This window comes from Campylobacter sp. CFSAN093246 (genome assembly GCF_012889415.1).
Taxonomy (GTDB): domain Bacteria; phylum Campylobacterota; class Campylobacteria; order Campylobacterales; family Campylobacteraceae; genus Campylobacter_D; species Campylobacter_D jejuni.
The window spans coordinates 515,500-630,842 of the sequence record NZ_CP040613.1; the positions used below are offsets into that span (position 1 = coordinate 515,500).

At 30.3% G+C, this 115,343-nt stretch carries 113 protein-coding genes, 2 tRNA genes and 4 pseudogenes (2 of these 119 only partly in view); 80 read left to right on the forward strand and 39 right to left on the reverse strand.

What is annotated here, in order from left to right:
• Window positions 1-769 carry the 3' portion of an SLC13 family permease gene (locus tag FBE87_RS02740; protein ID WP_010891864.1) on the forward strand. 524 nt of this gene lie to the left of the window's left edge, so 769 of the gene's 1,293 nt are visible here — the last part of the coding sequence; its start codon lies off the left edge, out of view; the stop codon is at window positions 767-769.
• A gap of 10 nt (window positions 770-779) precedes the next feature.
• The gene (locus tag FBE87_RS02745; protein ID WP_002868069.1) at window positions 780-1,577 is read left to right on the forward strand and encodes an amidohydrolase; all 798 of its coding nucleotides are present in this window, start codon (window positions 780-782) and stop codon (window positions 1,575-1,577) included.
• Here FBE87_RS02745 and FBE87_RS02750 read toward each other — a convergent pair.
• The gene (locus FBE87_RS02750; protein WP_002868070.1) at window positions 1,574-2,659 is read right to left on the reverse strand and encodes an FUSC family protein; all 1,086 of its coding nucleotides are present in this window, start codon (window positions 2,657-2,659) and stop codon (window positions 1,574-1,576) included. The genes FBE87_RS02745 and FBE87_RS02750 overlap by 4 nt on opposite strands.
• The gene (locus FBE87_RS02755; RefSeq protein ID WP_002858629.1) at window positions 2,656-3,888 is read right to left on the reverse strand and encodes a glutamate-5-semialdehyde dehydrogenase; all 1,233 of its coding nucleotides are present in this window, start codon (window positions 3,886-3,888) and stop codon (window positions 2,656-2,658) included. The genes FBE87_RS02750 and FBE87_RS02755 overlap by 4 nt, the downstream gene beginning before the upstream one ends.
• A gap of 70 nt (window positions 3,889-3,958) precedes the next feature.
• Between FBE87_RS02755 and FBE87_RS02760 the strand changes: the two genes are divergently transcribed.
• Window positions 3,959-4,894, forward strand: a complete 936-nt coding sequence (locus tag FBE87_RS02760) for an NAD(P)-binding domain-containing protein (protein ID WP_002868072.1) — start codon at window positions 3,959-3,961, stop codon at window positions 4,892-4,894.
• Between the two features lie 180 nt (window positions 4,895-5,074).
• Window positions 5,075-6,403, forward strand: coding sequence for an MATE family efflux transporter (locus tag FBE87_RS02765; protein ID WP_002869959.1), 1,329 nt, complete (start codon window positions 5,075-5,077; stop codon window positions 6,401-6,403).
• Between the two features lie 47 nt (window positions 6,404-6,450).
• Here the strand turns inward: FBE87_RS02765 and FBE87_RS02770 are convergent, their stop codons facing one another.
• Window positions 6,451-7,380, reverse strand: a complete 930-nt coding sequence (locus FBE87_RS02770) for a DUF2860 family protein (protein ID WP_052790160.1) — start codon at window positions 7,378-7,380, stop codon at window positions 6,451-6,453.
• A 153-nt stretch (window positions 7,381-7,533) separates the two neighbouring features.
• On the opposite strand from FBE87_RS02770, the gene FBE87_RS02775 reads away from it, so the two are divergent.
• From FBE87_RS02775 to FBE87_RS02820, 9 genes are all read left to right on the forward strand, one after another.
• Window positions 7,534-8,910, forward strand: coding sequence for a replicative DNA helicase (locus tag FBE87_RS02775; protein ID WP_165433069.1), 1,377 nt, complete (start codon window positions 7,534-7,536; stop codon window positions 8,908-8,910).
• Window positions 8,911-8,972: 62 nt separating this feature from the next.
• Window positions 8,973-9,575 (forward strand): hypothetical protein, encoded by a 603-nt coding sequence (locus tag FBE87_RS02780; RefSeq protein WP_002864511.1) that lies wholly within the window; start codon window positions 8,973-8,975, stop codon window positions 9,573-9,575.
• Entirely contained in the window at window positions 9,566-9,772 is a 207-nt protein-coding gene (locus tag FBE87_RS02785) for a hypothetical protein (RefSeq protein ID WP_002931517.1), read from the forward strand. Before FBE87_RS02780 ends, FBE87_RS02785 begins: the two co-directional genes overlap by 10 nt.
• Before the next feature lie 75 nt (window positions 9,773-9,847).
• Window positions 9,848-11,530, forward strand: coding sequence for a hypothetical protein (locus FBE87_RS09180; RefSeq protein ID WP_002884498.1), 1,683 nt, complete (start codon window positions 9,848-9,850; stop codon window positions 11,528-11,530).
• A complete protein-coding gene (locus tag FBE87_RS02800) occupies window positions 11,530-12,312 on the forward strand; it encodes a hypothetical protein (protein WP_002854816.1) in 783 nt (260 codons plus the stop codon). The genes FBE87_RS09180 and FBE87_RS02800 overlap by 1 nt, the downstream gene beginning before the upstream one ends.
• A gap of 3 nt (window positions 12,313-12,315) precedes the next feature.
• The gene (locus tag FBE87_RS02805; protein ID WP_002869110.1) at window positions 12,316-12,780 is read left to right on the forward strand and encodes a hypothetical protein; all 465 of its coding nucleotides are present in this window, start codon (window positions 12,316-12,318) and stop codon (window positions 12,778-12,780) included.
• Between the two features lie 6 nt (window positions 12,781-12,786).
• Window positions 12,787-13,092, forward strand: coding sequence for a hypothetical protein (locus FBE87_RS02810; protein ID WP_052798784.1), 306 nt, complete (start codon window positions 12,787-12,789; stop codon window positions 13,090-13,092).
• Window positions 13,093-13,100: 8 nt separating this feature from the next.
• A complete protein-coding gene (locus FBE87_RS02815) occupies window positions 13,101-14,168 on the forward strand; it encodes an HP0729 family protein (protein WP_063674938.1) in 1,068 nt (355 codons plus the stop codon).
• Window positions 14,165-15,037 (forward strand): YafY family protein, encoded by an 873-nt coding sequence (locus tag FBE87_RS02820; protein WP_168977217.1) that lies wholly within the window; start codon window positions 14,165-14,167, stop codon window positions 15,035-15,037. Before FBE87_RS02815 ends, FBE87_RS02820 begins: the two co-directional genes overlap by 4 nt.
• A 21-nt stretch (window positions 15,038-15,058) precedes the next feature.
• Here the strand turns inward: FBE87_RS02820 and FBE87_RS02825 are convergent.
• Window positions 15,059-15,134: transfer RNA gene (locus tag FBE87_RS02825), tRNA-Met, on the reverse strand.
• Between the two features lie 33 nt (window positions 15,135-15,167).
• Window positions 15,168-15,242, reverse strand: a tRNA-Gln gene (locus FBE87_RS02830).
• A gap of 92 nt (window positions 15,243-15,334) precedes the next feature.
• Between FBE87_RS02830 and FBE87_RS02835 the strand changes: the two genes are divergently transcribed.
• Genes FBE87_RS02835 through lpxD form a run of 5 tightly spaced genes read left to right on the forward strand, consistent with a single transcriptional unit; the run spans window position 15,335 to window position 19,950 of the window.
• Window positions 15,335-16,354 carry a bifunctional 3,4-dihydroxy-2-butanone 4-phosphate synthase/GTP cyclohydrolase II gene (locus tag FBE87_RS02835; RefSeq protein WP_002935089.1) on the forward strand — a complete coding sequence of 340 codons (1,020 nt, stop codon included), beginning with the start codon at window positions 15,335-15,337 and terminating at the stop codon, window positions 16,352-16,354.
• Window positions 16,355-16,365: 11 nt separating this feature from the next.
• Window positions 16,366-16,809: a GatB/YqeY domain-containing protein gene (locus FBE87_RS02840; RefSeq protein ID WP_002852081.1), complete on the forward strand. Its 444-nt coding sequence runs from the start codon at window positions 16,366-16,368 to the stop codon at window positions 16,807-16,809.
• A gap of 17 nt (window positions 16,810-16,826) precedes the next feature.
• Window positions 16,827-18,527, forward strand: coding sequence for an acetolactate synthase large subunit (locus FBE87_RS02845; RefSeq protein ID WP_002867695.1), 1,701 nt, complete (start codon window positions 16,827-16,829; stop codon window positions 18,525-18,527).
• The gene (gene ilvN, locus FBE87_RS02850; RefSeq protein WP_002852211.1) at window positions 18,524-18,988 is read left to right on the forward strand and encodes an acetolactate synthase small subunit; all 465 of its coding nucleotides are present in this window, start codon (window positions 18,524-18,526) and stop codon (window positions 18,986-18,988) included. The genes FBE87_RS02845 and ilvN overlap by 4 nt, the downstream gene beginning before the upstream one ends.
• Window positions 18,985-19,950 (forward strand): UDP-3-O-(3-hydroxymyristoyl)glucosamine N-acyltransferase, encoded by a 966-nt coding sequence (gene lpxD, locus FBE87_RS02855; protein WP_052799939.1) that lies wholly within the window; start codon window positions 18,985-18,987, stop codon window positions 19,948-19,950. The genes ilvN and lpxD overlap by 4 nt, the downstream gene beginning before the upstream one ends.
• On the opposite strand, the gene queA is transcribed toward lpxD, so the two are convergent.
• Genes queA through hemW form a run of 4 tightly spaced genes read right to left on the reverse strand, consistent with a single transcriptional unit; the run spans window position 19,939 to window position 23,231 of the window.
• Window positions 19,939-20,967: a tRNA preQ1(34) S-adenosylmethionine ribosyltransferase-isomerase QueA gene (queA, locus tag FBE87_RS02860; protein ID WP_002867696.1), complete on the reverse strand. Its 1,029-nt coding sequence runs from the start codon at window positions 20,965-20,967 to the stop codon at window positions 19,939-19,941. The genes lpxD and queA overlap by 12 nt on opposite strands.
• Window positions 20,960-21,697, reverse strand: a complete 738-nt coding sequence (gene tatC / locus FBE87_RS02865) for a twin-arginine translocase subunit TatC (protein ID WP_002859093.1) — start codon at window positions 21,695-21,697, stop codon at window positions 20,960-20,962. The genes queA and tatC overlap by 8 nt, the downstream gene beginning before the upstream one ends.
• Window positions 21,690-22,106, reverse strand: a complete 417-nt coding sequence (tatB, locus tag FBE87_RS02870) for a Sec-independent protein translocase protein TatB (protein ID WP_002852097.1) — start codon at window positions 22,104-22,106, stop codon at window positions 21,690-21,692. Before tatB ends, tatC begins: the two co-directional genes overlap by 8 nt.
• Before the next feature lie 57 nt (window positions 22,107-22,163).
• Window positions 22,164-23,231 carry a radical SAM family heme chaperone HemW gene (gene hemW, locus FBE87_RS02875; protein ID WP_002873383.1) on the reverse strand — a complete coding sequence of 356 codons (1,068 nt, stop codon included), beginning with the start codon at window positions 23,229-23,231 and terminating at the stop codon, window positions 22,164-22,166.
• 100 nt (window positions 23,232-23,331) lie between these two features.
• Between hemW and FBE87_RS02880 the strand changes: the two genes are divergently transcribed.
• The 10 genes from FBE87_RS02880 to cmoA are packed head-to-tail and all read left to right on the forward strand — an operon-like array spanning window position 23,332 to window position 32,496.
• The gene (locus FBE87_RS02880) at window positions 23,332-23,802 is read left to right on the forward strand and encodes an RNA pyrophosphohydrolase (protein WP_032581179.1); all 471 of its coding nucleotides are present in this window, start codon (window positions 23,332-23,334) and stop codon (window positions 23,800-23,802) included.
• A gap of 1 nt (window position 23,803) precedes the next feature.
• Entirely contained in the window at window positions 23,804-25,006 is a 1,203-nt protein-coding gene (locus FBE87_RS02885) for an aspartate kinase (protein WP_052799281.1), read from the forward strand.
• Window positions 25,007-25,543, forward strand: a complete 537-nt coding sequence (locus FBE87_RS02890) for a HobA family DNA replication regulator (protein WP_002852154.1) — start codon at window positions 25,007-25,009, stop codon at window positions 25,541-25,543. It abuts the gene before it with no gap.
• A 5-nt stretch (window positions 25,544-25,548) separates the two neighbouring features.
• Window positions 25,549-26,148 carry a DNA polymerase III subunit delta' gene (locus tag FBE87_RS02895; RefSeq protein ID WP_002852167.1) on the forward strand — a complete coding sequence of 200 codons (600 nt, stop codon included), beginning with the start codon at window positions 25,549-25,551 and terminating at the stop codon, window positions 26,146-26,148.
• 1 nt (window position 26,149) lies between these two features.
• The gene (gene folP, locus FBE87_RS02900) at window positions 26,150-27,292 is read left to right on the forward strand and encodes a dihydropteroate synthase (protein WP_002858587.1); all 1,143 of its coding nucleotides are present in this window, start codon (window positions 26,150-26,152) and stop codon (window positions 27,290-27,292) included.
• Window positions 27,293-29,236, forward strand: a complete 1,944-nt coding sequence (gene ligA, locus FBE87_RS02905; protein ID WP_002879838.1) for an NAD-dependent DNA ligase LigA — start codon at window positions 27,293-27,295, stop codon at window positions 29,234-29,236.
• Window positions 29,217-30,221 carry a hypothetical protein gene (locus FBE87_RS02910; protein WP_079254730.1) on the forward strand — a complete coding sequence of 335 codons (1,005 nt, stop codon included), beginning with the start codon at window positions 29,217-29,219 and terminating at the stop codon, window positions 30,219-30,221. Before ligA ends, FBE87_RS02910 begins: the two co-directional genes overlap by 20 nt.
• Window positions 30,218-30,979, forward strand: coding sequence for a TlyA family RNA methyltransferase (locus FBE87_RS02915; protein WP_002854799.1), 762 nt, complete (start codon window positions 30,218-30,220; stop codon window positions 30,977-30,979). The genes FBE87_RS02910 and FBE87_RS02915 overlap by 4 nt, the downstream gene beginning before the upstream one ends.
• A complete protein-coding gene (locus tag FBE87_RS02920) occupies window positions 30,945-31,799 on the forward strand; it encodes a bifunctional riboflavin kinase/FAD synthetase (protein WP_002854793.1) in 855 nt (284 codons plus the stop codon). Before FBE87_RS02915 ends, FBE87_RS02920 begins: the two co-directional genes overlap by 35 nt.
• Window positions 31,786-32,496, forward strand: a complete 711-nt coding sequence (cmoA, locus tag FBE87_RS02925; RefSeq protein WP_079744469.1) for a carboxy-S-adenosyl-L-methionine synthase CmoA — start codon at window positions 31,786-31,788, stop codon at window positions 32,494-32,496. The genes FBE87_RS02920 and cmoA overlap by 14 nt, the downstream gene beginning before the upstream one ends.
• Here the strand turns inward: cmoA and FBE87_RS02930 are convergent.
• Genes FBE87_RS02930 through nth form a run of 5 tightly spaced genes read right to left on the reverse strand, consistent with a single transcriptional unit; the run spans window position 32,486 to window position 35,112 of the window.
• The gene (locus FBE87_RS02930; protein WP_002859102.1) at window positions 32,486-32,707 is read right to left on the reverse strand and encodes an EexN family lipoprotein; all 222 of its coding nucleotides are present in this window, start codon (window positions 32,705-32,707) and stop codon (window positions 32,486-32,488) included. The two genes, cmoA and FBE87_RS02930, sit on opposite strands and share 11 nt — an antisense overlap.
• Window positions 32,704-33,138, reverse strand: coding sequence for an EexN family lipoprotein (locus tag FBE87_RS02935; RefSeq protein WP_002868091.1), 435 nt, complete (start codon window positions 33,136-33,138; stop codon window positions 32,704-32,706). The genes FBE87_RS02930 and FBE87_RS02935 overlap by 4 nt, the downstream gene beginning before the upstream one ends.
• Window positions 33,139-33,195: 57 nt before the next feature.
• Window positions 33,196-33,828: a trimeric intracellular cation channel family protein gene (locus tag FBE87_RS02940; protein ID WP_002874216.1), complete on the reverse strand. Its 633-nt coding sequence runs from the start codon at window positions 33,826-33,828 to the stop codon at window positions 33,196-33,198.
• 10 nt (window positions 33,829-33,838) lie between these two features.
• Entirely contained in the window at window positions 33,839-34,489 is a 651-nt protein-coding gene (locus tag FBE87_RS02945) for a DNA/RNA non-specific endonuclease (protein WP_002874218.1), read from the reverse strand.
• Window positions 34,486-35,112, reverse strand: a complete 627-nt coding sequence (gene nth, locus FBE87_RS02950; RefSeq protein WP_002852225.1) for an endonuclease III — start codon at window positions 35,110-35,112, stop codon at window positions 34,486-34,488. The genes FBE87_RS02945 and nth overlap by 4 nt, the downstream gene beginning before the upstream one ends.
• 80 nt (window positions 35,113-35,192) lie before the next feature.
• Between nth and peb4 the strand changes: the two genes are divergently transcribed.
• The 5 genes from peb4 to FBE87_RS02975 all read left to right on the forward strand — a co-directional run bounded on the left by peb4 (window position 35,193) and on the right by FBE87_RS02975 (window position 40,427).
• The gene (peb4, locus tag FBE87_RS02955) at window positions 35,193-36,014 is read left to right on the forward strand and encodes a peptidylprolyl isomerase PEB4 (protein ID WP_020246902.1); all 822 of its coding nucleotides are present in this window, start codon (window positions 35,193-35,195) and stop codon (window positions 36,012-36,014) included.
• The gene (gene fbaA / locus FBE87_RS02960; RefSeq protein ID WP_002852272.1) at window positions 36,014-37,078 is read left to right on the forward strand and encodes a class II fructose-bisphosphate aldolase; all 1,065 of its coding nucleotides are present in this window, start codon (window positions 36,014-36,016) and stop codon (window positions 37,076-37,078) included. Before peb4 ends, fbaA begins: the two co-directional genes overlap by 1 nt.
• A 94-nt stretch (window positions 37,079-37,172) precedes the next feature.
• Window positions 37,173-38,615, forward strand: a complete 1,443-nt coding sequence (locus FBE87_RS02965) for a MotA/TolQ/ExbB proton channel family protein (protein ID WP_100621670.1) — start codon at window positions 37,173-37,175, stop codon at window positions 38,613-38,615.
• Window positions 38,612-39,565, forward strand: a complete 954-nt coding sequence (locus FBE87_RS02970) for an OmpA family protein (RefSeq protein WP_002852313.1) — start codon at window positions 38,612-38,614, stop codon at window positions 39,563-39,565. Before FBE87_RS02965 ends, FBE87_RS02970 begins: the two co-directional genes overlap by 4 nt.
• Entirely contained in the window at window positions 39,552-40,427 is an 876-nt protein-coding gene (locus FBE87_RS02975; protein WP_002852217.1) for a 1-aminocyclopropane-1-carboxylate deaminase/D-cysteine desulfhydrase, read from the forward strand. The genes FBE87_RS02970 and FBE87_RS02975 overlap by 14 nt, the downstream gene beginning before the upstream one ends.
• Here the strand turns inward: FBE87_RS02975 and FBE87_RS02980 are convergent.
• The 3 genes from FBE87_RS02980 to FBE87_RS02990 are packed head-to-tail and all read right to left on the reverse strand — an operon-like array spanning window position 40,419 to window position 44,181.
• A complete protein-coding gene (locus FBE87_RS02980) occupies window positions 40,419-41,762 on the reverse strand; it encodes a sodium-dependent transporter (protein WP_100621669.1) in 1,344 nt (447 codons plus the stop codon). The genes FBE87_RS02975 and FBE87_RS02980 overlap by 9 nt on opposite strands.
• A gap of 50 nt (window positions 41,763-41,812) precedes the next feature.
• Window positions 41,813-42,481, reverse strand: a complete 669-nt coding sequence (locus FBE87_RS02985) for an MOSC domain-containing protein (RefSeq protein WP_002935244.1) — start codon at window positions 42,479-42,481, stop codon at window positions 41,813-41,815.
• Window positions 42,478-44,181 carry a protein-disulfide reductase DsbD gene (locus FBE87_RS02990; protein WP_002935246.1) on the reverse strand — a complete coding sequence of 568 codons (1,704 nt, stop codon included), beginning with the start codon at window positions 44,179-44,181 and terminating at the stop codon, window positions 42,478-42,480. The genes FBE87_RS02985 and FBE87_RS02990 overlap by 4 nt, the downstream gene beginning before the upstream one ends.
• A 94-nt stretch (window positions 44,182-44,275) precedes the next feature.
• On the opposite strand from FBE87_RS02990, the pseudogene ppk2 reads away from it, so the two are divergent.
• The 5 genes and pseudogenes from ppk2 to FBE87_RS03015 all read left to right on the forward strand — a co-directional run bounded on the left by ppk2 (window position 44,276) and on the right by FBE87_RS03015 (window position 50,903).
• Window positions 44,276-45,156 (forward strand): annotated as a pseudogene (gene ppk2, locus FBE87_RS02995) (polyphosphate kinase 2).
• Window positions 45,157-45,164: 8 nt separating this feature from the next.
• Window positions 45,165-46,355: a M20 family metallopeptidase gene (locus tag FBE87_RS03000; RefSeq protein ID WP_100621668.1), complete on the forward strand. Its 1,191-nt coding sequence runs from the start codon at window positions 45,165-45,167 to the stop codon at window positions 46,353-46,355.
• 78 nt (window positions 46,356-46,433) lie between these two features.
• Window positions 46,434-47,606 (forward strand): efflux RND transporter periplasmic adaptor subunit, encoded by a 1,173-nt coding sequence (locus FBE87_RS03005; RefSeq protein ID WP_002852311.1) that lies wholly within the window; start codon window positions 46,434-46,436, stop codon window positions 47,604-47,606.
• Window positions 47,606-49,531, forward strand: a complete 1,926-nt coding sequence (locus FBE87_RS03010) for an ABC transporter permease (protein ID WP_002852201.1) — start codon at window positions 47,606-47,608, stop codon at window positions 49,529-49,531. The genes FBE87_RS03005 and FBE87_RS03010 overlap by 1 nt, the downstream gene beginning before the upstream one ends.
• Before the next feature lies 1 nt (window position 49,532).
• Complete coding sequence (locus FBE87_RS03015) at window positions 49,533-50,903, forward strand: TolC family protein (protein WP_057044093.1); 1,371 nt, start codon at window positions 49,533-49,535, stop codon at window positions 50,901-50,903.
• 2 nt (window positions 50,904-50,905) lie between these two features.
• Here the strand turns inward: FBE87_RS03015 and FBE87_RS03020 are convergent, their stop codons facing one another.
• Genes FBE87_RS03020 through ctf form a run of 4 tightly spaced genes read right to left on the reverse strand, consistent with a single transcriptional unit; the run spans window position 50,906 to window position 55,004 of the window.
• Window positions 50,906-52,084, reverse strand: a complete 1,179-nt coding sequence (locus FBE87_RS03020) for an SGNH/GDSL hydrolase family protein (protein ID WP_002859110.1) — start codon at window positions 52,082-52,084, stop codon at window positions 50,906-50,908.
• Window positions 52,071-53,081: a GDSL-type esterase/lipase family protein gene (locus tag FBE87_RS03025; RefSeq protein ID WP_002859968.1), complete on the reverse strand. Its 1,011-nt coding sequence runs from the start codon at window positions 53,079-53,081 to the stop codon at window positions 52,071-52,073. The genes FBE87_RS03020 and FBE87_RS03025 overlap by 14 nt, the downstream gene beginning before the upstream one ends.
• Window positions 53,082-54,458, reverse strand: a complete 1,377-nt coding sequence (locus FBE87_RS03030; RefSeq protein WP_052790149.1) for an MBOAT family protein — start codon at window positions 54,456-54,458, stop codon at window positions 53,082-53,084.
• A gap of 42 nt (window positions 54,459-54,500) precedes the next feature.
• Window positions 54,501-55,004 (reverse strand): non-heme ferritin, encoded by a 504-nt coding sequence (gene ctf / locus FBE87_RS03035; protein WP_002852256.1) that lies wholly within the window; start codon window positions 55,002-55,004, stop codon window positions 54,501-54,503.
• 179 nt (window positions 55,005-55,183) lie between these two features.
• Between ctf and FBE87_RS03040 the strand changes: the two genes are divergently transcribed.
• From FBE87_RS03040 to FBE87_RS03110, 15 genes are all read left to right on the forward strand, one after another.
• Window positions 55,184-56,179 carry a substrate-binding domain-containing protein gene (locus tag FBE87_RS03040; RefSeq protein ID WP_070311332.1) on the forward strand — a complete coding sequence of 332 codons (996 nt, stop codon included), beginning with the start codon at window positions 55,184-55,186 and terminating at the stop codon, window positions 56,177-56,179.
• A 9-nt stretch (window positions 56,180-56,188) separates the two neighbouring features.
• Window positions 56,189-57,103 carry a phosphate ABC transporter permease subunit PstC gene (gene pstC / locus FBE87_RS03045; RefSeq protein ID WP_002798972.1) on the forward strand — a complete coding sequence of 305 codons (915 nt, stop codon included), beginning with the start codon at window positions 56,189-56,191 and terminating at the stop codon, window positions 57,101-57,103.
• Window positions 57,100-58,188: a phosphate ABC transporter permease PstA gene (pstA, locus tag FBE87_RS03050; protein ID WP_002784288.1), complete on the forward strand. Its 1,089-nt coding sequence runs from the start codon at window positions 57,100-57,102 to the stop codon at window positions 58,186-58,188. The genes pstC and pstA overlap by 4 nt, the downstream gene beginning before the upstream one ends.
• Complete coding sequence (gene pstB, locus FBE87_RS03055) at window positions 58,185-58,925, forward strand: phosphate ABC transporter ATP-binding protein PstB (protein ID WP_002776307.1); 741 nt, start codon at window positions 58,185-58,187, stop codon at window positions 58,923-58,925. Before pstA ends, pstB begins: the two co-directional genes overlap by 4 nt.
• 61 nt (window positions 58,926-58,986) lie before the next feature.
• Entirely contained in the window at window positions 58,987-60,216 is a 1,230-nt protein-coding gene (locus FBE87_RS03060) for a DUF2920 family protein (protein WP_100620362.1), read from the forward strand.
• Between the two features lie 89 nt (window positions 60,217-60,305).
• Window positions 60,306-61,622 (forward strand): MATE family efflux transporter, encoded by a 1,317-nt coding sequence (locus tag FBE87_RS03065; RefSeq protein WP_032584688.1) that lies wholly within the window; start codon window positions 60,306-60,308, stop codon window positions 61,620-61,622.
• A complete protein-coding gene (locus FBE87_RS03070; RefSeq protein WP_070311336.1) occupies window positions 61,598-62,245 on the forward strand; it encodes a M48 family metallopeptidase in 648 nt (215 codons plus the stop codon). Before FBE87_RS03065 ends, FBE87_RS03070 begins: the two co-directional genes overlap by 25 nt.
• A gap of 41 nt (window positions 62,246-62,286) precedes the next feature.
• The gene (locus FBE87_RS03075; protein WP_100608419.1) at window positions 62,287-63,807 is read left to right on the forward strand and encodes a hypothetical protein; all 1,521 of its coding nucleotides are present in this window, start codon (window positions 62,287-62,289) and stop codon (window positions 63,805-63,807) included.
• Window positions 63,788-65,977: a carbamoyltransferase HypF gene (hypF, locus tag FBE87_RS03080; RefSeq protein WP_100608418.1), complete on the forward strand. Its 2,190-nt coding sequence runs from the start codon at window positions 63,788-63,790 to the stop codon at window positions 65,975-65,977. The genes FBE87_RS03075 and hypF overlap by 20 nt, the downstream gene beginning before the upstream one ends.
• Window positions 65,978-66,054: 77 nt before the next feature.
• Window positions 66,055-66,798: a hydrogenase nickel incorporation protein HypB gene (gene hypB / locus FBE87_RS03085; protein WP_002844630.1), complete on the forward strand. Its 744-nt coding sequence runs from the start codon at window positions 66,055-66,057 to the stop codon at window positions 66,796-66,798.
• Window positions 66,798-67,079 (forward strand): HypC/HybG/HupF family hydrogenase formation chaperone, encoded by a 282-nt coding sequence (locus FBE87_RS03090; protein WP_002776342.1) that lies wholly within the window; start codon window positions 66,798-66,800, stop codon window positions 67,077-67,079. The genes hypB and FBE87_RS03090 overlap by 1 nt, the downstream gene beginning before the upstream one ends.
• Window positions 67,063-68,154 carry a hydrogenase formation protein HypD gene (gene hypD / locus FBE87_RS03095; RefSeq protein ID WP_052780205.1) on the forward strand — a complete coding sequence of 364 codons (1,092 nt, stop codon included), beginning with the start codon at window positions 67,063-67,065 and terminating at the stop codon, window positions 68,152-68,154. The genes FBE87_RS03090 and hypD overlap by 17 nt, the downstream gene beginning before the upstream one ends.
• The gene (gene hypE / locus FBE87_RS03100) at window positions 68,151-69,125 is read left to right on the forward strand and encodes a hydrogenase expression/formation protein HypE (RefSeq protein WP_002859118.1); all 975 of its coding nucleotides are present in this window, start codon (window positions 68,151-68,153) and stop codon (window positions 69,123-69,125) included. The genes hypD and hypE overlap by 4 nt, the downstream gene beginning before the upstream one ends.
• On the forward strand, window positions 69,125-69,469 hold the full coding sequence (gene hypA / locus FBE87_RS03105; RefSeq protein ID WP_002826529.1) for a hydrogenase maturation nickel metallochaperone HypA: 345 nt from the start codon (window positions 69,125-69,127) through the stop codon (window positions 69,467-69,469). Before hypE ends, hypA begins: the two co-directional genes overlap by 1 nt.
• 358 nt (window positions 69,470-69,827) lie before the next feature.
• Window positions 69,828-73,199, forward strand: coding sequence for an autotransporter outer membrane beta-barrel domain-containing protein (locus FBE87_RS03110; protein ID WP_168977218.1), 3,372 nt, complete (start codon window positions 69,828-69,830; stop codon window positions 73,197-73,199).
• A 233-nt stretch (window positions 73,200-73,432) separates the two neighbouring features.
• On the opposite strand, the gene holA is transcribed toward FBE87_RS03110, so the two are convergent.
• Window positions 73,433-74,398, reverse strand: a complete 966-nt coding sequence (gene holA / locus FBE87_RS03115; RefSeq protein ID WP_168977219.1) for a DNA polymerase III subunit delta — start codon at window positions 74,396-74,398, stop codon at window positions 73,433-73,435.
• Entirely contained in the window at window positions 74,391-76,325 is a 1,935-nt protein-coding gene (locus tag FBE87_RS03120) for a ribonuclease R family protein (RefSeq protein WP_168977220.1), read from the reverse strand. The genes holA and FBE87_RS03120 overlap by 8 nt, the downstream gene beginning before the upstream one ends.
• 118 nt (window positions 76,326-76,443) lie before the next feature.
• On the opposite strand from FBE87_RS03120, the gene ilvC reads away from it, so the two are divergent.
• The 5 genes from ilvC to FBE87_RS03145 are packed head-to-tail and all read left to right on the forward strand — an operon-like array spanning window position 76,444 to window position 80,563.
• Window positions 76,444-77,466 carry a ketol-acid reductoisomerase gene (gene ilvC, locus FBE87_RS03125; protein ID WP_100626005.1) on the forward strand — a complete coding sequence of 341 codons (1,023 nt, stop codon included), beginning with the start codon at window positions 76,444-76,446 and terminating at the stop codon, window positions 77,464-77,466.
• A gap of 3 nt (window positions 77,467-77,469) precedes the next feature.
• Window positions 77,470-78,552, forward strand: a complete 1,083-nt coding sequence (locus FBE87_RS03130; RefSeq protein WP_002859983.1) for a divergent polysaccharide deacetylase family protein — start codon at window positions 77,470-77,472, stop codon at window positions 78,550-78,552.
• The gene (locus FBE87_RS03135) at window positions 78,542-79,315 is read left to right on the forward strand and encodes a DNA-processing protein DprA (protein WP_002868431.1); all 774 of its coding nucleotides are present in this window, start codon (window positions 78,542-78,544) and stop codon (window positions 79,313-79,315) included. The genes FBE87_RS03130 and FBE87_RS03135 overlap by 11 nt, the downstream gene beginning before the upstream one ends.
• Complete coding sequence (ruvX, locus tag FBE87_RS03140) at window positions 79,312-79,695, forward strand: Holliday junction resolvase RuvX (RefSeq protein ID WP_002852281.1); 384 nt, start codon at window positions 79,312-79,314, stop codon at window positions 79,693-79,695. The genes FBE87_RS03135 and ruvX overlap by 4 nt, the downstream gene beginning before the upstream one ends.
• 28 nt (window positions 79,696-79,723) lie before the next feature.
• Window positions 79,724-80,563: an RsmB/NOP family class I SAM-dependent RNA methyltransferase gene (locus tag FBE87_RS03145; RefSeq protein WP_079744478.1), complete on the forward strand. Its 840-nt coding sequence runs from the start codon at window positions 79,724-79,726 to the stop codon at window positions 80,561-80,563.
• Between the two features lie 175 nt (window positions 80,564-80,738).
• Here FBE87_RS03145 and msrA read toward each other — a convergent pair whose 3' ends face one another.
• The 4 genes from msrA to aspS are packed head-to-tail and all read right to left on the reverse strand — an operon-like array spanning window position 80,739 to window position 84,131.
• Window positions 80,739-81,236 (reverse strand): peptide-methionine (S)-S-oxide reductase MsrA, encoded by a 498-nt coding sequence (msrA, locus tag FBE87_RS03150; protein WP_002874288.1) that lies wholly within the window; start codon window positions 81,234-81,236, stop codon window positions 80,739-80,741.
• A 40-nt stretch (window positions 81,237-81,276) separates the two neighbouring features.
• On the reverse strand, window positions 81,277-81,795 hold the full coding sequence (gene ppa, locus FBE87_RS03155; protein WP_002852138.1) for an inorganic diphosphatase: 519 nt from the start codon (window positions 81,793-81,795) through the stop codon (window positions 81,277-81,279).
• 9 nt (window positions 81,796-81,804) lie between these two features.
• Window positions 81,805-82,383, reverse strand: a complete 579-nt coding sequence (locus tag FBE87_RS03160; protein ID WP_002868428.1) for an adenylate kinase — start codon at window positions 82,381-82,383, stop codon at window positions 81,805-81,807.
• A complete protein-coding gene (gene aspS, locus FBE87_RS03165) occupies window positions 82,380-84,131 on the reverse strand; it encodes an aspartate--tRNA ligase (RefSeq protein ID WP_168977221.1) in 1,752 nt (583 codons plus the stop codon). The genes FBE87_RS03160 and aspS overlap by 4 nt, the downstream gene beginning before the upstream one ends.
• 91 nt (window positions 84,132-84,222) lie before the next feature.
• Between aspS and FBE87_RS03170 the strand changes: the two genes are divergently transcribed.
• The 12 genes from FBE87_RS03170 (at window position 84,223) to mrdA (ending at window position 95,003) form a co-directional block, all read left to right on the forward strand.
• Window positions 84,223-85,083 (forward strand): NAD(+) kinase, encoded by an 861-nt coding sequence (locus FBE87_RS03170; RefSeq protein ID WP_002868426.1) that lies wholly within the window; start codon window positions 84,223-84,225, stop codon window positions 85,081-85,083.
• Window positions 85,083-86,606, forward strand: a complete 1,524-nt coding sequence (locus FBE87_RS03175; RefSeq protein WP_002859988.1) for an AAA family ATPase — start codon at window positions 85,083-85,085, stop codon at window positions 86,604-86,606. Before FBE87_RS03170 ends, FBE87_RS03175 begins: the two co-directional genes overlap by 1 nt.
• A gap of 105 nt (window positions 86,607-86,711) precedes the next feature.
• Window positions 86,712-87,956: a bile resistance response regulator CbrR gene (gene cbrR / locus FBE87_RS03180; protein ID WP_002852330.1), complete on the forward strand. Its 1,245-nt coding sequence runs from the start codon at window positions 86,712-86,714 to the stop codon at window positions 87,954-87,956.
• Complete coding sequence (locus FBE87_RS03185; protein ID WP_002872377.1) at window positions 87,947-88,762, forward strand: TatD family hydrolase; 816 nt, start codon at window positions 87,947-87,949, stop codon at window positions 88,760-88,762. The genes cbrR and FBE87_RS03185 overlap by 10 nt, the downstream gene beginning before the upstream one ends.
• Window positions 88,762-89,880 carry a lytic transglycosylase domain-containing protein gene (locus FBE87_RS03190; RefSeq protein WP_002852087.1) on the forward strand — a complete coding sequence of 373 codons (1,119 nt, stop codon included), beginning with the start codon at window positions 88,762-88,764 and terminating at the stop codon, window positions 89,878-89,880. Before FBE87_RS03185 ends, FBE87_RS03190 begins: the two co-directional genes overlap by 1 nt.
• Window positions 89,840-90,670 (forward strand): septal ring lytic transglycosylase RlpA family protein, encoded by an 831-nt coding sequence (locus tag FBE87_RS03195; RefSeq protein ID WP_032581036.1) that lies wholly within the window; start codon window positions 89,840-89,842, stop codon window positions 90,668-90,670. The genes FBE87_RS03190 and FBE87_RS03195 overlap by 41 nt, the downstream gene beginning before the upstream one ends.
• 5 nt (window positions 90,671-90,675) lie before the next feature.
• The gene (locus tag FBE87_RS03200; protein ID WP_044778964.1) at window positions 90,676-91,164 is read left to right on the forward strand and encodes an HAD-IIIA family hydrolase; all 489 of its coding nucleotides are present in this window, start codon (window positions 90,676-90,678) and stop codon (window positions 91,162-91,164) included.
• On the forward strand, window positions 91,155-91,670 hold the full coding sequence (locus FBE87_RS03205) for a hypothetical protein (protein ID WP_002921129.1): 516 nt from the start codon (window positions 91,155-91,157) through the stop codon (window positions 91,668-91,670). Before FBE87_RS03200 ends, FBE87_RS03205 begins: the two co-directional genes overlap by 10 nt.
• Window positions 91,652-92,113 carry an LptA/OstA family protein gene (locus FBE87_RS03210; RefSeq protein ID WP_002859586.1) on the forward strand — a complete coding sequence of 154 codons (462 nt, stop codon included), beginning with the start codon at window positions 91,652-91,654 and terminating at the stop codon, window positions 92,111-92,113. Before FBE87_RS03205 ends, FBE87_RS03210 begins: the two co-directional genes overlap by 19 nt.
• Window positions 92,110-92,706, forward strand: a complete 597-nt coding sequence (gene yihA, locus FBE87_RS03215) for a ribosome biogenesis GTP-binding protein YihA/YsxC (RefSeq protein ID WP_002867727.1) — start codon at window positions 92,110-92,112, stop codon at window positions 92,704-92,706. Before FBE87_RS03210 ends, yihA begins: the two co-directional genes overlap by 4 nt.
• Window positions 92,703-93,197 (forward strand): membrane protein, encoded by a 495-nt coding sequence (locus tag FBE87_RS03220; RefSeq protein ID WP_002852364.1) that lies wholly within the window; start codon window positions 92,703-92,705, stop codon window positions 93,195-93,197. The genes yihA and FBE87_RS03220 overlap by 4 nt, the downstream gene beginning before the upstream one ends.
• Window positions 93,198-95,003 (forward strand): penicillin-binding protein 2, encoded by a 1,806-nt coding sequence (mrdA, locus tag FBE87_RS03225; RefSeq protein WP_002859991.1) that lies wholly within the window; start codon window positions 93,198-93,200, stop codon window positions 95,001-95,003.
• A 120-nt stretch (window positions 95,004-95,123) separates the two neighbouring features.
• On the opposite strand, the gene FBE87_RS03230 is transcribed toward mrdA, so the two are convergent.
• The 12 genes from FBE87_RS03230 to FBE87_RS03285 all read right to left on the reverse strand — a co-directional run bounded on the left by FBE87_RS03230 (window position 95,124) and on the right by FBE87_RS03285 (window position 106,347).
• A complete protein-coding gene (locus FBE87_RS03230) occupies window positions 95,124-96,914 on the reverse strand; it encodes an aminopeptidase P family protein (protein ID WP_165433113.1) in 1,791 nt (596 codons plus the stop codon).
• A 15-nt stretch (window positions 96,915-96,929) separates the two neighbouring features.
• Window positions 96,930-98,483, reverse strand: a complete 1,554-nt coding sequence (locus tag FBE87_RS03235; RefSeq protein WP_002867729.1) for a peptide MFS transporter — start codon at window positions 98,481-98,483, stop codon at window positions 96,930-96,932.
• Window positions 98,484-98,652: 169 nt separating this feature from the next.
• Entirely contained in the window at window positions 98,653-99,372 is a 720-nt protein-coding gene (locus FBE87_RS03240; RefSeq protein ID WP_252726906.1) for an oligopeptide:H+ symporter, read from the reverse strand.
• A 17-nt stretch (window positions 99,373-99,389) separates the two neighbouring features.
• A complete protein-coding gene (locus tag FBE87_RS03245; protein ID WP_165433118.1) occupies window positions 99,390-99,887 on the reverse strand; it encodes a peptide MFS transporter in 498 nt (165 codons plus the stop codon).
• Window positions 99,888-99,959: 72 nt separating this feature from the next.
• The gene (locus FBE87_RS09185; protein ID WP_165433115.1) at window positions 99,960-100,181 is read right to left on the reverse strand and encodes a peptide MFS transporter; all 222 of its coding nucleotides are present in this window, start codon (window positions 100,179-100,181) and stop codon (window positions 99,960-99,962) included.
• A 125-nt stretch (window positions 100,182-100,306) separates the two neighbouring features.
• Window positions 100,307-100,855 carry a hypothetical protein gene (locus tag FBE87_RS03255; protein ID WP_100626009.1) on the reverse strand — a complete coding sequence of 183 codons (549 nt, stop codon included), beginning with the start codon at window positions 100,853-100,855 and terminating at the stop codon, window positions 100,307-100,309.
• On the reverse strand, window positions 100,848-101,954 hold the full coding sequence (locus tag FBE87_RS03260) for a hypothetical protein (protein ID WP_100616580.1): 1,107 nt from the start codon (window positions 101,952-101,954) through the stop codon (window positions 100,848-100,850). Before FBE87_RS03260 ends, FBE87_RS03255 begins: the two co-directional genes overlap by 8 nt.
• A complete protein-coding gene (gene era / locus FBE87_RS03265; protein ID WP_002852114.1) occupies window positions 101,941-102,816 on the reverse strand; it encodes a GTPase Era in 876 nt (291 codons plus the stop codon). The genes FBE87_RS03260 and era overlap by 14 nt, the downstream gene beginning before the upstream one ends.
• Window positions 102,813-104,132, reverse strand: coding sequence for an ATP-dependent protease ATPase subunit HslU (gene hslU, locus FBE87_RS03270; protein WP_002852226.1), 1,320 nt, complete (start codon window positions 104,130-104,132; stop codon window positions 102,813-102,815). The genes era and hslU overlap by 4 nt, the downstream gene beginning before the upstream one ends.
• The gene (hslV, locus tag FBE87_RS03275; RefSeq protein WP_002781630.1) at window positions 104,129-104,671 is read right to left on the reverse strand and encodes an ATP-dependent protease subunit HslV; all 543 of its coding nucleotides are present in this window, start codon (window positions 104,669-104,671) and stop codon (window positions 104,129-104,131) included. Before hslV ends, hslU begins: the two co-directional genes overlap by 4 nt.
• On the reverse strand, window positions 104,671-105,114 hold the full coding sequence (gene rplI / locus FBE87_RS03280; RefSeq protein WP_002781628.1) for a 50S ribosomal protein L9: 444 nt from the start codon (window positions 105,112-105,114) through the stop codon (window positions 104,671-104,673). Before rplI ends, hslV begins: the two co-directional genes overlap by 1 nt.
• 12 nt (window positions 105,115-105,126) lie before the next feature.
• Complete coding sequence (locus tag FBE87_RS03285; RefSeq protein WP_002872601.1) at window positions 105,127-106,347, reverse strand: argininosuccinate synthase; 1,221 nt, start codon at window positions 106,345-106,347, stop codon at window positions 105,127-105,129.
• Between the two features lie 154 nt (window positions 106,348-106,501).
• On the opposite strand from FBE87_RS03285, the gene FBE87_RS03290 reads away from it, so the two are divergent.
• The 10 genes and pseudogenes from FBE87_RS03290 to kdpC all read left to right on the forward strand — a co-directional run.
• A complete protein-coding gene (locus tag FBE87_RS03290; RefSeq protein WP_002860004.1) occupies window positions 106,502-106,747 on the forward strand; it encodes an RNA-binding S4 domain-containing protein in 246 nt (81 codons plus the stop codon).
• Window positions 106,744-107,151 carry a tRNA (adenosine(37)-N6)-threonylcarbamoyltransferase complex ATPase subunit type 1 TsaE gene (gene tsaE / locus FBE87_RS03295; protein ID WP_002872602.1) on the forward strand — a complete coding sequence of 136 codons (408 nt, stop codon included), beginning with the start codon at window positions 106,744-106,746 and terminating at the stop codon, window positions 107,149-107,151. Before FBE87_RS03290 ends, tsaE begins: the two co-directional genes overlap by 4 nt.
• Window positions 107,144-107,872 carry an LPS export ABC transporter ATP-binding protein gene (lptB, locus tag FBE87_RS03300; RefSeq protein ID WP_002868415.1) on the forward strand — a complete coding sequence of 243 codons (729 nt, stop codon included), beginning with the start codon at window positions 107,144-107,146 and terminating at the stop codon, window positions 107,870-107,872. The genes tsaE and lptB overlap by 8 nt, the downstream gene beginning before the upstream one ends.
• Entirely contained in the window at window positions 107,872-109,122 is a 1,251-nt protein-coding gene (locus FBE87_RS03305) for an RNA polymerase factor sigma-54 (protein WP_002874592.1), read from the forward strand. Before lptB ends, FBE87_RS03305 begins: the two co-directional genes overlap by 1 nt.
• Window positions 109,123-109,284: 162 nt before the next feature.
• Window positions 109,285-110,709 carry an anaerobic C4-dicarboxylate transporter gene (locus FBE87_RS03310; RefSeq protein ID WP_002856715.1) on the forward strand — a complete coding sequence of 475 codons (1,425 nt, stop codon included), beginning with the start codon at window positions 109,285-109,287 and terminating at the stop codon, window positions 110,707-110,709.
• Window positions 110,710-110,850: 141 nt separating this feature from the next.
• Window positions 110,851-111,039 (forward strand): K(+)-transporting ATPase subunit F, encoded by a 189-nt coding sequence (gene kdpF, locus FBE87_RS03315; protein ID WP_019260295.1) that lies wholly within the window; start codon window positions 110,851-110,853, stop codon window positions 111,037-111,039.
• 9 nt (window positions 111,040-111,048) lie between these two features.
• Window positions 111,049-111,972, forward strand: a pseudogene (locus FBE87_RS09190) (potassium-transporting ATPase subunit KdpA).
• On the forward strand, window positions 111,929-112,747 hold the full coding sequence (locus FBE87_RS09195) for a potassium-transporting ATPase subunit KdpA (RefSeq protein WP_251825565.1): 819 nt from the start codon (window positions 111,929-111,931) through the stop codon (window positions 112,745-112,747). The pseudogene FBE87_RS09190 and the gene FBE87_RS09195 overlap by 44 nt, the downstream one beginning before the upstream one ends.
• 9 nt (window positions 112,748-112,756) lie before the next feature.
• A pseudogene (gene kdpB, locus FBE87_RS03325) lies at window positions 112,757-114,801 on the forward strand (potassium-transporting ATPase subunit KdpB).
• Window position 114,802: 1 nt separating this feature from the next.
• Window positions 114,803-115,343: pseudogene (gene kdpC, locus FBE87_RS03330) on the forward strand (potassium-transporting ATPase subunit KdpC) (it continues 69 nt past the right edge of the window).

Here is a 115,343-nt window from a genome sequence, read left to right on the forward strand (position 1 = left end):
TGCAAATTCTAGTATTATTTTTGCTTTTACTATAATCTTGCCTATTGTGGTATTATCTTTTTTTGTGTTTAATGCTTTTAAAAATAATATAAAAATTAGTGTTATTTCAAAACCTGATCCATTTGATTATAAACAAAAAACTACTTTAATTCTCATGTTTATGATGATTGTTGTTGTTTTAATCTTTCCTGTGCTAAATATTATTTTTCCACATAATGAGACAATTAGTTATTTTAATAAAAAAATAGATATAGCCATGATAGCCATGATTTTTGTTGCCATTGCTTTATTTTTAAAATTGGCCGATGAGAAACAAGTTGTTGCTTTAATTCCTTGGGGAACCTTGATAATGATTTGTGGAGTAGGGATGTTAATTAGCATAGCAGTTGAAGCAGGGGCTATAAAATTATTTTCAGATCTTGTAGAAAATGAGATCAATGTGATTTTTATTCCGTTAATAATGTGTGCTATTGCAGCTTTTATGTCGCTTTTTTCAAGTACTTTGGGTGTGGTTACTCCAGCGCTTTTTCCTATAGTTCCAAGCATTGCTGCAAGCAGTGGATTAAGCGAGGCATTGCTTTTTTCTTGTATTGTTGTAGGGGCTCAAGCTTCTGCTATTTCTCCTTTTTCTTCTGGAGGAAGTCTAATTTTAGGATCTTGCCCTGATAAATATAAGGAAAAATTATTTAAAGATTTACTTATTAAAGCTGTGCCTATAGGATTTATAGCGGCGATTTTAGCTACTATTATAATGAGTTTTATTTTATAAGGATAATTTAATGAAGATTGATACTCACGCACATATATTTTTGAAAAAGTTAAATACGGTTGCAAATGCAAGATATAAGCCTGATTATGACGCTAGTTTTAAAGATTATAAAGTAAATTTAGATCATTATGATTTTAATAAAGGGGTTTTAGTTCAGCCAAGTTTTTTAGGTATTGATAATGAATTTTTGCTTCAGAGTATAGAAAAAGATGAAAATATAAAAGCTATAGTTGTGGTTGATGAAAATATTAAATTTGATGAGCTTAAAAAACTAAAAGAAAGAAAAGCTTGTGGAGTTAGATTAAATTTAATTGGCAAAGAATTACCAAATTTTAAAAGTATGGTTTGGACTCAATTTTTTGAAAATTTAAGTAAGCTTAAAATGCAAATAGAAATTCAAAGAGATTTAGATAATAATCTTGTTGATATTGTTGAAAATTTAATTCCTTATGGTTGTAATATTGTTATCGATCATTTAGCAAGAGCTAATGCAAACTTAACAAATTTAGAGGATTTAATTTGCTTAAAAAACTCTAGAATATTTTTTAAAATTAGCGGTTTTTATAGAGCAAAAATAGACTATGCTAATAATGAACAAGCTGTAAAATTTGCAAAGAAAATATATGAAATTTTAAAAGAACATTTTCCACTTAGCAATTTTGTTTTTGGAAGCGATTGGCCACATACAAATTTTGAAGCAAATATTAATTTTTCATCGGCTCTAGTGGCTTTTAATGAAGTTGTCGTATCTAAAAAAGAACAAGAGCAAATTTTAGGGGATAATGCTTGTGCTTTATTTGGCTTTTAAGCTTTTTGTTTTATCCTAAAGATGTATTTTGCAATGCGTTCAAAATGCACTCTTAGATAAGGTTTGTAAATCACAAAACCACCTAAAAGCCCTAAAATGCTTCCTATTACAACATCAATTAAACGAGCGAGTATTAATTTATCTGCATTTTCACTCATAAAATTAGCTGCTTCCGAAAGATAAGTAGCATAAGGAGTAAAGAAAATCATAGCTAAAGCATAGTTTCGATTGACTAAAAATTGTCCTATAAAAAACAAAGACATCATAAGTAAAATAAGCTCTATATCGTGAAATTGTTTAGATAAAAGCCACCATGCAAAACATACTCCTAAGGCCGTTCCTATGATGCGTTGAATTTGTTTAATCCATATAGAATTTAAAGTTACACCTTGCATAATAGCTGTGCAAGAAATGGCTATCCAATAACTTCTTTCAAGTTTTAAAAAAGTTCCTATAAATATAGAAAAAGCCACAAAAGAACCCATGATCAAAGAATCCACAAAAACTGCATCAAAACCTATGTATTCTCTAGGTGGAATTTCGCTAGGTAAAGCATTTTTAAATCCATAAATCACAACGATAGAATATAACAAAGCCATTAAATTAGCTACCATTGCTCCAAGAAAAACAAGACCTACTAAAAAGATAAAATCCTTAGCTTCAAAAGGAGAATAGGCTCCTAAAACACAAGAAAATACAAAGAAAAAATATCCAGGTGCACCAATGTTATAGTATCTAATTAAAATAGAACTTCCCATGGCCATAATTCCTATAGGGATGAAGGCAAAAATTGCAGGCAAAAAATGAGTTAAAATTCCTAAGAAAAAACTAGAAACTATGCCAAAAGAACAGCACATCACAACAGTCATTCTATGATATAAAGGAGTGTTTGGAACATATAAAAAAGACAAAGCTCCTATCATGGCAATGAGTCCATAGTTTAATTTTCCAAAAAATACACTAAGCCCTAAAACTATACCTACGCCTAAAGCCGCAAAAAAAGGCATTTGCCAAACTTGTTCGCTTGAATTTAATTTAGCAATTTCTTTAAAGTGTTGCTTTAGTATTTCTATTTTATTCACTCTCGAATTTGTCCTTCCCCATTGATTATATATTTATAAGTGCAAATATCTTCAATCCCCATAGGACCTCTTGCATGCAATTTGCTGGTTGAAATTCCAACTTCTCCACCAAAGCCAAATTCTCCTCCATCGCTAAAACGCGTTGAAGCATTAGCATAAATACAAGATGAGTTTATAAGGCGTTGAAATTTAGCGATATTTGAAGCATCATTTGAGATAATGGTTTCAGAATGCAAGGAGCTGTGTTTATTGATATGCTCTATAGCTTCATCGCAATCTTTTACTAATTTTACACTTAAAGCAAAATCAAGCCATTCTGTATCAAAGGTATTTTCATTTGCTTTAAAAATTTTTAAATTTGAGTTGTTAAAATAAGCCAAAGCATTTTCATGGGCGTGAATTTTTACCTTAAATTTTTCAAATTCAGGTATTAAAAGACTTATAAAATTTTTAGCAATTTTTTCATGGATTAAAAGCGTTTCTAAAGCGTTACAAACACTTACTCTTTGACACTTTGCATTAAGGATTATTTTTAAAGCCATATCTAAGTTAGCACTTTGATCTACAAAAGCATGACACAAGCCTTTATTTTGCTTAATGAGAGGAATTTTGGTATTGTTTGCAATTTCTTGTATCATATTTGAACTTCCGCGAGGTATGATCACATCGATTAAATCATCAAAGGCTAGAATTTGCAAGATTTCATCTCTTTGGGTAAACATAGCAAAACAATCTTGCAAATCAAATTCCTTAAGTACTTTATTAACAAGAGTAAATATAGCCTCATTTGTAAATTTTGCTTCACTTCCGCCTTTAAATACACAAGCATTGGAACTTTTTATCATTAAAGCTGCGATTTCAGCGCTAAGACTAGGCCTTGCTTCGTAAATAACACAAATGAGTCCTAAAGGAATACTCATCTTTTGTATGCTCAAACCCGCATAATTTTTCCAGCCTTTAGAAATTTTGCCTATAGGATCTTCGATGTAAGCGATTTTTTCTAGGCCTTCGCAAAGAGCTAAAATACGTTTTTCATCTAACAAAAGCCTATCTTTCATTGCTCCGCTTTTTGTGAAATTTGCCATATCTTTTTTATTTGCTTCTAGGATAATTTTGAAATTTTCTCTTAAAATTTGAGCTAATTTTAGAATAATTTTTTCTTTATCTTTGGGTGTTAAGTTAAGTAGTTTTTGAGAATTTTTCTTAATATTTTCAAGCAAATTTCGCATTTTTAATCCTTTATTTACAAAAAACTTGATAAATTATACAAAAAAATTTAGAATTGAAAGGTAAATATAAATGAAAAAAATAGATTTAATTGTAGTAGGTGCAGGTCCAACAGGGATAGGCTGTGCAGTTGAAGCCAAGCTTAAAAACAAAGAAGTTTTGATACTAGAAAAATCAAATAACATTTGTCAAACTTTAATGCAATTTTATAAGGATGGCAAAAGAGTAGATAAAGCTTATAAGGGATGCGAAGGAACCAATCACGGACATGTTACTTTTGAAGATGGCACCAAAGAAAGCACTATAGAAACTTTTCAAAACGCTTTAAAAGAGCACAATATAGAAGTTGAATTTGGTTCTGAAGTTGAGAGCGTTAAAAATGAAAATGGAGTTTTTTTAGTAAGTACAGCTAAAGGTGTTTATGAGTGTAAAAACATTATTGTTGCTATAGGTAGAATGGGTAAACCTAATAAACCTGATTACAAACTTCCTATGACTTTAACAAAAATCATTAATTTTAATGCCAATTCAGTTTTGGGAAATGAAAAAATTCTTGTTGTAGGTGGCGGAAATTCAGCAGCAGAATACGCTGTGGATTTGGCAAATTCAAATCAAGTTAGCCTTTGTTATCGTAAAAAAGAATTTACAAGATTAAATGATATAAATCTTAAAGATATTCACGAAGCTGGAAATTCGGGTAAGGTAGAGTTAAAACTAGGAATTGACATTAATGAAGTAGAAGATGATAATGGCAAAGCTAAAGTAAATTTTACCGATGGTACAAGCGATATTTATGATAGAATCATTTATGCTATTGGTGGTTCTACTCCACTTGATTTTTTACAAAAATGTGGGATTAATGTTGATGATAAAGGCGTGCCTTTAATGGATGAAAACAAACAAAGCAATGTTAAAGGCATCTTTGTAGCAGGAGATATTGCTACTAAAAATGGAGCAAGTATAGTTACAGGGTTAAATGACGCTGTGAAAATTCTTTCTGTGCTTTAAAATTTAGCCTTTGGGCTAAATTTTTATTTTAGTTTAATCTAGAAAATTCATATGCAAAATAAAATAAATATTAATAAACTTATTGCGAAATTACTTTATTTAAATTCTTACATACTAGGACTTTTGGCATTTTATTAGCGGTTTAAAATATTTTTAATTTTAAATATTTTAAGGATTATTATGTCAAGTATTTTTAGCACCTTAAGCCCTTTTAGGCTTTTTGTAAAATGTGCCGTGCCAAATGTTATAAGCATGGCTTTTATTTCTTTTTATTATATAGTTGATGGAATTTTTGTTGGAAAATATCTAGGAAGTGATGCTTTAGCGGCACTAGCCTTGATTATTCCCTTTATCATGATGTCTTTTGCTTTGGCTGATATGATAGCCATAGGATCAGCAGTGCAAATTTCTATGCATTTAGGTTTAGGCAAGAAGAATTTAGCTAGAAAGATATTTAGCTCAAGTATGTTGATTATCTTTATAATCTCTTGTTTTATCGGAATTTTGGAGTATTTTTTAGGACCTGTTTTGATTGATTGTTTAAATGTTAGCGATGAGATTAAAACGATGACTAAAGAATGTATGTTTGTTTTTGCTTTGTTTGCACCCTTTACTATGCTTTCTTTTGCTTTGGATAATTATTTAAGAATTTGCGGAAAAACTGCTTATAGTATGGTAATGAATGTGATTATAGCATTAAGCAATATAGTGCTTGATTATATTTTTATAGTCGAGTTGGGTTGGGGCTTATTTTCAGCTGCTCTTGCAACTTGTTTGGGACTTGTTTTAGGTGGTATTTTTGGAATTTTTCCTTTCTTGTTTCAAAATTTAGAGCTTAAAATTTCGAGCCTATATATGAATTTAAAAATTTTTAAAAATATTCTTTATAACGGAAGCAGTGAGTTTTTTGGCAATATTTCAGGATCTTTGTATAGTATTTTTGCAAATTTTGTTTTATTAAAAATTTCTGATACTCAAGCCGTGGCAGCCTTTTCTATAGTTTTATATATTGATAGTTTTATTATAATGCTTATTATTGCTATGGGTGATGCAATGCAGCCTGCGCTTAGTTACAACTATGCTAAAAAAGATTTTTCAAGAATCAAAGCTATTATAAAAGTGGTATTTTTTGCAGGGGGATTTTTATCTTTATTCTCTATAGTGCTTATATTGATATTTGGAGAAAATTTAATCACGCTTTTTACAAAAGAAAACAATCAAGAATTTAAAACTTTTGCTTATACAGCTTTGATGCTTTTTGCTTTTAATTATTTTTTTGCATGGTTTAATGTTCTAAGTGGTTCTTTTTTGACAGCTTTTAATAAGGCAAGCTTTTCTTTGGTTTTAAGTTTGGCGCAAAATTTATTTATACCTTTGTTTTTTCTTTTGTTTTTATCTTGTTTTATGGGTTTAAATGGAGTATGGCTAAGTCCATTTTTTGCTGAATTTTGTGTTTTGATTTTAGCTTGGATTTTTCTTAAAAGAATTTTTAAAGATCTATCTTTATAGGAGATAGATCTTTTTTAAATTTTATCAAAGGAGCTTTTTTATAATTTTTAGAATTTATATCCTATACCAGTTAGGACAATTTGATAGGTTTCATCATAAAATCCTATATCGCTATTTCTTTTTTCTATGCCATAATTTGCAAAACCATAAAGTCCGTTATAACCCAAAAATTGATTTTTAACAACTTTTAGATTAAGCTTAACTATATTACCATCTTGTTTTTTGTGGAAGATAGGATCAGTTCCTACTGCTTCATATTTGCTAAGATTTAAATTTGGAGTGAAGATGTAATCATTAGCAAAAGCCAAATTTGTTCCTATACTAAAACCATATCTTGAATAGCTTTGAGCTTTTCCGTCTGCATCATTGTAATCATAATTTAGTCCTAGGTTTAATAAGCTATAATTATAGTTTAATTCAATTTCGTGATAATATCCCTCCCTTTTTAAAGAGCTTTGTGCGATAGTGTCTTTATCATATTTGTTTTTGCTAAATAAATATGAAGTGGTAAATTTCCCAAAATCACTTTCATAAAGTTGAGAGATTTTAAAACCATATCTATCAACATCAGTTTCTTCTCTATTTCCTATTACATAAGGATTTGCATAAGCTTTTTCTCTTAAAGAGGAAATTACAGAAAAAGAAGTGCTAAAACGCTCTAAATAAGCTCTTTCGTAGCCTAAAGCTATACCGCTGATATCTCTTCCATTGTAGTTTTTAATAAAAATTCTATCATTATCTATAAGATTACCATAGTAAAGTTCTGCACCGATAAAAGGAATGAAAGAGGAGTGTGAATTATCAGCATTGTGACTGCTTAGATAATCGCTGTTTGCCAAGGTTGAAATATTACTTTTAATATCCCTTGCACCCACACCTATGCTTAAATTTCCACTAAAACCTTCTTGAAATTCTACAGCCGTAGCTGATTGGGTTAAAATGGAGGCTAAAACACAGGAAAATAAATATTTTTTCAAATGTTCTCCTTGAAATGTTTGTTGTTTGTAATTAAATTACATTTATAATTGTAACTAATATTACATTAAATATTTATAAAAAAATTAAGTTTTATAATTTAAGTTTTTTTAGATAGAATTTTTAGAATTAATTTATATTTATAAGGAAATTTAGTGCAGCAAGAGTATTATGACTTGGATTTAGAACGAGCTATTTTAAGCAGTTGTATCATGAGTGAAGAAGCTTATGCTAGTATAGCAGGTGATATTAGCCCAAAAGATTTTAGTCTTAAAGCTCACCAAGATATTTTTAAAGCGGTTATAGCTTGTAGTAATAACAAAGAGCCCATTTCTGTAAGTTTTTTAAGAAAACATAAAAAAATAGATGAGCAAATTTTAGCAGAAATTCTTGCCACTCCTTCTATGATAGATTTGCCTGCTTATGTAAATGAACTTCACGAAAAGTCCGTAAAAAGACAACTCTTGAGTTTTGCACATCTTTTGCCAACTCGTATCAATGAAGATCGTGCTGTAAGTGAAATCGCAGATGAAATTGGTAAAGAAATTTTTAGCATTACAAATCGTGTGAATTCTAGAGATATTAAAGATGTTGATATGGTAATATCAGAACTTTTTGAAGAATTTAAAAAGCAAAAAACTTTAGAAAATAAAGGTATTATAGGGCTTGATACAGGTTTTGAAGGTCTAAATAAAATGACAAAAGGCTTTAAAGGGGGTGAACTTATAATAATCGCCGCGCGTCCAGGTATGGGAAAGACAACTCTTTGTTTAAATTTCATTGATAAGGTTTTAAGACAAAAAAAAGGCGTGGCTTTATTTTCTCTTGAAATGCCTGCAACTCAAATCATGCAAAGAATGCTATCTTCTAAAACTTCTATTCCTTTGCAAAAAATTTTAACTGCAGATTTAAACGATGATGAATGGGAGCGTTTAGGAGATGCTTGCAATGATTATAGTCAAAAGAAATTATATATTTACGATAGTGGTTATGCAACTATTGCTGATGTAAGGGCTATTTTAAGGCGTTTAAAATCTCAAGATGAAAGTATAGGACTTTGTGTGATTGACTATATAGGGCTTATGATGAGTAATTCAAATTTTAATGATAGACATTTGCAAGTTAGTGAAATTTCAAGAGGACTTAAGCTTTTGGCTAGGGAGCTTGATATGCCTATTATCGCACTTTCACAACTTAATCGTGGCTTAGAGCAAAGGGCAAATAAGCGTCCTTTGATGAGTGATTTGCGAGAAAGTGGAGCTATAGAGCAAGATGCGGATGCTATTTTGTTTGTATATCGCGATGAGGTTTATAGAGAACAAGAAGAAAAAGAAAGAGAGAATAAAGCTAAAGCCGAAGGCAAAGCTTATCAAAGGCTTTTTATATCAAATCCTATGCAAGAAAATGCTGAAATTATTGTTGGAAAAAATAGAAATGGACCTGTTGGAACTATAGAAGTTGTATTTTTAAAAGAAAAATCTTGTTTTGTAGATAAACCTATAGGCTATGAAACTACTGAATTTACAGGCTAGCTTTAATAAAATAAGTTTTTAATATTTTAAAGTTATTTTTTACGACACAACCTGTCGCAAGGGTGTTTTATACTTTCTTTGTTATTTTAAAACAAGGAGAGAAAATGTTAAAACAAATCGCATTTGGTAGTATAGCTCTTACAGCTACAGGATATGGCATAAAAAAATTATACGAAAAATTATCCAAGCCAGAAAGAAAATTTGATACACATGCTATTGTTCCAAGCTGTAAGGATGTAATCAATACCGAAGAATACAAACTCAAAAGAGAGCTTGAAATCGAACAAAAGAAAAATCAAATTCAAGAATTTCTTTGCGAATGCATGGAGTGTTATAGCGGCTTTTCAAAATATTTTAATTCTAAGGAATTTTTAGAATTTGAGCAAAATTTTACCTCTAAAAATAATCACAAAACAGAATTTCTTTTGTCGTCTTATAAAGATCAAATGATAAAAGTGATCGACTATGCTAAAAAATTTAAATGCTTGAGTGCTTTTTTGGAAACACAAAGCGAAAAAAATGACTTAGCGGTTGTAAAAATGATAAGTGAAAGTATGGAGAGAAAAACACAGAGATTTTATCTGCAAACAAAATTTCAAACTTTTCCTCAGTATATTTTTCCTTCTGTGTGGAGTTCTCCTATGTGGGATAAACAATGGGAATAATACTTGGAATTTTAAGCCTTATAGCTGGCTTTGTTGCCATAGTGTTGATGTGTAGTTTGTATTTTATAGCGTTTATGGTTTTTGTTGGCATAGCGATACTTATTTTTCTTTCTATGCAACCTTATCCTTATAATATAATATTTTGTGCTATATATTTAATCACAATTTTAGCGCTAGTGCTATGGCGTAAAACTTAAAAATTTCACTTCTCCCTTGACTGGGGGGGGGGATTTGATAAAATACAAAAATTAAAAACAAGGAATTATTAAAATATGAATAATTATATACATTTAGAAGAATTGGATTTAAAAGCCAATTATGCGGATTTAGAAAAAGAGTTGGAAAATTTATCTAAAAAAGAATGTCTAAGAATAGAAATTGATAAAGGTTTGGAAAATTCACTTAAAGAACTTGAAGATTTAATGGAAAAATTACCCGAACAGCAAACCCAAACACTTTTTGAACAATGCACTAAAAATGCAATGGATGCTGTGACAGGGCATTTTGGACTAGCTTCAACAATCTTAAATGCAAAAGATGGTGGGAATGTAACAACACTACATAACTTTGAAAAAGGTATTGTAGCAACAGAAGAAGATTTACAAAAGCTTACAAAATATCAACAAGGCTATAAACGAGATTCAAACTATGATAAAATAAAAGATAATATAAGAGATAATTCTCCAAAAATTGTACGTAGTGAATACACAGGTGAAGAAATGGAAAGGGGTGCTGGAAAGAATAAAGCGCAACTAGATCATGTTATTTCTTTAAAGGAAATTGATAGAGATCCTAATATGCATTTATTTTTGGATGATGCAATTAGGGCAGAAATAGCAAATCACCCTGACAATCTTAAGTGGCTTGATGCAAGTGCTAATGCTTCTAAAGGTGATAGAGATCTTATGGAGTGGGGTAAAGAAATTGATCCAAAAACAGGAAAAACCAATTTTGAAAAATATGGAATCGATGAAAAAAAAGCTGAAAAAATTTACAATACAGCCAAATCAAACCTAAAAAAGAAAGTTATAAAAGAAAAAATTGTCAAATATTCTAATGAAGTTTTAAGTACAGGTGCTAAAGATTCAATGAAAATCTTTGTTTATTCTGCCTTTGGAGTTGTCTTAAAAGATTTTATTGAAGCTGTTGTTATTGAATTAAAAACCACCTTTAGAGAGTTTGGAAAAGAAAATATTAAAGAAATTTTTAAACGATTTGCACGCAGAATGGAAAAAGTTTGGGAAAAGATAAAGGCAAAATGGAAGGATATATTCAAAGGTTCTTTAGAAGCAGGAATTCAAGCATTTTTTTCTAATTTGTTGGTTTTTATTATTAACACTATTTTTACAACTTTAAAAAAAATAGTGCAAATCATACGTGCAGGCTTTACTTCTCTATATCAAGCTGTAAAAATCATTATTAATCCACCTAAAAATATACCAAAAGATGAAATTTACTTTGAAGCATCGAAAATTTTTGTTAGCGGGATGATTTCTGCAATTTCAATGTTAGGAAGTGAAATGATCCACAAGTTTCTGCTGTCAATACCTGGATTTAATGTATTTTTGTCACTACCTATCCCTTTTACCGATGAAACAATAGGGGATGCCCTTTCTTTATGTATTTCAGCGGCTGGTGGTGCTGTATTGAGCACTATAGCTATTTTTTATATGGATAAGTGGAGAAGCAATTCCAAAATTGGCAATTTACAAATACAAATTGTAACTCAAAAAAATTTGATAGTACAATACAAAATTGCCAAAACTTGGTTTGCATTGAATGATGCTTATCATATTGTAAAAAACGAAACTTTAGCAACTATACAACAAATCAAAAAAGATAACCAAATGAGAGAGCAAAGTTCTCAAGAAGTAGAAACAGCAATTGAAGAATTTGAAAATTGTAATATCACTAAAAAATTATACAAAAAACTTAATCAAACTAAGGAGAACTGATGCTAGAACTTATCACACAAAAAGATCAAGATTTTTTGCAAAATATTGAAAACCTTGATGAAGAATATATTCAAAAATTTATTAATAAAAAAATCAGTGAAATAGCTATAGCTATTGAAACAGCAGCAGAGAATGCTGATAAAGCAAAAGATAGAACACAAAAAGCCAAAAATCTTAATACAGATAGTGATTGGCAAACTTATATACCAATTTTTGGACGTTGGCTTGGAGAAACATCAGAAGAAAAAAAAGAAATTAAATCCAATATGATCCTTGAAGTAGCAGAGTTACAGAATGAATCAATGAATCAAATGACAACAATTCTAAAAGAAGTTGTAATATTTTTTACTTCCAGTTTTTGTATTGCTACGCGTATGAATCAAGCTTTATCTCTTATTATTGCGCAAGGTTTTGTAAAGAGCGATGGCAAGGTAATTCGTTTATCTAAAGCCGCTAAAGAACAATTTCAACAAATACAAAAGTTCACATTGAGTTTTATAGAAGATCATGAAAAACACAAAGATACGATAAATAATATTCAAGTAGAATTAGATAAAAAAAATCAAATTGATGATGAGCAATATAAACTCATAGAAAAACATTATCAAGAATTTATACAATATAAAAATTATAATGACAAAATTGTTCAAGAGCAAGAATGTAAAATCAATGAATTGAAAGATATTTTAAATAAAAGAAAAAATGTTTTTACAAATAGCATTTCAATTTTAGCTTTGATAGTTTCTGTTGCGTCGATTGTATTATATTTTATAGGGCGTTAATTTATGAATTTTTTAAGTTCTTTAAAAGATAAGGCGGTAAATGCTTCAGAAGCAATTAAAGACAAAACTATTAAGACTGCTGAAGTTGTTAAAGATATTGGAATGGAAGTAAAATGTGGGATTGGTTGGCACGCGGGTGAATATCAAAATGAAAAAGATAAACCAAAATGTTTTTTTTCCAAAATTTGCCCTGATTGCGGAAAATATCTTACAAAAAATCAACATGATTTTGAAGCTCCTGAAATATTAAATCCTGATAATTGTTATGGATATAGACGATGTACTCTTTGTTCTATTCAAGTGTTTGATAATTTTCATAATTATTATGAAATCAAAAAAGATGCAAAATGCAGAATGCACGAAAAATGTAATTTATGCGGACATGAAAGATTAGGACAAACAAGACACAATTGGAAATATGACGAAAACGGGCAAAAAATTTGTCTAGATTGCAAAGAAACAGTATAAAGACAGATGTTTTCTAAAATTTTCTCATCTCTTAGCCTTGCAAATGCGTTTAAAGGCTTTTTATTTAAACGCATTTCAAGCCCTATGCAAAGTGCTCGTATTATCAGTATGGTTTTAGATATAAAAAATGCTTTTAATGACAGCAAAGATCAAGCAAGTAGTATTTGTAAAACTTTGGATTTGATAGTAAATTTTAAAAAAGAACACCCGCAGGATTTTAACGAGTTGTTTGAAATTTTAAAAGATCTCATACAAGAATACGAGCAAAATCCTAATAAAATCAAGCAAAATCTCAAAGAAATCCTAAAATAAGGCAAAACATGAACCACCTTTTAATCCTTTATAACCCCTACTATCAAGAAGATGTCATCAAGCAACATTTAAGCATTTTGCAAGAAAAATCCCAAGTTGCCTTTGGCAAAATCAAATCAAAACTCAACGATCAAGAAAAGCAAAATTCCTTAGAAGAAATTTACCAAAGTACAAATGAAGAAAATTTCTTGCAACTTTTTTTAAGCGATTATGCTAATTTATTTGTCGCTAAGGTGGTAAAAATTTCTAAAAATGTCGATGAAAGTTTGATTCCTAGTTATTATAAAGAAAAAAATTTAGAAGTGGAAGACTTTTTTATCATCAGTGATTTAAGAGAATTAGTCAGGGAAGATTTTAGTCTTTTAAGAGATAAATTTTTAGCCAATTTCATCACCCCAAACGATCACACCTATGCCATTTATGGCAATAATTACACCTATCCTTTGCCTGTGAGATTAAAAGAAGAGTGTTCTTATTTTTTAGGAGATGAAAAGCATTATCTAAGCGTGTATAAAAGCAAAGAATACCTAGCCATGCAAGAAAATTTCATACGCTTTGTTTTTGGCAAAAGGATTTTTTATCTCTTGCACCCTGATAGCATAAGCAATATCATTCGTGCAGAATTGGAGCTTTTACAAAGCGAAAACGATCTTTTAAATGATTTTACAAGCATTGTAGTCAAATACTCCAAAACCTTAGAATATGAAATTTACGCTTTTGCCAAAAAAGTTCTTTTAAAAGCTTGTATGAAAGATCCTAGCCTTTATGATTTAGCTTATAATGTCCAAGGCAAATCTTTTATACTTAAAGATTTTTTTACCCAAAAGCCTAATCTTGGAAGTATTAAATTTCTACTCAGACATGAAAATATCCAATATCATTTAGGAAAAAGTTTAACTCAATTTATCAATTATCCTTTTTCAAAAAGTCTTACTCTCATTCAAGAAATCCGTAATGAAGCCGTTCATGCAAAAGCCCCAAGTTTAAATGAAGTCAAAAAACTTAGAAATGAAATTTTAGGCATAGAAGGTGTAAGCTTGTTAAAAAGAATTTTAACCCACAAGGAAATTTCATGAAAGAATACGACAAATTAAGCATACGCTTGGTGCAGATTTTATCAAAATTTAACAATGGGGAAAGTCTAAGCGCCCAAGAGCTTGCACAAGAGTTTAATGTCGATACAAGAGTCATACAAAGGGATCTTAACGAAAGACTTACTTTTATGCCTATTAAAAAAGAAAATGGAAGATATGTTTTAGAAAGCTTTGCTTTGGGAAAATTAAGCTTTAAAGATATACAAAATTTCGCCACCTTAAGTGGCATTGCTGAGCTTTATCCAAAACTCGATCAAGGCTTTATAGTTGATCTTTTAAGCCATAGGGTAAATAAAGTTTTGATGGTAAAAAATGAAGGTTTTCAAAAGGTGGATTATGAGCTTTTTAAAGATCTTGGTGTGGCTATACTCAAACACAATGTGTTAAATTTTTTCTATAAGGAAAAAGAACGCCAAATCAAACCTTACAAACTCGTAAATTACAAGGGAATTTGGTATCTTTTAGGGGATGAAAACGATAAATTAAAACATTTTAATTTAGATAAAATTTCAAAACTTCGCACTAAAAATGAAAATTTTATTCCCAATGAAAAACTTGAGGAACAAATCCAAAATGATCCTAATATCTGGCTTGGAGAAAGCAAAGAAGTGATTTTAAAACTTGATAAAAATGCTAAGGAATATTTTTTTAGAAAAGAAATACTAAGCAATTATCAAATCATTGATGAAGATGAAACAAGCTATACTTTAAGCACTCAAGTTTCCTATGAAGATGAAATTTTACATTTGGTTAAACAGTGGATTCCTTATATAAAAATTCTAGCTCCTATAGAACTGAAAATACGGCTAGAAGATATTTTAAAAAGTTATTTAAACAATCTATCTAAATAAAATTTATTTTAAATCCTTAACTGGTTGCGAAGGGGAGATTTGAACTCCCGACCTTCGGGTTATGAGCCCGACGAGCTAACCACTGCTCTACTTCGCGGCATATAATATCTTTGAAATATAAAATAAGAAGTGGATGGGGTAAAGGGATTCGAACCCCTGAATGACAGGACCAAAACCTGTTGCCTTACCGCTTGGCGATACCCCAATAAATATTTTTTAAAAGTGTGATTATAATGAATTTTAATTTATTTGTCAAGCAATTTAAGTTATAATTTTAAAAATTTTAAGGAAATAAAAATGAAATTTGTTAGCGTAGAACAAGCGATTAAGGATTTACAAGCAGGAAAAATGCTTGTTATGGTAGATGCAGAAGATAGAGAAAATGAAGGCGATTTAATCTTTCCTGCGCAATTTAGTACTCAAGAAAAAGTAAATTTCATGATAAAAGAAGCTCGTGGTGTGGTTTGTGTAGCCTTAGATGAAGCTTTAGCAAAAAAATTTGAACTTCCTTTAATGGTGCCTAAAAATACTTCAAACCACGAAACTGCTTTTACTATAACCGTAGATGCAAAAGACGCTACAACGGGAGTTAGCGCCTATGAAAGAAATATGACTATACAAATTTTTGCCGATGATAATGCTAAGGCGAGTGATTTTGTAAGACCAGGGCATATCAATCCTTTAATCGCAAAAAAAGGTGGGGTTTTAGAACGCACAGGTCATACAGAAGGCACGGTTGATCTTTGTAAATTAGCAGGATTAAAAGGTGCTTGTGTGATTTGTGAAATTGTAAAAGATAATGGAGATATGGCAAGAAGAGAAGATCTAGAAATTTTTTGCCAAAAACATGATTTAAATATGATAGCCGTAAGCGATCTTATAGAATATCGCCTAAAACATGAAAGCCTTATTAAGCTTGAAGAAAAAAGTCAAAGTGTTTTAGCAGGCTTTAAAGCAGAAAAATTTATCTTTAGTGATCATAATCAAACCCAACACATAGCTTTTTGCTTTAAAGATATCAAAAAATGTGAAAATGTTAAATTTCATATCAGTGGTAGTGATTTTGAGCTTTTAACTTCAGATAAATTTTCAAAACTTTTAGAGCAAATCAAATTTCTTAGTGAAAATGGTGGCGTTATAGTTTTCATGCAAGGAGAAAAATCCAGTACTACTCAATACAAAAACTATGGTATAGGAGCACAGATTTTAAGATATTTTGGTATAGAAGAAATTAAACTTTTATCTCAAAGTTGTGATAAAGACTATATAGGCTTAGAAGGTTTTGGTTTAAATCTTAAAGCTTGTAATTTTAACTAAAAAGGAAAAAAATGACTTTAAAAGAACAAATTTTAAACGATATCAAAGAGGCAATGAAACAAAAAGATGATTTTAAAAGAGATAGTTTAAGAACTCTAAATGCAGCTTTTAAGCAAATAGAAGTGGATGAAAGAATAGAGTTGGATAATGAAAGAATTTATAAAATCATTGCAAGTGAAATCAAAAAACGCAAAGACGCAATCGAACTTTATCTTAAGGCAAATCGTGAAGATTTAGCACAAAAAGAACAAAATGAAATAAGTCTTTTTGAAATTTATCTGCCTAAACAACTAAGTGATGAGGAGTTAACTTTAGCCTTAAAACAACTTATAGAAGAATTGGGCGTAAGTTCACTAAAAGAACAAGGTTTGGTAATGAAAGAAGCTAAAATAAAATTAGGTGCGAGTGTTGATGGCAAAAGACTTAATTTAGCACTTAAAGAGCTTTTACAATAATTTTTTGGAGTGTTATTATGAAAGAGTTAAGCGGTTCGGCAATGATTTGCGAGGCTTTAAAAGAAGAAAATGTTAAAATTGTTTTTGGTTATCCTGGAGGCGCTGCGCTTAATATTTATGATGAAATTTACAATCAAAAGTATTTTAAACATATTTTAGTGCGTCATGAACAAGCGGCTTTGCATGCTGCTGATGCTTACGCAAGAATGAGCGGAGAAGTGGGCGTAGCTATAGTTACAAGCGGACCAGGTTTTACAAATACTATTACAGGTCTAGCTACGGCTTATAGCGATTCTATCCCTTTGGTGTTGATTTCAGGGCAGGTGGCAAATTCTCTTATTGGTACAGATGCTTTTCAAGAAATTGATGCAGTAGGCATTTCAAGACCTTGTGTAAAGCATAATTATTTAGTTACTTGTATAGAAGAGTTTCCACGCATTTTAAAAGAGGCTTTTTATATAGCAAGAAGTGGTAGACCTGGGCCTGTGCATATAGATGTGCCAAAAGACGTAAGTGCAACTTTGGGGCTTTGGGAATACTCTAAAGAAATTTCCATGAAGACTTATAAGCCCGTTTATAAGGGTAACTCAAAGCAAATTAAAAAATTTGCAGAGCTTTTAAAAGAAGCAAAAAGACCTTTGTTTTACTTAGGTGGAGGTTGCATCAGTTCTAATGCAAGCGAGCAAATCAGAGAGCTTATAAAATTTACAAAAATTCCAGCAGTTGAAACTTTGATGGCGCTTGGAACTTTAAGAAGTGATGATGTTTTTAATCTTAAAATGGCAGGTATGCATGGAAGCTATGCTGCTAATATGGCTTTAAGTGAGTGTGATTTGCTTGTGAGTGTAGGAGCGAGATTTGATGATAGGATTACAGGAAAAACAAGTGAATTTGCTAAACATGCGACTATAGTTCATGTTGATATTGATCCTAGTTCTATTTCAAAGATTATCAATGCGCATTATCCTATAGTAGGAGATATTAAAGAAGTTCTTAAAGAGCTTTTAGAAGAGCTTAAAAAGGAAAATTTCAACACAACTTTTAAAGAATGGCACGAAACTTTAAAGCGTTATAATGAACTTTATCCGCTTTCTTATGAAGATAGCAATGAGATTTTAAAACCGCAATGGGTGATTGAAGAATGTGCGAAAATGGCTCCAGATGCAAGGATTATTACCGATGTGGGTCAGCATCAAATGTGGGTGGCACAGTTTTATCCTTTTAATTATCCAAGACAACTTGCAACAAGTGGAGGGCAAGGAACTATGGGATATTCTTTACCTGCTGCTTTGGGTGCAAAGCTTGCCGTGGGTGAAGAAGTGGTGATTAATTTCGTAGGTGATGGATCGGTTTTAATGAATATCCAAGAGCTTATGACTGCTTATGAGTATGGTATAAAAACTATAAATATTATTTTAAATAATGCCTTTTTAGGTATGGTAAGACAATGGCAAAGTATGTTTTATAAAGAGCATTTTTCACAAACTGATTTAAGCACTCAGCCTGATTTTATCAAAATTGCTCAAGGTTTTGGTTGTGAAGGTTATGAAATTTCAAGCAAAGAAGAATTCATTCAAGCTTTTAGCCAAGCTTTAAAAAGTGATAAAACCTCTCTTTTAAATGTAAAAATTGATCGCTTTGAAGATGTTTTACCTATGGTGCCTGCAGGAGGTGCGATTTATAATATGATTTTACCAAAGGCAAAGGATAGACAATGAGAAGGGTTTTATCGGTAATTGTTTTAAATGAGCATGGGGTTTTATCTCGTATAGTAGGACTTTTTTCAGGAAGAGGTTATAATATTGACTCGCTTACAGTAGCACCTTTGGAAAATAAAGAATTTTCTCGTATTAATATAGTCACTTCAGGAAATGAAAGAACTTTTGAGCAGATAGTTAAACAACTTCATAAGCTCATTCCTACTTATAAAGTGATAGAAAGTGAAGAATTTATTGACAAAGAAATGGCTTTGGTGAAAATTCCTTTAAATGAAAATTTAGGTGGACTTGATGCCGTTTTGAAAGCTTATAATGGTACTATTGCAAATAGCAATGAGAATTTTTTGTTTTTAATGGTTGCTGATGATGCAAATCGCATTGATAATTTTTTAAAAACAATTAAAAAATACAATCCTAGTGATATAGTTCGCAGTGGATCTGTTTTGATGGAGATTAAATGAAATTAAGTGAAATAGCAGAATTTTTAAGCTTGGAATATAAAGGCGAGGATATAGAAATCAGTGCTTTAAATTCTTTATTGAAAGCAAATTTTACAGAGCTTACTTATTGTGATGGTGAGAAAAATACCAAAGATATACCTCACACAGGAGCTGCTGCTATTTTAGTATCTAAAGAATATGAAAATTTAGTACCTAAAGATACTAAAGCTTTGATTACTCAAAGTCCACATTTGAGTTTTGCTTTTTTAAGCAAGCTTTTTGCTAAACCTTTGATAAGCACAGCTAAAGAAAAAGTACAAAATATCGCAAAAAGCGCAAGAATCATGCCTAGTGTTTATATAGGTGATAATGTAAATATCGGTGAAAATGTAATCATTATGGCAGGAGCTTATATAGGCGATAATGTCAGCATTGGTGATGAGAGTATTATTCATCCTAATGTAGTGATTTATAATGATACTAAAATCGGTAAAAAATGTCATCTGCTTGCTAATTGTGTAATAGGAAGTGACGGTTTTGGTTATGCGCACAATAAAAACGGCGAACATTATAAAATTTATCATAATGGCAACGTGGTTTTAGAAGATTTTGTAGAAGTGGGGGCTTGTACAACTATAGATAGAGCAGTTTTTGATAGTACTATTATCAAAGCAGGTACTAAGGTAGACAATCTAGTTCAAATCGGACATAATTGCAATATAGGTCAAAATTGTATCATTGTGGCGCAAACTGGAATTTCAGGTTCAAGTGAGTTAGGACGCAATGTTATTATGGGTGGTCAAAGTGCAACGAGTGGACATTTAAAAATAGGCGATTTTAGCACTATAGCTGCAAGAGGCGGTGTGAGTAAAAATTTAGAAGGCGGGCGTGTTTATGGAGGTTTTCCTATCATGCTTCAAAAAGATTGGCTAAAACTTCAAGCTAAAATAGCAATAAATTTTAAAGAAAAATCACAAGATTAGCATCGCATCGCCATAAGAGTAAAAGCGATATTTTTCTTTTATGGCGAGTTCATAAAGTTTTAAACACTGTTCTCTACCGATAAAAGCTGAAACTAGCATGATAAGAGTAGATTTTGGTAAATGAAAATTGGTTAAAAGATGATTTTGTCTTATAGGTGGATTTTGCGGGTGTAAAAAAAGATCACAAAAACCATTTTTTGTTTTAGTTCTTGTATAATATTCTATGGTTCTTGTTACCGTTGTTCCTACGCCTAAAATAGCTTGTTTAGAATCTATAATTTCACATGCTTGCTGCGGAATATTAAAAAATTCGCTATGCATTTTATGCTCTTGTATATTTTCACATTCCACGCTTTTAAAGGTTCCAGCTCCTACATGCAAGGTTAAATGATAAATTTCGTGTTTTTTTCTTAAATTTTCAAGCATAGTCTCACTAAAATGTAAACTTGCAGTCGGAGCAGCCACTGCGCCTAAATTTTTTGCAAAGATACTTTGATAATCTTTCAAATCACTTTTTTCATCCTCCCTTTTAATATAAGGAGGCAAGGGTATATGTCCTATCTTGTCAAGCAGGTTGTAAAGATTTGAGGTGTCTAAGGTTTTATCATTTTGAAAAAAATGAACTTTTCGAAGACCATCATTTAAAAGTTCTACAACGCGCGCTTTTAAATCCTCTTTAAAATATAAGATTTCATCTTTTTTAACGCGCCCTTTAATTTGAGCTAGAAAAAGTGGATTGTGAGAATTTAAAAAAGGTTGATGTAAGAAAAGTTCTATTTTTCCTCCGCTTGCTTTATTACCATAAATTCTTGCTTTAATAACTTTGGTATCATTGAAAAAAATCGCGCAGTTGGGTAAAAAGTCGTGTAAATTTTTAAAAGTAGTGTGAAAAATTTCTTTGTTTTTGCGATCAAAAACCAAAAGCCTAGCATCTTCTTTTGGATTTGTAGGATAGTTGGCTATGAGTTCATTAGCTAGAGTGTAATCATAGCTTGAAAGAAGTAAGTCTTTATTCATTACTTTCTTTATCTTTTGGGACAGGATTTACCTTTTGAACAATTAAAATAGAAAGTCCATAAAGTCCGCAAAGTGGTCCTGCCATTAAAAATTGAGATAAAACATCAGGTGGAGTCATAAAGGCTGAAAAAACAAAAATAACTAAAACAGCTATGCGAAAATGGCGTTTTAAAAAACTATCATCTATAAGTCCGACTTTAGCAAAGAAAAAGGCAATTACAGGCATTTCAAAAGCTAAGCCAAAAGCCACAACAACTTTTGTAAAAAAATCTACATAAGTTCCTATGGTAATTACAGGATTAAAATCTTCATTTAAACCAAAATTAATCAAAAATTTAAAAGCCAAAGGCACTACAACAAAATAGCAAAAACAAGCCCCCAAGGCAAACATAATGCTTGCAAAGCTAACAAAAGGCACCACAAGGCGTTTTTCATTATCATAAAGTCCTGGAGCTACAAATTTCCAAAATTGCCAAAAAATTACAGGTAGAGAAAAGATAAAGGCTGCAAAAAAACTAACCTTCATTGCGGTAAATAAGGCTTCTTGTACTTCAATTATATTTACATGTTTGGCTACTTCGGGTAAAACAGCTATAAGTGGAGCTTTTAGAATATCTAAGATATAGCTTCGTAGAGCAAAACATACAATAAACATAACTACAATGCAAGCAACGCTTATAAAAAGGCGTTTTCTAAGTTCTATTAAATGAGGTCTTAATTCTTCAAACATTTATTTTTCCGTTTTTATCTTGTGTTTCTAATTTGCTAAGATTTGGTTTTTCTTCTGTATTTAAATTTTGTCCGCTAAGGTTATTTTTTACTTTATCATCTCTGCTATCAAAGGTTAAATCTACCTTTGTTTTATCTAAAATATCTCTCTTAAGGTCATCAAATTCTTCAAAGCTGAGTTTTTTGCGTATATTTTCATTAGTGCTTGAAAATTCATCTTTGTATTTCTTAGCTTCTTCTTTTAAGTCATTGATGCGTATTTCTTTTTCTATGCTTGATTTTGCATCATCTATGTTGCGTTTTACAGCCTTTAGAATTTTTGCTATTTGTACTATAGCTTCTGGAAGTTTATCAGGTCCTAAGACTAAAATCGCTACAACTAAAATAACTATAATTTCACCAAAACTCATTAATCATTACTCTTTGATTTGATATTTTAATAAATATTTTACTTAAAAAACTTAAATTTAAGATGAGAGATATAAAGCAAGTTCATCGCTAATGAGAAAATTAGGATTAAAATATCTTTTATTTTTGTAAAAAAGTTTTTTTTCTTTTAATAATATATTTATTTTGTCTTTTTGCCATTGATTGAGTTTTGTTTCATCAATCCCTACTATACTTCTAAGTCCTAAAAATAGGTGCTCTAAATTCAAGTCTTTGGAACTTAGTTGCTCTATAGATCTAAAAGTAGGATTTTCTATGTAATTTTTTAAATTTTTTGCTGTATAAAAACGCTTATTTTCATAAAATCCTACTGCACTTAATCCACAAGCTAGGTAGTTTTTTCCTTGCCAATAAGCAAGATTATGTTTGCAAATTTGGGCTTTGGTTTTTGAAAAATTACTGATTTCATATTGAAAAAAGTCAAGCTCTAGAAGTTGTTTGATGAAAAATTTCATTAAATTAGGAGCATTTTTTTTGAAATGTTCTTTTTTAGCAAAGGCTGTGTTTGATTCTATGGTTAAATTATAAGCACTAAGGTGTGTGATTAAATCCTTGATTTGTTTTAAGTGTAAGAGTTCAAATTCAAGCATTTTTTTATTGTCTAATTTCGTATCATAAATAAGATCTAAATTGATATTTTTAAAACCTACTTTATTTGCGTTTTCTAATGTTTTGATAATCATTTCTTGATTGTGAATTCTTCCAAGAAAGTGAAGTTTTTTAGGATGAAAACTTTGAACTCCAAAAGAAATGCGATTAACTCCTAGATTTTTCATATTTTTAAGCCAATTTAATGTTGCTGAGTTGGGATTAGCTTCGCATGAAATTTCTACATTTTTATCTAGTAAGGGATATAAAATTTTAAAAATATCTTCATAATTATACGCATTAACACAACTTGGTGTTCCTCCGCCTATGAATAAGGTTTTAATTTGATTTGATTGAATGTTAAATTGTTTTAATTGAAAAACAATATCTTCTTTTAAAGCCTGAAAATAAGCTTTTTCATAATCATTTTTTTTCAAACTTGTAAAAGCGCAATAATTACATTTGCTTTCACAAAATGGAATATGGATATAAAAATGCATAAAAACCCTAAAATATTTTATTAAATTTTTAATGTATTTTAATAAAAATTTGATTTGATTTAGGTTAAAATTATATTCTTGAGATTTAAGGAAAAATATTGTGGAAAACGAGAAAAATTATAGACCAAATGTTGCAGCTATTGTTTTATCAAGTTCTTATCCTTTTGAGTGTAAGATTTTTATAGCTAAAAGAAGTGATATGGATAATATTTGGCAATTTCCACAAGGAGGTATTGATAAAGGTGAAAGTGTCAAAAACGCTTTATTTAGAGAACTAAAAGAAGAAATAGGCACTGATGAGGTTGAAATCATTGCTGAGTATCCAGAATGGTTGAGTTATGATTTTCCGAGTAAAATTGTTAAAAAAATGTATCCTTATGATGGGCAGATTCAAAAATATTTTTTAGTGCGTTTAAAGCACGGTGCTACAATCAATATCAATACTAAGCATCCTGAATTTGATGATTATCAATTTGTGAGTGTTAAACAAATTTTTGAAATGATTAATCATTTCAAAAAAAATATTTATGTTAGAGTGATCAAATATTTTGAAGAGAAAGGTTATATCTAAAATGCTTATAGTTCAAAAATATGGTGGAACAAGCGTTGGAACACTTGAGCGTATCGAAGCAGTAGCCAATAGGGTTATCCAAAGTGTGCAACAGGGTAATCAACTTGTTGTTGTAGTATCTGCAATGAGTGGGGTGACAAATACTCTTATCGAGCAAGCTGAATATTTTAGTAAAACTCCTAATGGTAAAGATATGGATATGCTTTTAAGCAGCGGAGAGCGTGTAACAAGCGCTTTACTTTCTATCGCTTTAAATGAAAAGGGTTGTCCCGCTATATCGTTTTCTGGGAGAAAAGCAGGAATTATTACAGATAGTGTTTTTACAAAGGCAAGAATTCATCATATTGATACAAAAGCGATAAAATCAGAACTTCAAAATGGTAAAATAGTTGTTATAGCAGGTTTTCAAGGTGTAGATGAGGAAGGTAATGTAACTACCTTAGGGCGTGGTGGAAGCGACTTAAGTGCTGTGGCGGTGGCAGGTGCCTTAAATGCGGATTTGTGTGAAATTTATACCGATGTTGATGGGGTTTATACAACAGATCCAAGAATTGAACCAAAGGCAAAGAAATTGGATAAAATTTCTTATGAAGAAATGCTTGAACTTGCAAGTTTGGGTGCAAAAGTTTTGCAAAATCGCTCTGTAGAGCTTGCAAAAAAATTAAATGTTAACTTAGTAACTAGAAGTAGTTTTAACAATAACGAAGGAACAATGATAACAAAGGAAGATGGAATGGAACAAGCTTTAGTAAGTGGTATTGCTTTGGATAAAAATCAAGCAAGAGTGACTTTAAGAAATATAGAAGATAAGCCTGGAATCGCAGCTGAAATTTTTTCTGTTTTGGCAAATGAAAATATTAATGTAGATATGATTATACAAAATGTTGGAGTTGATGGCGCTACAAATTTGGGTTTTACGGTTCCTCAAAATGAACTTGAATTAGCTAAAAATGCTATGCAAAAAATTTTAAGCTCAAAAACAACTATAGAAAGTGATAGTGCTGTAGTAAAAGTTTCTATAGTCGGCGTAGGCATGAAATCACATTCAGGAGTGGCAAGTAAAGCTTTTAAAGCTTTAGCTGATGAGGGGATTAATATCGGTATGATTTCTACTAGTGAAATAAAAATTTCAATGATAGTTCATGAAAAATACGGAGAACTTGCAGTTAGAGCACTACATGAGTGCTACGGACTTGATAAATAAATGAGTGATTTTTTAAGTTTTACTCTTGAAAATATTCGCAATGGCGGAGCTTTTATGGCATGGTTAGAGTCGCGTCGTTTAGAATGGGCTCCTTTGATGGCTGCAAGACTTAAATATCTTTTAGAGGGACGCACTTTTGTCTTAATGTGCGATGAACAAAGATCTTGGTATGAAGAGTATTTTTTAAAAAATATAAATTCAAAAGCCACTCGTCCCATGCTCCCTTTTGTGTCGTTAAATTCTTTATGTAAGAAGAAAGTACAAAGTTCAGAAGATATAGCTTTACTTAATGACTTGCTTGACATTTCTTTTCCTAATGGTTATGTATATTTTTATATAGGAAGTGCTTCTGATAATAAATCTTTAATCGCTAAATCAAGAGATGATAGTTTATTGTGGCTTTTTGATGAGCAGTTACAAGATAGTTTTTATTTAAATTCTAAAGATAAAGACTTGGATATCAAGCTTATTAGTTTATATCAACTTTTTGATGTAAGTTTGGATGCAATATTATTTTCCAAGGTGCAATTAGGATAAATATTTTGTTTATTAGTAAGATTATTATCAGTGAAGATTTTTTAGGTATTAAGGAAGAAATGATTAATAATTTTGGTATTAAAAAATTAAGATTTTTTATACCACAAAATGAATTTTTACTTGATGATGCAAGAGCGGTTGAAAAAGAAAGCTATATCGCAGAAACTGAAGAAAAAATTATTGTTTTAATGGCGGATTCTTATAGGATAGAAGCGCAAAATTTTTTACTTAAACTCCTTGAAGAACCTCCAAAAAATATTAAATTTCTTATTGTGATACCTTCTAAAAATTTACTTTTACCTACTATAAAATCACGTCTTATTTGTGAAAAAAGAAAAGTTGAAAAGGAAGTTAAAAAACTTGATTTAGATCTTAAAAGAATGGATTTAAGAATGCTTTTTGATTTTTTGCAAAAAAATGAAAATTTGGATAAAAATGAACTTATGGATCAAATCGCATTGCTTGCTAAAGAATGTGTGAAATATAAAGATTTTAACGCTGAAGAATTAGAGTTTTTTTATGAAAGTTATGAGCTTGCAAAATTAAATTCTAAAAGCGGGGTGCTTTTAGCTACTCTTTTATTAAATTACTATACAAAGAAATAAAATGAAATTTTTTAAAATCAATCCAAACACCGATTTTAATTTGCTTTGTTCTTTCATAAACCCTCATAAAATGGGACAAAAGATCATGAGTGAAAAAACAAAAATTCATTTTATTTTTATCAAAGATATTTCTACTCCTGCGGCAAATATTTTAAAACAAGATGCTTTAAGAGTAGGAGCTGAACTTATTACTCATAAAGAAGTAATTACTGCAAAAATCACTCATTCAAATGCGCTTTTAATGGCAAGTAAAGAGCAAATTCAAAAGCTTGTTGTCAAAGAAAAACTTCAAGATTTTGGACTTAAAAATTTGGCTCTTTTTTTGCAAAAAGATTTTTTAAAACCGAAAAAAGCCGAGCTTATGGCAGTGATTAATGTCAATGAAGACAGTTTTAATGCAAAAAGTCGTGTGAGTGAAGAAGACTTTGAAAAAAGGCTTAATGACTTTCTTGCTTTAAAGCCTGAATATATCGATATAGGTGCGGTAAGTTCAAGACCTGGGAGTGAGTATTGTGGCAAGGAAGAGGAATTTAAAAGACTGAAAAAAGTACTTGACTTAATTTATGAGAAAAATTATTACGAACAAGCAATTTTTAGTTTAGATAGTTTTGATGAATATTGTCTAGAATATGCTTTAAATAAGGGTTTTAAACTCATTAATGATATTACAAGTTTAAGAAATCTTAATCTAGCCAAACTTGCAAGTAAATATGGGGCAAAATATTGCTTAATGCACATGCAAAACAATCCAAATAACATGCAAGATAATCCTTTTTATGAAGATTTGCTTGATGAGATGACTTTGTTTTTTAAAGAAAAACTTGAGCTTTTAGAAAGTTTTGGAGTAAAAGAAAGTATTTTAGATGTAGGTATTGGTTTTGGAAAGAGTGCGGGGCATAATATGATTTTAATCAAACACTTAGAACATTTTTTGCAATTTAATAAACCTTTACTTATAGGTGCGAGTCGTAAAAGTGTGATTAATGCGTATTTTCAAAGCGAGATTAAAGATCGTTTAGCGGGAACTTTATATTTGCATTTAAAGGCTTTTGAAAATGGTGCTAGTATTATAAGAGTGCATGATTTATATGAGCATAAACAACTTTTTGCTTTAGCGCAGGCAATGGATAATATAGGAGTTTAGATGAAAAAAGAAGAGTATTTAGAAAAAGTTGCTTTAGCTAATTTGTGGATGAGGGCATATTATGAAAAAGATGAACCCTTGGCTAGCGATGAAGAATACGATGCTTTAATCAGAGAATTAAGAGTTTTTGAAGAACAAAATAAAGATGAAATTTCAAAAGACTCTCCAACGCAAAAAATAGCTCCTACTATACAAAGTGAGTTTAAAAAAATAGCTCATTTAAAGCGTATGTGGTCGATGGAAGATGTGTTTGATGAGAGTGAGCTTAGAGCTTGGGCAAAACGCGCAAAATGTGAAAAAAACTTTTTTATAGAGCCTAAATTTGATGGAGCGAGTTTAAATTTGCTTTATGAAAATGGTAAATTAGTAAGCGGCGCCACTAGGGGCGATGGCGAAGTGGGTGAGGATATAACGCTTAATGTTTTTGAGATAGAAAATATACCTAAAAATATAGCCTATAAAGAAAGGATAGAAATTCGTGGAGAAGTGGTGATTTTAAAAGATGATTTTGAGAAAATCAACGAAAAAAGAGCCCTTTTAAATCAAAGTTTATTTGCCAATCCACGCAATGCTGCAAGTGGGAGTTTAAGGCAGCTTGATACAAGCATCACTAAAGAAAGAAATTTGAAATTTTATCCTTGGGGAGTAGGGGAAAATACCTTAAATTTCACCAAACACAGCGAGGTGATGCAATTTATCAGAGAGCTTGGTTTTTTAAAGGATGATTTTGTAAGACTTTGCGCTAATTTAGACGAAGTTTTAAAAGCTTATGATGAGCTTTTAGCTCTAAGAGAAAAAAAACCTATGATGATGGATGGAATGGTGGTAAGAGTTGATGATCTTGCACTTTGTGAAGAATTAGGCTATACGGTAAAATTTCCAAAATTTATGGCAGCTTTTAAATTTCCTGCGCTTGAAAAAACCACGCGTTTAATAGGGGTAAATTTACAAGTAGGAAGAAGTGGAGTGATCACTCCTGTGGCAGTTTTAGAACCTGTAAATTTAGATGGGGTTGTAGTAAAATCAGCCACCCTTCATAATTTTGATGAAATTGCAAGACTTGATGTTAAAATCAATGATTTTGTAAGCGTGATAAGAAGTGGCGATGTTATCCCTAAAATCACTAAGGTTTTTAAAGAGCGTAGAGAAGGTTTAGAGATGGAAATTTCACGCCCTAAGCTTTGTCCTACTTGCCAAAGTGAGCTTTTGGATGAAGGAACTTTAATAAAATGTCAAAATATAGATTGTGAAGATAGACTTGTAAATTCTATCATTCATTTTGTTTCTAAAAAATGTCTTAATATCGACGGACTGGGAGAAAATATAGTAGAACTTTTATACAAGCACAAAAAAATCACTACGCTTGAGAGTATTTTTCATTTAAAATTTAATGATTTTGAAGGTTTGGAAGGCTTTAAAGAAAAGAAAATTAACAATCTTTTAAATGCCATAGAACAAGCAAGAGAATGTGAGCTTTTTCGTTTTATCACAGCTTTAGGAATAGAGCATATTGGCGAGGTTGCGGCTAAAAAATTAAGTTTAAGTTTTGGTAAAGAGTGGTACAAGCAAAGCTTTGAAGCTTATGCCAATTTAGAAGGTTTTGGAGAGCAAATGGCTTTAAGTCTTTGCGAATTTACGCGTGTTAATCGCACAAGAATTGATGAGTTTTACAAGCTTTTAAATTTGAAAATAGAAAAACTTGAAATCAAAAGTGATAGTATGATTTTTGGTAAAACTTTTGTGATTACAGGTACTCTTTCACGTCCAAGAGATGAGTTTAAGGCTTTGATAGAAAAGCTTGGGGGTAAGGTAAGCGGCTCTGTTTCTAAAAAGACTGACTATGTGCTTTTTGGAGAAGAGGCAGGTTCTAAACTTAGCAAGGCTAAAGAGCTTGAAGTAAAATGTATAAATGAAAGTGCTTTTAATGAGCTTGTTAAAGAATAGTTCTTATATTTTAACGCTTTTAAGCCTTTTTGGCTTTTTGCTAACTTGGCAAAGGAGTGCTTTTTCTTTATTTTTTTTAATTCCTATTTTTTTAACACTTTTTTGGGAATTCTTTTTATTTTTAAAGCTTAGAAAAAATATTATAAAAGAAGCTACTTTGATTAAGGGAAGTTTGTTTTATCGTATTAGTATGGGGGATTTTTATCTTTATATTTTTAGCTTTTTTTTGGCGATTTTTGGACTTGTTTCTTTATTTTTAAATTTTTTAAATCTTGAAAAAATTGATTTTGTTTTTATATTTATAATTTTACCTTTATTGATGATATTTTTAAAAAAAGAATTGCATTTGCAATTTGTAGATAATGCTTATAATGATTTTAGAATAGTTGTTATCGCTAGTTTTTTTACTGCTTTATTTTATGCATTTTATGGGCTTTTTTTTACTTACAATGAACTTTTAAATTTAGAACTTTTTTCTAGGAAAATCATTGCCTATAAGAGTGCTTCTTTTGTTTATTTTGATTTTTTATCTGAATTTTTACATTTTGTTTCAAATTTAAAATTTTTTATTTTTTCTTATTTTGGATATTTGGGGTTTAGGGCTTTAAATTTTATTTTTGATTTTTTTAATTTTTTTATGTTTTGTTCTCTTTTGGCTTTTGTTTTTAATTTTGTTTTGAAAATAAAGATAAAAATAATTGTTTTATTTTTATGTTTTATCATGGTTTTAGGAAATTATTTTTTAAAAGAGCAAAGAAATAATGTCTTAAAATCCGAACAAGAGCAAATACTTTTATGGATGAATAATTTTAATTTTTTAAAAGATAATAACTTAAGTTTAATTCAAAAAGAAAAAGATCTTTTTGAAAAAGATCTTAAAGATCTTAGAGAAATTTTTAAAAAAAATGCTTTTGAAATAGGTATTTGGTGGTTTTCTAAAGAAAAAGAAGACTTAGAAAAAAGAATAAATGAGAGTTTAAAATGAGATTTGATTTTTTTGTTTCAAAGCGTTTAAATATCAGTAGAAATAAAGCCTTAGAGCTTATAGAAAATGAAGAGATTTTACTTAATGGTAAAAGTTTTAAAGCTTCTTTTGATGTGAAAAATTTTTTAGAAAATTTAAAAAAAACTCAAGATTTAAATCCTGAAGATATACTTTTAGCCAATGAGTTAAAATTGGATCTTTTAAGTGAAATTTATGTTTCAAGAGCAGCTTTGAAATTAAAAAAATTTTTAGAAGAAAATGATATTGAAATAAAACATAAAAATTGTCTTGATATAGGATCTAGTACGGGCGGTTTTGTTCAAATTTTACTTGAAAATCAGGCTTTAAAAATCACTGCTCTTGATGTGGGTAGTAATCAACTCCATCCAAGTTTAAGAGCAAATGAAAAAATTATCTTGCATGAAAATACAGATCTTAGAGCCTTTAAAAGTGAAGAAAAATTTGAACTTGTTACTTGTGATGTGAGTTTTATTTCTCTTATTAATTTACTTTATTATGTCGATAATTTAGCTTTAAAGGAAATTATTTTACTTTTTAAACCTCAGTTTGAAGTGGGAAAAAATATCAAAAGAGATAAAAAAGGTGTTTTAAAAGATGACAAGGCAATCTTAAAAGCAAGAATGGATTTTGAAAAAGAATGTGCTAAGTTAGGTTGGCTTTTAAAAAATACGCAAAAATCAAGCATTAAAGGAAAGGAAGGTAATGTTGAATATTTTTACTACTATATCAAAAATTAATATTACTTCTTTAGCCATAGGTTGTTTTGATGGTATGCATTTAGGACATCTAAAACTTGTAAAATATTTAGATGAGAATGGGGCTTTGCTAGTTATTAATAAATTTAAAGGTCAATTTCTTTGTTCAAATCGTCAAAAAGAAGAAATTTCAGGAAAAAAAGTTATAGAAGTGGATTTTGAAAGTATAAAATCTTTAGATGGTAAAGATTTTTTAAGCTTTTTGAAAAAAGAATTTACCAGTTTAAAATTTATAGTCGTGGGTTATGATTTTTCTTTTGGGAAAAATAGGGCTTATAGTGCTAAAGATATTGAGTTTTTAAGTGGGATAAAAACTATAATAGTTGATGAATTTAGCATAGGTGGAATAGGTGTTCATGCAAGTTTAATTAAGGATTTTTTATCAAGAGCAAATTTGCAAAAAGCAAAAGAATTTTTAGGGAGAAATTATAGCATCAAAGGAAAGGTAATTAAAGGACAAGGCTTAGGTTCTAAAGAACTTTTTGCAACTATAAATTTAGATTGCGAAGGTTATTTTTTGCCTCAAAATGGTGTTTACGCTACTTTGTTAAAAAGTCAAAGAAAAACTTATAAAAGTGTGAGTTTTTTAGGTGTAAGATCAAGCGATGAAAATTTTGCTATAGAAAGTCATATTTTAGAAGAATTGGGTGAAAATTTCACGCAAGGAGAGTTTTTTGAACTCGAGTTTATATCTTTTCTAAGAGAGAATCAAAAATTTCAAGATCTAAAAAAACTTAAAAATCAAATTACTAAAGATATAGAACAGGCTAGAGAATTATTAAGGAAAAATGATGAAAGATGAACTTTTTAAACAAAGCCCTAAAAAACAATTTGAATTTGATAAAAGCGTGGCTAGTGTTTTTGACGATATGATCAATCGTTCTGTGCCATTTTATGGAGAAAATTTAGAACTTTGTGGCAATTTATTGGCTAAAATTTTACCTACAAATGCAAGTGTTTGTGATTTGGGCTGCTCAAGTGCTAATTTTTTGATTTTTTTGGCAAATCTAAGAAAGGATTTTAAACTTTTTGGCGTGGATAATTCTGCTTCTATGCTTGAAGTTGCAAAGTCAAAAGCTAAAGCTTATGGACTTGATATAAGTTTTTTTGAAGCTAATTTATGTGAATTTGATTTTTTTACTTGCGATGTTTTTGTAGCAAATTATACCATGCAGTTTATTCGCCCTCCTAAAAGACAAGAATTGCTTGATAAAATTTATAAAAATTTAAACTCTAAAGGCATTTTGATTATGAGTGAAAAAATCCTTTATGAAGATGCTTTTTTGTCTAAAAATATCATAGAACTTTATGCAGATTATAAAGAAAAACAAGGTTATTCTAAATTTGAAATTGCAGCTAAAAGAGAGGCTTTAGAAAATGTTTTAATTCCTTATAGTCAAAAAGAAAATTTAAACATGCTAGAAAAGGCAGGTTTTAAGAAAATAGAAAGTATTTTTAAATGGGCAAATTTTGAAACTTTCATAGCTTTTAAGGATTAGAAATATTTTCATCTTCCCATTCATCTTTTGGAAAACCTATCTTATATGCATTAACACAATCTTGACTAATGATAGCTTTGTGTCTGCATTCTAAACTTCTTTTTTTTGCTTCCTCGGGGTGATTTTGATAATATTCTACACTTTTGGTTTGTTCGCATGCTGCAAAAAATATACCAATAAGGCTTAAAAAAAGAGTTATTTTCATGGTCATTTTTCCTGTGTCATATTAACATCATCGCTAAAGATAGAACTTTGATTGTTTTCTGTTGTTTTGGAAGGATAAATTTCAGAAGGTGTTTCTGCTATAGGTGGTATTATAATACTTTCATTATTTTCTGAACTTTGGTTAATATCTTTTGTGGTTTTTTCTTTTTTTAAATCATTTTGTTTTAAAGCTTCTAATATTTGATTATCAGATTTTTTCGGTGTGTTTGGACTGTATTTACCCTCTTCATTTGTTGGTTTAACACCAACTTTTAATGCATTAATACAATCTTCGCTAAGAGTTCCGCTTTCTTTGCATTCTTTCACTTTTTCTTTTGCTTCGCTAGGAAGATTTTTGTAGTAATTTTCTGTTTTACTATCACAAGCTGTTATATTAATAACTATTAAAATTGCAAGTAAAATACTTAGTCTTCGCATTTATCAATCTCCTAAAATTTTTAATATCTTAGCAAACTTGTATAAAGCAACGATAAATTATTTTTCTTCATTGTAAGAAAAAATAGGTAAAGACCATTGATATTTGATAGCTAAAAGCCTTGCAAAAACTCCTATAAAAAGAGTTAAAAGTGTGCAAACTAGGGCATTAAGCTCAAGCCAAATTATTAGAGAATAATAGATTACTCCTGCAATTATGGCAATTCCTGCATAAATTTCTTTTTGAAACACCAAGGGGATTCTCATACATAAAATATCTCTTAAAATTCCACCAAAAACACCGGTAATTACAGCAGCAGCAACGGCTATGATAAAGCCATGGTTTTGATCTATGGCTATTTGAGCTCCAAGTATGCTAAAAACAACAAGTCCTATAGCATCAAGAGTTAGAAATAAAGTTTCAAGTTTGGTTACTACGCGCGGAATTTTTGTGGCTACAAGGGCGCAAAAACAGATTAAAATAATATATTCAGGATGTTTAACCCAAGTTAAAGGATAATGTCCTAAAAGCACATCTCTTATGCTTCCGCCTCCAATTGCTGTTACGAGAGCAATAAAAATAACTCCAAAAAGATCCATTTTGTGGCGTCCTGCAGCTAAAGCTCCTGTCATTCCTTCTGCGGAAATACCTATGATATAAAGAGTGGTTATCGTAAGAGCATTTATCTCCATAATTTATACCTTAAAATTTATCACAATTTATTTGATACTGTTTAATATTTTCATCATTTACTTCGTGGTTTGGTGCTTGATAGCATTCTTTAAATTTCGGAGTTTTAATAATTTTCACATAAAAACTTGGTATAGCAATACGGTTTTTAATATATTGTGGTTCTTTATCGTAAAGTACTAAATTTAAAACTTCGATACTTTGAAATTCTAAAGCTAAATTTCTTTCTCTTTGTTCGATTTCATTCCAAATTTTATTATTTATTTGTGCATTTTGTGGGGTAATATTACTCATTAAAAATACTGAATTTTGAGCAGCTTTACTAAAGCTAAAAGAAGCATTGGGTGCAGTGTGTCCTCGTGTGTAACCACTGTTTTTATAATCACTCCAAGTAGTGCGGTATTTTTTAGGAATATTTGTATCATCTTCAAAGCGAGGGCGTTTTTTGATTTGTCTATCTTTCAAATTTGAAGCTTCTACCTTATAAGCAACAGCTTTTGTGCCTTTGAGTTTATAATCATAGCAATTTAGATAAAAAAACTTATCTAAGATTTGCGAGCAATTTATATTGTTAAAATAAGAAGAAAAATCAGCACTAGGCTTGTAAGGTTCTAAGGCAAAAATATTAAGAGATATAGTGAGTAAAAAGATGAAAATTTTCATTTAAGTTCCTTATCTTTACTTTTGCAAAGATGATTTAAAAAACATTCTTTACATAAAGGTTTTTTAGCTTTACAGGTGTAACGTCCAAAAAGAACCATGGCTTGATGAAGATAGTTAAGATTATCTTTAAATGTGCGTGTTAAATCTTCTTCTGTAGCTTCTGGAGTTTTTGCTTTGCTAAGTCCTAAGCGGTGAGAAACTCTAAAAACATGAGTATCTACAGCCATGAAATTTGCTCCGCACCATTCTATTAAAACTACATGAGCGGTTTTTTGTCCTACGCCTGCTAAGGATTTTAAATTTTGTTCATCAAGGGGAATTTCTCCGTCAAAATTTTCACAAACTGCTTTTGCCATTTTTATAAGATTTTGTGCTTTATTATTAAAAAATGAACAAGTTTGTATATAGGTTTTAAGACTTGATAAATTTGCATTTGCAAGGGATTTGATATCAGGATAAGCTTTAAAAAGATCAGGAGTGATGAGATTAACTCTTTTATCAGTGCATTGGGCTGAAAGCATTACGCAGACTAAAAGCTCATATAAATTTGAAAATTTAAGCTCTGTTACAGGCTTGTCAAAATGTTTTAAAAAAAGTTCTTTGATTTCTAAATTTCTTTTCATTTTTTAATTTTAGTTAATTAGCTTTAAACCAAGTTTAGATATAATTGATTTTATATACATTTTATTAAAAAGGAAACCTAATGAAAAAATTTTCTTTAGTCGCAGCAACTTTGATTGCAGGTGTAGTTTTAAATGTAAATGCAGCTACAGTAGCTACTGTTAATGGCAAGAGCATTAGCGATACAGAAGTAAGTGAATTTTTTGCCCCTATGCTTAGAGGACAGGATTTTAAAACTTTGCCAGATAATCAAAAAAAAGCTCTTATTCAGCAATATATTATGCAAGATTTAATTTTGCAAGATGCTAAAAAACAAAATTTAGAAAAAGACCCTTTATACACAAAAGAACTTGATCGTGCAAAAGATGCAATACTTGTTAATGTTTATCAAGAGAAAATTTTAAATACTATTAAAATTGATGCGGCTAAAGTTAAAGCTTTTTATGATCAAAATAAAGACAAATATGTAAAACCTGCAAGAGTGCAAGCAAAACATATCTTAGTAGCGACAGAAAAAGAAGCTAAGGATATTATTAACGAACTTAAAGATTTAAAAGGTAAAGAACTAGATGCTAAATTTAGCGAGCTTGCTAAAGAGAAATCAATTGATCCAGGTTCAAAAAACCAAGGTGGTGAGCTTGGTTGGTTTGATCAATCAACTATGGTAAAGCCTTTTACAGATGCTGCTTTCGCGCTTAAAAATGGTACTATTACTACAACTCCAGTAAAAACGAATTTTGGTTATCATGTAATCTTAAAAGAAAATTCGCAAGCTAAAGGTCAAATCAAATTTGATGAAGTAAAACAAGGTATTGAAAACGGACTTAAATTTGAAGAATTTAAAAAAGTTATCAATCAAAAAGGCCAAGATCTTTTAAATAGTGCTAAAGTGGAATATAAATAATGGGTGTTTTAGACATTGTAAAAGCAGGGGTGATTAGCGGAGATGAGCTTAATAAAATTTATGACTATGCTAAAGCAGAGGGTTTTGCTATCCCTGCTGTTAATGTTGTAGGAACTGATTCTATTAATGCAGTTTTAGAAGCTGCAAAAAAAGTTAACTCTCCAGTTATTATCCAGTTTTCAAATGGTGGGGCAAAATTTTATGCAGGAAAAAATTGTCCTAATGGAGAAGTTTTAGGTGCAATTAGTGGGGCTAAACATGTGCATTTACTTGCTAAAGCTTATGGTGTACCTGTGATTTTACACACTGATCATGCTGCAAGAAAACTTTTGCCTTGGATTGATGGGCTTATTGAGGCAAATGCACAATATAAAAAAACCCATGGACAAGCTTTATTTAGTTCTCATATGCTTGATCTTAGCGAAGAAAGTTTAGAAGAAAATCTTAGCACTTGTGAAGTTTATCTTCAAAAACTTGATGCTTTAGGTGTCGCGCTTGAAATAGAATTAGGTTGTACAGGTGGCGAAGAAGATGGAGTGGATAATACAGGTATTGATAATTCCAAGCTTTATACCCAACCAGAAGATGTAGCTCTTGCATATGAAAGACTTGGAAAAATTAGTGATAAATTTTCAATCGCAGCAAGCTTTGGAAATGTACATGGAGTTTACAAGCCAGGAAATGTTAGCTTACAACCTGAAATTTTAAAAAATTCGCAAAAATTTGTAAAAGATAAATTTGCTTTAAATAGCGATAAGCCTATAAATTTTGTATTTCATGGCGGTAGCGGTAGTGAGCTAAAAGATATTAAAAATGCGGTAAGCTATGGCGTAATTAAGATGAATATTGACACAGATACTCAATGGGCTTTTTGGGATGGGGTGCGTGAATATGAACTTAAAAATAGGGCTTATTTGCAAGGACAAATTGGAAATCCAGAAGGTGATGACAAGCCAAATAAAAAATACTATGATCCGCGTGTTTGGTTAAGAAGCGGTGAAGAAAGCATGATAAAACGTCTTGAAATCGCTTTTGAAGATTTAAACTGTATAAACAAAAACTAAGCATTTTAAAAGCTTAGTTTTATTTTGTTTTAAAAATTTTTATCAAATTAAGTAGCAATCTTTAAAATAAAATTTTTAATGAGGTATTGGTTTCATGGATATTAAATCAGATGAAATTTCAGAACTTGTTTTGCCTGAAGGCAAAGATGCAAGAGGTTCTTTGGTTTATTTTAAAATTATTTTTATTCCAGCTTTTCTTTATATTTTGATTTTATTGGGTTATTTTAATGTAATTGACTTTAAGGTCGAATTACATACGGTTATTATGACAGGTGTGATTTTTTTTACAGCATTGATTTTTGCTAGACATAGTGCTGAGTATGCGTATAGTATTTTTGAACAACAAAAAGATGAATTTAAACAGGCTTTAAAAAGACATATTATGAGGCATTTTCTTGCCATAGGGAAAGACACGAAATCAAATGCCAATTTTGATGACTTTGCTTATACATATATTAAGGGTGCAAGAAATGAGAATTTTGCTAGTATAGGTTCGGCAATTTTTCCAATGATGGGAATTTTAGGAACTTTTATCAGTATAGCTTTTTCAATGCCAAATTTTAGTTCTAGTGATACAGCCGCTTTAGAACAAGAAATTGCAGATTTGTTAAGTGGAGTGGGAACTGCTTTTTATGTTTCAATTTATGGAATTTTTCTTGCATTATGGTGGATGTTTTTTGAAAAATATGGTAAAAGCAAAATAGATCGTTTGCTAAATCGTCAAAAAAACGCTACAAGTGGATTTTTTTGGACAAAAGAAGAGCTTGATCAAAGATATTTAACTGAAAGTTTGCAACATTTTGAAAAAATTGGAGCAATTTTTAAACAAGTTAGTAATGATGATTTTTTTGCAGAGCTTGATCATGCTATTGATAGAAAGTTTGGTATTTTCCAAGATATGCTAAATGTAGAAGAAAGGGCTATTAGATTAAGTAGTGAACATATCAAACAAACCATGGGTGAGCTTAGTAAAGCACAAAGAGATCAACGCGATCTTGGAAAGCTTTATAGTGAAATGTTAAATGGTATAGGTTTGCTCAATCAAAATTTAAAAGAAATCAATACAAGAATGTCAGAACAATATAATCGCTTGCTTGATATCAGTAGTGATAAAATTCATCATCTTGATAAGACACTAAGTGCATTCGATGAAAAAATAGAGCGTTTTGGTAAAAATTTTGAACTTTATGAAAAAGCAATGTTGGAAAGTCAAGAAAAGGTTTTTGAGGGATTTAAAGCAAGCTTGTTTGAAGGTATGCATAAATTTAAAGAAGTATATGAAGAAGAAAAAAGTATTGATGCTAAAATCAAAATGATGGATGAGCTTAAAAAAGAAATGAAAGCACTTGATGAAGAAACAAGTCAAATGATGAGCAAGCTTTCTGGGGATGAAAATCAGAATAAAGAAAATGAAACCAAACAAATAGAAGATTTTTCAGAGTCTAAGACTGAAGAAAATCAAGATGAAATTCAAGCAGAAATATCTAAGCAAGAAAGCAATGATGAGCTAAAAAATGAAGATAAAGAAAATAAATGAAAAATGAGTCAAAAGAAGATAGCAATTTTTGGATAGCTTATGCTGATTTAATGGCAGGATTGCTGTTTGTTTTTATTTTGCTAATAGGTGCTATTGTTGTAAAATATGTTTTAACTCAAAGTGATTTAAAAGAAATCAAAGATAATCTCAATAAACAAGAGGCACGCTTAGAGGAGAGTAAAGAAGAGCTTAGAAATAAAGAAGCCATAGTGTTTAAACTAAGTTCTGATTTAAACAATGCTTCTAGTGCTTTAAATCTTGCTAATTCTCAAAAAGCAGAATTAGAGGCTAATATTACAAATTACAAGCAGTTAAGTAAAGATTTAAACTCAACTTTAGATAATAAAGATAAGCAAATTTTGATTTTACTAGGTCAACTAGAGAAAAAAGATGAAGAGCTTAAAAATTTACAAGAAGATTTTCAAAAAGCTAAAGAAAAGGTGCAAAATCTTGGTTTGATTCGTGAAAATTTAAGCAAGGAATTACAAAGTAAGCTTGATAATAATATCACTATAGATGAAAAGACAGGATCTATTTCTTTGCCTGCTGAAGTACTTTTTGATAAAGATTCTTATGTGTTAAAAAATGAGGCAAAGGCAAGTTTGAGAAAAATCTTAAGCGAATATTTTGATGCTATTCTTGAAGATCCAAAAATTTTTTCTAACATTGAAAATATCATTATTGAAGGACATACTGATAGTGATGGATCTTATATTTATAATTTAGATTTGTCGCAAAAAAGAGCTTATGAGGTGATGAATTTTATCTATACTTTTTATAAGAGTGATAAGCTTCAAAAGCTTTTAATGGCAAGTGGACGTTCTTTTTCAGATCCTGTGTTTGTCAACGGAGTTGAAGATAAGGATAAGAGTCGTCGCATAGAAATAAAATTTAGCATTAAAAATGATAATGCTTTAAAGGATGTAGAAAAATTCTTTGAATTTCATTAAAACAATTAGTCCTATACAAAAAATCAATTTTAACGGATTTGAATTTTATATTAAAAGAGATGATTTATTAGGGGAAATTAATGGAAATAAAGCTAGGAAACTTGCTTTTTATATCCATCAAAGATATCCTAAAAATCAATCTTTTGTAAGTTATGGAGGAAGCCAAAGTAATGCTTTGGCGGCATTAAGTATTTTTGCTAAACAAAGATCATATAAGCTTGTTTTTGCTTGTGAAAAAATTTCTACTTTTCTTAAGAATAATCCTTGTGGAAACTATGCTTTAGCTTTAGAAAATGGTGTTGATTTTGTAGAAAATATCCATTCTTTATCCTTAAAGCAATTTGCTTTGTCTTTGTGTAAAAAAGATGATGTTTTTATAGAACAAGGTATAGCTAATTTAGAAGCTCAATATGGCTATATGGAACTTGCTCAAGAAATTCAAATGCAAAGTCAAAGTTTAAAGCTTGATTTTGATATTTTTTTACCTTCGGGTACAGGCACTTCGGCAGCTTTTTTGGCAAAGTATTCTAAATTTAAAGTATTTACTTGCGCTTGTGTAGGTGATATTAAATATCTTAAAAAACAAATTTTAACATTAGATCCAAGCTATGATTTTTCAAATTTAGAATTTTTAACAAGTGATAAAAAATATCACTTTGCTAAGCCGTATAAAGAATTTTATGAGCTTTATATGGATTTAAAGTTAAAGTGCAATATAGAATTTGACTTGTTGTATGATATTTTAGGATTAAGTATAGCATTAAAACAAGAGTGGAAAAAACCATTGCTTTATATACATCAAGGTGGAATTTTAGGAAATTCCACTATGTTAGAGAGATATAAATTTAAAAAATCAGTTTAAAATTCCATAGATAAAAATGATTAAAATAATCAAAGGTACTATATATTTTACATAATAAAACCAAATTCCAAACCATGAACTTTTAAGTGTATTGTTATTGCTAAGTTCTTTTAGACTTTCTTGTTTGCCTAAAATCCAACCTACATAAATACAGCAAAAAAATGCAGTTAAAACAAACAAAATATTTCCACTAATGAAATCAAAACTATCAAAAATGTTTTTTCCTTTGATGATAACAATATCACGCCAAGGCCCATAAGTTAGAATACAAGGAAGATTGCCAAGTATGAAGATAAACCCTAGAGTTAGGTTAATAGAAAGATTTTTAGAATATTTAAATTTTTCTTCTAATACGCTAATAATAACTTGATAAATTGGCAAGCTTGTGGTTAAAGCTGCAATCAAGAGTAAGACAAAAAATAAAATACACACAATGGTGCCAAAATGGATATGAGAAAATGCTATAGGTAAAGTTTCAAAAACCAAAGAAGGCCCGCTATCTGGAGCAAGTCCCGCTGAGAAAAGTGCTGGAAAAATCATAAAACCAGCCAAAACAGCTATGATAGTATTTAAAACCCCTGTATAAATAGCGGTTTTTGCCATATTTTCATTTTTATTAAGATGAGATGAAAGTGTTATCATTACCCCAAAACCTAGGGATAAAGCAAAAAAGACTTGTCCTAAAACATCGATTAAAAGTTTTGGTGATAAAATTTTACTAAAATCAGGTTCAAGATAAAATTTAACTCCAGCCATAGCTCCATCAAGGGTTAAATTGCGTCCTACAACAATAATAAGACAGATAAATAATAAAGGCATTAAAAATTTTACGGATTTTTCTATACCATCTATAATGCCTCTTTTTAAAATAATATAATTAATAATTACAAAAACAGTGGTAAAAATACCAACTCCTAAAGGATTGAAGGCTATTTTGTCGTTAAAAAACTGATGAGTAAATTCTTTGCTTACTACATTGGCAAGACTAAAATTCCCTAGGGTTAATTCCCAAATATAAACTAAAACCCATCCTCCAAGTACCATGTAGTAAGCCATTATGCCAAAGCTTCCTAAAAGTCCCATATATCCAATACTTTGCCATTTTTGTTTGAAAGCATCTACGCTATTTATCATCGCTTTTCTGCCTATGACATTTTCAACTAAAATAACAGGAATGCCTATGATAATCATGGCTATACAAAAAACTAATACATAAGCACCGCCACCATTTTCTCCTACAAGATAGGGAAAACGCCAAGTTGCTCCAAATCCTATGGTTGCTCCAGCAACTGTTAGAATATAAGTTAGTGTGCTACTCCATGTTTGTCTTTGCATGATTATCCTTTCGAAAAAGAATTATTTTACCTAAAAATAACTTTAAAAACTTATAAGCTATCCATATAGCTTATATCGTAAGTATTTTTTAAGCGTTTGTGTATCGTTTCGTGCCAATTTTGAGATATGAGAGAGTTTAATTTTTCTAATTTATCTAATAAATTCGGATTTTGCTTAAGAATTTGATGCGGGGAGTAAAAAAGTTGATTGAGTTCAAATACACTAAGTGAAGTAGAATTTTTTTCTAAAATTTTAATGTTTTCATGCTTTCGTATTTGTCCAACTTGTAAAACTTTATAATACCATCCACTCAAGCCCGTTTTAAAAATTTCATGTGTAAAATTTGGATTATTGTGAATTTTAGAAATTTTTACACAAGGTTTTCTAGGTTCGCTTACTTGCAGTATTGCATTTGAAAATTGATGTATATCACCTATGCAAACATTTTGTTCACAAAGCCCATCGATGCTCAAATTTTCACCCATTGAGCCAAAATTTAGCTTTTTATTAAGAAATCTTTCCCATATAGGATAGTTTTGACAAGAGTTGGCAAAAATAGCCTTATAGTAGCCTCCATGATGAATTTTATCAGCTATTTGATCATCTAAAATACCTAGAAAATCAATTTGTATTTCTTCTAGGTAAGTATCTTTAATAAATGCGCTTTGGAAATTTTTATAGTTTTTAATTTTCCCTATTTGCAAACTTTGAATTTTCATGGTTCTAGTTTTTTTAATAAATCATCAGCACTGATAAAACCCGTGATTTTTAATTTTTCTTTTCCATTTTCAAAGAAAATTAAAACAGGTGGGCCAAAAACATTAAATTCTTTCATGGTTTTAATTTGTTCATTATTATTTTCGCTTACATCAACTTTGATAAGTTTGTAATTTTGCATTTTTTGTATGATTCTTTCATCGCTAAAGGTTAATTCATCTAAAAGTTTGCAATTTTCACACCAAGATGCAGTAAAATCAAGCATTATGGGCTTTGTATTTGTTTGTATTTCTTGCTTTAATTGTTCAAAATTGTTGATATAATCATAGCTTAAAGCAGGTTTTGAGGCAGATATAGTATTGAAATTTAAAGGATTTAAGAAATTTTTAGCCCCAAAAAGTCCCCCTAGGAAAATACTTAGAGAATAAGCTAAAATAAGAATTAAAATACTTTTTTTAATTTTAGAAATTATTGTAAAACTTTTTTCAAAAATTCCCATAAAAACACTAAAAAATACACCTAAAATTCCATAGGCAATTAAAATGTAATTTTCTTCAATAATTCTAGAAAGTATCCAAATAGCCATAGCCAACATAACAAAACCAAAGAAAATTTTTACTTTTTCCATCCAAAAACCAGGTTTAATAAAACCTAATCCTAAGCCTATGAAAAGCAAAGGTATACCCATGCCAAAACTCATGATAAAAAGCGCACTACCACCTAATAAAGCATTGCCTGTATTGGCTATATAAATTAAAGCACCTGCTAAAGGAGCTGCTACGCAAGGACCTACTATTAAAGCAGATAAAAATCCCATGATGGCTATACCTAAAACTCCTTTCCCTTTTTCGCTTTTTTTATGTATAAAGGTTTGAAATCTTAATGGCAATTCAAAACGAAAAGCTCCAAACATAGCAAAAGCAAAAGCTATGAAAATTAGAGCAAAAAGAATTAAAATAATAGGTTTTTGTAAAATTCCTTGAATACTTGCTCCTAGAAAACTTGCTATAACTCCAGCAATAGCATAGGCTAAAGACATGAAAAAAACATAGATAAAAGAGAGAAAAAAACTATATTTTTTTGAAAATTTAGCATTACTTTTTGCTACGATAAGAGAAGATAAAATCGGAATCATAGGTAAAATACAAGGTGTTAAGGAGAGTAAAAGTCCATAGCCAAAAAAACTTAGCAAAATCCAAAAAAAGTTATCTGTTGCTAAAAAATTTGCTATAGAGCTTTCTTCAGATTCAATTTTAGTTTTTTTATCTGTTTTTTGAGCTTTGTAAGGTTTTGAAATTTCAAAAGCATCTTTTTTAGAAATGAGATCAAAGTACCAAGTTTGAGGATTATAACACAAGCCTTGTTCAGAACAGCCTTGAAATTCGAGTTTGATTAAATTTGTGGTATTTTTTGCAAAGCGCTCTAGTAATAAATTTGGCAAAGCTAAATTTAATTTTTGATAATAAACATTTTCATTACCTCTTGTAGAACTTTGAGGTAGATTAATCAAAGAACTTATATCTTTTTCGTTTATATATAATTTAAGTTTATTAGAATAAAGATAAATATCTTTTCCAAGTTCAATATCAATTGAGATAGAGTTATTATAAGAGTTTGATTTTACATTAAAAGCTTCATTTAAAGATAATATAGAAGCAAAACATAAACAAAAACTTAATAAAATAATACCAAAAATACGCATAAATTTCCTAAAAACTTATTTTTTCCTTTATTTTTAGCTTCAATTATAATTTATTATGGTAAATTTACTTTAAATACTTTATAAAGGTTTGAAAATGCAAGAAAATAATTCTCCAAAAACGCAAGCGGTTGTTAAAAAGAATGAAATTTATGTTTCTGTTAAAAGAAAGAAAAGTACAATAGAATATGAAAAAGATTTAAAGAATTTGCAAATTGAGCTTTTGAAATTTCAAAATCATGTTAAAGCCAAGGGTTTAAAGGTTCTTATACTTATAGAAGGGCGTGATGCGGCTGGAAAAGGTGGGGCGATTAAACGTTTGATTGAGCATTTAAATCCGCGTGGTTGCCGCGTTGTGGCTCTTGAAAAACCTAGTGATGTGGAAAAAACACAGTGGTATTTTCAGCGTTATATAGCACATTTGCCCTCAGCCGGTGAGATTGTGATTTTTGACAGATCTTGGTATAATCGTGCAGGAGTAGAACCGGTTATGGGTTTTTGTACACCGCAACAACATAAAGATTTTTTAAGAGAAGTGCCTTTGTTTGAAAATATGATTTCAAATAGTGATATTATTTTTTTTAAATTTTATTTTTCAGTATCAAAAGACGAGCAAAAAAACGTTTTGAAAAACGCCGAAGCGATCCACTTAAACAATATAAATTATCTCCTGTGGATCAAAAATCGCAAGAATTATGGGATAAATATACTTTAGCTAAATACTCTATGCTTTTAGCATCTAATACTCCAACTTGTCCTTGGACTATTATTTCTTCTGATGATAAGAAAAAAGCAAGATTAAATTTATTGTGTTTTATACTTTCTAAGGTAGAATATCCAAATAAAAAAACTGGAGATTTTTCCAAAATTGATGCAAAATTAGTGCGTAGTGGAGAAGAAGAAATACGAAAAATGGAGGCGAATTTGGAAAAACTTGACAGTAAAAAAGCAGATGAGAAAATAAAAGATTTAGATTAAGGAAAAGAATGCAAAAGCTGGTTGAAAATTTAGCACTAAGGTACTATGATAAAGTAGTTGATTTAAGACATCAAATTCATATGCATCCTGAGCTTGAATTTGAAGAAGAAAATACAGCCCATTTAGTGTGTAAAATTTTAGATGAGTTTGGCATTAAATATCAAAAAAATATTGCAAAAACAGGAATTTTAGCTATTATAGAAGGAAAAAAGAAGAGTCAGAAAAAACCAAAATGTGTTCTTTTAAGAGCGGATATGGATGCTTTGCCTGTGCAAGAAAAAACTAATCTAAGCTATGCTTCAAAAATTGATGGTAAGATGCATGCATGTGGACATGATGGACATACAGCAGGGCTTTTGGGAGCTGCTTTGATATTAAATGAGCTTAAAGATGAATTTTGTGGCACGATCAAATTTATGTTTCAGCCCGCAGAAGAGGGAAGCGGTGGAGCTAAACCTATGATAGAATCAGGTGTATTGGAAAATCCTTATGTTGATGCAGTTTTTGGTTGTCATTTATGGGGGCCTTTGCTTGAACATACTGCTCAAATTGTAAGTGGTGAAATGATGGCTGGAACGGATATTTTTGATTTGGAATTTATTGGCAGAGGAGGGCATGGAGCTCATCCGCACACTTGTATAGATCCTATAATTATGACAACGCAATTTGTAAATAATATACAAAGTGTTATTTCTAGACGTTTAGCCCCTTATGAAGCAGGGGTGATTACCGTAGGTCAAATTTGTGCAGGAACTACTTATAATGTTATTCCTACAAATGCTTATTTAAAAGGAACTGTGCGCTTTTTAAATGATAAAACGCAAGATATTTTAAAAAGTTCTTTAGAAGAAGTGGCTGCTGCTACAGCAAAATCCAATGGCGGAGATTATAAGCTTAAATATACTAAAGAATTTCCTCCATTGATTAATGATGAAAAAGCTGTTTTAATAGCAAGAAAAGCTTTTGCAAAGGTCTTAGGAGAAGAAAATATCATTGTTTCTTCTAAACCTGACATGGGGGCTGAAGATTTTGCTTTTTTAACACGAGAAAGAATGGGGGCTTATGTATTTGTTGGAATTTCAAAGGATTTAAATCATCCAGCTTTGCATCATAGTTCTACTTTTTGTTGGGATGATGAAAATTTAAAAGTTTTAATGCAGGGTGATGTGATGATGGCTTTAGAATTTTTAAATTTATAAAATAGAATTAAAAATTCACAAAAAATTCACAAAAAATGAGTAAAATTTAATCTTGATTTTTCTTTAGGATTTGTTATTATGAAAAAGAAGATTGTTTTAATCATTTTAATTGCAATACTTGGAAGTGTTGGGGCTTATTTTATTTTTTTTAATAATGATGAAAAAATCAGCTATTTAACTCAAAAAATACAAAAAAAAGATATATCTCAAACCATAGAGGCAGTAGGAAAGGTATATGCCAAAGATCAAGTCGATGTGGGTGCTCAAGTTAGTGGACAAATTATAAAACTTTATGTTGATGTGGGAACTCATGTAAAGCAAGGTGATTTGATCGCTCAAATTGATAAAGATAAACAACAAAACGATTTAGATATTACAAAAGCTCAGCTTGAAAGTGCTAAGGCTAATTTAGAGAGTAAAAAAGTTGCCCTTGAGATTGCGAATAAGCAATATCAAAGAGAGCAAAAACTTTATGCAGCTAAAGCAAGTTCTCTTGAAAATTTAGAAACTCAAAAAAATAATTATTATACTTTAAAAGCCAATGTTGCAGAGCTTAATGCTCAAGTAGTTCAGCTTGAAATCACTCTTAAAAATGCACAAAAAGATTTAGGTTATACAACCATTACTGCTCCTATGGATGGTGTTGTGATTAATGTAGCTGTAGATGAAGGACAAACAGTTAATGCTAATCAAAACACTCCTACTATAGTCCGTATAGCTAATTTAGACGAAATGGAAGTAAGAATGGAAATAGCAGAGGCTGATGTGAGTAAGATAAAAGTAGGAACAGAGCTTGATTTTTCTTTGCTTAATGATCCTCAAAAAACTTATCATGCTAAGATTGCAAGTATAGATCCAGCTGATACTGAAGTGAGTGATTCTAGTACAAGCTCAAGCTCATCAAGTTCGAGTTCTTCAAGCTCAAGCTCATCAAATGCTATTTATTATTACGCAAAATTTTATGTAGCCAATAAAGATGATTTTTTGCGTATTGGTATGAGTATACAAAATGAAATTGTCGTAGCAAGTGCAAAGGCTGTTTTAGCAGTGCCAACTTATGCAATTAAAAGCGATCCAAAAGGCTATTATGTTGAAATTTTGGAAAATCAAAAAGCTGTTAAAAAATATGTCAAACTTGGCATTAAAGATTCTATCAATACTCAAATTTTAGAAGGTGTAAATGAAGATGAAGAATTGATAGTAAGCTCAAGTGCTGATGGTTTAGCTCCTAAAATGAAGTTGAGATTTTAATGATTTTTCTTAAAAATATTTGCAAAAATATAGGCGAAAATGCCATTTTAAAAAATGTAAGTTTAAGTATAGAAAAAGGTGAATTTGTTGCTATTATAGGACAAAGTGGAAGTGGTAAAACTTCACTTTTGAATATCATAGGAACATTAGATACACCAAGTAGTGGAACTTATGTTTTTGATGAGTATGAAGTCACTAAACTTAATAATGATGAAAAAGCAAGATTAAGGCGTGAAAAAATAGGCTTTATATTTCAAAGATACAATCTTTTAAGCTTGCTGAGTGCTAAAGAAAATGTTTCTTTACCTGCAGTTTATGCGGGAAAAAATTTACAAGAAAGAAGTCAAAATGCTAAAAAACTCTTAAATGATTTAGAATTAGCTCACAAGTTAGATTCTAAGCCAAACGAATTAAGCGGAGGGCAGCAACAACGCGTTTCTATAGCAAGAGCTTTAATCAATGGCGGAGAGCTTATTTTGGCTGATGAGCCAACGGGAGCTTTGGATAGTAAAAGCGGTATTATGGTGCTTGAAATTTTACAAAAACTTAACGAGCAAGGTCATACTATAGTCTTAGTAACTCACGATCCAAAAATTGCAGCACAAGCTAAAAGGGTTATAGAGATTAAAGATGGAGAAATTTTAAGCGATACTAAAAAGGAAAAAGCTCAAGAAAAACTTATTTTAAAAACAATGCCCAAAGAGAAAAAAACACTTACTTTGCTTAAAAATCAAGCCTTTGAATGTTTTAAGATAGCTTATTCTTCCATACTTGCACACAAACTTCGTTCTATTTTAACTATGCTTGGAATCATCATAGGTATTGCTTCTGTAGTTTGTGTTGTAGCTTTAGGATTAGGCTCTCAAGCTAAAGTGCTTGAGTCTATTGCAAGACTTGGGACAAATACTATTGAAATTCGCCCTGGAAAAGGATTTGGGGATTTGCGTTCGGGTAAAACAAGGCTTAATTTTAGTGATTTAGAAACATTAAGATCTTTAGAATATTTAGAAGCAGTTGATGCTCATTCAAATACTTCAGGAGTGGCAACTTATACCAATATTTCTTTAAGCGCAAGAGCTGAAGGAGTAGGGGTAAATAATTTTGCTATAGAAGGTTTAAGGATAGATGCGGGAAGAATTTTAAATAATGATGATGTAAAAAATAGTACCAATGTTGCTGTATTGGATTTTAATGCTAAAAAAAATCTTTTTCCTGATGAAAAAAGTGAAAATATTTTAGGTCGTGTGGTGCTTTTTAATTCTCAACCTTTTAAGATTATAGGAGTTTTGCAAAAAGATACAGACAAGCCTATAGAAGATAATGTAGTACGTCTTTATATACCCTATACAACACTGATGAATAAGCTTACAGGAGATAGAAATTTGCGTGAAATCATAGTTAAGGTTAAAGATGATGTGAGTTCAACTTTGGCTGAAAATGCTATTATAAGAATTTTAGAAATTAAACGCGGACAAAAGGATTTTTTTACTTTTAATTCTGACACTTTTAAGCAAGCTATTACAGCAAATAAACGCACTACAACCATACTTACCGCTTGTGTGGCTGTGATTGCTTTGATTGTTGGGGGTATAGGAGTGATGAATATCATGCTTGTTTCTGTAAGTGAAAGAACAAGAGAAATAGGCATACGCATGGCTATAGGGGCTAGAAGAGAAGATATTATGATGCAGTTTTTAATCGAAGCGGTTATGATTTGTACTATAGGGGCGATTTTAGGTGTGATTTTATCGATTTTTGTTATTTTTGCTTTTAATACTTTAAGTACGGATTTTCCTATGATTTTAAATGCCTATTCTGTGCTTTTGGGACTTTTAAGTTCTATGTTTATCGGTGTGGTTTTTGGTTTTTTCCCTGCAAGAAATGCAGCAAATTTAAATCCTATTAGTGCATTATCAAAGGAATAAAATGAAAATAATACTTAGCATTTTTTTAGCATTTTTCTTGAGCGCTTGTGGTGTAAAACTTAGCTTGCCTAAAGAAGTTGATTTAACTCAAGAACAAATGAAAGATTTAAATCTTACTTATGATTGGTATAGATCTTATGATAATGCAAAATTAAATGAATTTCTAAATTTTGTTTTATTGAATAATAGTGATATTAATATTGCTAGAAAAACTTTGCTTTCGGCTTTGGCTAGAGCTGATTTGATTGATTATGATTTATATCCGACTTTAAGTGGAAATTTGGGTTTTGGTGCGGATAAAGATTTAAATTCAGGCAAACAAAGTAAAAATTTCAATAATTCTTTAAATTTAAGCTATGAGCTTGATATTTATGGCAAATTAAGAGATAGTGCAAGTGCGAGTGAATTTAGTGCAAAAGCAAGTGCTTATGATCTTGAAAATTTAAAAATAAGTATGATCAATACAGCTTTAAATGATGTGTTTGAGCTGGCTTATTTTAACGATGTAGATAAATTGCTTCGAGCTTATCTTTCAAATTTAGAACAAATGAAAGAGCTTTATAACTATAAATACAAGCTTGGAAAAATAGAAGAATTAGATCTTTTAAACATAGAACAAAGCTTATTAAGAGCTAAACAAAATTTATTAGGCAATGATCAAAATCGTAATTTACTCATAAAAAATTTACAAGATTTATTGGCAAGGCAAGAAGGTTTTGCTTATATAGAGTATTTTAAAACTTTATCTTTAAATGATTTTAAAACCTTAAGTCCTGATTTTAATATACCTTTAAAAGCTTTAGCGTACCGTGCAGATGTGAGATCTAAACTCAATAGCTTAAAATCAGCCTTTAAGGATTATTCTTCTATGCAAAAATCTATTTTGCCTAGTATTTCTTTAGGTGGAGCATTAAGTGGGAGTGATAAAAAAATTGATGGTAGTTTTAAATTTGAAATTTTAAGTGGTAATGTTAAGATTTCTTTACCTTTCTTAGATTATGGTAGGGTAAAGCAAAATATCAAAATTTCACAATTTGCTTATGAGCAACTTTTAATTTCTTATGAGCAAGCCTTGCAAAGCGCGATGAATGAATTTGCGTTAAATTATAAAGATTATCAAAGCGACACCTTGCTTTTACAAAATTTGCAAAATATTAACATTAAACAAGAGCTTATCACTAAGGCGTATTATGAAAAATATATTTTAGGAAAAAGTGAATTAAAAGATTATTTGGATGCAAACAATACTTTAAATTCTACCCAGCAAGAATTTTTAAGAGCTAGATTTAGTCTTTTAAAAACCATTAATTCTTACTATCAAATCACAGCTTTAAGTTTTAATGATAAAAACTTAGAATTTCCTAAGTATTAAATTTAATAATCGATGATATTTTTTAAATCCTCGAGTAACTTTTTAGCCATCAGCTCATAGCCTTTTATAGTAAGATGTACATCATTGAGCGAAAGCTTTTGTTCTATCCATTTGTTTTTTCCCCCACTATCTTGCATAAACTGATGCATATCAAAAATAAGAGTTTTTTCTTCTTTAGCAACTTCATATAATGCTTTGCGTATGGTAAAAAAATCAGGAGCAAGCTTGTAGTTTTTACCTTGTTTTTGAACTACAGTTGGTGGAGAGATTAGCATGATAACAGCGTTTTTATTGTAAGTTTTTAAAATACTAATCCATTTTTTTAAATTATTTTTGAATTTTTGTTTTTCAAACCCTTTAAAGAGTGCATCATTAGAACCATAGGCAAGAATAATTAAATCATTGTGTAAAAGTCCTAGTTCTTTTTTTACAACTGTTTGATTCCAAGAGAGCCATAAATCACTTTTGGCACCATTGATTGCAATGGTATCTAAGAAAACATTATTATCTTTATTTGTGATGAAATATCCTCCTAGCTCAGCATCTTTTTGTAAGGCTGAAATTTGCAAAGGAAGATCAAGTTCTAGTTCTTTATAAGACCATTTGTTAATTTGTGTAGTTCTTAACTCATAGCTTTGGTTTTTTGCATCTTTGATGCTAAAAGCATTGGTATTTTGTTTGGCTTTAAATAAAAATCCTATTTTGAAATTTTTTTTATCTAGGGTTGTATCAAGGTTGATTTTTGCGCCTTTAGTTTTTGCTTTGGCTATTATCCCACCTAGTGGAAAATTATGTCCAGCATTAGCAGGATTTCTTGAGTTTAAAATTTCAAAGTTTTTATAAGAATAAACAAGATTAAGATTTTGTTGATATTTGGGCTGTAAAGGATAGGCAAAACCTATAGAGTTAGAGCGGATTAAATATCCTCTTATGACACGCGGAAAGAAATCAGCCGCCATATGAGAATCTCCATAAATTCTAATTCCTATGTTTTGATTTTTTTCTAATTTTTTTTCTAGATTTTTAAGATCTTTTTTTAATACATAACTTGTTAAAGCAGAGTGATTTTTGTTTTGATTGAGTATGGAATCTATTGTGTCATTTGTATTTAAATTTTGTGCATAAGAGCTAGTAAAAATAATAAAAAACAATAAGATAATTTTAAATTTATTTACTAGCATTTTCTTCCTTAAGTTTTATGTGTTCTAATAAAAGTTTAGACATTTCTCTTGCCCCACTTGGAGTAAAATGAACCCCATCATCTGTTCTTACTTTTATACTTCTATTGTTTTCATCTTTTATATAAGCTGAGTATTCATCATTGACACTAAAAAATAGCTTAGTGTTGATAAAAATTTCTTTATTTTTAAGAATTTCATCGCTGTAAATTTTATTGAGCACTTGTATTTTTTTGTTCAAATCTTCTTTTTTTACAGGAGGGATTTCAAACCAAAAAACTTTGGCTTTATGTTTTTTAGCGATTTTAATGATTTCATCTACACGACTTGTGTAAATATCTATCCAAGAAGGGGAGCCAAAACGATGGTAATTTCCTCCTTTTTTAATATCCCAAGGATCATTAGCGCCAAGAAGAACAACAAGATATTTAATATTTGAGTTTTTAATAAAAGCTTCATTGGTTGCTTTTGACCAATCAAAATAGGATTTATAAGAAAGGCCTGTATTTTGTTTGCTAAGATCGGTTACCTTAAGATTTAAATTTCTTAAATCTCTATTTAAGGCTATTGCAACACCTTGCATTAAAGAATCTCCGATAAATAAAAACTCATCTCCATTTTGTAGTTCTAATTTGGTATTGTCGATAAAACTAATATTTGCATCTCGGATTAAGGTTGGATTTGTTTCTTTATGAGAAGTGTTTTCATCATTTTCTAAAGTGTTTAGAACTTTATCTATTTTACTTAAGTTTTCATCTATTGATTTATTTTCTTGATTTGTAGTTTCTTCATTAGTTTGAGGCAAGGGTTCGTTGCTTAAAATTGCGCGAATTTGTTCTAATTTAATTTTGAAGCCATTGGCTTCTTTTAAAAGATCATTATGAGGATAGAATGCAAAGTGATATTTTTGTTCTATATAAGAGCTAATGCTCTGATTCATAACTACAACAACCAAGCCAAGCACTATAATCAAAATAAAGAAAAATCTAACCACACTCATCTAAAAACTCGAATAAATAAAATCAGGAATTCCATCTGGCATAAAAGCAAAAACCAAAAGTAAAATAAAAGCTATGATAAAAGGTTTTAGTAAAAATGGAGTAAGATTTAAAATCTTAATGCAATATTCTTTAAAATTAATAAATAAAGGATAGATCATAAAAAGAACCCCAAAAGCAACCAACATATAAATATCGTTATAAGATGGAATTTGGAAGAAATTATAATAACAAGCTTTAAAATATTCTATTGCATCTTCTAGATTTTTGCTATAATAAAAGAAAATCCAAGTAAAACATACAAATTGAAAGGTTAAAAATCTTCCTAAAGCTGGAATTTTTTGTAAACTAAATTTGCTTAAAGCTAGCAAATGTATAAAAACTATGCCAATGCCATGCAATAAACCCCAAACAATAAAAGCAAGTGTATTGCCATGCCACATACCTGAAAGTATAAAAGCGATGAGTATGTTAACTATAGTGCGTGGCATTCCTTTTCTATTGCCCCCTAAAGGTATGTAGATATAATCTCTTATAAAAGTTGAAAGACTGATATGCCATCTAGCCCAAAAATCTTTTAGGTTTTTTGCAAGATAAGGCATGTTAAAGTTAGGCGGAAGGGTAAAACCTAACATTAAAGCAAAAGCACAAACTAAATCAACATATCCGCTAAAATCGCAGTATATTTGAATTGCATAGGCGTAAATTGCGCTTAAAAGTTGTATGAAATTATAAGATTGTGGAAAGTCTAAAATACTTTTAGCATAAATTCCAAGGTAATTGGCTATTAAAACTTTTTTAACTATACCAAAAACAAGCAAGATGATGATTAAATTTGCATGTTTAAATTCGCGTTTTTGATAGGCCTGTTCAAAGAAAAAAGAACTTCGCATAATGGGCCCTGAAAGTAGTGTTGGAAAAAATGATAAGAAGGTTGCTAAATTTAAAAAACTTTCTAAACGGCGTTTTTGATAAACTTCTACAAGATAAGTAATAGAAGTAAAGGTATAAAAACTAATTCCTATTGGTAATACTAAATCAATATTTAAAAATTCTAAACCGAAAAAATTTAATATCTCATCAACACTTCCTTTGATACTAGGAAAGTATTTAAAAAAACATAAATTTAAAATAATAAAAGCCATGCAAGTAGCGAAAATATAACGCTTGCGACGCACAAAAATTAGCAAGGCAAAATAGTGTATAAAAAAGGTATATATAAATAAAACCAAGGCGAAATAAGGATTGATTAAAATATAAATAATATAAGAGAAAATTAAAATTAAAATATTTTGTATTTTATAATTATTTTTAAAAGTCCAATAAATAGCAAAAAAAGCTATCATTAAAATACTAAATTCTAGAGAAAAATAAGTCATACCTTCAATCCAAAGCGAGATTTGCCCATAGTAGGGCAAAGATTATTTTTTTCTGCTTAATGCAATATTTTTGATGTATTGATCAGCTAAATAAAGTCCATTTCCGTGTTCTCCGATTAACTTAATCTTGTCAACTATACCGCGGAAAAGTGCTTCTTCTTCGTGTTGTTCGCTTACATACCACTGTAAGAAATTAAAAGTAGAATAGTCTTTATGTGTTAGCATGTGTTCAACTAAAGTATTGATTGATTTTGTGATAAATTGCTCGTGTTCATAGGTTTTTTCAAAAACATCAAGTAAAGATTTGAAATTTTGTTCAGGCTGTTTTACTTCTTGAAGCTCTACATGAGAATCTGTTTCATTAAGATAAGTGATAAGCTTTTTAGCATGATCGCTTTCTTCGCTTGCATGTGCAAACAAGAAGGCTCCAGCTCCATCAAGACTGTTTTCATAGCACCAAGAACTCATACTAAGATATAAGTTTGCCGCATACATTTCTTTGTTTATTTGTTCATTGAGTAATTTTACAACTTCTTTAGAAAGCATTCTTATCTCCTTATTAAAATTTAAAATGTTTTATAATGATATATTATTTTTTTAAAAACAAGCTAAATTTTTTGATAGTTAAAAATTATATTTAAGAAAAATACAAAATAAAAAATGTTTCCAAAATGTTTCCAAGTTTTTTTAAACTTCCATTGCTTTTTTAAAGTTAAGGAGAAAAAATGAAAAAAATTCTATCTTTAAGTGTGGCAAGTCTTGCACTTTGTGGTGCTTTAAATGCAGCAGATTTAAAAATCGCAGGTTCATCGACTGTGTATCCTTTTACTTCTTTTGTAGCTGAAGAGTATGCAGCGATTCACAATACAAAAACTCCTATAGTAGAGAGCTTGGGAACAGGGGGTGGATTTAAGGTATTTTGCGAGGGCATAACTGACATTTCTAATGCTTCAAGAGCGATGAAATTTAGCGAATTTGAAACTTGCAAAAAAGCAGGGGTAACTGATATAGTAGGGATGATGATAGGTTATGATGGTATAGTTTTAGCTCAAAATAAAACCAATGCTCCATTAAATATCACAAAAAAAGAACTTTTCTTAGCATTGGCAAAAGAAATTCCACAAAATGGAAAACTTATACCAAATCCTTATACAAACTGGAATCAAATCAATAAAAATTTACCAAATCGTAAAATTAGTGTTTATGGTCCACCATCAAGTTCAGGAACAAGAGATACTGTAGAAGAGCTTGTAATGAGCGATGTGTCTAAAAAAATTCCTGAGTATAAAGGCGAGTATAAAACCATACGCCAAGATGGTGCTTATATCCCAAGTGGTGAAAATGATAATCTAATCGTTTCCAAACTTACTATTGATAAGGATGCTTTTGGAATTTTTGGTTATAGCTTTTTAGTGAGCAATTCAGACAAAATCAATGCTGCTAATATCGATGGTGTTACGCCAAGCGAAGAAAGTATCGCAGATGAAAAATACGAACTTGCAAGAAGTTTGTTTATTTATATCAATGCTAAGAAAAATCCAAAAGAAGCCTTTGATTTTGCAAAAATTTATATGAGTGATGATTTGGCAAAAAGTGGTGGAGAGCTTGAAAAAATAGGACTTGTTCCTTTGAGTGATGATAAATTAAAAGCTTCTCAAAAACATGTAGAAGATAGAAAAATTTTAAATGATGAGCTTGTAAAAGCTGGAAAAGTTTTTTAAGGAAAAACTTTGTTAAAAGAAAAAATAATCAAATTTGCACTTTTTTTATGTGCTTTTGTAAGCGTGATAGTAAGTTTTGCTATCATGCTTACAATTTTAATTGAAGCTTTAAAATTCTTTCAAAAAGAAAGCGTTATTACCTTTTTATTCTCAAGTCAGTGGGCAGCTGATGCAGCTTTTATGAATGCAGATGGCACGAGTAAACAAGGTGTTTTTGGAGCGCTATCGCTTTTTTGGGGAACTTTTTATATTTCATTGATTGCTATGCTAACGGCTTTACCTTTAGGGGTTATGTGTGCTATATATTTAGGTGTTTTTGCTGGCAAAAAATCTAAAAATTACTTAAAACCTATTTTAGAAATCATTGCAGGGATTCCTACTGTTGTTTTTGGATTTTTTGCGGCTATAGTTGTAGCGCCTTTTATAGTGTGGTTTTTTTCTTTATTTGGCATACAAGCAAGCTTTCAAAGTGCTTTAGGCGCAGGTTTTATCATGGGGATCATGATAGTACCTATAGTGGCTTCTTTATCTCAAGATTGCATTGAAGCAGTAAGCGAGAAAAGGATTAATGGCGCTTATGCTTTAGGTATGACAAAAAAAGAAGTGGTTTTTGCCGTGATTTTACCTGAGGCTATTCCTGGTATAGTTGCAGCTTGTCTTTTAGGACTTTCAAGAGCCTTAGGCGAAACTATGATAGTGGTGATGGCAGCTTCTTTGCGTCCAAATTTAACTTTAAATTTTTTAGAAGATATGACAACGGTAACGGTAAAAATCGTAGAAGCTTTAAGTGGAGATCAAGCCTTTGATAGTTCTTTGGCTTTAAGTGCTTTTTCTTTAGGTTTGGTGCTTTTTGTCATCACTTTAATCATCAATATGTTTAGCGTTTATCTTATCAATCGCTTTCACAAAAGGAAAAATTTATGAAAAAACTTTTTAAAAAAAGACAAAAAGCTTCAAAGTCTTTTAAAAGACTTTGTAAAATGGGGCTTTATATTAATTTAATTTTTCTTTGTATCTTTTTAGGAAGTGTGGCTTATCTTGGATTTCCTGCTTTTAAGCAAACCTATATTTTTGTAGAGGCTAATAGAAATTCTCCTGCTTATGATCTTTTATCTCGTGCTGAGCAAAGAAAGATAAGAACAGGGCAAATCACTGAAAAATCTTGGCTTTTGGCAAATTCAGAAGTAGATCAATATATGAAGCAAAAATATAATCGCCTTAGTGAAAAACAAAGAACTTTAGTCGATGATCTTATGCAAAAAGGCGAGATAGAGCTTAAATTTAATAGCAATTTCTTTTTAAATGGGGACTCAAAATCTCCTGAAAATTCAGGAATTTTATCTTCAGTTGTAGGGACTTTGCTTGTTATGCTTGTTTGTATGGTTGTGAGTGTTCCTATAGGCGTTGCAGCGGCAATTTACTTAGAAGAATTTGCGCCACAAAATATCCTTACACATTTTATAGAAGTGTGTATTAACAACCTTGCAAGTATTCCTAGTATCTTGTTTGGACTTTTAGGACTTGGAGTGTTTATCAATCTTTTTGGAATGCCTCGTTCAAGTGCTTTAGTGGGTGGGCTTACTTTGGCGATCATGAGTTTGCCTATTATCATTGTTTCAACCAAAGCGGCCTTAAAAAGTGTGGATATCAATATGAAAAATGCTGCTTATGCCTTAGGTATGACAAAGGTTCAAATGGTAAAAGGTATTATGTTACCTTTGGCTATGCCTATGATTTTAACAGGTTCTATTTTGACTTTAGCAGGGGCTATAGGCGAGACTGCACCTTTGATGATTATCGGTATGATAGCATTTATCCCTGATGTAGCTAGTTCGATTTTTGATCCAACTAGCGTTTTACCTGCTCAAATTTACTCATGGTCGGCTATGCCAGAGCGTGCATTTTTAGAAAGAACAGCAGCGGGTATTATTGTGCTTTTAGGACTTTTAGTCGTATTAAATCTTAGTGCAATATTATTAAGAAAATATTTTCAAGGAAAATTAAAGTGATAGCAAAAACAACAAATTTAAATTTATTTTATGGAAAAAAACAAGCTTTATTTGATATCAATATGCAAATAGAGCAAAACAAAATTACTGCACTCATCGGTGCTTCAGGATGTGGTAAATCCACTTTTTTGCGCTGTTTTAATAGAATGAATGATAAAATTGCAAAAATCGATGGTTTAGTGGAAATTGAAGGAAAAGATGTTAAAAATCAAGATGTAGTAGCCTTGCGTAAAAATGTAGGCATGGTTTTTCAACAACCTAATGTTTTTGTAAAAAGCATTTATGAAAACATCTCTTATGCACCAAAACTTCATGGTATGATTAAAAACAAAGATGAAGAAGAAGCTTTGGTGGTGGATTGCTTGCAAAAAGTGGGGCTTTTTGAAGAGGTTAAAGATAAATTAAAGCAAAATGCCCTAGCTCTTTCAGGCGGACAACAACAACGTCTTTGTATCGCAAGAGCTTTAGCGATCAAACCTAAACTTTTGCTTTTAGATGAGCCAACTTCTGCACTTGATCCTATAAGTTCAGGCGTGATTGAAGAGCTTTTGAAAGAATTAAGCCATAATCTTTCTATGATCATGGTTACGCATAATATGCAACAAGGCAAACGCGTAGCTGATTATACAGCATTTTTTCACCTAGGTGAGCTTATAGAATTTGGAGAAAGCAAGGAATTTTTTGAAAATCCAAAGCAAGAAAAAACCAAAGCTTATTTAAGCGGTGCTTTTGGGTGAGATTTATTTTTTGGAAATTTGATGATATAATTAATTAAAAATTTCCAAAAAAAGGTTTAATATGATTATAAACCAAATTTATTCTATAGATTCTTGTGATGATGTAGAATTAAATATCAAAAGGGGAAGTAAATTAGAATTTAGATTGACTTATGATGATAGTAAAGAAATAGAAGCTATTGTTTGTATTATTCCAGGTGGTGCTGAAGATATGAATAGTTATATTTATATTGATGATTATTTGACTAGAAATTATAAAGTTGCTGTTATTAATATTAACTATCATTGTATAGGAAATAGACCTCATTTGGGTTCTAGTTTTTATTTGGATGATATAGATAAATTCATTTTAGATACTAGTTTAAAGGCTATAAATTTAAAATGTATAAATGTTTATGGTATAAATTCTTATGAAAATCTAAATAATGCTTTTATAAGAATAGATCAAGAAATTCAAAAATTAAAATTAAATCAACAATTACATCAAAACTATAAATTAAGAACGCATGTAAGCTTTTTACCATCTAAAAATGAATATCAAAATTTTGGTATAATGCAAGCTATGGATATTTTAAATGCTATTTTTTATATAAAAGAAAATTCTCCATTTAAACTAATGAGGGGGGGGGGTATTAGAACGATTTTGTTTGGAAATTCATATGGCGGATATTTAGCAAATTTATGTGCAAAAATAGCTCCTTGGAGTATTGATTTTATATTAGATAATTCTTCTTTTGTTAATTTGTTTGGAAATATTTTTAGACTTATAGGTTTTGGAAAAGAAATCGATTTTACTAGATATCATGGAACATATGATGATACTTTATTTAAAAATATATTTTTATATTTAAGTGATAAAACTTATTGGAATAATAATAAATTTTCAAAAAATTATTTTTCAAATGCTAGAAAAATCATAAGAGAACCATTAAACAAAGAACATCTAATAATACAAAGCTTATATCCAAATCCAAAATATATTTTATATCATAGTATTTTTGATGAAAGATCTCCTTTTAAAAATAAGGAAAATTTTGTACATATTTTAAAAGAATTAAATTTTAAAGTAGAATTTTTTGCTATTTCACAAGTTGATAATAAGTTTATTAAAAATTTAAATCATGGAATGGGATTGAGCACAAAATTATTTTTTAAAAAACATTTATTGCAAATATTAAAAGAACCTTTGCAAGATAAAATTTGCAAGAAGGAAGTCTCATATAAATGTGATGAGCTAGTGTATACTTTCAAAGAAGAAAATCATCAAATTATTTTAAATATAACAAATTGAGTATATTAAATATTTATATTTAAAAAAGTAATTTTTAAGTAGAATTGTTTTTTAAAAGAAATATTTAAAAAAAGAGATAAGATAATATCATGGCAAAAAAACAACTCTCCTTAACAAGACTTAGTTTTCCTATATTTTGGGATTTGCTTTCTAAGTATTTAACCGTGATTATCAATACCGCTATGGTGTCGCATTATTCTAATTTTCTTGTCGGTGCTATGGGGGCTGGAAATCAAATTTTAGATCTTTTTATCACTATTTTTTCATTTTTAAGTGTGGGTTGTAGCGTGGTGATCGCACAAGCAATTGGTGCAAAAGATCATGTTTTAGCAAGAAAAGTGATTCATCAAAGTTTGTTCTTAAATGCACTTTTAGGCTTTGTATGCGGTGTGCTTATTTTATGGCATGGGGAGTATTTGCTTTATCTTTTAAAAATTCCACAAGAATTGCTCAAAGATAGCGAAATTTACTTACATATGCTTGCAATTTGTTTGTTTTTTGATGCCATAGGTATTGTTTTAGCTGCTATTGTAAGGGTTTATAATATGGCTTATTGGGTCATGTTTATAGGTTTTTTGATGGATATAGTGGTGATTTGTGGAAATTATTATGTTTTGCATTATACAAAGTCAGAACTTTTTGGAATAGGGCTTAGTAATATTTTTGCTCGCATTGTTGCTATAGTTGCTTTGTTTGCGATACTTTTTTATAAACTTAAAATTCATCTTAAAATCAAAGAAATGATAAAACTTGAAAAAGAAGTTTTAAAAAAGGTTTTAAATATAGGAGGATTTTCAGCAGGGGAAAATCTTTTGTGGATAGTCCAATATACTATAGCTTTTGCTTTTGTAGCAAGCTTAGGTGAGGCGAGTTTGAGTGTGCAAACGATTTATTTTCAAATTTCAATGCTTATCATGCTTATAGGACAAGCTATAAGCATAGCTAATGAAATCATAGTAGGTAAATTAGTCGGTGCTAGGTATGAAAATATCGCTTACAAACATGCTTGGCGTGCTTTATATTTTAGTGTAATAGCGAGTGCTTTAGTGGCGTTTTTAAACTATCTTTGTCAAGATTTTACTATGCAAATTTTAGGGCTTAAAGAAGAGCTAAAAAATTTAATGATACCTTTATTTGCTCTTTCAATCTTTCTTGAAATTTCACGAACTTTTAATATAGTTATGGTTAATTCCTTGCGCGCAAGTGGCGATGCTAAGTTTCCATTTTTTAGCGGACTTGTTTTTATGATGGGGGTATCTTTGCCTGTGGGTTATGTGCTTTGTTTTCATTTTAATCTTGGAATTTTAGGGGTTTGGATAGGATTTTGTGCAGATGAATTTTTGCGTGGAATGGTAAATTCATACAGATGGAAAAGTAAAAAATGGCAAGGCAAAGCTCTAGTTTAAAATCATTTATTTATAAAGATGAGTGCTATTTTTATTCTAAAAAATGCATAAAAACTTTAAGATTAAGGCTAAATGAAAAGGGTGAATTTGTTCTTAGTATTCCTTATTTTTGCACCTTTAAAAGTATTTATGAGTTTTTAGATAAATCAAGTTCTTGGATGAATGAGGCAAAAAAAAGATTTGAAAAAAAAGCCTTAAAAGATGATGAGTTAATCTTTTTAGCTAAAAAATATCAAATTATTTTTGATGAAAATGCCAAAAAAATTTATTTTGATAAAGATAAAATAATTTGTCAAAATAAAGCAAAATTGGATTTATTTTTAAGACAAAATGCTAAAAAGATTTTTACTTTTTATCTTAAAAAATGGAGTAAAAAAACAGGCTTATTTTACACGCATTTAAGCATTAAAAATATGAAAACACGTTGGGGTTCTTGCAATCACAATAAAGCTTATATTAATTTAAATTTAAAACTCATTCAAAAGAGTTTAAGAGCTATTGAATATGTGATTTTGCATGAAATTAGCCATTTAAAATTTCCCAATCATAGCAAAGAATTTTATACTTTTATAGAGCATTTTATGAGTGATTTTAGGCAAAGAGAGAAAGAATTTTTAAGTTAAAAATGTTATATTTATAGTTTATTTTTCAAAAAAGGCATAATATGACTTTGGATTTTGATTTTATTTATAATGCAGATAATGATATTTTTGAATATTTATTGCGTTTTTATGCGAAAAATTACAATTATATCCTTAGTAAAGAAGAAAATACTTATCATTTTTCTATCGATGCAGATGAAGAAAATTTAAAGACTTTTTGTGATTCTTTGAATTTCATGAGTCATAGCGTTTTTTTGAAAAAATTTGATGTAAAAGCGGGGCAGGGTTTTAACCCTTGTATACCAGAAGATAAAGAATTTTCAAGATTTTCTTATATTACTCATTTAAATTCTAATGCTTATCAAGAAAAAAAACTTTTAAACAAAAACGAATGGGGCGTGTTTTGTGAGTGTGAATTTTCAAGCAATTTATCAGAATTTGAAAAAATCAATGAAGAAAATTTCAATACTTTTTTAAATCTTGCCTTTGATTTGTTAAGTCAAGAAAAAAAGATTTATTTGAAAGATAAAAATGGCATTTATGAATTTTCTTTGTTTAAGAACGAATTTATAGGAGATTTTTTACTTCCTTGTGATATTAAAGCTATAAATTCAGTTTTTGTTTGTTCAAATGAAAATTTAAAACTTCTTGCAAGTTTAGAAAAACCTTTGATGAAACTAAGGCTTAATGCCATATTTAGAAAAAATCACAATCTTGATTTTAGTGATTTTAAAATTAGACTTGCTAGGGATTTATTTTGTTTTGCTTTAGGTTTAAAACTTTTTGAAAATGAATATAAATTTTTGAGCGTAAAAAAGATAGAAGAATATCAAAAAGATTTTTATATCAGTGCTTTAGATGAGCAAGTGGTGGTTTTGGAAGGCTTTGAATTTATCAATGCTAAGGCAAGAGAGCTTATTTTTTCTAAAGAAGATAAAAATATGGCAAGAATTTCTTATCTTGTAAGCCGTTATAAAGAAAAAGCTTTTATTTTAGAGCTAAGTAAGGATTATGAAGATATTTTGCTTATCAATAAAGAGCTTAATTTACTTAAACTTTCCTTACCAAAACACAGCAAAGAACTTTATGAAGAGATTAAAAAAGATGAAATTGGTGCAAGGCTTTTAGAAAATTTTAACAAGGAATTTCCTCTTTTAGATGAAAATTTTGAGCTTCAAAACAATTTTTATTCCTTACTTGGCTTGCTGGGTAGAGTGCTAAATTTGGGTAGAAATTTACAAGAGAGTGCTAGTGAGCTTTTAAAAATCGCTGATGAGTCAAAAATGCCTCGTGGAGTAAAGATTGATTATCGTTTGAAAGAAGATAAAAGTTTTGATTATACAAGAACCTTAAGATCTGCCATGAGTTTTATGTTAGCAGGTGTAGATAGTGCTAATATCGCTTATGGAGCGGTTGAGAGTTTGGCTTATTTCTTGCGTGATACTTATGATGAATTAAGAGAGAAAAAGCAAAGTGATTTAGCACTTATAAGTGGATCTTTGTTTGAACATAAATCTTTACTTAAAAATACTTTAAAACATCTTAAAAATTGTCAGTTAAGCGATGCGCCACTTAGGGTATAAGATCAAAATTTCAGGTCTAGTTCAAGGGGTGGGTTTTCGCCCCTTAGTTTATGAACTAGCTTTGAAATCAAAGCTTTTTGGAGAAGTAAGAAATGATGGTTTTGGGATAGAAATCATCCTTGCTTGCACTCAAAAAGAATGTGAAAATTTCATAGAAAATTTAAAAAATCATCTTCCACCTTTAGCAAGAATAGATCAGCTTATAATCACGCAAATTTCAATTTCAAACTATGAGAATTTTAGCATTACTCCTTCTTTAGAGAATACAAAAAGCACGCCTATGTTAAGCGATTTTGCGTTTTGTAAGGAGTGTAAAAAAGAATTTTTTGATGAAAAAAATCCACGCTTTTTATATCCTTTTATCACTTGCACACATTGTGGGCCACGCTTTAGTATTATAAAAAGTCTTCCTTATGATAGATTTAATACCTCTATGCAAGAATTATTGATGTGTGAGTTTTGTAAAAGTGAATATGAAGATCCTAAAAATAGGCGTTTTCATGCCCAGCCTATTAGTTGTCCTAAATGCAAAATCAATGTTTTTCTTAAAAATCCAAAGGGTGAAATTTTAGCTAAAGATCAAGAAGCTTTTATGCAAAGTGCGAAGTTTTTAAAGGAAGGTAAAATTTTAGCCATAAAAGGCATAGGTGGTTTTCATCTCATGTGCGATGCTTTTAATGAAGAAGCTTTAAAAACTCTAAGACTTAGAAAAAATCGCCCTAAAAAACCTTTTGCTTTGATGTGTAAAGATTTACAAAGTGCTAAAGAACTTGCCTTTATAGATGAAAAAGAAGAAGCTTTGCTTGGTGGGGTTTTAGCTCCTATTGTGATTTTAAAGGCAAAAAAAGCCTTTTCTTTAATCGCTCCTGATGTTGATAAAATCGGTATTATGTTAGCTTATACACCTTTACATCTTTTGCTTTTTGAGTATTTTAAAGGAAGCCTTGTAGCAACGAGTGCAAATTTAAGCGGAGAAAGTATTATTAAAGATGAGTTTAATTTGTGTAAAAAACTTGATAAAGTTTTTGATTTTTATTTGGATTATGATAGGGAGATTATCAATGCAAGTGATGACAGCATAGCTCAAGTGGTAAATGGTGAAACTATGTTTTTGCGTACTTCAAGGGGCTTAAATCCTTTTTATTTGGAAAGAAATTTTAATAAAAAAGGCACTTTTTTAGCTTTGGGTGCGGAACTTAAAAATGAATTTGTGATTTTTTATGAAAATAAACTTTTAATTTCTCCTTATATAGGGGATTTGAAAAGTCTTGATGTGCATGAGAGATTTTTTAAACTTTTAGAATTTTTTAAACAAAATTATGATTTGAAATTTGATGCGATTTTGTGCGATAAACACCCGCATTTTAGCTATGCAAAAGAATTTGAAGAAAGGATTAAAATTTCTCATCATTATGCGCATTTTTGTGCGGCTTATTTTGAATATGAAGAAAATTTTGCAAAAGATGAAAAGGCTTTAGCTTTTATTTGTGATGGAACAGGTTATGGCGAAGATGGTAAAATTTGGGGTGGAGAAGTTTTTGTAGGAAATTTAAAAGAATATGAAAGAATTGCACATTTTGAAAATTTCACTCTTATAAATAGTGATATTAAAAATATACAAAATTTAGCCTTAAGTCTTATTTTTCATTATGATTTAGAAGATAAGGCTAAGGATTTTTTAGCAAAAATTCCAAAAATTAAACTTAAAAATCTTAAAAAAATTTATTCTCATTCTAACTTACAAACAAGTTCTTTAGGACGCATTATCGATGCTTTTGGAAGTATTGTTTTTAACTTAGAAAAAAGTTCTTATGAAGCTCAAGTTGGCTTAATGTGTGAAGCTTTTTATGATAAAAATCTTGATTTTTCTTATAAGCTTTTTGTAGAAAAAGGGCAGGTTAATTTTAAAAATTTAATCCTAGGGGCTTTGCAAGATGAAAAAACTAAGGCGATTACAGGTATGTTTAATGCCTTGGCAAATTTTATCATAGATTTTAGCAAAGATTATGATTTAAAAGTGCTTTTAAGCGGAGGGGTTTTTCAAAACAAAACCTTGCTTGAAATTTTAAAAGCTAAAAATTTTGATTTTTTTATACCTTTAAAGTACCCTTGTAATGATAGCTCCATAGCCTTAGGACAAATGGTGCATTTTTTAAATTTAGAAAAATAAAGCAAATATTCTAAAAACTCATAATTTTTTAATGCTTTTAAGGTTAAAATGAAACAAAAAATATAGAAGGAAAGAAAATGTGTAAAGATTGCGGCTGCTCTATAAATTCAAGCCATACGCATGGTCATCATCACGATCACCATCATGAAAATCCAAGTTTAAAAGAGGGTAAAACCATAGAAGTGATTTCTAAAATTTTAAGCAAAAATGATGAAGAAGCTAAGCATAATAGAGCGCATTTTAATGAAGCTAACACGCTTTGTATCAATTTAATGAGTTCTCCAGGTAGTGGAAAAACCACGCTTTTAGAAAGCACGATTAAGGCTTTGAAAAATGAACTTAAAATTGCTGTGATTGAAGGGGATTTAGAAACCAATAATGACGCTCTAAGGGTAAAAAATGCCGGAGCTTTGGCGTATCAAATCACTACAGGACAAAGCTGTCATTTGGACGCTTTTATGGTGCATGAGGCTTTGCATCATTTAGCCATTGATGATGTGGATTTGCTTTTTATAGAAAATGTTGGAAATTTGGTTTGTCCTGCAAGTTATGATTTAGGAGAGCATTTAAATGTGGTTTTGCTTTCTGTTACCGAAGGAAGCGATAAACCGCAAAAATATCCTGTGATGTTTAAAAAGGCTGATATAGTTTTAATCACAAAGGCAGATTTAGCTCATCATTTTGATTTTGATGTTAAAGAGGCGACTAGGTTGATTAAAGAATTAAATCCTAGAGCAGATATTATCACCCTTGATGCAAAAAATGGCACCAATATGGAGCTTTGGTATAAGGTGCTTAAACTTAAAAAGGAGCTTTTTTAATGTGTTTGTCTATACCTTCTGAAATTTTAGAAATCGATGAGTTAAACAATGCTTTAGTACAAACTTTAGGCGTGAAAAGAAAAGTTAATTTGGATTTGATTGATGAACCTTTAAAACAAGGCGATTATGTATTAATCCATGTAGGCGTTGCTATGGAAAAAATCGACAAAGAAGCTGCACTAGAAAGCATTAAAACCTATCAAGAAATAGTAGAAAAAATGAATAGTGGAGAGATAAAAAGTGATGAAGGAGATTTGGGTTTAAATGAATTTCATCGATGAATTTAGAGATAAAGAAAGCATTTTAGCTTTAAAAAAACTCATAGAACAAGAACTTAAAAATCCTATTAATATCATGGAAATTTGCGGTGGGCATACGCATAGTATCATGAAATATGCTTTGCCTTCTATTTTGCCAAAGGAAATTAACTTTATCCATGGGCCAGGATGTCCTGTTTGTGTTATGCCAAGAGTTCGCATTGACACAGCTATCAAGTTAGCCTCCATGAAAGATACGATTTTTTGTACTTTAGGGGATCTTTTAAGGGTGCCTGGAAGTGAAATTTCTTTACTGGATTTAAGAGCTAAAGGGGCTGATGTTAGAGCGCTTTATTCTCCGCTTGAGGTTTTGGAAATTGCTAAGCAAAATTTAAACAAAAATATCATCTTTTTTGCTATAGGTTTTGAAACTACTACGCCTATGAGTGCTTTACTTCTTCAAAAGGTTATAGAAGAAAAAATAAATAATGTCTTTTTTCATATCAATCATATCACAGTTCCAGCACCCATAGAAGCGATCATGAATGATGAAAATGTAAAAATCAATGCTTTTTTAGGTCCTTCTCATGTGAGTGTGATAACAGGTTATGGTATTTATGAGCCTTTAGCAGCAAAATTTAAAACCCCTATAGCGGTGAGTGGTTTTGAGCCAGTTGATATTTTAGAAAGTGTGTTAAATATCATAAAACAAAGCAATGAAGGCACTTTTAAAGTGTATAATCAATACAAAAGAGCCGTAAGCAAAGAAGGCAATGTTAAAGCACAAAATTTAGTAAAAAAATACTTTAGGGTGTGTGATTTTGAATTTCGTGGCTTAGGACTTATTAAAGATGGAGGCTTGGAGTTAAAAGAAGAATTTAGCGCTTACGATGCGAGTAAAAAATTTGATTGTACGGTGCAAAGTAAAAATGAAAGCAAAGCCTGTATTTGTGGGCAAATTTTAAGAGGTTTGGCCAAGCCTTATGATTGTAAAGTTTTTGGCAAGGCTTGTACGCCAAGAAGTCCTATAGGAAGTTGTATGGTTTCTGGCGAGGGTGCTTGTGCGGCGTATTATAAATACTCAAAGGTGAATGCATGAAAAATATTTCCTTAGCCCACGGAGGCGGTGGAGAAGAGATGAATGAGCTTTTAACTAAGCTTTTTAAGATCTTTGATAATGAAATTTTAAACGCAAATAATGATGCAGCGATTTTGGGAAATTTGGCTTTAAGCACGGATTCTTTTGTTTTAAGTCCGATTTTTTTAGATGAAGAGGTTAATATAGGTAAACTTTGTGTTTGTGGTTCTATTAATGATGTTTTGATGGTGGGTGCTAAGCCAAAATATCTAAGCTTAGGGCTTATCTTAGAAGAAGGTTTTGAGCTAGAAAAATTAGAACACATTTTAAAAAGCATTAAAGAAGAATGTGAAAAATGTGGAGTTATGTTAGTTTGTGGCGATACTAAAGTTGTTCCTAAGGGTAAAGCAGATGAAATTTATATCAACACTACAGCCTTAGGTGAAATTATTTCTAAAAAAGAAAGTAAAAATATCAAAGCAGGGCTTAGCATACTTCTTTCAGGCGATATAGGAAGGCATGGAGCTAGTGTTTTAATCAAAAGAAATGAGCTAGAAGCTGATATTAAAAGTGATTGCAAGGCTTTGAATAAAGAGGTTTTAGAGCTTTTAGAAAAAGATATAAAGGTTGTGGCCATGAGAGATGCTACTCGCGGGGGGCTTAGTGCGGTTTTAAATGAGTGGGCAAAGCAAAGTGGAAATGATCTTTTGATCTTTGAAGAAAAAATCATCGTTCAAGATGAGGTTTTAGGACTTTGCGAGCTTTTTGGTTACGAAGCGTATGAGCTTGCAAATGAAGGCACTTTTATACTTTGTGTGGAAAAAGAAGATGAGTTAAAAGCCTTGGAAATTCTAAAAAAATACAATGTAAATGCGAGTATTATAGGAGAAGTTTTAGAAGAGAAAAAAGCACGCGTGATCTTACAAAACGCTTATGGAGCAAAACGCTTTTTAGAAAGTCCTAAAGGCGAACTTTTACCAAGAATTTGCTAATGCACGAATTAAGTATAGTAGAATCTTTAATCGAACTTTGCGAAGAAAATGCCTTAAACAATAAGGCTTGTAATGTGCAAGAAATTTATGTAAAAATCGGGCGTTTAAGCGGTATAGAAGTGGATCTTTTTAAGCGTTGTTTTGAAACTTTTAAAGAAAACTCAAATATTTGCAAAAATGCTAAACTTTTTATAGAGCTTGCTCCGCTTGAAATTTTATGCTTAAAATGCGATCAAACAAGTATTTTAGAAGAAAATGTTTTTAAGTGTCCTAAATGTCAAAGTATAGAATATAAAATCATACAAGGTGAGGACTTACATCTTATGCGACTTGTGATGAAATAATATATTTGGCGTTTTTGTTACAATAGTAAATATTTTATCGATATTATTATTTTAATATTTAACAACCAAGCTAAAAAATCATAAATTTTGAAATTTTATCTAAAAATGCAAAAACTAAAAAAATATATTTTTAAATTTATTTTAAATAAAATTTAAAAATATTATAAAAATATTGATAATATTTCATACAAATTTATTCTTATTAAGATATTTTAATTTAAACTAAAAATTTAAACCAAAATTTTAATAATAATTTAAGTATAATTATTATATAGTCTTCACTATTTTCATATTACAGTTTTATATTATTTTTAAATATAAACAAGAAAATATAAATATAAAAGGAAAGGGAATATTTATGAATAAAACTGCATTAACTAAAACATACACAAAAGATATACAAAATTCCTGTTTAAATTCTAAAAAGATAGTTTTATCTTTAGCTGCTATTTCTTTTTCGGCAAGTTGTACTCATGCTACACTTACTCCTGAAATAGAAACTTACGAAGAGGCAACAAATAGACATACTAAAGCTAGGTCAGGTATTGGTTCTAAAAATCTGAATAATAATAAGACTATAAGTAGTTTACAAAATTCAACTCAAACTGTAAGTGGCACCGGCAATACTCTAGTTATAGAAAGTGGTGGAACTATTACTATTTCTAATGGTAGCCAACAAGCGGTCAATTTCACTCAAGGTTCTTCAACTTCTACCTTTTTAAATCAAGGAACTCTTATAGGTGGAAACAATGCTGCTAGTGTTCGGCTAGGAGCAAATAGAAATAACGGTGTTACCATAGAAACCTTTGATAATCAAGGTATCATAGGCAATGGTTCTTCTAAATTTGGAGTAACAGTTTGGGGTACAAATAGCTCTAAATCTACTATCAATAATTTTAGTAATAGTGGAACTATTCACTCTAGTACTGGTGAAAGTATTTATTTTGATAACGCCAAAATATCAAGTTTTGCTAATAGTGGGACTATTAAGAGTAACCAAGGCGCAGGAGTAAATATATCTCAAGGAACAAGTAGTATAGGGAATTTTAACAATAGCGGAACTATTGAAGGCAAGAGCATGGGTGTAAATGTTCGTTCAACAATAGATACCTTCGTCAATAGCGGTTTAATTACTACAACTGTAAAGGGCAATTGGAGCAATGGAATACAGATAAATGCTAATGTAAAAACATTAAAAAATACGGGAACCATACAAGGATTTAGTGCACCTATAAGATCATCAGGTGGAACTATAGACCAATTGATCAATGAAGGCACTATGAAGGGTGAAAGTATTGGTATTTACATGATAGGAGGTCTTGTTAAAACTCTTACAAATAGCGGTACCATTAATCAAAACAATTCGGCAACTTGGGCTGCTGGTATAAAACTCCAAAATAACAGTACCATAGAAAATATCATCAACACAGGATCTATCCGTTCTAATGCTTTTGGAATATCTGTAACTGGTGGTAAATTTGGAACACTTACCATAAAAGATGGAGGTCAAGTTTATGGAAAATACTCGGCAATAGGAGTGGGTCAATCGCAAACTCTAGGAGATTTATATATAGATGGACGTTCAAATAATGGCACAGTAAGTGGAATTTATAGTGAAGAACATGGAATTTTATTAGAGAATAACTCACGAACTCAAAAAATAGAACTTAAAAACGGTGGCATTATACAAGGTAAGATCGATGGTATAAGATTGACAGACTCGGCCTCTTTAAGTGGAGAAATGATTTTATCTGGCGAAGGTTCTAGGGTAGAAGGTGGAAGAGGTGCTGGTATATTGAATCGAAGTGGAAAAATAACAGGCTCTATAACCATAAAAGATGGAGCAACTGTTACGGCTACTTCGAATCAAGCCATATCTAACTCTCGCTCAGGAAGTATAACAGGTGGTATTACTGTTAGTGGGAAAAACACTAAACTTCAAGGAAATATAATCAATAGAGATAATGCTTCTATAGGTAGTGATATTAAGATAGAAGGTGGAGCTAAGGTAGAAGGTGGTCTTGTTAATCAAGGTAATGGAGCTATTTCTGGTTCAATTACTGTAGATAAAGATAGTAAACTTGATTCTATCACTAACACTTCTACATCATCTACAGGTATAAGTGGTTCTATTACTAACAATAGTGATAATAAGCTTGAAATTTCTAATTCAGGTAATATCGGTGGTAAGATTGAAAGTACAGGTAGTGCTGATATGGTGATTAGCAATAGTAATGGTGGAACTATTAGTGGCGGTATTAGTTCTTCAGGAAGTGGAAGCACTAGTATTTCCAATTCACAAGGCTCAACCATAAATAACGGCATCACTGTTTCAGGATCAGCACAAGTTGAAATCTCCAATCAAGGCTCAGTAGGTAAAGATAAAAATGGTAATACAGTAACTAACAATGGTAGTGGTAGTGTTGGAATCAAAGATTGGCTTGTTTCTACAGATAAAAACACAGGTAAATTAAACACTGTGGTTATAGGTGGAAGTGGTAAAGATAATGTAAAAGTAGAAAACATCACCGTAGATCAAAGCAATGTTGATCTTGAAGAGCTAAACGATATAAATAACATCATCTCAGGTGTTAATCAAGGCAATATTGGCAATATAGGAACCAATGGAAGTGGAGAAATATCTTTAAGCTTTGATCCAATAACAGGAAAGCTTACTACAGATTTTAATCTTAATGCTTCCATATCAGGTGCAACCTTTAGATCTTTAATCTCTACTACTTCAAGAAGATCAACCTTTATAGATAATGTTATGGGTAATTCTATGCAAAGCTTTGCTTTAGCTTCTTCAAGTAAATCTCAAAGCATCGCTATGTCTGAAAAGGGTAATTTATATGCAGATGCAAGTGATTATATAAAGAGTGATTTAAATAATGGAAGCTATGGTTCTAATAAAGAACATTCTTTATTCATCCTTCCTTATACTTCTTCACAGAATGTTGAACTTTCTTTAAATGAAGAAAGTAAAGGACACACTAAAGGAACCATTATAGGTTATTCTACTTTAAAAGACAGTGGAATATATGGTGTGTATGCAGGTTATGAAGATACAAAAATGGGTTCAACTTATTTTGATATTAATAATAGAACCTATTATGCAGGTTTAAAATACTTTAATACCTTATTTACTACAGAAAAAGGTCAAGAAGTTTATATCAAAGCTCAAGGTAAAGCTGCTTTGATTAAAAATGATTTAACTGAAAAAATAGGAAATAATGAAGCTAAAGCTGAACCTAATTCTTATGCTTATGGAGTCAATACAGCCTTAGGTATGAATTTTATTTCTAATAAAGATATATTCTCTCCTGAAATAGGTCTTGCTTATGAAGGAGGTTATACTGAAGCTTTTTCTATGAAAGACACCATAGGACAAGCAACAGTTAAAGGTGGAGAAAGAACCTATGCAAACTATTTAAATCTTTTCTCTACTAAAACAAGTCTTACTTGGTTTAGAGATTGGTTGCCTAATTTAAAAACTTCAGTAGAACTTGGAGCTAAGTTTAATATCAATCCTAAAGTAGAAGCTGAGGCTAGATTTGGTAATATAAAAGTAAGTGATGAGTTTGATTTACCAAGAGTACAAAAATTTGTAAGCACTTCTTTTATCGTTCCTGTTAATGAAGCTTTCTATTTTAGTTTAAACTATAATGGAATGTTTGATAAAGATGGCAATACCCATACAGGATTTGCTCAGTTTAATTATCTTTGGTAATCTTATAAAAGATAATACTTAGTTTAATTAGTTTACTCTCCTACTTGTTAAAAATTTCATCCTGATAATTTTAAAATTATTAGGATGGATGTTTTTAAGGTTATTAAACTCTTTTTAGATTGCAATCATTCTTTTAAAGTATTTTAAAAACTCAACAAAGATTATAACAATACAATCATTTTAAATTATTTTAATACGATTAAAAAGAAGTGAAGAGGATTGAAGAGTAAAAATTAACTTTTTAAAATCCTTGCAAGTTTAAGCAAATTTGAAATCAAAAATTCTTTTTTTACGAGCTTAGAATTGGTTTTAAGCTCGTATTCGCATTTAAGCAAAAGAGTGAAAATTTCTTTATATTGTTCGATTTTTAAATTAAAGGCTTGAGAGCTTAAATTTTGTCCCACTTGAGGAGGTGGAGTATAGCCTAAAAGATCTTTAAAGTCAATTTTACCATTGACTTTAGCATAAAGTGCGATTTTAAACAAACGATAAAAAGAATTATACAAAGAGTTGATTAAAGCAATTTCATTAAAATTATCTAAAATTTTTTCAAGTTCGCTTTTAAAGTCTTGTTTTTTTAAAATTTTCTCAAAAAAGCTTTCAAAACTTCCTGTATTCAAACTATAGCAGTATTGTTCTATGGTTTTTTCATCTACTCTTAAACCACTAAATTTATTAAGCTCACTCGCAGCAAGATACAAGTTTTCATCAAAACTTGTAAAAAGAGTAAATAAAGCATTTTGAGTGATTTCAACCCTTAGTTGTTTTGCTTTTATGCTTAAAAGCTCCACGCCTTCTTTAGCTCCGTTAGCTTTAAAAAATCTTACAAAATGAGGAGAGAAAATTTTTTCTATGTCGCTTTGTTTAGAACTTTCATCATAAAGCTCTAAAAGAAAGAAATTGTCCGCATTGTTTTTACAAAGTTCGACTAAAATTTTAAGATCTTTTATTGGAATTTTTTTAGAAGTTTTAATTTCTAGTAATTTTTTTTCGCTAAAAAGCGATCCTGTGCTTAAAAAATCACTTGCATGAGTGAAGTTGTATTCTTCAAAAAAAAGTTTTAAAGTTTCATCGGGCTTATATTTTTCTTTTATAAATTCAGCATAAAGTTCGCTTTGAAAATTATCTGCTCCATAAAGAAAGAAAAAATTAGGTATTGAATCTTTAGAAAGCAGGGTTTGGAGCTCTTTTCTATACATTTTCTTCCTTTATAAGTCTTTGGGTGATTTTAGCATAAATTTTTGCCATAACTATATCCGCTTCCATGATTTGCACTTCAACATTTTCTAGTAAATTCGCATGCGTATCATAAAGGATTATATCCGCTCCTTTGATTTCATCATCTAGTTTAGCTATGCAAACTCCGTCATTTTGCACAACTAAAGCTTTAAATTTTTTGCCTATATTTTTAGCTGCCCATCTAGCAAATTTTCTATCCATAAAATCAAAAGCAACCTTATCCGCCTCTCTTTCAAGTGTGCTAAGATTCTCGCAAGTGCTTTCTATGTTTAAAAGTAGATAATTAAAAAGTTTTTCATCGTTTTTTTGTTTGGCTTTTAAAAGTCTGTGTAAAATAAGATCAGAATACCTTCTTATAGGGCTTGTAAAATGTGAGTATTTATCAAAACCTAAGCCAAAATGCCCCGCATTGACGCTAGAATATTCCGCTTTTTTTTGTGCTTTGATGATGAGTTTATCTACTTCTGCTCTTAAATTTAATTCATCAGCTAAAGCTTGTATGTCGCGTATGAGCTCAGGAAGATTGGGTTTAAAATTTACATCGATTCCGAGTTCGCGTAATTCATTTAAAAGCTTATCGATTTTTCTTGTATCAGCACTTAAGTGATTTCTAAAAACGCCTATATCTATGAGTTTTGCTGCGGCTTTATTGGCTAAAAGCATACAATCTTCGATCAAATTATGCGAAGGCGTGTCTTTTTCAAAAACTGTGCTTTTTAGACTTAAATTTTCATCTAAATTCATTCTTAATTCTTCGGTGCGAAATTCAAAGGCATTTTTAAGACGCATTTTGCGTAAATTTTTTGTGATTTCAAAAAGCTCATAAAGCCATGAAAGTTCTTTTAAATCAGGTTTTTGTACCAAAATTTCATCAACTTCATCGTAATTAAAACGGCGTTTTGAGTTGATAATACCTTCAAAAAGTTCTTCTTTGATGACTTTATTTTCATGATCGAGTGTGATTTTAAAACAATATGCTAAGCGATCTAAATGAGGTTTTAAAGAACAGATATTTTCACTTAAAGGATGCGGTAACATAGGTATAGCAATGTGCGGAAAATAAATAGAAAATCCACGATTTCTTGCTTCTTTATCTATAGCACTATAAGCATAAACATATTCGCTAACATCAGCAATAGCTACATAAATTTCTCGTTTTTGAGTGTCAAAATAAATCGCATCATCAAAATCTTTTGCATGTATAGGATCTATAGTGCAAAAAGGCAAGGCTCTTAAATCCATGCGATTTTCATACATACTCGCATCAACACTATCGCCGTTTGCTAGGGCTTCTTTGATACAAGCGTCGCTAAATTCGTTGTTTTTATTGAAAAGGGCTAAAGAGATTTTTTCATCTATACTTTCATCATCAATATGCCCTAAAACTTCTATGATATTGTTATTTTCATTTTCTATTTTTAAAATTGTCCCTAAAGGTAGTGCTTTTAAGGATTTTTGAGAAGCTTTTAAGGTGGTGCTTAATCCTGTTTTGATATTCATTCCAAGCACGGCTTGGCCATACCTTTTGGTGATCACTAAAGAAGTTTCATTGGCTTTTTTTAAAACCAAAATCACCTTTGCACTGGGGCGTTTTTTCTTTAAAGGTAGAAGTTTTACTGCAACTATATCTTTATAGTTTGCACCTTTTAGGTTTTTGTTTTCTATCAAAAGATCTTTTTTAAAACTTTCATCAAAGCATTGTAAAAAACCTGTACCTTTGCTCGAAATATCAAGCACCCCAAAGGCAAAACCATTGTTAAGATAGTATTTGTTTTTGTGTTCTTTAATGATATGATTGGCTAAAAGCTCTCTTAAAATTTGTTTAAATTCATTGCTTACTTCGTGAGAGCTAATGCCATAACTAAGACTGTTTAAAAATTCTTTCACTTTTAATACTTTATGATTTTTTGTAAAATTCTTACATAAAGTTTATAAAAAAAATATGAAATTTATACTTTAATTGCTATAATAATACCTTTAATTTTTGAATTTTTAAGGAGTGAATATGGCTATTACAGTATATTATGATAAAGATTGTGATTTAAATTTAATCAAATCAAAAAAAGTAGCAATTATAGGTTTTGGCTCTCAAGGACACGCTCATGCGATGAATTTAAGAGATAATGGCGTAAATGTAATTATCGGACTTCGCGAAAGTAGTGTAAGTGCTGTTAAAGCAAAAAATGCTGGTTTTGAAGTAATGAGTGTAAGCGAGGCTTCTAAGATGGCAGATGTGATTATGATTTTAGCTCCTGATGAAATTCAAGCAGATATTTTTAATGTCGAAATAAAACCCAATTTAAGTGAAGGCAAGGCTATAGCTTTTGCACACGGTTTTAATATCCACTATGGTCAAATTGTTGCTCCAAAAGGTGTAGATGTTATCATGATAGCACCTAAAGCACCAGGACATACAGTAAGAAATGAATTTACTTTAGGAGGTGGAACTCCTTGCTTGATAGCTATTCATCAAGATGAAAGTAAAAATGCTAAAAATTTAGCCTTAAGTTATGCAAGTGCGATTGGGGGTGGACGCACAGGTATTATAGAAACAACCTTTAAAGCTGAAACAGAAACAGATCTTTTTGGTGAACAAGCCGTGCTTTGTGGTGGGCTTAGTGCTTTGATTCAAGCAGGTTTTGAAACTTTGGTTGAAGCAGGTTATGAACCTGAAATGGCTTATTTTGAGTGTTTGCATGAAATGAAACTCATTGTGGATTTGATTTATCAAGGTGGTATTGCAGATATGCGTTATTCTATTTCAAATACTGCAGAATACGGCGATTACATCACAGGGCCAAAGATTATCACTGAAGAGACTAAAAAAGCGATGAAAGGTGTTTTAAAAGATATACAAAATGGTGTTTTTGCAAAAGATTTTATCTTAGAACGCCGTGCAGGTTTTGCTAGAATGCATGCAGAACGCAAAAATATGAATGATTCTTTGATAGAAAAAACAGGACGCAATTTGCGTGCTATGATGCCTTGGATCAGTGCTAAAAAATTAGTAGATAAAGATAAGAACTAAACATTGTCAAAGAAAAAATTAGTTCAAATTCAGCGTTATTTAATCATAGCTATACTTTTTTTACTTTGCATAGCTTTAGCTTTGGGAATTTTAGTAAAATATCAAAATTCCCAAGATGTTTCTTCTGTTAAGCCGGATTATTTTATTGATAAGCAAGAAGATTTAATTTCATTAAATAAAGATCATTATGAAATTGGTATTTTTCAAGAGAATGAGTTTGATAATAATAAATCTGTAAGTATTTTAGAGCAAAAAATTCAAGAAATTGATGATTTAAATACAAGTTTAAATGAGCAAAATTTAAGCAGTGTGGAGCAGAATTTAAGTTTAGAACAAAATCAGAGTTTAGAACAAAATTTTATTCTAAAAGATACAAATTTAACCCAAGATCAAAATTTAACTTTTAATGAAGATATTCATTTAAATAAAATTTCTAAAAAACCAAAACTTGCTATTATTATCGATGATATGGCAAATGCAAGTCAGGTTAGAGGTTTAAAAGCTTTAAATTTAAAGTTAAATCCTTCTTTTTTTCCGCCAGATAAAAACCATAGCGAAACGCCAAAACTTGCTTTAAAATTTGATTTTTATATGGTGCATTTACCTTTAGCAGCAATTAATTACAATAAACCCGAGCTTGATACTTTAAATCCAAATGATAGCAAAGAAAGAATTTTTAAAAAAATCAAGCAAATTAAAAAAGATTTTAAGGATTTAAGATACATCAATAATCACACGGGAAGTTTATTTACAAGCAATGAAGAAGCTATGAGAAAGCTTTATGAGGTTTTAAAAAATCAAAATATATTTTTTGTAGATTCTAAAACTATAGGAAATTCTAAAGCAAATAAAATAGCCAAAGAGTTAAATGTTCCTTATATACAAAGAGATGTGTTTTTGGATAATGAAGATGATGTTAATTATGTTAAAAAACAACTTGAAAGTGCGGTAAAACTTACACAAAAAAAAGGTTTTGTTATAGCCATAGGACATCCTAGAAAAAATACTTTTAAAGCTTTAGAGCAAAGTAAAGATTTGTTAAAAAGCGTTGATCTTGTGTATTTGAGTGAAATTTATGGCAAGTGAAATTTTGCCTGATGAATTTTTAGAACTTTTTAAAGATTTAAAAAAGCCTCCTAAAAAATTACACTATAAAGGAAATTTATCTTTATTAAAACAAGATAAAATCGCTATTATAGGTTCAAGGCGTATGAGTGTTTATACGAAAAATTGTGTTTTTTCCTTAGCGAGTATGCTTAAAAATGCTCATCTTTGCGTGGTAAGTGGCGGTGCTTTGGGTGTGGATATCACCGCAAGTATGGCAGCTATGCCAAATACTATAGGTATTTTTGCTAATGGTTTAGATCAAATTTATCCAAGAACTAATGAAAAAATCATTAAACAAATTTATGAAAATGCTTTAGCTTTAAGTGAATACGAAGATGATTATTTGCCAAAAAATTATGACTTTTTACTAAGAAATCGTTTGGTTATTGCTTTAAGTAAGGCCGTTGTGGTTGCACAAGCAGATATAAAAAGTGGTTCTATGCAGAGTGCAAAACTTGCTTTAGAACTCAATAAACCTTTATATGTTTTACCACAAAGACTAGAAGAAAGCACAGGAACTAATTTTCTTTTAAAGGAAAATAAAGCAAAGTTAATTTGTGATTTTAAAGAATTTGTAAGTGAGTTTGCAAGTATAGATATAAATCAAGATGAATTTTTAGAGTTTTGTAAAAAAGGTGTGAGTGTTGATGAGGCTTTAAAAATTTATGGACAAAAAGTTTATGAATATGAACTTGAGGGAAAAATTTCCATAGAAGGGCTTTTTATAAGGGTTTTAGCATGAGAGCTTTGGCTTTAGATGTAGGTTTAAAACGCATAGGTGTAGCGCTTTGCATAGATAAAAAGATCGCTTTGCCTTTAGATGCAGTTTTAAGAAAAAATCGCAATCAAGCCGCTAATGAAATCAAAAATTTACTTAAAATACATGAAATTTCTTTACTTATTGTAGGCATTCCTAAGGGTGGATCAAGTGAAGAAGAAATGACAAGACGCATTAAGCATTTTGTTTCTTTGCTTGAATTTGATAAAGAAATTTGCTTTGTAGATGAAAGCGGAACAAGCAAAGAAGCTTTAGGATACGGCGTAGCCAATACACGCAAAAAAGATGGTAAATTAGACTCTTTATCCGCTTTTATCATGATAAAGGATTATTTTGCTCTCTAGAATAGAAAAACTTTATACCAAAGATGAAATGCAAAATATTTTATCTTCTTTTGCTCAAGAAAAAAATGTTTGTGTATTTGCAAATACTTTAAAAACTAGCATTGAAGAATTAGAAAAAGAATTTTTAAAACAAAAATTAAAATTTAAAAAGATCAATGCTTATTGTTATTTGTTTGATGCCAAAGATAAGGCTATCTTAAGTTCTATGAAAGCTTTTAATGAGGCGCACTTTTATATACAAAATTATTCTTCTTATTTGTGTGCTTTAAATTTAGAAGTCAAAGCAGGGCAAAGGGTTCTTGATATGTGTGCAGCTCCGGGTGGTAAAAGTATCAATCTTGCAAATTTTATGCAAAATACAGGTTATTTAGCTTGCAATGAGATGAGTAGGGATAGATTTTTTATTTTGCAAAAAAATCTTAAAAATTACGGCGTGAATGCTAAAGTTTTTATGAAAGATGGTAAAAATATAGGCAATTTATGCCCTTTAAAATTTGATAAAATCTTACTTGATGCACCTTGTTCAACTTTTGCTAAAATAGGTTTTGATTTGGAAAAAAGTTATAAAGAAATCAAAAATATTGCAAAAACTCAAAAAAAACTTCTACATTCTGCTTTAAAGGCATTAAAAATAGGCGGAGAGCTTGTATATAGTACTTGCACCTTTACCAAGGAAGAAAATGAAGAAGTGATAGAGAATGCTTTAAAAAGTGAGTTTAAATTAGAGCTTTTAGATATTGATTTGGAAAATGTTGAGGCTAAAGCAGGGCAAAGTGAAGAATTTGCTGAAATTTCAAAATGCAGACGGATTTTACCAAGCTTAGACTATGATGGATTTTTTATAGCTAAGCTTAGGAAATTATGTTAATTGATAAAATTATTCACATTTAAATACAAATTCATAAAAAAACTTAAAAAACAATAAATAATTTTTTCTTTATTTTAAAGCTTAAAGTTCTATTTTTAAGTACTTTGAAAAGAAAATCACAGCGTGAAAAGGCTGTGAATAAAGTTGAAATTTTTTTAACCTTAAAAAGATGAAATTAGTCTGATTGTATTTTTTGCAGTTTTGGAGCTATTATAGCTTGACAATATCCTTGATTGGGATTATTTATAAAATAATGTTGATGATAGTTTTCAGCTTTGTAATAAGTTTGCAATCTTGAAATTTTAGTAACTATTTTTTTGCTAAATATTTTTTGCTGTTCTTCGATGAAATTTTGAGCTAAAATTTTATCTTCTTCATTTTCGTAAAAGATTATTGAGCGATATTGTATACCAATATCTCCACCTTGTTTATCTATACTTGTTGGATCATGAATTTTAAAAAAGAGTGTTAAGATTTCAAGAAGAGAGATTTGTTTTTCATCGTAATTTATTTTGACAACTTCTATGTTGCCATCACCATTACACACGCTTTCATAGCTAGGATTTGGATTTCCTCCGCTATATCCAACTTCAGTATTGATTACACCTTTTAGGCGTTCAAATACGGCTTCAACACACCAAAAACAACCACCACCTAAAACGATATTTTTCATTGCGAGTTTTCCTTGAGTTTAGCCCTTTGAAGGGCTAGGATTATTTGTAGTTTTTGATTGCTTTTTCTAAAATTTCAATTGCAGCTTTTTCATCTTTGAAATCTTGCACTTTAACCCATTTATTTGGTTCTAAAATTTTATAAGTTTCAAAGAAATTTTTGATTTTATTTAAAGTTGCTTGTGGTAAATCTGTGTAAGTTTTTATATTGTCATATCTTGCATCTATTTTTGAATTTGGAACCGCAAGAAGTTTTTCATCCATTCCGCTTTCATCTTCCATGATTAAAACACCGATTAAGCGGCAAGGAATCACGGCTCCAGCTTGGATAGGATATTCATTAAGCACTAAAATATCTACAGGATCACCATCATCAGCCAAAGTATTGGCAATAAAACCATAGTTTGCTGGGTAAAACATCGCACTAGCCATAACGCGATCTACCATGATAGCACCACTATCTTTATCGATTTCGTATTTGATATTTGAGCCGTATGGAATTTCGATTACGGCATTGATTTTATTTGGAATATCTCCGATTTTGATTTTGCTTAAATTCATTTTTTCTCCTTATATACTTTGAATTTTTTTAATCAGTTCTTTCATGTCTGCAACGATAGGTTCGATAGTGCGCTCCCCATCGATAATAAAATGAAGTTTTTTCTTTTGATAAAAATCTAAAATTTCATTTAAAGGTTCTGTATAAACTTTCATTCTATTATAAAACACTTCTTCATTATCATCTGCACCACGATTTCTGCCTAAAACTCTTTCTTTGGCAACTTCTTCGCTTACTCTTACTTCTATGACACCTTTAAGACAAATTTCATTTTGCTCACTTAAAACCTTGTCAAATTCCATCATTTGCTCTACGCTTCTTGGATAGCCATCGATGATGATAGTTTTAGTTGGAGCAGCTTTTAGAGCACAAACTATAGTATTTATAACAACATCTAAAGGAACAAGATTGCCTTTGGAGATAAAACTATCTATAGTTTTTCCAAGCTCGCTCCCACTTGCTACTTCAGCTCTTAAAAGATCTCCTGTTGAATAGTGTGTAATATTTGTCGCATCTGCTTGTGCGATTAAACTAGCATCGGTAGTTTTTCCACTACCTGGTGCACCTATGATTAAAAACAATTCTTTCATTTTATATTCTCCCTTAATTTGATTCCTAATTCTCTCATTGCTTCATTGCTAGCAGGCGATGGTGCATCTGTCATTAAGCATTGCGCTCTTTGGGTTTTTGGAAAGGCTATAACCTCTCTTATGTTGTTTGCTCCTGTAACTAGCATGATGAGTCTATCAAGTCCTATAGCGATACCTCCATGTGGTGGAGCACCAAAACTTAAAGCATCAAGCAAGAAGCCAAATTTTTCTTTTTGTTGTTCTTCATCGATATTTAAAAGTTTAAATACTTTTTGTTGAATATCATTTTTATGGATTCTTATACTACCTCCACCTAGCTCAACGCCATTTAACACTACATCATAAGCAATAGATGAAATTTCTTCTAAATCAGTCTCATCAATATTTTTTGACATGGTAAAAGGATGGTGCATCGCAGAATAACTTCCGTCATCATTTTGCTCAAACATAGGAAAATCAACAACCCATAAGAATTCCAAGGTATTTGGATCTATAAGTTTTAATTCGTTGGCTAAGAAAATTCTAAATCTTCCCATATAATCAAGCACGGTTTTTTTAGCTCCTGCACCGAAAAATACCACATCTCCTACTTCAAGCTCACAGCGTTTGCTTAGCTCATTTAAATCTTCTTCGCTAAAGAATTTGCAAAGTGGACCTTTAAGCCCATCTTCTTTAACTTGTATGAAAGCTAAGCCTTGGGCGCCAAATTTACGCACAAATTCTTCAAATCTTTGCATTTGTCTTTTTGAAAAAATAGTATCGCCTTTTGGAACGCGTATGGCTTTGATGCGATTTTTCTTTGTATCTTTGGCAATATTTGCAAAAATTTCATTATTTGACTTAGCGAAAATATCAATCACATCAATAAATTTAAGATCAAATCTTAAATCCGGCTTATCAGAGCCATAATTTTCCATAGCGTCTTTGTATTGCATTTGTCTAAAAGGGGTTTGAATTTCTTTGCCGCAAGCTTTGAAAATATCTTTTAAAAAAGTTTCAGCTACATTGATTACATCTTTTTGTTCGCAAAAACTCATTTCAATATCAATTTGTGTGAATTCGGGTTGGCGATCAGCTCTTAAATCTTCATCTCTAAAACATTTTGCGATTTGAAAATAACGATCAAAACCGCTACACATTAAAAGTTGTTTGAAAAGCTGAGGGCTTTGTGGAAGAGCATAAAATTCACCCTGATGCACACGAGAAGGCACGAGATAATCTCTTGCGCCTTCGGGAGTAGCTTTGGTAAGAATAGGGGTTTCAACTTCTAAAAATCCCATATTTGCCAAAGAATTTCTAGCTGCTATACAAGCTTTAGAACGCAAGGCAAAATTTTCATAAAGTTTAGGATTTCTTAAATCTAAAAAGCGATATTTTAAGCGTAATTCTTCATTTACACTTTCATCAGCGATAGCAAAAGGAGGTACGGCACTTTCATTTTCTATGGTAAGTTTAGAAACAACTACTTCGATTTCTCCTGTTTTTAATTTAGGATTTATAAGTCCTTCGCCACGCGGACGAATAGTGCCTTCTGCAATAAGTACAAATTCATTTCTTGCATTGGAAGCGATTTCATGAGCTTCTTTGCTATCATTTGGATCACAAACAAGTTGGATAATACCACTTCTATCTCTTAAATCTATAAAAATAACTCCACCATGATCGCGGTAGCTATTTACCCAACCGCAAAGTTTAACGCTTTGACCAACATGGGAAATTCCCAAGTTTGTATTATAATGACTTCGCAAATTTATTCCTTGAAAAAAGATTTTTTAAGATAATGAGCAAAATTATAGTATTTTTATTCTTTTGCTTTGCTAAGATTTGATATAATTTTTTATGCAAAATAAAATAGATCATAAAAATATTAAAAAAATTGGACTTGTTACACGACCCAATGTGAGTTTAGATAAGGAAATTTTAAAACTTCAATCGATTTTATCTATATATAAAGTTGAACTTGTATTGTTTAAAGAAAGTTCTGAAATTTTAGATTTGCCAAAGTATGGATTGGATGATTTGTTTAAAATATCTGATTTTGTTATTTCTTTAGGTGGAGATGGAACTTTGATTTCTTTATGTCGTAAAGCTTGTGAATATGATAAAGCAGTTTTAGGAATTCATGCTGGACATTTAGGTTTTTTAACAGATTTTAAAGTTGATGAAGCTGAAAATTTTTTTCAAGCTTTTTTTCAAGGAGAATTTAGAATAGAAAAGCCTTATTTGTTAAGTGTTTTTTTAGAAGATAAGCAAGGAAAAATTTTAGAAAAATTAGCTTTTAACGATGTGGTCATCAGTAAAAACAATCAAGCTTCTATGGCTCATATAGAAGTTTTTAGAAAAGAAAAGAAATTTAATGAATATTTTGGAGATGGGCTTATTGTTGCAACTCCTGCGGGTTCAACAGCTTATAATTTAAGTGCAAATGGGCCCATAGTTTATACTTTAGCTCAAGCTTTTATCTTAACTCCTGTTTGTTCTCATTCTTTAACACAACGCCCTATTGTCTTACCAAAAGGTTTTGAAATAGAGATTATGGCAAAGGATTGTATACTTTGCATTGATGGGCAAGAAAATTATAAAATGAATGATTTTAAAAGTATAAAAGTGGGTTTAAGTGATAAAAATGTGGCTTTAATTCACCCAAAAAATAGGGATTATTTTCAAATTTTAAAAGAAAAATTACACTGGGGAAATTGATGATAAATAGAATTTTTATGAAAGAAAATCTTGGTTTTAAAAAGGCTGAGCTTGAAATTTCTAAAGGACTTACCGTTTTTACGGGGCTAAGTGGAGCTGGAAAATCAGTTTTGTTTAAAGGAATTTTATCCGCATTTTCTTTGAGTGAAAGTGAGGCTAAAATTGTCGAAATAGAACTAGATGATAAGTTGGATTTAGAAAGTTTTGGTATAGAAAGTGAAGAGGAGAATGTTTTTAAGCTTTTAAAAGAAAAAAACACAAAATATTTTATTAACAATCAAAGCATAGCGAAAAAAAGTTTGCAAAATTTAAGTAAAACTTTTATTAAGTATTTAAGCGCAAAGGAAAATAACGAATTTGGAAATGAAAAATTTTTAAATCTCTTAGATGCCTTGGAGATGCAAGAAAATACAAATTTTGTTTCCTTTTTAGAAGATTTTAAAAAAGATTTTAATGCTTATAGTCAAATTTCTAATGAGCTTAATGCAATTTTAGAAGAAGAAAAAAAAGTAGAAGAATTAAAAGAACTAGCTAGAGCACAAATTGAAAAAATTTCAAGCATTAATCCTAAAATAGGTGAGTATGAAGAGCTTTTAATACTTAAAAAAAAGCTTTCTAAAAAAGATAAATTAGAAGAAGCTTGGAGTAAGGCAGAGCGTATTTTTGAGCTTGAAAAAGTTGTTATTGAAGCTTTAAATTTAAGCGAAGTTGATGCGAGTTTTTTTAGTGAATGTTTGAATGAATTGCGTGTGATTTGCGAAAATCAAAAAATGGAAGATTTGGATTTTGATGTGGAGGCGCTTTTAGATCGCATTGAAAATTTATCCTATCTTATCAAGCGTTATGAAAGCATAGAAAATGCTTTAGAAGTTTTAAAACAAAAAAAATATGAGCTAGAGCATTATGAAAATTTAAGTTTTGAAAAAAAAGAACTTGAAAAAAAATTTCAAGAATTAAAACAAAAATTAGAAGAAAAAGCACAAATTTTAACTCAAACAAGAAAGAAAAACCTTAAAAAATTAGAAAAATGTTTAAATAATTATCTTAAAGATCTTTATATGAAAGATGCAAGTTTGACGCTTAAAGAAAATGAAAAAATTTCAATTTTAGGCAAAGATGAGATAATGCTAGATATTAATTTAGCTCATTTAAAAAATTTAAGTTCGGGTGAATTAAATCGCTTAAGACTTGCTTTTATAGCCACAGAATGTAATATTTTAAATACAGGCAAAGGGATATTATTTTTAGATGAAATTGATGCAAATTTAAGCGGAAAAGAGGCTATGAGTATAGCTAAGGTTTTAGAGGAACTTTCTAAGTTTTATCAAATTTTTGCTATTTCTCATTTGCCTCAACTTTCCTCTAAGGCACATAATCATTTTTTAGTTGAAAAAAATGGTGAAGAAAGTAAGGTAAAAAAGCTTGATCAAGAAGAAAGAATTAAAGAACTTGCTAGGATGGTAAGTGGAGAGCTTGTTAGTGATGAAGCGATCGAATTTGCTAAGACCTTATTTAAGAATTAAGCGGATTTTTTATTTTGCTATGTTAAAATATATAACTATAAAAATTTCCTTTCTTTTGAAACAAATATAATAAAAAATTTTAGATATAAAGGTATTTTACACACTATGAATAAGAAAATTTTAATTATTGATGACAATAAAATGCTCGGCAAACTTTTGGCTAAAAAAATTCAAATGACTTTAGATTATGAGGTAGATATTGCTTTTGGTTTTGCTGAAGCTAAGGAGTTAATGAATAATGATTATTTTTTAGCTTTTGTGGATTTATGCTTGCCAGATGCCCCAAATGGTGAAGTTGTGGATTATGTTATAGAAAAGAAAATTCCTGCTATTGTTCTTACGGCTAGTGGTGATAAGGCTACTAAAGAAAAATTTATGGATAAAGATATATTAGATTATATTTTTAAAGAAAGTGAAACTTGCATTGATGAGATTATTAGTTCTATTGTAAAACTTAATCAATATGCAAAAACTAAAGTGATTTTAGCTATGAGCAAGCTACCTGAACGTAATGAAATTAAAAAAATACTTACTCAAAGACAATTTAATGTTTTAGCTGCAGCTCATGGTGAAGAAGCAATGAGTTATTTAAATGATAATAATGATGTTAAGCTTATTATAGCAGATGTCAATATGCCAGTAATTAGCGGTTTTGAGCTTTTGACTCAAGTAAGAGAACGTTTTAGTGATGATGAATTAGGTGTGATTCTTTTGGGGGATCATAATGATTCATTTGAAGCGAATTCTTTTAAAAATGGAGTTAATGAGTATTTGTTTAAGCCTTTAAGCAAAGAAAGTTTTAATTGTCGCTTAGATCGTTGTTTATCTTACATGGATGATAAAAAATTTTTAAGCACTTATAATGTTTTAGATCCTGTATCTGGGGTTAAAAATTATAATGCTTTAATCGATGGAATAGATGATTATTTTAACGAAATAGCAACAAAAGACGAGGAATTTGCTTTTGCTTTCTTAGATATAGATAATCTTCAAATGATTAACGATGAATACGGCCGTGAAGTTGGTGATGAAGTAATTAAAATCTGCGCCAATGAAATAGTTAATGAAACTAAAGGAAGAGATCTTGTAGGTAGATATAGTGCAGAAAAAATTTGTATTTTACTTAAAAATATATCTCAAGAAAGAGCGATTAAAATCTTTTCTCGTATACGAGTAAATATAAAAAAGGCTGGTGTTTTGGTTAATTTAGATGAAGTCTTTTTTACAGCTTCTATAGGCGTGGTTTTTGGAAAAAGTGGAGATAAGATTGATTCTTTGGTTGATAAAGCAAGTAAAATATTGTCTCAAGCAAAAGATAATGGCAAGGATAGAGTTGAAGTATGTTCTTAAATCTTGATTTTCAAGATGGTTTAAGGATTGTTGATACACATTGCCATCTAGACAGTGAAGCATTTAAAGATGATTTAGATGAAACTTTAAATCGTGCTTTTAAAAATGGTATAGAGAAAATCATCATACCTGGTGCTGATATAAAAGATTTGCCCTATGCAGCTACAATTGCTCATAAATATAAAAATATTTTTTTTGCAGCAGGGGTGCATCCTTATGAAATTGATAATTATGATGAGAAAATTTTAAGGCAGTATTTATGCGATGAAAAGTGTGTAGCTGTAGGTGAATGTGGGCTTGATTATTTCCGTTTTAAAAGTGATCTTGCTGAAGAAATTCAAAAAGAAAAAGAAAATCAAAAAAAGATTTTTATCGCACAGCTTGAACTTGCTATTGAATTTAAAAAACCTGTTATCATTCACTCAAGAGAAGCAAATCATGATACTTATGAGATTTTACATGGGTATTCTAAGGATCTTGTAGGAGGAGTTTTACACTGCTTTAATGCAAGCGAACATTTACTAACTCTTTTTGAAGATGGATTTTATTTTGGTATTGGGGGAGTTTTAACTTTTAAAAATGCTAAGAAATTAGTTGAAATTTTACCTAAAATTCCAAAAGATAGACTACTACTTGAAACTGATGCTCCATATCTTACTCCAGAGCCTTATCGCGGTAAAAGAAATGAACCTTTGTTAACTCAATTGGTAGCAAACAAAATGTGTGAAGTATTGAATTTATCAAGAAAAGAACTTCTAGAAATTTGTTTTAACAATTCTGAAAAATTATTTTTTAAAGGTTATTAATGAAAAAAATTTTATTGTGTTTTTTAATATGTTTTAATTTTCTTTTTGCACAAATTAATACTCCTGAATTTTATGAAAGACAAATGAATGTTTTAAGAAATTTAGATATTAATCCAAGTTTTATCAGTGATTTGATTTTTGTGCAAACTCAACAAGATATAAAATCAAAACATGCTCAAACTTTAATAGATAGCATGCAAAATTTTTCAAAAGTTACTCCTATGATAAGAAAAATTTTAGCCCAGCAGGAAGTTCCTGATGAGATTTTGTATCTAGCTATGGTTGAATCAGGCTTGAAAACTCATAGCGTTTCTAATGCCAAGGCTGTAGGGGTTTGGCAATTTATGCAACCAACAGCTAGAAATTTGGGTTTAAGAATCGATGCTTATGTTGATGAAAGGCGTGATCCAGTCAAGTCAACTTATGCCGCTACAAATTATTTAAAAGAGTTAAAAGAAGAATTTGGCAAATGGTATTTGGCACTTTTAGCTTATAATTGCGGAAATGGCAAGCTAAGACAAGCTATCAAGCAAGCAGGAAGTGATGATTTAAGTGTTTTATTGAACCCTGATAAGAAATATCTTTCTTTAGAAACTAGAAATTTTATAAGAAAGATTTTAACGCTTGCTTTTTTAGCTAATGATAGGGATTTTTTACTAGATAAAGATGCGTCTTTAATGAATTATGCTTTAAGCAATGAATTTGCAAAAGTTGATGTGCCTTCTTCTGCATCTTTAAAAGAAATAGCTAAAAATTTAAATATGGATCTTGCAACTTTTAAGAAATATAATCCACAATTTAAACATAATTTTACGCCTCCTGGTAAAGGGTATTATATGTATATACCACTTAATAAAGTAGCATTTTTTGATAAAAATTTTAAAGCAGAAAAACTTGCGAAGGTTGATACAACTATACCTATGACAAGAACTTATACCGTTAAGTCTGGTGACTCTTTATATAAAATAGCAAAAAATTATAATATAAGTGTTGATGAAATTCGAGAATTCAATAAAATAGCAAAAAATCATCTTAGTATTAATCAAAAATTAATTATACCAATCAAGGAGAATAAAAATGCAAATAAAAACAATTACACTAAAGTTGTCAGCCGTTAGTCTAGGGGCTTTATTTTTTAGTGGTTGTTTAGGCACTAGTTTTTTTTCTAGCTTGGATAATGCTCAAGTGTATTATCCTTCAAATGATTTTAAAAGCAGTCCTAGTTCTTCATCAGGGACTAAAGGAACGATGAAGCCTTATACTATCAACGGTAAAACTTATTATCCTACTGTTGTAGCAGTAGGCGAAACTGCTGATGGTATTGCGAGTTGGTATGGACCAGGCTTTCACGGCAAGAAAACCTCTAATGGCGAAACCTATAATCAAAATGCTTTAACCGCGGCTCATAAAACTTTACCTATGAATACCATCTTAAAAGTAACCAATCTAAATAACAATCGTCAAGTTACCGTTCGTGTGAATGATAGGGGTCCTTTTGTAAATAATCGTATTATAGATTTATCAAAAGGAGCTGCTAGTCAAATTGATATGATTGCTTCAGGAACAGCTCCAGTAAGGCTTGAGGTTATAGGATTTGGATCAAGTAATTCGGGTAATAATATTGTACATTCTAATGTAAACTATGGAAATAGTGGAGAGATTGCAAATAATGGACAAATTTATGAAGGTGGAAATTTCATGGTTCAAATTGGAGCCTTTAAAAACCCAGCTGGAGCACAAACGATAGCAGCAAGATATAAAACTTATAGAACTTATAGCTCTACTATACGCACAAGTTCAGTGGATGGGTTAAATCGCGTTTTCTTAACAGGCTTTAGAAGTGAAGATGAAGCAAGGGATTTTGCTGCAAGTGGTGCATTTGCAGGTGCATTTGTTGTAAGAGAGTAGAAATTATGACAGAATTGATTTTTTTGGATGTAGATGGCTGTTTAACTGATGGAAAAATTATTTATACTTCTAATGGAGAATTTATTAAAGAATTTGATGTAAAAGATGGAGCAGCTATCGAGGCTTGGCTAAAGCTTGGTAAAAAAATTGCTATTATTACAGGTAGAAATTGTCCTTGTGTTGAAAAAAGAGCTAAAGATTTAAAAATAGAAATTTTATATCAAGGTATTAAGGATAAGTTAGCTTGTGCAAAAGAAATTTTACAAAAACTTAATTTAGATTTTTCTCAGTGTGCAGCTATTGGGGATTATTTTAACGATAAGGCTTTGCTTGAAAGTGTAGGACTTAGTTTTAAGCCAAAAGATGGTCATAAAAATTTAAATGTAGACATAGTGCTTAGCAAAAAAGGTGGTAAGGCTGCTGTAGCACAGATGATAGAAATTTTAGTAGAAAAAAATCATCTAGAAGAAGAATGGAATAAGCTTTGGCTATAAAAATTTTTGGAATTTTAATTGCTCTTTTTACAATTACTTTTACGATTTTAAGTTTGCAAGATCCATATTCTTTGAATTTGCAAACTAATGCTTTAAATTTTAAAAATATTGAGGCTAAAAATTTGAAAGCTTATGAGAGTAATACTAGTACAATTAAGGCATATTATAAGGCAAATTCTTGGGTGAGATATGCAGATAGAGATGAATTTAATGATTTTATTACTTTAAATTTAGATTTTAATCTTAGTGCAAATCGTTTAGAATTTTTTAATAAAGATATGAGCAAGGTTTTGTTTGAAGGAAATGTTACTTATATAGGTTCTAATAATGTCAAAATTATTTCTCAAGAGGTAGAATACCAACCTAAGGATAAAATTTTACACACAAATACTAATTTTAAAGCTCTGATCAATGGAAGTATTATTAACGGAAATACTTTAAACTATGATGTAAAAAACAAAATTTTAAATATCCAAGGAGTAAATGCGTGGTTGCAAGACAAATAATTTTATTGTTAGCTTGTGTAAGTGTAACTTGGGCAACTCAAATTGAAGTAAAAGCTTTAAATTTTTACTCAGATGAAAATAAGGGTGAAAGTATTCTTAGTGGAAATGTAGAAGTAATTAGAGGTGATGATATTTTAAATTCTGAAAAATTGATTATTTATACGGATAAAAATCGCAAACCTATTCGTTATGAAGCAATGCAAAATGCTAGGTTTAAGATTGTTTTAAAAGGTAAAACTTATAAAGGTAGTGGAGATAAATTTATTTATAATGTTATTAAAGATACTTACGAGATTAATGGTCATGCTTATATAAATGAGCTTGGAAGCAATCAAAAACTTTTTGGTGATAAAATAATAGTCGATAGAAAAGCTAATATTTATCGAGTGGAGAGTAAGGATCAAAAACCTGCTCGTTTTGTGTTTGATCTTAAAGACAAATGATAATTAGTGCTAAATTTATCACTTCTTTAGTGAAATTTGATGAGAATTTGAGCTCAAATTTTAGTGAAGTAGCATTTTTGGGGCGTTCTAATGTCGGAAAAAGTTCTTTAATCAATTCTTTGTGTAAACAAAAAAATTTAGCCAAAAGTTCGGCAACTCCTGGAAAAACTCAGCTTATAAATTTTTTCGAAGTAATTTGCAAAAGAAATGAAGAAAAATTTAATATCAATTTTATCGATTTGCCAGGGTTTGGTTATGCAAAGGTTTCTAAAAATTTAAAAGAAATATGGAATCAAAACTTAGATGAATTTTTAAAATTAAGAACCTCGATAAAGTTATTTATACATTTAATCGACTCAAGACATACTCATTTAGAGATCGATGTAAATTTAAATGACTATTTGAAAAGATTTTTACGACCTGATCAAAAAATTTTAAAAGTTTTTACCAAATGCGATAAATTAAATCAAAGTGAAAAAGCTAAGTTAAAAAATGAATTTAAAGACTCTATTTTAGTTTCAAATTTGAATAAATTTGGCCTTGATTCTTTAGAAGATATTATTATCAATCAAACTTTAGGTCTTGATAAATGAGAAGAAATTTAAGTGCTTATAAAGCAAAATTTAATGGAGCTTATGTCTTTTTAGGATTTTTTTTTCTAATTTATCAGATTCTTGGTTCGACTTTTGTATATACCCCGTTACTTTATGGGATTTTTTTCTGTTATATGTTTTGCTTACTAGAAGAGAGAGAAAGAACTTTTTCAAAGCTTGATTTTAGATGGTATTTTTCTTTATTTTTTTTATTTTTTACTGATATAACTTATAATTTTTTTATTTTTTCATCTTGGTTGGCATTTTTTATTTTTTATTATCTTTGTGCAGATTGGATTAAGACAAATTTAAAAATTGGTAAATTTATCCCTGTTGTTTTTGTGCTTTGTGCTTACGGCATTATTTTGTTTTTGGATATGATATTGTCTTATATTGGAGATGAAAAAATTAAAATTTTAGGATGGGCGTATATTGTTTCAGTTTTTATAGAATGTTGTTTAGCTTATGTGTTTTTTAAAGGTAAAATTTAAATGAGAATGCGTCTAGTTGTTGGATTTATACTATTGTTTTTTATATTTTTATTAAGTCGTGTGTATTATTTGAGTATAAAATCAAATGTATATTATGAAGAGCTTGCTAAACAAAATGCCATAAAAACTGAATTTTTACCACCTGTTAGGGGTCAAATTACAGATAGAAATGGAACTTTATTGGCTATTAATGATTTGGGTTTTAGTATTTCTATTAAACCTTATTTAAGTATTAAAAAGTCAAATAAAGGAATTTTAGATAAAGAATTATCTGAACTTACAAATTTATTTCCTGATTTAAATGCTAGTAAATTAGCAGAAATTTATAAGAGAAATGATTCTTACTATAATCAAGATTTTATTAAAGTTGTAGATTTTATACCCTACGATGAGATTATTCCGCATTATTCAGAGTTAAATCTTAATAAAACAATAAAAATAGATCCTGTTGTAAAAAGAAAATATCCTTTTGGAAAATTGGCTTCGCATATTATTGGGTATGTAGGTAAGGCAAATTTACAAGATGTTCAAGAAAATGAAATAGCAAAACTTTCTAACTATACGGGAAAAAGCGGTATAGAACGCTATTATAATGATATTTTACAAGGAGAAAAAGGAACTAGGGTTTATAAGGTTAATGCCTTAAATCAAGAAGTAGAACAGCTTTCTTACACTCCTGCTATGTCTAATGATATAGAACTTACGATAGATATAGAGCTTCAGTCTTATTTAACTTCATTGTTTGAAGGGAATGCTGGAGCTGCTATAATTATGAATGTAAATGATGGATCTATTTTAGCTGCAGGGAGTTTCCCTGAATATGATCTTAATCCTTTTGTAACAGGGATTTCTTTTAAGGATTGGGATGAGCTTTCAAATAGTCTTGATCATCCTTTTACAAATAAACTTATAAATGGATATTATCCTCCAGGTTCTGTTGTAAAAATGGGAGTAGGGCTTTCTTTTTTAAATTCTAAAAATATTAGCCCGTCGACTCAATATGTTTGCAATGGAAGCATTGAGCTTGGAGGCAGGTTTTTTAGATGTTGGAATCGATCAGGCCATGGACCTGTGGATTTAAAACATGCGATAAAATATAGTTGTGATGTTTATTTTTATAATGGCAGTTTGCAAGTTGGAATCGATCAAATAAGTGAAACTTTATCTCGCATTGGCTTTGGAGCGAAAACAGGGGTAGATTTACCTAGTGAATTTGTAGGAACTTTACCAAGCAAAGAATGGAAGATGCAAAGATATAGACAATCTTGGTTTCAAGGTGATACTTTAAATACAGCTATAGGTCAAGGTAATTTTCTTGCAACACCTATGCAAATTGCTAGATATACGGCTCAAATCGCAAAAGGTGGAGAGGTTATACCTCATTTTTTAAAAAGCATAGAAAATAATAATACAACTATAGAAAATCAAATGGATGAAAATAAAAAAGAAATTTTTACTTTATTTGAAAAGAGTCAATTGCCTTATATAAGAGATGCAATGTATGCTGTTGCTAATGAGCAAGGAGGAACCTCTTATCGTTATTTGCATAATCTTGATGTGAAAGTTGCAGCAAAAACAGGAACTGCTCAGGTTGTGGGATTTTCACAAACAGATAAAAATAGGGTTGATGAAAAACAATTTGAGTATTATACTAGATCTCATGCGTGGCTTACTTCTTATGCTCCTTATTCTAAGCCAAAATATGTAGTTACCGTTCTTTTGGAACATGGTGGGAGAAATATTACTTCAGGGGCAACTGTAGCTAAAATTTATCAAAAAATGATTGAACTTGGATATTTTAAATAATTTTTAGTTGTAAATTGAGTTTTTCAAAAAAAACTTTTTTAGCAATTGGTTTAAAAATCTTGTATTAAACAAATTATAAGTTTAATACAAGGAAAATTTATCTATGTTAACAAAAGTATCTTAAAAGATGGCTTTTGTTCTTTTTTCAAGCCAAATTAGAGCTTTTGGATAATCACCTAGCTTAGGAGAAAGTTTTTCAAATACTTCTTTGTGATAATTGTTTAACCATTCTTTTTCTTTTTCATCTAACATTTTTGTATCAATACAAGATATTTCAAAAGGACAAAGAGTAACAGGTTTAAAGTATAAAAACTCTCCAAAATCTTTATTTTTAGGATTTTCTACTTTGGTATGAATAACTAAATTTTCAAGTCTTATACCCCATTTACCTACTTTATAAATACCTGGCTCTATGGAGGTTAGCATACCTTCTTTGGCTTTTGTTTTTTCAAGCACAGGGGATAGATAAGATAAAACTTGTGGACCTTCATGGACATTTAAAAAATATCCCACGCCATGTCCTGTGCCGTGTATATAGTCAATTTGTTCTTTCCATAAAGGTGCGCGTGTGATTGCATCAAGCAAGGGCATAGCTATATCTTTTGGAAAAATTGCACTGGAAATGGCAATATGTGCTTTTAAAACCAAGGTATAGTCATGAATTTGTTCTGCATTAGCCTTTCCTATTGGTACAACGCGTGTAATATCTGTTGTGCCGTTTTTATATTGTCCACCAGAATCAATAAGTAAAAGCCCATCTTTTTTAAGATAAGCAAAACTCTCTTTTGTGGCTTTATAATGTGGATATGCTGCATTTTCGTTAAAGCCTGCTATAGTGGCAAAACTATCACTTATGTAGTACTTGCTTTGTGCTCTAAATTCGCTTGCTTTAACATCTATGTCTAATTCGCTTATTAGTTCTTTATTTTCTATCGCTTCTTCAAGCCAGGCAAAAAATTTACATAAAGCCACTCCATCTTCTATCATAGCATCTTGTATATGCGCTATTTCTTTTGTATTTTTAGCTGCTTTTAAGTGAGTGCTTGGATTAATTTCTTGAATGATTTTTACGCTTTTATCTAAAGAATTTATGAGTAAAGCGGTCATTTTTGAAGGTTCAATAAGCAAATTTGTATTTGCAAGTTCTTCAAGCTCCATGATGATTTCATCATAATTTTTAAGCCAAAACCCATCTAAATTTAATTTTTTTTCAAGTTCTGAATTTACTTTTTTCTGATCAACAAAAAGCAAGGCTTTGTCTTCCAAGATTAGCAAATGACTTAAAAATACAGGATTATAATTTACATCATTCCCTCTTAAATTTGTAAGCCAAGCTATATCATCAAGGCTGGAGATTAAATGAGAAGTAGCATTTAAATTTTTCATTTTTTGACGCACTAATGCTAATTTTTCTTTTCTTGAGTGAGAGCAGTATTCTAGTTCGTGTTCATAAATTTTTTCTTGTGGTAAAGTGGGACGATCTTTCCAAAGTGGACTTATCAAATCTATATGTTTTAAATTTGCCTTGCAATTAATCTTTAAATCTTTTTGCAAAGATAAAGGTAAAAGTGCAAAATCGATGCCTAAAATTTTATCTTCGCTTAAATTTTTTTCCAACCATTTGGTAAAAGTATTTTTAGCATCTTGCTTTTGTAAAAGTATGCCACTACCTTCTAATTCCTTTTGTGCTTGAAGCCAATATCTTCCATCTACCCACAAAAAGCCCTCTTCTTGTGTGATAAGAACTGTTCCAACAGAACCCTTAAAGCCACTGATAAAGACTCTGTTTTTGTAATATTCTGGTAAATATTCGCTCAAATGCGGATCCGCGCTTAAGATGAGATAGGCGTCAATATTATTTTCTTTCATTAATCTTCTAAGTTCTAATACTCTTTGTTTGTAAATACTCATATTTTCTCCTTAATATTAATTTTTTAGTATTTTATTGATAGGTTTTTTGAGTATAAGTAAAATTATAACAGCACCAAGTAATATCCACATACATTGGTAAAATAAATTTGGCAAATAAGCTATATTTTCTTCACTTGCTTTACCACCTATGAATCCAGCTAAAGCATTACCTAATGCACTTGCTACAAACCAAAGTCCCATGACTTGAGATTTAATTAAATTAGGTGCAATTTTTGTCATTATAGAAAGTCCCACAGGGGAAAGGCAAAGCTCTCCTAAAACCATAAGCAAAAAGCTACTGACAAGCCACCAAGGTGAAACTAAAATAATTTGTGATGAATTTTCTAAATTTTCTCTTAATGTATTAGCATCGCCATTTAAACTAATTGCATGATTTGAAGCTAAAGCCATTATTAAAAATGCCAAAGCTGCACCCAAAAGTCCTAATGCAAATTTAATAATAGATGAAATTTCTTTATTATTTTTGGCACATATAGTCCATATAAAAGCACTAAAAGGTGCAAAAAGTATAACAAATAAACCTCCAAGAGATTGAAACCATATTGTAGGAATTTCATAATTTAATATGGTTTTATCTGTTAATTTTTCTGCAAAAAAATTAAAAGAAGTGTATTGTTGCTCATATACTGACCAAAATAACGCAGCCGCTAAAAATAAAACAATAAAAATAATTAAATTTCTTTTTTCTTCTATTTTTAAAGAAGTAAAAGCGAAAAGATATAAAAAATAAATTCCAGCACAAGCTAAGATAGTTAAAATAATATTTTTATTAATAACTTGTGCATCTAATTTTATAAAACCACCAAGGATTAAAAATATTGCTCCAAGCAAAACAATACCTGATACAATGATGATGTAAAATGCGTTTTTGCTTTTTTTGCTTGGTCTATCCCAAGTAGAGTCTATGCCAACTTTTTCATCAAATTCTTTTAAATCAGGCATAGTTTTTAGGTAGAAAATAATTACCGCTAAAAGCATACCAATCCCACCTGCACCAAAACCAAAATGCCATCCGTATTCTTTTTGTAAAAAGCCGCAAATTAAAGGAGCTACAAAAGCACCAAAATTAAAGCACATATAAAAAAGAGTAAAACCAGAGTCACGCCTCGCATCATTTTTTTTATAAAGCATTCCAACCATTACAGAAGCACAAGTTTTAAAAAGTCCTGTACCTATAACCAAAAAAACCATACCAACAAAAATCATTTTATTGTTAAAATAAGAAAAGGCTATGCACAAATGTCCAAATGCTATAGTTAAAGCACCTAGTAAAATTGCTCTTTTTTGTCCTAAGTAATTATCCGCAAGCCATCCACCTGGCAAAGCAGCAAGATATAAACAACTTGCAAAAATTCCCATAATTGCACTTGCTTCTTCAGGTTTTAAGTTCATTCCACTTTTTTCAAAACTTGCTATCATAAAAAGGTAAAGCAAGGGACGAATTCCGTAAAAAGAAAATCTTTCCCAAAGCTCAGTAAGTGAAAGAGATAAAAGTGGTTTTGGATGTCCAAAAAATGAAGTATCTAAATTTTTTACATTTTTACTCAATTTATATCCTTTGTGTATTTTTATTTATAAATTATAGACAAGAAATTAAAAAATATGTATAACTTTGTAATATTTTTAAATGATTTATATCATAATGTTACTTTTTTGCAAATATAAAAAAGAAATATTAAGATCAATTTTCAACTTTGGTGTATTTTGTATTTTAAGTTTAGTTAGATAATTGCTTATTTTTTTCGTTAAGAATTTTATAAATTGGTTTTTTAGCAATAAAAAGTAAAAGCGCTACAACAAAAAGCATCCACATGTATTGTCCAAAAATACTGGGAAGTTGATCGATGTTTTTAATATTGACATTTCCTCCTATAAGTCCTGCAACAAAATTTCCAAGTGCACTTGCTACAAACCAAAGTCCCATGATTTGATTTTTGATTAAATCAGGGGCAACCTTAGCCATTATAGAGAGTCCAATAGGAGACACGCATAGTTCCCCAAGTGTTAAAAAGAATATACTTATGATAATCCAAGCCATGGATATTGGCAAACCATTGTTGTTTATTAGATTTTGTGAAGCAAAGGTCATCATCATAAAACCAATACCGGCAAATAATATTCCTAAAGTAAATTTTCCAATGGAAGAAAAATATATATTTTTTTTCTCTAAAAATATCCAAATATAACTTGCTATAGGAGCAAGTATGATGATAAAAATTGGATTAAAAGATTGAAACCAGTTTGTTGGAATTTTCCAATCAAAAATATTTCTATTTGTAAAATCTTGCGCAAAAAGATTATAAGCGGTAGGTTTTTGTTCAAAAGTACTCCAAAAAAAAGTGGCTGCAAAGAATAAAACAATTAAAATTATTAATTGTTGTTTCTCTCTTTTATTTAAGGTTTTAAAAACAAAAAGATATATGAAATAAATTACCAAACATAGTAAAATTACAATTAGAAGTTTTTTGATAGTATTATGGGATTAATATCTGCAAGATTAATAAAAATTAGAAAAAATCCAATAATACTTAACAAGCTTATACTTAGTATAAGAGTTAAATTTTTACTTTTTTTAAATGGTTGTTCACAGTTTTGCTTTAAAGTACAATTTTTATGAAATTCTTCAAGTTCAGGGGTAGCTTTAAAATATAAAATAAGCAAAGAGATTAGCATATCTAAACCTCCTATGCCAAATCCTAAATGATAATTCCATTTTGCTTGAACAAAACCACATATAAGAGGAGCAATGAATGCTCCAATGTTAATTCCTATATAAAAAATCGTATAGCCAGTATCGCATCTTGTATCATTTTGTTTATATAACATTCCAACTGTTACAGAAGCGTTAGTTTTAAAAAATCCAGTACCAATAACGATAAAAGTAAGCCCTAGGAAAAACATAGGTGTGCTTAAAATAGATAAGGCTATGCTAATATGTCCTAAAGTTATAATAAAAGAACCTAGAAATAAAGCCTTTTTTGCCCTGAATAATTATCAGTAATCCAGCCTCCAGGAAGCGTGCTGCTAAATACAAGCTCCTGCAAAAATACCATAAATTGCCGAGGCGTATTCAGTGCTTATTCCAAGTCTACCTTTGCTTATGGTTGTTGCCATGAAAAGCACAAGTAAAGATCGTATGCCATAAAAAGCAAATCTTTCCCAAAGTTCTACCATTGATAGAGAGAATAAAGGCTTGCGATGACCTAGGAAATTTGTATCGAGTTTTTGTATTTCTTGTTTAGTCACTTCCCAATACCTTTCTTTTTTATGTTTAAAATATTTTAACTAATAGTAATAGAAAAATAATTAAATTACAATATTTTTAAATATTTTTTTATAATAATATTTAAAAATATAATATTTTAATATTATTATAAATTAACAAATTTAAACATTAAATCAAGCTTTAATTTTAAACCCTGTGTATTGTATAGTTTTATTTTATCAATTTTTAAAGCTATAGGAAGATTTTCTAAATTTTGTATAAAATTGAGTAAGTCTTTAAAGTTGCCATTTAAACTTAGAGAAACATAATTATAGTGAATAAAATTTTTGTTTTCTTGGGAAAATTTTATTTCATTAATGATTAAATTTTTGGATAAATTATTGATTTTTTTATTGAAAAAATTTTTATCATAAAAAAATAAATGCAATTTTTCTTTATAGTATTTTAATTTTTCTTCCTCTATTTTTATCTGTTTTGTTAGCTTTGTCTCTATTTCTTTAAGATGTGAATTTTCTATTTTTGCTTCATTTAATGCAAGGTAATTATGTTCTACTAATGTTTTTTGAAAAATATCTTCCAAAAAGTGATCGTGAATTTTAAAAGCTAAAAACAAAGCACAAAGACAGATAAAAGAAATAAAAAGAAATTTTTCCCTAGGATTTAAATTCTGCAAAAATACTTCTATTTTATTCATGTATGACTTCTAATATGATATTAAATGTTTCTTCATTTTTATCAAGAATTTTAAAAGCAGAATTTAGATTTTCTAATGCTCTTTTAAAGTGGTTTTCATCGATAAAAGAAAGAATGATTTTTGTTTGTTCAAATTCAAGATTTGTGATTTTAAGGTCATTGGAGTTAAGCCATGATATGATTTGATTTAGAATGATTGCCTTATTTTTGTCTAAATTGATTTCTTTTGTTATGGTGGATAAAATATGAAATTGTTGTTGTGTAGATGATATTTTATTGGAAAGAGTAAAGTTTAAATCTTGTATGTTTGTTAATAATTTTTGCTTATCTTGTTTTAGTTTAGAAATTTCTTCTTGTATGATAAAATTTTTATTTTGAATTTCCTTATTTTGTTTGTACTCTATAAAATCTTTAAATAATAAAATCATCATGCTAAGACTAAAGCTAAAAATAAATATTAATATAATTTTAAAAGAAATAGATATTTTTATTTTATTATGCTTGATAAAATTACAATTTTGATCTAGATTTTTTATACTATATGAACTTAATTTCAATAAACTATTTTTATCAAGAATATCATTTAGATTTAAACATTTTATTTGAGATGAGAAGTAATGTTTGATTGTATCCAAATCCTGATAAAGTAGCAATTTGCTTTCATAGTGTTTTAAAAGTTCTATAAATCGATTTTGTTTAAAAAATAAATCCATATTGCTTGGGTTGAAATTTTCGATTTTTTTAAGATTGATAAATTTTCCCTCTTGGTAAAAATATAAATATAAAGTTTGATCATATAAATTTAAAACACAATAATCACTTTCCTCAATAAATCTTTCATCAAATAAAGCTTGAAAAATTAAAGGCTCGGGAAAGCAAAAACGACTTTTTTTCAATTTGTAAACAGGTGCTAAAAAACAATGATAAATTTCATTATGTTTAAAAAAAGCTATTTGATAGTCAAAGGGTTTGCTTAGCTTAAAATCTGCAGTTAAATTGTTAAAAAGTTCGTCTTCTTTGGATATTCCCGTTCTTTGAGCATAAAGTAAATCTGTAGATTTTATAAAATTTATTTTATTTAATGAATTAATTTTCATCATTTAGAAGTTTTTTTAAAAATTCTTCATCTTTTTGCCAGTTTTTTTTCACTGTTACAAAAAGCTTTAAAAGTACCTTTTTTTGGGCAAGTTTTGAAATTTTAAAGCGTGCATCTTTGCCTATTCTTTTTAAAGTTGCCCCTTCTTTTCCTATAAGCATACCCTTGTGAGAGTTTGTATCTGTGATGATATTGGCTTCTAGGATTAAAAGATTAGGTGTGTCTTTGGTGCGATGGATAAGCACTTCGCTACTATAAGGAAGCTCATCGCTTAAATTTTCATAAATACTTTCAAGTATGAAATCTCTATAAATTTCTTTTTCGCTACTCGCACTTAAAAATTCAGGATCATAAAAATATTCATGTTCGTCAAGATATTTTACTATCTCATCTAACAAGCCTTTTTTATAGCTTTTTTTCTTAGAAGAATAAGGAATGATAGCCTTAAAATGTTGGCTAAATTTTGCATATTCGCTAAGTTTTTTTAAAAGTGTAGCATTGTCGGTTAAATCTACTTTATTTAAAGTGATGATATGTGGTACTTGTGGGTTTAGACTAAGAAAATTTTCATAGTCTTTTGTACTATCAAAAACACTCGCCACAAATAAAATCACATCACAATCCCCCATGGATTTAATAGCACTTTGGACAAGCAGTTGATTAAGCGTAGCACCGCTTTCGTGAAGTCCTGGGGTATCGATGAAAATGATTTGATTTTTTTCATGCATCACTATGGCTTTGATTTTACGCCTTGTGGCGTTTTGTTTGTGAGAAACTAGGGCGATTTTTTCTTCTAATAAGGAATTGATTAAAGTACTTTTTCCTGCATTAGTACGCCCTATGATACTAACAAAGCCACTTTTCACAAAATATACCTTGCAAGATCTTTATTTTCTATGATATCTCCGAGTTTTTCTTCTACCATTTTTTTATCCACTACGAATTTTTTACCCGCATACTCATCAGCTTCAAAACTTAGATCTTCAAGTAATTTTTCTATCACAGTATGTAAGCGTCTAGCACCTATATCTTGCATTTCTTCATTGGCTCTTGAAGCTATTTTTGCTATTTCTTTAATGGCTTCATCATCAAATTCAAGTTCTAAATTTTCAGTTTTTAAAAGCTGAGAGTATTGTTTTAAAAGTGAATTTTTAGGGCGTGTTAAAATTTCATAAAGAGCTTTATCATCAAGACTATCTAATTCCACTCTTAAAGGAAAGCGTCCTTGCAGTTCAGGGATAAGATCACTTGGTTTGCTAAGATGAAAAGCCCCTGCAGCGATAAAAAGAATATGATCGGTTTTTAAAGTACCTATTTTTGTTTGTACATTTGATCCCTCGACTATAGGAAGTAAGTCTCTTTGCACCCCTTCTTTACTTGGATCTTGGCGGTTTGAATTTCCGCTTGAAACAGCGATTTTATCGATTTCATCAATAAAAATAATACCTTCATTTTCCGCTCTTTTTAAGGCTTCGCTTTTGATGCTTTCTTGGTCGAGGATTTTTTCTCCTGCTTCATTTTTTAAAGCATTTTTAGCGTCTTTGATTTTCATTTCTTTTTTGACTTTTTTACTGCCAACGCCTATAACCTTAACTATATCTTGCATTGCACCCATTTCAGGAGGTAGGTTGGGATTGGTATCAAACATATTTTGTGAAATTTCTATCTCTATGGTGCTTTCATCAAGATCGCCATTTCTTAGTTTAGTTCTCATTTTTTCAAGACTGTTTTTATATTCTTCTTGTTTTTCATCGCTGATACCCTTTGGTAAAGGTGGTAAAAGTTTTTCTAAAATTTTATTTTCTATAAATTCATCGATTTTATCTTTGTTTTTTTCTCTTTGCTCATTTTTTACCAAATTTAAAGCCGCATTGGCAAGATCTCTTACCATGCTTTCTACATCACGACCTACAAAACCTACTTCAGTATATTTACTTGCTTCGATTTTGATGAAAGGAAAGCCCATCATTTTAGCTAAACGCCTAGCGATTTCTGTTTTTCCTACACCTGTAGAACCTATCATCAAGATATTTTTTGGCACTATATCATCTTGCAACTCAGGGCTAAGTTGCATTCTGCGGTAGCGATTTCTTAAAGCTATAGCTATGATTTTTTTAGCTTTTTTTTGTCCTATAACATAATCATCTAAAAATTTAACGATTTCTTTTGGAGTTAGATTCATTTCTCATCCTCGATTACATAAGTTTTGATATTGGTATTGGTATAAATGCAAATTTCACCTGCGATTTGAAGACTTGATTTTACAAGTTCTTCTTCATCTAAATCGGTATGTTTTGCTAAGGCTCTAGCAGCTGAAAGCGCATAGTTTCCACCACTTCCTATGGCTGCGATTTGTCCATCTTCAGGTTCGACCACATCGCCTGTACCAGAAAGTAGAAAAATGTGATTTCTATCAAGTACGAGCATCATGGCTTCAAGTTTTCTTAGGTATTTGTCTTTTCTCCATTCTTTAGAAAAGTCAATTGCTGCTTTTAAAAGATCGCCTTTAGAACTTTGAAGGAGATTTTCAAACATATCAAAAAGATTAAAAGCATCAGCTGTTGATCCTGCAAAACCTGCTAAAACTTTGCCATTGTTGAGTTTTCTAATCTTTACAGCATTGCCTTTTAGCACCGTATTTCCAAAGCTTACTTGTCCATCTCCGCCAATTACGGATTTATTTTTACCTTTGTAAGCTAAAATCGTTGTTGCGTGAAACATTATTCTGCCTTTATATTTATGTTAAATTTAGCATGGATTGCGTGTCCAAGTTTTACGCTTACTTCGTGGATTCCTAAGCTTTTTAAGGTATCGCATTCCAAACTTTTTTTATCGATTTCTATATGGCTTTGTTCTTTTAGGGCGTGAGCGATTTCATCTTTGGTTACGCCACCAAACAAACTTCCATTTGCACCTACGGGTTTTGAAATTTCAAGAGTGATTTTGCTAAGTTCTTCTTTGAGTTTTTCTAAATTTGCGATTTCAAAGCGTAAATTTTCAGCCTCTTTTTTCTTGTCGCTTTCATATTTTCTTAAAACTTCATTAGTAGCTGCTTTAGCAAAGCCTTTAGCGATTAAGAAATTTTGTCCATAGCCGTCTTTTACTTCTTTTATTTCTCCTGCTTTTCCAAGTGCTTTTACATCTTTGATTAATAATACTTTCATTTTATTCCTTTATTAAAATTTTCTTCCATTTTTTCCTGCGATGATAAAACGCAAAGCATTAAGCTTGATAAAGCCTGCTGCGTCTTTTTGATTATACACTTCATCTTCTTCAAAAGTACAATAAGCTGCGTTAAACAAGCTATCGTTCGCACTTTCGCGTCCTATAACCATCACATTGCCTTTATAAAGCTCGAGTTTTACTCTGCCATTGGCGTGAATTTGAGACTCATCGATTAAGGCTTGAAGCATCATTCTTTCAGGCGAGAACCAATAGCCATTATAAATTAAACTCGCGTATTTTGGCATGAGTTCATCTTTTAAGTGTGCTGCTTCTCTATCAAGCGTGATGCTTTCAAGCGCTCTATGTGCTTTTAAAAGTATAGTACCGCCTGGAGTTTCGTAACAACCACGGCTTTTCATGCCTACATAGCGATTTTCTACTATGTCAAGGCGTCCTATACCGTGTTTGCAGCCTAGTTCGTTAAGTTTGGTTAAAAGTCCTGCAGGACTTAGTTTTTCTCCATTTATCGCTACTAAATCTCCTTTTTGGAAATCAAGTTCTATAATTTCACTTTCATTTGGAGCGTCTTTTGGGCTTTTACTCCATCTCCACATATCTTCTTCAGGTGCGTGTGCAGGATCTTCTAAAACAAGTCCTTCATAAGAAATATGAAGTAAATTTGTGTCCATAGAATAAGGAGATTTTCCTTTTTTCTTAGAAATATCAATACCGTGTTTTTGTGCATAAGCAAGGAGTTTTTCACGACTGTTTAAATCCCACTCACGCCATGGAGCGATGATTTTTAAATCGGGATTAAAAGCAAGATAACCAAGTTCAAAACGCACTTGATCATTTCCTTTACCTGTGGCACCATGACTTACTGCATCAGCACCTGTTTGCAGGGCGATTTGTGCTTGAGTTTTTGCTATAAGTGGTCTTGCTATACTTGTTCCTAAAAGATATTCTCCTTCATAAATCGCATTGGCTCTAAACATAGGAAATACATAATCTTTAACAAATTCATCTCTTAAATCTTTAATGAAAATATTTTCTTCTTTTATGCCTAAAGAAAGGGCTTTTTTTCTTGCAGGTTCGAGTTCTTCACCTTGACCAATATCTGCTGTAAAAGTTACAACTTCACAATTATACTCATCTTGAAGCCATTTTAAAATAATGCTCGTATCAAGCCCCCCAGAATACGCTAAAACTACTTTTTTTACTTCATTTTTCATAAGATATCCTTTGTTAAAATAGATTTGAAAATTGTAAAATTGTATCCAAATTTCATTAAAGAAAAGTTTTTACTTGCTATTTTCTTAAAAAATAAAGCAAAGGCGTAAGCAAATTTTGTTCCAAAAATTGATTTTTTTTGCTAAAATTGCTTTTATGAGAGTAGATAAATTTTTAAATGTAGTTAATATCACGAAAAGAAGAGCTATTTCTGAAGATATGTGTAAAAGTGGTGTAGTGGGGATTAATGGCGTTATTGTTAAAGCGAGTAAAGAGGTTAAGGTGGGTGATATTATCACTTTACATTTTACTGAATACACTCAAAAATATAAAGTCCTAGCTATACCTAGTACGAAAAGTATTCCTAAAAACGCACAAAATGAATATGTGGTAAAATTATGAAAGAATTTATTTTAGCAAAAGATGAGATCAAAATGATGCTTCAAATAATGCCTCAAGAAGGTGTTGTTTTACTTCAAGGAGATTTAGCTAGTGGAAAAACAAGCTTAGTGCAAGCTTGGGTTAAATTTCTTGGTCTTGATGCAAGGGTGGATTCTCCAACTTTTTCCATTATGCAAAAATATGAAAATCATGATATTTGCATTTATCATTATGATATTTATCAAGAAGGTTTAGAAGGACTTTTAGCAAATGGTTTATTTGAAAATTTTTTTGAAAAAGGTTTACATTTGGTTGAATGGGGCGGTGAAAATTTGAAAAAAACTTTAATGAAATTTGGAATTTCTACTATCCAGATTAAAATTAGCATTAAAGATGACAAAAGAAAGTATGAAATTTATGAGTAAATTAGAAATTGTAAATTTAGAAAAAATTATTAAAAAAACTAAGATTATACATGGAATTTCTTTAGAGGTTAATAGCGGAGAAGTTGTAGGACTTTTAGGGCCAAATGGTGCAGGAAAAACGACAACTTTTTATATGATATGTGGACTTATTTCCCCAAGTAGTGGAAAAGTTCTTTTAGACGGTTTAGATGTGACAAAAGATCCTTTAAACAAAAGAGCTAGATCAGGGATAGGTTATTTACCTCAAGAAAGTAGTATTTTTAAGGATTTAAGTGTAGAAGATAACCTGCTTTTAGCGGCTCAGATTTTTTATCAAGATAAAAAAATTTTACATGATAAAGTTGAGCAAATGCTTGAACTCTTAAGTATAGAGCCTATTCGTTTAAGGAAAGGTTTAAGTTTAAGTGGAGGTGAAAGAAGGCGTTGTGAGATCGCTAGAAGCTTGATGTGTGAACCTAAGTTTTTGCTTCTTGATGAGCCTTTTGCAGGTGTTGATCCTATAGCAGTGGCTGAAATTCAAACTTTAATTAAAGAGCTTAAAAGATTGGGGATTGGGGTTTTAATTACCGATCATAATGTGCGTGAGACTTTGGCTATTTGTGATAGAGCTTATGTTATAAGATCAGGTTCTTTACTTGCTAGTGGGAATGCTGATGAAATTGCAACCAATAAAGATGTGAAAAAGTATTATTTAGGAGCGGAGTTTAAACTCCTTGATTGATGTTAAAGCAAAAAATCACCCAAGCACCCAAGACTAAAATTTCTCAAACTTTACGCTCCTGGTTGCCGATTTTACAAGCAAACATAGAAGATTTAAAAGAAAATTTAGATAAATTTGCTGAGGATAATCCTTTCTTAAATGTTCAAGATTCGATACAAACTCATGATAAGGGTAAGAATTATTTTGATTCATTTTATAAACATAATGTAAATTCGGCTTTTGTGGATAGTAAAGGACTTGCCAAAAAAAGTGTTTATGAGCTTTTAAATGAACAGATTCTTCCTCCTTTGTTTCCTACAAAAAAATCTCAAGAACTTGCAAAAAAAATTATAGAATGCTTAAATGAGGAAGGATATTTTGAATACGATGAAGAATTTTTAAAAGAGTATTCCTTAGAAGAAATTGAGCGAGTAAGAGCAAGATTTAAATTTTTAGATCCTGTAGGAGTGGGAGCTAAAGATTATAAAGAAGCATTTTTATTTGCTCTTGAAAATATGGAGTTAGATGAAGATATTGATGAGTTTTGTAGAATGTTGATTATGGATTTTGAAAATATACAAAACTATACCAAAGAGCCTTTATATAAAGAAGCATTAGCTGTACTTAAGCGCTTTAGCACTCCCCCTTTTTTGGAATATTTTGAAGATTCTCGTATAATTGTTCCTGATATTTTTGTTTATAAAGAAAATGGTGAAATTAAAGTAAAAATCAATGATGATTATTATCCTGAAATTTCAATCCAAACTGATGGTTTAGAGCATGATTTTTTAAGTCATTACATCAAAGAAGCAAAAAATTTAGTCGATGCTCTAGCGATGAGAAAAGCTACTCTTTATAAAATAGGGCTTATGATAGTAGAATATCAATATGATTTTTTTATGGGAAAAGAGATAAAACCTATGACTTTTAAGGATTTAGCACTTGATTTAGAACGCAATGCTTCGACTATATCAAGAGCTGTGGCAAATAAATATTTAAGTTGTGAAAGAGGACTTATCCCTTTGCGTGATTTTTTTGCTTTTGCTCTTGATGAAGAGGGAGAGACTTCAAATGTAGGTGTTAAAGAATTTGTGGCAAATTTAGTAAAGAATGAAGATCGCAATAAACCTTTAAGCGATAGTAAAATTTTAGAATTAATCAAAGAAGAATTTAAAGTTGATATAGGGCGAAGAACTATTACAAAATATCGCAAACATCTTAATATAGCAAGCTCTACAGATAGAAAAAAATTATATGAACTTGAAGGATAAAATTCTATCAATCTATCAAACCCATTACACTTTTGTTTTATATTTAAATTTAATTTAAATAATATAAAAATTATTGTTTTATTTTTAGAAATATTATTCTTTAATTTAAAAATGTGATACAATAATAACTGTTTTTAAATATCAATTTTCAAAGGAGTTAAAATGGACTTTTTAACAAGCCTTAGTGAGGGAGGGCAATTTGCAATCCAAATCATTATCGTTTTAATTTGTCTTTTTTACGGTGCAAAAAAAGGCGGCATAGCGCTTGGTTTACTCGGTGGTATAGGTATTTTAATGCTTGTATTTGCTTTTCATATAAAGCCTGGAAAACCAGCCATAGATGTTATGCTTACAATTTTAGCGGTAGTGGTTGCAAGTGCAACTTTGCAAGCAAGCGGTGGTTTGGATGTTATGCTTCAAATAGCAGAAAGAATTTTAAGACGCAATCCTAAGTTTTTAACAATATTAGCGCCTTTTGTAACCTGCTTTTTGACTATACTTTGTGGAACAGGACATGTGGTTTATACTATTATGCCTATTATTTATGATATAGCGATTAAAAACGGTATTCGTCCTGAGCGTCCAATGGCGGCAGCTTCTATATCATCACAAATGGGTATTATTGCATCTCCTGTATCTGTGGCTGTTGTGAGTTTGACTGCTTTGCTTTTAAATGCTAATCATAAATTAGCAGGTTTTGATGGTTATATTAATCTTCTTCAAATTACCATACCTAGTACATTATTTGGTGTATTGTGTATAGGAATTTTTTCTTGGTTTAGAGGAAAAGATTTGGATAAAGATGAAGTATTTCAAGAAAAACTTAAAGATCCTGAATTTAAAAAATATGTTTATGGGGATTCTAAAACACTTTTAGGCGTTAAACTTCCAAAAAGCAATTGGGTTGCAATGTGGATTTTCTTAGGAGCTATTGCTTTAGTAGCTTTATTAGGTGTATTTGATTTCTTGCGTCCAAACTGGGGGCAAGTTGTAAAAAATGGCATTCCTCAAGTAGATGCTTTAGGCAATCCTAAAATGGATGTTTTATCCATGGTTTCAGTTATTCAGATGTTTATGCTTTTAGCAGGTTCTTTGATTATCATCTTTACTAAAACAGATGCAAAGAAAATCGGCTCTAATGAAATTTTTAAATCAGGTATGATAGCACTTGTTGCGGTTTTTGGAATTTCTTGGATGGCTGATACTATGTTTGCAGTTCACACTCCTATGATGAAAGCAGCGCTTGGAGATATAGTAAAAGAGCATCCTTGGACTTATGCTGTAATGCTTCTTTTAATTTCAAAATTTGTAAACTCTCAAGCAGCGGCTATTTCAGCTTTTGTTCCTTTGGCTTTAGGAATTGGTGTTGAACCTGGTGTGATTGTTGCTTTTGCGGCTGCTTGTTATGGGTATTATATTTTACCAACTTATCCAAGCGATTTGGCTACTATACAATTTGATAGATCAGGTACTACTCACATCGGTAAATTTGTTATCAATCATAGTTTTATTTTACCAGGTCTTATAGGTGTAATCACTTCTTGTATAGCAGGATATTTTATTGCTATGGCAGCAGGTTATCTTTAACAATTTTTAGCAGGATTTTTCCTGCTAAATTCTTCATTTGTCTTTTTATTTAATATAGATAAAAATTATAAATAAATCATAAAATTAGTATTAATCAAAATATAAGCTTAACAAGGATAGAATAAATCCTATTTTGAATCAATGAGAAAAGGCTATCCTATGGATATTATCTTTGCTTTGCTTCTACTTTTAGCTTTTGGTAGTTTATGTTTTTTTATCCGTTTTTGTGAAATTCAAACTAAGGACACGCGGATGATATTTTTACTAGTTTTAAGCTTAATACTTGCTCTTTATTTATTTTATGCTCTATTATATCCTGAAAAATTTTAAAGGAAAAATATGCTAGAAATTTTAATAACACTGATTATAGCTTTTATATTGGCTTTAATTTTTGGAAATTATCTTTATAAAATTGCAAGCTGTAAAAAAACTATTTTTGATTTTATTTTTAATCCAATTGATAACTTAATTTATAAAATTTGTGCAATTGATAGAAAAAATATGACTTGGCAAAAATATTCTTTGCATTTAATTGCTTTTAATGCCTTAGTGGCTATTTTTTCTTTCGTGATTTTTTATTTACAAGATAAACTTTTTTAAATCCCAATTCGATAAATTCTATGATAAGGGGATTTGAATTTAAATACTGTAATTAGTTTTATTACAAATACAAACCTTCAGCATTATAGTGGAGAGAATGCTTTAAGTTTGCTTTCGCAAAATACAGGCATTTTGCTTGCTATGTTTGTTTCAAGTGCGAGTGGATATTCTGCTTGTATGGCTTTTTGTCGTGCTTTATGTAGTATGCAAATGGGAAATTTTTATGAAGATTTTACGCGTATTATTACGCGTTTGATGTTGCCTTTAAGTTTTATTTTGGCTGTAATTTTTATCTCTGAAGGCGTGGTGTAAAATTATCACGCAAATTTTAGCGTGCTTACTTTAGAAAATAAATTTCAAAGCATTGCCACAGGTCCTGTTGCAGCTCTTGAGTCTATAAAACATTTAGGGACAAATGGGGGTGGTTTTTTTGGTACTAATTCAAGCATGCCTTTTGAAAATCCTACTTTACTTACAAATTTTTTGCAAATTTTATCCATGATGCTTATTCCTAGTGCCTGTGTTGTAGCTTTTGGATTGATGGTTTATCATAGAAAAGAAATACAAGGTTTTGCTCTTATGGGAAAAGAAGAAGGGGGGGGGGGTTATTTTTGGTGCAATGGGGATTATTTTTATCATTTCTTTGCTTTTAATTTATTTTAGCGAAAAAATGTCAAATCCAAATTTGGATTCTTTGGGTTTAAATGCAAATTTGGGAAATTTGGAAGGTAAAGAAATAAGATTTGGCACAGATGGTTCGAGTTTATTTAGTGCTGTAACTACTGCTTTTACTACAGGAAGCGTCAATAATATGCACGATAGTTTAAATCCTTTAAGCATCAGTGCTACTTTGCTAAATATGATGCTAAATGTAGCTTTCGGTGGCGAAGGAGTAGGGCTTATGAATATGATTATTTATGTGCTCTTAACCGTGTTTATTTGTGCATTAATGATAGGTAGAACTCCAGAATTCTTGGGTAAAAAAATAGAAAGCGCACAAATGAAGCTTATAGCTTTGGTAATTCTTATCCATCCTTTATTAATCCTTGTTTTAAGTGCATTAGCTGTTGTTTTTGCAAAAGATAGTATAAGCAATCCTAGCTTTCATGGCTTGGCTCAAATTTTGTATGAATTTAGTTCTTCGGCAGCAAATAATGGTTCAGGACTTGAAGGTTTAAAAGATGATAATTTATTTTGGAATTTAAGCACAGCTTTTGCTATGTTTTGTGGGCGTTATTTGGTTTTAATAGCTCAGCTTGCTATAGCTGGATCGCTTTTGGCTAAAAATACACAAGAAAATACTGCAAATTCTTTAAAAACGGATAATTTAACTTTTATGTTTGTGCTTGTTTGTATTATATATATTTTTGCTGCACTTACTTTTTTTCCAGTGCTTACTTTATCAAGCGTTGCAGAATATTTATCTTTATGGCATTAAGGAGGGTCAATGTCTAAAAAACAAAATAAACTCATTACAAAAGAAATTTTAAATAATGCCATAAAAGGAGCATTTTTAAAATTTGATCCACGCTTTATGGTAAAAAATCCTGTTATGTTTATGGTGGAAGTTGGATCGATTCTTACTTTGATTTTAAGTATTTTTCCTACTTTGTTTAATGGAAATTCTGATGAAAGAATTTATAACATCTTAATCACTTTTATTTTATTTATAACCTTGCTTTTTGCAAATTTTGCAGAAAGTATTGCAGAAGGAAGGGGTAAAGCCCAAGCAGCTACCTTAAGACAAAGCAAAAAGGATTCTAAAGCTAGACACATAAAAAGTGATGGCAGTGAAGAAATGCTTAATTCTAGCGAGTTAAAAATAGGTGATATAGTTTTAGTTAAAGCAGGTGAACTTATACCTAATGATGGAGAAATTATAGAAGGTACTGCAAGTGTTGATGAATCAGCTATTACAGGTGAAAGTGCACCTGTTATGCGTGAAGCGGGCGGTGATTTTTCTTCTGTTACAGGTGGGACTACGGTTTTAACTGATTTTTTAAAGATTAAAATTTTAGTTGGAGCTGGGGAAAGTTTTTTAGATAAAATGATCAATCTTGTAGAAGGTGCTGCGCGTCAAAAAACTCCAAATGAAATTGCTCTTAATACTCTTTTAATTGTACTTAGTTTGAGTTTTTTGGTGGTGGTTGTAAGTTTATATCCTTTTATGCAATTTTTAGGCGTGAGTTTGCCTATTTCATGGTTAGTAGCATTGCTTGTATGTCTTATTCCTACAACTATAGGGGGCTTTTATCAGCTATAGGAATAGCAGGTATGGACAGGATAACGCGTTTTAATGTGATCGCACTTTCAGGCAACGCTGTTGAAAGTTGTGGTGATGTTGATACTATGATTTTAGATAAAACAGGAACGATTACTTTTGGAAACCGTTTGGCAAATGAATTTTATGAAGTCCAAGGTATAAGCAAAGAAGAAATGATTAAAGCTTGTGTTTTATCCTCTTTAAAAGATGAAACTCCAGAAGGTAAAAGCATAGTTGCATTGGCTCAAAGAATGGGTTATGAATTAGAAGGTAATGATATTAAAGAATTTATCGAATTTAGCGCTCAAAATAGAATGAGTGGTGTGGATTTGCAAGATAATATAAAAATTCGCAAAGGTGCTTTTGATGCTATAAGAGCTTATATAAGCGAAATGAATGGAAAAATTCCTAGCGATTTAGAAACTAAGGTAATGGAAATTTCAAATCTCGGTGGCACTCCTTTGGTAGTGTGTAAAAATGAAAAAATTTTAGGAGTGATTTATCTAAAGGATACAGTAAAACCAGGACTTAAAGAGCGCTTTGATGAGCTTAGAAAAATGGGCATAAAAACTTTAATGTGTACCGGAGATAATCCTTTAACAGCAGCTACTATAGCTAAAGAAGCAGGGCTTGATGGATTTATAGCAGAATGCAAGCCTGAAGATAAAATAAAAGCCATTAAAAAAGAACAAGCCCAAGGTAAGATAGTAGCCATGACAGGAGATGGAACCAATGATGCTCCAGCTCTTGCACAAGCTGATGTAGGTATAGCTATGAACTCAGGAACTCAAGCAGCCAAAGAAGCAGCCAATATGATAGATCTTGATTCTAATCCTACTAAAATTTTAGAAGTAGTTGAAATAGGAAAAGGTTTGCTTATTACTAGAGGCAGTCTTACAACTTTTAGTATGGCAAATGATATTGCTAAGTATTTTGCTATTTTACCTGCTATGTTTAGTGTGGTTTTACCTCAAATGCAAATTTTAAATATTATGCATTTAGCTACCCCGCAAAGCGCTATTTTATCAGCACTTATTTTTAATGCTATTATTATACCTTTGCTCATACCTATTGCTATGCGTGGAGTTAAATTTAAGCCTATGAAAAGTGAGCATTTGCTTTTAAGAAATTTGAGTATTTATGGTTTAGGTGGTATGATAGCACCTTTTATAGGGATAAAAATAATTGATATTCCTACAGCTTGGATACTTAGAATTTTAGGAGTGTGATATGCTTAGAACTTTGCTTAGTTTTTTTGTGGTAATGCTAATATTGTGTACTCTTATTTATCCTTTTGCTTTAAATACAGTTGCAAAATTTATTTTTCCTTATCAATCAAGTGGAAGTTTAGTGGGTAAAGAAGGTCGTCCGACTTTGGATATAAGCAAAGCGGTAGGTTCAAAGCTTTTGGGTCAAGATTTTAATAAACCTTATTTTCTACATTCAAGAACATCTGTGTCAAATTACAATACAAGCGATACAAATGAAAGCAGTGTAAAGTTCAGGTGGATTTAATTATGCTATGTCAAATCCTGCTTTAAAAGAGCGTGTGCAAAAAGATTTGCAAAAATTTTTAGATGAAAATCCGCAAATTACAAAAGAACAAATTCCTTTGGATTTGTTAAGCGCTTCAGGATCAGGTCTTGATCCTCATATCAGTCTTCAAGCAGCCCTAGTGCAAATTCCTAGGATAAGTCAATCTTCAAAAATCACCAAAGAAGAATTAGAAAAAATCATTCAAGAAAATACAGAGTCTAAATTTTTAGGGATT

Bases quoted from the DNA above. Each gene is read 5' to 3' on its own strand.
- holA (WP_168977219.1), bottom strand. From the start codon at position 74,398: ATGTATAGAAAAGAGCTCCAAACCCTGCTTTCTAAAGATTCAATACCT.
- nth (WP_002852225.1), bottom strand. From the start codon at position 35,112: ATGAAAAGAAATTTAGAAATCAAAGAACTTTTTTTAAAACATTTTGAC.
- FBE87_RS03305 (WP_002874592.1), top strand. From the start codon at position 107,872: ATGTTAAAGCAAAAAATCACCCAAGCACCCAAGACTAAAATTTCTCAA.
- ruvX (WP_002852281.1), top strand. From the start codon at position 79,312: ATGAGAGCTTTGGCTTTAGATGTAGGTTTAAAACGCATAGGTGTAGCG.
- FBE87_RS03020 (WP_002859110.1), bottom strand. From the start codon at position 52,084: ATGCTAGTAAATAAATTTAAAATTATCTTATTGTTTTTTATTATTTTT.
- FBE87_RS02815 (WP_063674938.1), top strand. From the start codon at position 13,101: ATGAACCACCTTTTAATCCTTTATAACCCCTACTATCAAGAAGATGTC.
- hypB (WP_002844630.1), top strand. From the start codon at position 66,055: ATGTGTAAAGATTGCGGCTGCTCTATAAATTCAAGCCATACGCATGGT.
- FBE87_RS03220 (WP_002852364.1), top strand. From the start codon at position 92,703: ATGAGAAGAAATTTAAGTGCTTATAAAGCAAAATTTAATGGAGCTTAT.
- FBE87_RS03160 (WP_002868428.1), bottom strand. From the start codon at position 82,383: ATGAAAGAATTGTTTTTAATCATAGGTGCACCAGGTAGTGGAAAAACT.
- fbaA (WP_002852272.1), top strand. From the start codon at position 36,014: ATGGGTGTTTTAGACATTGTAAAAGCAGGGGTGATTAGCGGAGATGAG.
- FBE87_RS03200 (WP_044778964.1), top strand. From the start codon at position 90,676: ATGACAGAATTGATTTTTTTGGATGTAGATGGCTGTTTAACTGATGGA.
- FBE87_RS02810 (WP_052798784.1), top strand. From the start codon at position 12,787: ATGTTTTCTAAAATTTTCTCATCTCTTAGCCTTGCAAATGCGTTTAAA.
- FBE87_RS03090 (WP_002776342.1), top strand. From the start codon at position 66,798: ATGTGTTTGTCTATACCTTCTGAAATTTTAGAAATCGATGAGTTAAAC.
- msrA (WP_002874288.1), bottom strand. From the start codon at position 81,236: ATGAAAAATATCGTTTTAGGTGGTGGTTGTTTTTGGTGTGTTGAAGCC.
- FBE87_RS02755 (WP_002858629.1), bottom strand. From the start codon at position 3,888: ATGCGAAATTTGCTTGAAAATATTAAGAAAAATTCTCAAAAACTACTT.
- FBE87_RS03110 (WP_168977218.1), top strand. From the start codon at position 69,828: ATGAATAAAACTGCATTAACTAAAACATACACAAAAGATATACAAAAT.
- tatB (WP_002852097.1), bottom strand. From the start codon at position 22,106: ATGAGTTTTGGTGAAATTATAGTTATTTTAGTTGTAGCGATTTTAGTC.
- lpxD (WP_052799939.1), top strand. From the start codon at position 18,985: ATGAAATTAAGTGAAATAGCAGAATTTTTAAGCTTGGAATATAAAGGC.
- FBE87_RS03005 (WP_002852311.1), top strand. From the start codon at position 46,434: ATGAAAAAGAAGATTGTTTTAATCATTTTAATTGCAATACTTGGAAGT.
- FBE87_RS02845 (WP_002867695.1), top strand. From the start codon at position 16,827: ATGAAAGAGTTAAGCGGTTCGGCAATGATTTGCGAGGCTTTAAAAGAA.
- FBE87_RS03195 (WP_032581036.1), top strand. From the start codon at position 89,840: ATGCAAATAAAAACAATTACACTAAAGTTGTCAGCCGTTAGTCTAGGG.
- tatC (WP_002859093.1), bottom strand. From the start codon at position 21,697: ATGTTTGAAGAATTAAGACCTCATTTAATAGAACTTAGAAAACGCCTT.
- FBE87_RS02970 (WP_002852313.1), top strand. From the start codon at position 38,612: ATGAAAAATGAGTCAAAAGAAGATAGCAATTTTTGGATAGCTTATGCT.
- FBE87_RS02890 (WP_002852154.1), top strand. From the start codon at position 25,007: ATGAGTGATTTTTTAAGTTTTACTCTTGAAAATATTCGCAATGGCGGA.
- FBE87_RS02745 (WP_002868069.1), top strand. From the start codon at position 780: ATGAAGATTGATACTCACGCACATATATTTTTGAAAAAGTTAAATACG.
- FBE87_RS02765 (WP_002869959.1), top strand. From the start codon at position 5,075: ATGTCAAGTATTTTTAGCACCTTAAGCCCTTTTAGGCTTTTTGTAAAA.
- rplI (WP_002781628.1), bottom strand. From the start codon at position 105,114: ATGAAAGTATTATTAATCAAAGATGTAAAAGCACTTGGAAAAGCAGGA.
- ligA (WP_002879838.1), top strand. From the start codon at position 27,293: ATGAAAAAAGAAGAGTATTTAGAAAAAGTTGCTTTAGCTAATTTGTGG.
- FBE87_RS03190 (WP_002852087.1), top strand. From the start codon at position 88,762: ATGAAAAAAATTTTATTGTGTTTTTTAATATGTTTTAATTTTCTTTTT.
- hslU (WP_002852226.1), bottom strand. From the start codon at position 104,132: ATGAATCTAACTCCAAAAGAAATCGTTAAATTTTTAGATGATTATGTT.
- folP (WP_002858587.1), top strand. From the start codon at position 26,150: ATGAAATTTTTTAAAATCAATCCAAACACCGATTTTAATTTGCTTTGT.
- FBE87_RS03175 (WP_002859988.1), top strand. From the start codon at position 85,083: ATGATAAATAGAATTTTTATGAAAGAAAATCTTGGTTTTAAAAAGGCT.
- FBE87_RS02835 (WP_002935089.1), top strand. From the start codon at position 15,335: ATGAAATTTGTTAGCGTAGAACAAGCGATTAAGGATTTACAAGCAGGA.
- hypA (WP_002826529.1), top strand. From the start codon at position 69,125: ATGCACGAATTAAGTATAGTAGAATCTTTAATCGAACTTTGCGAAGAA.
- kdpF (WP_019260295.1), top strand. From the start codon at position 110,851: ATGAGAAAAGGCTATCCTATGGATATTATCTTTGCTTTGCTTCTACTT.
- FBE87_RS03170 (WP_002868426.1), top strand. From the start codon at position 84,223: ATGCAAAATAAAATAGATCATAAAAATATTAAAAAAATTGGACTTGTT.
- FBE87_RS02965 (WP_100621670.1), top strand. From the start codon at position 37,173: ATGGATATTAAATCAGATGAAATTTCAGAACTTGTTTTGCCTGAAGGC.
- FBE87_RS09195 (WP_251825565.1), top strand. From the start codon at position 111,929: ATGGGGATTATTTTTATCATTTCTTTGCTTTTAATTTATTTTAGCGAA.
- hemW (WP_002873383.1), bottom strand. From the start codon at position 23,231: ATGCATTTTTATATCCATATTCCATTTTGTGAAAGCAAATGTAATTAT.
- FBE87_RS02990 (WP_002935246.1), bottom strand. From the start codon at position 44,181: ATGCGTATTTTTGGTATTATTTTATTAAGTTTTTGTTTATGTTTTGCT.
- FBE87_RS03260 (WP_100616580.1), bottom strand. From the start codon at position 101,954: ATGATGAAAATTAATTCATTAAATAAAATAAATTTTATAAAATCTACA.
- cmoA (WP_079744469.1), top strand. From the start codon at position 31,786: ATGATGAAAGATGAACTTTTTAAACAAAGCCCTAAAAAACAATTTGAA.
- hypD (WP_052780205.1), top strand. From the start codon at position 67,063: ATGAATTTCATCGATGAATTTAGAGATAAAGAAAGCATTTTAGCTTTA.
- FBE87_RS03145 (WP_079744478.1), top strand. From the start codon at position 79,724: ATGCAAAATATTTTATCTTCTTTTGCTCAAGAAAAAAATGTTTGTGTA.
- peb4 (WP_020246902.1), top strand. From the start codon at position 35,193: ATGAAAAAATTTTCTTTAGTCGCAGCAACTTTGATTGCAGGTGTAGTT.
- FBE87_RS02915 (WP_002854799.1), top strand. From the start codon at position 30,218: ATGAGATTTGATTTTTTTGTTTCAAAGCGTTTAAATATCAGTAGAAAT.
- FBE87_RS02800 (WP_002854816.1), top strand. From the start codon at position 11,530: ATGCTAGAACTTATCACACAAAAAGATCAAGATTTTTTGCAAAATATT.
- FBE87_RS02910 (WP_079254730.1), top strand. From the start codon at position 29,217: ATGAGCTTGTTAAAGAATAGTTCTTATATTTTAACGCTTTTAAGCCTT.
- ctf (WP_002852256.1), bottom strand. From the start codon at position 55,004: ATGCTTTCTAAAGAAGTTGTAAAATTACTCAATGAACAAATAAACAAA.
- FBE87_RS03075 (WP_100608419.1), top strand. From the start codon at position 62,287: ATGACTTTGGATTTTGATTTTATTTATAATGCAGATAATGATATTTTT.
- FBE87_RS02930 (WP_002859102.1), bottom strand. From the start codon at position 32,707: ATGACCATGAAAATAACTCTTTTTTTAAGCCTTATTGGTATATTTTTT.
- FBE87_RS03135 (WP_002868431.1), top strand. From the start codon at position 78,542: ATGGCAAGTGAAATTTTGCCTGATGAATTTTTAGAACTTTTTAAAGAT.
- FBE87_RS02920 (WP_002854793.1), top strand. From the start codon at position 30,945: ATGTTGAATATTTTTACTACTATATCAAAAATTAATATTACTTCTTTA.
- FBE87_RS03185 (WP_002872377.1), top strand. From the start codon at position 87,947: ATGTTCTTAAATCTTGATTTTCAAGATGGTTTAAGGATTGTTGATACA.
- ppa (WP_002852138.1), bottom strand. From the start codon at position 81,795: ATGAATTTAAGCAAAATCAAAATCGGAGATATTCCAAATAAAATCAAT.
- FBE87_RS03030 (WP_052790149.1), bottom strand. From the start codon at position 54,458: ATGACTTATTTTTCTCTAGAATTTAGTATTTTAATGATAGCTTTTTTT.
- hypE (WP_002859118.1), top strand. From the start codon at position 68,151: ATGAAAAATATTTCCTTAGCCCACGGAGGCGGTGGAGAAGAGATGAAT.
- FBE87_RS02940 (WP_002874216.1), bottom strand. From the start codon at position 33,828: ATGGAGATAAATGCTCTTACGATAACCACTCTTTATATCATAGGTATT.
- FBE87_RS02885 (WP_052799281.1), top strand. From the start codon at position 23,804: ATGCTTATAGTTCAAAAATATGGTGGAACAAGCGTTGGAACACTTGAG.
- FBE87_RS02820 (WP_168977217.1), top strand. From the start codon at position 14,165: ATGAAAGAATACGACAAATTAAGCATACGCTTGGTGCAGATTTTATCA.
- FBE87_RS03070 (WP_070311336.1), top strand. From the start codon at position 61,598: ATGGCAAGGCAAAGCTCTAGTTTAAAATCATTTATTTATAAAGATGAG.
- hypF (WP_100608418.1), top strand. From the start codon at position 63,788: ATGCGCCACTTAGGGTATAAGATCAAAATTTCAGGTCTAGTTCAAGGG.
- FBE87_RS03010 (WP_002852201.1), top strand. From the start codon at position 47,606: ATGATTTTTCTTAAAAATATTTGCAAAAATATAGGCGAAAATGCCATT.
- FBE87_RS03255 (WP_100626009.1), bottom strand. From the start codon at position 100,855: ATGAATAAAATAGAAGTATTTTTGCAGAATTTAAATCCTAGGGAAAAA.
- queA (WP_002867696.1), bottom strand. From the start codon at position 20,967: ATGAATAAAGACTTACTTCTTTCAAGCTATGATTACACTCTAGCTAAT.
- FBE87_RS02805 (WP_002869110.1), top strand. From the start codon at position 12,316: ATGAATTTTTTAAGTTCTTTAAAAGATAAGGCGGTAAATGCTTCAGAA.
- cbrR (WP_002852330.1), top strand. From the start codon at position 86,712: ATGAATAAGAAAATTTTAATTATTGATGACAATAAAATGCTCGGCAAA.
- FBE87_RS03310 (WP_002856715.1), top strand. From the start codon at position 109,285: ATGGACTTTTTAACAAGCCTTAGTGAGGGAGGGCAATTTGCAATCCAA.
- FBE87_RS02760 (WP_002868072.1), top strand. From the start codon at position 3,959: ATGAAAAAAATAGATTTAATTGTAGTAGGTGCAGGTCCAACAGGGATA.
- ilvN (WP_002852211.1), top strand. From the start codon at position 18,524: ATGAGAAGGGTTTTATCGGTAATTGTTTTAAATGAGCATGGGGTTTTA.
- FBE87_RS02945 (WP_002874218.1), bottom strand. From the start codon at position 34,489: ATGAAAATTTTCATCTTTTTACTCACTATATCTCTTAATATTTTTGCC.
- FBE87_RS03285 (WP_002872601.1), bottom strand. From the start codon at position 106,347: ATGAAAAATGAAGTAAAAAAAGTAGTTTTAGCGTATTCTGGGGGGCTT.
- FBE87_RS03065 (WP_032584688.1), top strand. From the start codon at position 60,306: ATGGCAAAAAAACAACTCTCCTTAACAAGACTTAGTTTTCCTATATTT.
- FBE87_RS02935 (WP_002868091.1), bottom strand. From the start codon at position 33,138: ATGCGAAGACTAAGTATTTTACTTGCAATTTTAATAGTTATTAATATA.
- hslV (WP_002781630.1), bottom strand. From the start codon at position 104,671: ATGTTTCACGCAACAACGATTTTAGCTTACAAAGGTAAAAATAAATCC.
- FBE87_RS03000 (WP_100621668.1), top strand. From the start codon at position 45,165: ATGCAAAAGCTGGTTGAAAATTTAGCACTAAGGTACTATGATAAAGTA.
- mrdA (WP_002859991.1), top strand. From the start codon at position 93,198: ATGAGAATGCGTCTAGTTGTTGGATTTATACTATTGTTTTTTATATTT.
- FBE87_RS03290 (WP_002860004.1), top strand. From the start codon at position 106,502: ATGAGAGTAGATAAATTTTTAAATGTAGTTAATATCACGAAAAGAAGA.
- lptB (WP_002868415.1), top strand. From the start codon at position 107,144: ATGAGTAAATTAGAAATTGTAAATTTAGAAAAAATTATTAAAAAAACT.
- tsaE (WP_002872602.1), top strand. From the start codon at position 106,744: ATGAAAGAATTTATTTTAGCAAAAGATGAGATCAAAATGATGCTTCAA.
- FBE87_RS03230 (WP_165433113.1), bottom strand. From the start codon at position 96,914: ATGAGTATTTACAAACAAAGAGTATTAGAACTTAGAAGATTAATGAAA.
- FBE87_RS03040 (WP_070311332.1), top strand. From the start codon at position 55,184: ATGAAAAAAATTCTATCTTTAAGTGTGGCAAGTCTTGCACTTTGTGGT.
- FBE87_RS03025 (WP_002859968.1), bottom strand. From the start codon at position 53,081: ATGAGTGTGGTTAGATTTTTCTTTATTTTGATTATAGTGCTTGGCTTG.
- ilvC (WP_100626005.1), top strand. From the start codon at position 76,444: ATGGCTATTACAGTATATTATGATAAAGATTGTGATTTAAATTTAATC.
- yihA (WP_002867727.1), top strand. From the start codon at position 92,110: ATGATAATTAGTGCTAAATTTATCACTTCTTTAGTGAAATTTGATGAG.
- FBE87_RS02840 (WP_002852081.1), top strand. From the start codon at position 16,366: ATGACTTTAAAAGAACAAATTTTAAACGATATCAAAGAGGCAATGAAA.
- FBE87_RS02980 (WP_100621669.1), bottom strand. From the start codon at position 41,762: ATGCAAAGACAAACATGGAGTAGCACACTAACTTATATTCTAACAGTT.
- FBE87_RS02785 (WP_002931517.1), top strand. From the start codon at position 9,566: ATGGGAATAATACTTGGAATTTTAAGCCTTATAGCTGGCTTTGTTGCC.
- FBE87_RS03015 (WP_057044093.1), top strand. From the start codon at position 49,533: ATGAAAATAATACTTAGCATTTTTTTAGCATTTTTCTTGAGCGCTTGT.
- pstA (WP_002784288.1), top strand. From the start codon at position 57,100: ATGAAAAAACTTTTTAAAAAAAGACAAAAAGCTTCAAAGTCTTTTAAA.
- FBE87_RS02985 (WP_002935244.1), bottom strand. From the start codon at position 42,481: ATGAAAATTCAAAGTTTGCAAATAGGGAAAATTAAAAACTATAAAAAT.
- FBE87_RS03060 (WP_100620362.1), top strand. From the start codon at position 58,987: ATGATTATAAACCAAATTTATTCTATAGATTCTTGTGATGATGTAGAA.
- FBE87_RS09180 (WP_002884498.1), top strand. From the start codon at position 9,848: ATGAATAATTATATACATTTAGAAGAATTGGATTTAAAAGCCAATTAT.